Source organism: Thalassospira sp. MCCC 1A02898, from assembly GCF_001618185.1.
In the GTDB taxonomy this organism is placed as follows: domain Bacteria; phylum Pseudomonadota; class Alphaproteobacteria; order Rhodospirillales; family Thalassospiraceae; genus Thalassospira; species Thalassospira tepidiphila.
In genome coordinates this window covers 1-115343 of sequence record NZ_LPXK01000011.1, presented here as the reverse complement: position 1 = coordinate 115343, position 115343 = coordinate 1, and the positions used below count along the sequence as shown (strand labels likewise).

Genomic DNA, 115343 nt, shown 5'->3' with positions numbered 1-115343 from the left:
CGGCCAAACACGTCCGGGTACTGCACCACGACACATGCGGTCTGATCATCGATCAGATCGTTGAGTTCTTCGGCAGTTGCCTGATGTTCCGGATGCCCATCGCGCCCGGCGACTTCGGTGTCGCTATACTGGCAATAGGTTTCGGTCACTTCGCGGTAATGCGGATGCAAACCACCCGAAAGCACCGCCTTCTTGCGACGGGTCGCACGGCAGGCCATCAGAACCGCTTCGGCACAGGATGTCGCACCATCCCACATCGACGCGTTGGCAACATCCATCCCGGTGATCGAGGCAACCTGGGTCTGGAATTCAAACAGGTATTGCAGCGTGCCTTGCGCGATTTCCGGCTGATACGGGGTATAGGCGGTCAGGAATTCACCGCGCTGGATCACGTAATCAACCGTCGCCGGGACATGGTGGCGATAGGCACCCGCCCCCAGGAAACTGGGCACGCTTGATGCGCCCATATTCTTGGCGGCCAAGGCCATCATATCGCGTTCGACCTGCATTTCGCCAAGGTGGGATGGCAAATCAACAGGTGCATCAAGCAACGCGCCGTCGGGCACATCACAGTAAAGTTCGTCAACCGATGATGCCCCGATGGTATCAAGCATCGCAGCACGATCAGCGCGTGTCAGTGGGAGATAACGCATGTTTTAAAGGCCTTCGACGAAGTCTTTGTAGGCAGCTTCATCCATCAGCTCATCAAGCTGGGATTCATCGGTCAGTGTCATTCTAAAGAACCAGCCGTCTGATTCCGGGGCTTCATTGACCAGTGCAGGATTGTCATCGAGCTCTTCATTGACCTCGACAATTTCACCATCGAGCGGGGCGTAAACGTCGCTGGCGGCCTTGACCGATTCAACAACCGCCGCGTCACCATCCTTGGTCAGTTTCTTGCCAACTTCCGGCAGCTCGACATACACGATATCGCCCAGCGACTGCTGCGCGTAATCGGTAATGCCAACGGTTGCCACACCGTCTTCAAGCTCGATCCATTCATGTTCCTGCGAAAATTTCTTAGTCATTTTCCATTGTCCCTGTTGATCAATTCAGTGCCAATGCAGCGTAGCGCCGCTCTCTCTATGATAAATTCTGGTTCTTAGCCGCGGTAATAACGATGCGGCGCGAACGGAAGTTCGACCACCTCGGCCGGGCGCGCCTTGCCACGCACCATAAGATCGACCTTGGTACCCGGTTCGGCAAATTCAATCGCGACATACCCCATGGCAATCGGGCAATCGACGGTCGGGCCAAACCCGCCCGATGTAATCTCGCCGATGTCTTCGCCATCTGCGTTCAAAATCTGGGTGTGTTCGCGTGCAGGTGCCTTGCCTTCGGGCTTGATGCCGACACGTTTGCGATCCGCACCGTGTTCAAGCTGATCAAGGATCACATCCGCGCCCTTGAAACCACCCTCGGCCCGGCGACGTTTGTTGATGATCCAGTTCAGATCCCCTTCAACCGGGGTCGTGGTGGTATCAATGTCGTTACCATACAGGCAAAGGCCCGCTTCGAGGCGTAGTGAGTCACGTGCGCCAAGGCCGATCGCCTCGACCTCGTCCTCGGCCAGCAGCTTGCGTGCAAGCGCCTCGGCATCGGCGTTGGGCACAGAAATCTCAAAGCCGTCTTCGCCGGTGTAACCCGAACGGGTCACAAAGCACGGACTGCCAGCGATGTCGATTTCGGCAAAGCTCATGAATTTCAGATCGGCAACCGATGGTGCAAAGCGTGCCAGAACCTTGGCCGCATCCGGACCCTGAAGTGCCAGAAGCGCACGGTCATCGATTTCTTCAAGCGATACACCATCGCCAAGATTGGCGCGCATGTGAACGATATCATCGTCCTTGCAGGCCGCATTGATCACCAGAAACAGGCTGTCCCCCGCATTGGTAATCATCAGATCATCAAGGATCGTGCCGTCGTCCTGGGTAAATGCGGAATAGCGGGTGCGACCGTGTTTAAGGATGGCGATATCACCGGGCACAAGCTTTTCAAGCTCGGCCACGCGGTTCTCGCCGGTCAAACGCACCTGCCCCATGTGGGACACATCAAACAGGCCTGCCTTCGCACGGGTATGAAGATGTTCGCCCTTCACACCAAGCGGATATTGCACAGGCATGGCATAGCCAGCAAACGGCACCATTTTGGCACCGAGTTCCTCATGCAAATCATAAAGGGCAGTTTTTAGAAGTTCGGATTCTTGATCCGCCATCAGGTTCTCCAAGACAATCGTTGCGAAATATAGCCGACCAGTGGCCAACCACATTCCCCCTCTGTCTTTGGAGCCTGAAAGAATCACATCCGGGGTAGGAAGCCGGTCTGCTTACATCTTCGGCGAGGTGTTCCTGATCAAAAATTCAGGTCACCTGCTTTCCAGAGTCCCATCTCCACGCGGTCCTGTTGCCTGAGAGTTTCCGGGGTGGTTGCTCCTTCGGCGTCCGCCCATCCGATAAGGACTGCGGCCTCTCCCACGTGCATCATTTGGGTATGTTTCTGTTATACGGGTTTCCGCGCAAACCGACCAGCCCCTATTTTTCGGGCATGATCGGCCTGCCGCGTCTCAAACAAACAAACCCGAATAAAATCAATCGGTTCCGAACCGGCGATTATACTCAAGTTGGTCCGCACTCAGCTGGAAACCAAGATAGATTTCGTAATCCGGACCGGTCCAGACATCGTCCAGCGGCACCGACAGGGTGACCTGTTCGTCACGGATACGTGCCATGTTGAGATTGTCGGCAAACGCCATATTAACGTCAAACACCGACTTCTGAATGAAGGTGCCGTTCGGGTCACGCAGGGCGACGAAATATTTGAATTGAACGTTACGGTTTTGGGCTGCCGGTCCAAGCTCGGCGGTAATGATCGGGCTGATGATGACATCAAGTTCCTTGTCATCAAGGTCATAGCCGCAATCACCAAGGTATCCGGTAAATTCGGCTTCGACGATCACATCGGTCAGGTCGCGGCCAGCACCACTGAACTGAACAAGCTTTGCCGTATCCTTTGGCAGATAGGCCGCCGGACAAACCGGGACCGGCTGTTCTTCGAACGGGTTGCCACCGCCGCATGCGCTTAGCAATCCACCAAGCGAGACCATACCCAATGCATAAACGCGCCGAAGTCCGTTACCGATTGTCATCCAAGCCTCTATCAAACCAAATGTTTTCGGGCCGCATCGCGACGACCGGCCCGCGCGCAGTCTATTCTGTCGCGGATGTCGGCACAACCCGCTTGAACGGCCTTGGGCGGTGTAAAACGTCAAAAATTCGGCCAACCCGCACCGACCATTTACCCCAGAGTCATTGCACCGCATGATCAGGCAGGTTATGTAACGTGAATGTTTGAAAAATGCGTCGGCAACGCCCGCACGCAATTGGGAAAGCCGGACCTGTATCATGTCTGACAAAGCCAGCCTTCGGATCGTTCTTGCCAATCCGCGCGGTTTCTGCGCGGGGGTTGATCGCGCCATCGAGATCGTCGAAAAGGCGCTCGAAAAATATGGTGCACCGGTCTATGTCCGCCACGAAATCGTGCATAACAAATTCGTGGTCAATCGCCTGCGCGATATGGGTGCCGTTTTCGTTGACGAACTTGATGCCGTTCCCGATGGCGTGCCGGTGATCTTTTCGGCCCATGGTGTCCCGAAATCCGTGCCCGAGGCGGCCGAAACCCGCAAACTTGAATATCTTGATGCGACTTGCCCGCTGGTCTCCAAGGTCCATCGCGGGGCGGAACGCCATCACGCTGACGGCAAGCATATTCTTCTGATTGGTCATGCCGGTCATCCCGAAGTCATCGGCACGATGGGCCAGTTGCCACCCGGCAGCATGACCCTGGTCGAGACCGAAGAAGACGCCGAAACCATCGAAATCAGCGATCCGGAAAATCTGGCTTTCGTAACCCAGACGACCTTGTCACTTGATGACACTGCCAAGATCATTGAAATCCTGCAACGGCGTTTCCCGTCAATCGCGGTACCGAAAAAGGAAGACATCTGCTACGCCACGACCAACCGCCAGCATGCAGTCAAACTGATCGCGGAAAAGGCCGATGCAATTTTGGTCCTTGGCGCGCCAAACTCATCGAACTCCAACCGTCTGGTCGAAGTCGCCAAACGCGAAGGCTGCACACGGTCGGTTCTGGTCGAACGGGCAAAAGATATCGACTGGTCCAAGCTTGACGGTATTTCAAGCCTTGGCATCACTGCCGGTGCGTCGGCACCTGAAATCCTGGTCGAGGAAGTCATTGATGCCTGCCGGGAACGCTTTGACGTGACGGTCGAGACAATCACGCTGACCAACGAGAATGTCACCTTCAAACTGCCGCGTCAGCTTGCCAGCTAGGTCTGCGGACATGCTTATTTTCAGATCAGGACGACGATAGAACTCATGGCCGTCTATACCGACGTTTCAGACGAAGATATTTCCCGCTTTGTTGCCGAATACGATATCGGTGACGTGGTATCGTTCAAGGGGATCGCAGAAGGCGTCGAAAACACCAACTTCCTCCTTCAGACGACCAAGGCTCCGTATATCCTGACCCTGTATGAGAAGCGGGTAAATCCCGATGATCTACCCTTCTATCTTGGCCTGATGGATCACTTGTCGGCCAAGGGACTGAATTGCCCGACGCCGATCCACGGCAAGGACGGTGTTGCCTTGCGGCGCCTTTGTGGTCGCCCGGCCGCCATCACGTCCTTCCTGCAGGGCATGTCGCCCAGACGCATTCAACCCCATCACTGTGCCGGGGTTGGCGCCGCACTGGCCGAATTGCACTCAGCCGGTCAGGATTTCGAAATGCACCTGCCAAACGCGCTGAGCATCAAGGGATGGCGTTCGCTTTTTGACAGCTGCGCGGAACATGCCGACGATGTCGAACCCGGCCTTGGCAAGATGATTGGCGAAGAGCTCGCATTTCTAGAGGAAAACTGGCCGCACGCCCTGCCCAAAGGCGTCATTCACGCGGATCTGTTCCCCGATAACGTCTTCTTCTTTCCAAACAAGGAAGCCGTTTCCGGGCTGATTGACTTCTACTTCGCGTGTAATGATCTGTTTTGCTACGACGTTGCCATTTGCATGAATGCCTGGTGCTTTGAACCCGATAACAGCTTCAATGTGACCAAGGCCAAAAACCTTCTGTCGCATTACAGCAAGGTCCGTCCACTTTCGGACGTCGAAAAGGCCGCCCTGCCCATTCTGGCGCGCGGCGCAAGTCTTCGGTTCCTTCTGACACGGCTGTATGACTGGGTGAATACGCCCAAGGATGCACTTGTCACCCCGAAGAACCCGCGCGAATACATCAACAAATTGCGGTTCCACCAACGTGTGGAAAACGCAACAGCCTACGGCCTGGATTAGGCACAAAGGCGGGGAACACGACAATATGACTTCAAGTAACGGTGACGATAACCGCGTCGAGATTTACACAGACGGCGCGTGCAGCGGCAATCCCGGCCCCGGTGGCTGGGGCGCTATTTTGCGCTTCAAGGGTGTCGAAAAGGAAATGTCGGGCGGCGATCCGGAAACCACCAACAATCGTATGGAAATGATGGCCGCCATCAGCGCGCTGGAAGCCCTGAAACGTCCCTGTGTCATCGATATCTACACCGACAGCAGCTATGTCCGCGACGGCATTACCAAATGGATTTTCGGCTGGCAGAAACGTGGCTGGAAAACCGCCGATAAAAAGCCGGTCAAGAATGTGGAACTATGGCAACGTTTGCTGCAAGCCCTTGAACCACATAAGGTCGAGTGGCACTGGGTCAAGGGTCATGCCGGTCACCCGGAAAACGAAAGATGCGACGAATTGGCCCGACAAGCTGTGCCGCGATAACGAATTTTTCGCGGTTATCGGGAAAAATGCTTGAAGCTGAGGGACTTCGCTACAAGATAAATAGCTTTGCTGGCTTGTGTCAGATAATTGAATGTTTAACGAAATCAAACTTGCGTTTTCATCAAGTTGCGGTTTGACTTGAGACTAATTCAAGGGGGTGTTGGCACCCATACAAAGGTCGAGTACATTATATTCGACTAGCCTAAAGTGGGTGTCAGGGAGAGAACGCTTGTCACGCGGATCGTACGGGTTTTTACAACGAAAGTCCTTGAGCAGTCGGCTGCTGTTTATCGCATTGCCGCTTGTTTCGCTGTTCTCGCTCGCGCTTTTCATCGTCTTTGGCTATGTCAGCTACAAGGTGCTGCGCGACGACCTGAATGGCAAGGTCGAACAGACCGCCGACATTAACGCCCGCGTTCTGGCCACACCTTTCTGGTATCTCGACGTCGACAATATTGAATCTGCCCTCAACGCCATGGCGCGCGATCGCGACATCGTTGCCGTGCAGGCACTGGGTGCCGACGGCACCGAATTTGCCCATACCGGCGTTTCCCAATCCGAACTGACCGACACGCTTCGTCTTTCGCGCCGTGTCTATTTCGAACGCAACAACGTCCGCCATGACGTTGGCGAACTGGTCATCTACTTTACGGACGCACGCGTTCAGGATTTGCTCTTCCGCCGTATTGCGATCGACATGATCCTGTTCGGGCTTTTGATCTCGGTCGTGGCTGCAAGCCTTCTGATCGCCAACAAACGCTCGATCAAGGAACCGCTGAACCGACTGCTGCATTCCATCCGAATGACCAAGCACGGCCGACTGCGCCGTCCGGTGGAATGGAACAGCTCGGACGAACTCGGCCTTTTGATCCGCGAATATAATGAAATGGTCGCCCTTCAGGGTCAGGCGCAGGAAGAAGCGCAGCGCAAACAGGCCCTGCTGGAAGCAACCCTTCACAATATCGGTCAGGGCATCTGTCTGTTCGATCAGGACCTGAACCTGATGGTCTGGAACGAACGCTATATCGAGTTGCTTAACCTGCCGCGCGATCTGGTCAAGGAAGGCACCCCGCTTTCTGATATCCTTCGCTATAACGGCGAACGCGGCGAATATGGTGATGTCAGCATTCAGGCCCTGATTTCTGACCGTGTTGCGATTGCCCGTCGCCGTGAACCCTATCGCATGGAGCGTACCCGCCCGAATGGTCGTGTCATTCAGGTTGATCACAACCCGATGCCGGGCGGCGGTTACGTTGCGACCTACACCGATATTACCGAACGTAAACAGACCGAAGCCCGCATGCGTCACCTTGCGGTCCATGACGTTCTGACCAGCCTGCCGAACCGCACACTGTTCCTTGACCGTCTGCGTCAGGCGCTGCTATCGGCCCGTCGTTTCCAGCGCGGCGTGACGGTTCTGTTTGTCGACCTTGACCGGTTCAAGGACATCAACGACCACTTCGGCCACGATGTCGGCGATCTGATGATCCAGGAAATGGGTCAGCGTCTGTCGCGCATCATCCGGGATTCGGATACCGCAGCCCGCCTTGGTGGCGATGAATTCGCAATCATCCAGACCGATGTCCAGAACATCGAAGACACCATCGCCCTTGCCCAACGCATCATTGACGAGCTGTGCCAGCCGTTTGATTGCCGCGGCATCCGCCTGCATTCGACCGCCAGTGTCGGCATCACTCTATTCCCGGAAGACGGCGAAAACCCCGAACAGCTGGTCAAGAACGCCGATATGGCGATGTATGCCGCCAAGGCTGAAGGACGCAACAATTACCGCTTCTTCCTGCCGTCGATGCACGAACGGGTCAAGGAACGCAAAACCATCGAGGAAGATCTGCGCAACGCGCTTGAACACGATCAGCTCGAACTTTACTATCAGCCGAAAATCGATTGCCGCACCGAACGTGTCGTCGGCGCCGAGGCGCTTGTGCGCTGGCATCACCCGGAACGCGGCCTGATCCTGCCCGGCGAATTCATTTCCGTTGCCGAGGAATGCGGCCTGATCAACCGTCTGGGTGCATGGGTTCTTGAAAAGGCCTGCCGTCAGACACGCATCTGGCGCGACTCATCACTTTCCGATCTTCGGATTGCCGTCAACCTGTCCCCGGCACAGTTCCAGGATGCCGAACTGGTTGATAGTGTCACCAAGATCGTCAAGGAAACCGCCCTGCCGCATGGCACGCTGGAACTTGAAATCACCGAATCCATTCTGATGAACAACCCGGAAAAGGCGGTCTCCACGCTTAAGGAGCTCAAGGAACTTGGCGTTCTGATTGCGATTGATGATTTCGGCACCGGCTATTCGTCGCTGAACTATCTCAAACGGTTCCCGGTGACCTCAATCAAGATCGACCGTTCATTCGTGAACGACATTCATGTCGATGTCGATGACAAGGCCATCGTCGATGCGGTCATCGGCCTTGGTCACAGCCTCAATCTCGAAGTCGTTGCCGAGGGCGTGGAAGAAGTCGAACAGCTTGTCTATCTGCAGGAAAAGGGCTGCGACTTTATCCAGGGCTTCCTGTTCTCCAAACCATTGCCTGCCTCGACCTTCGAAAGCTGGGTCAACGAGCGACATGGCACCGAACAGGAAACTGTCTCAGCCAAGTCCTGATCCGGGCACATCCAAAAAGAACCGGTCGCACCCGTTGTTGGGTCCGACCGGTTTTTTTGTCAGATGGTCCTGCCCGCATGGACGTTAATAAAGCGCTGCATCCCCAAGTGCGTCACCGGCACCATTTGATGAAACGGCTGTTTTGTCAGATGACTTGCGATCCACAAGATCAACAATCTCGGAAATCACCTTGGCCAACTGGTAATCCTTGGGGGTATAGACCGCGGAAACGCCCATCTGGCGCAGCACCAGCATATCAGACTCCGGGATAATCCCGCCGACAACGACCGGGATATGACCAGCCCCTTGGGCACGCAGCCCGTTGACCACTTCACGCACCAGCGACACATGCGACCCGGACAGGATCGAAAGACCGATGACATGCGCGCCGTCTTCGATGGCATTACGCACCAGTTCCTCTGGCGTCCATCGAATGCCTTCATACAAAACCTCGATCCCGGCCTCGCCCGCCTTGACCGCAATCTGTTCGGCCCCGTTGGAATGACCATCCAGACCCGGTTTACCGACCAGCATCTTCATGCGTTCGCCAAGCTTGTCGGAAACCTCATCAACGCGTTTGCGCAAATCCTGAAGGTTTTCCGCATCCCCGGTCACAATCATCGATGTAATCCCGGTCGGGGCACGATATTCGCCAAACACGTCGCGCAGGGTTTCCGACCACTCGCCTGTGGTGACCCCGGCATGGGCACAGGCGATGGAGCTTTCCATGATGTTGCGGCCTTCACTGGCGGCTGACTTCAAGTCTGTCAGCGTGGCATCGACTTCGGCCTGATTGCGCTCGGACCGCCAGGCTTTAAGTTTTTCGATCTGGTCCTGTTCGGCCATGTCATCGACGGTCAGGATCGATTTCTCCCCCGATGTCAGCGGTGATGGTTCGGTTTCGGTAAAGGCATTCACCCCGATCACCTTGGTAAGGCCGCTTTCAATATCGGCCAGACGCAGCGCGTTGGACCGCACCAGTTCCTGTTTCATATAGCCGCGATCAACTGCGGCAATTGCCCCGCCCATCTCATCAATCTTTGCAAGCTCTGCCCGCGCACCTTCCTTAAGCGCGCCGACCTTGCGTTCAATCGCCGGGTTACCGTCAAACAGGTCTTCATACTCCAGAAGATCAGTTTCATAGGCCATGATCTGTTGCAGGCGCAGCGACCATTGCTGATCCCACGGGCGCGGAAGACCAAGCGCCTCGTTCCAGGCGGGCAGCTGCACGGCACGCGCCCGCGCATTCTTGGACAGAACCACCGCCAGCATCTCGATCAGAATACGATAGACGTTATTTTCCGGCTGCTGTTCGGTCAGGCCCAAAGAGTTGACCTGAACCCCATAGCGGAACCGGCGATATTTGGCGTCTTCGATGCCGTATCGGTCGCGGGTGATTTCATCCCAAAGTTCGCAGAATGCCCGCATCTTGCAGATTTCAGTAACAAAGCGAATCCCGGCATTCACAAAGAATGAAATGCGCCCGACCACCTTGGCAAAGTCTTCTTCGGGCACCTGACCCGAATCGCGCACCGCATCCAGAACGGCAATCGCGGTTGCCAGCGCATAGGCCAGCTCCTGCTCGGCTGTCGCCCCGGCTTCCTGCAAATGATAAGAGCACACATTCATCGGGTTCCATTTCGGAACCTCGCAATAGGTAAAGGCCGCGACATCTGTAATCAGCTTAAGGCTGGGTGCAGGCGGGAAGATATAGGTCCCGCGTGACAGATATTCCTTGATGATGTCGTTCTGGGTCGTGCCCTGCAGGCTGGCGCGCGCCGTGCCCTGCTTTTCGGCCACCGCAATATAAAGTGACAAAAGCCAGGCGGCTGGCGCGTTGATCGTCATTGATGTGTTCATCTGATCAAGCGGGATGCCGTCAAACAACGTCATCATGTCACCGAGATGCGCGACGGGGACGCCAACCTTGCCGACTTCGCCACGCGCCAGAACATGGTCAGAATCGTAACCGGTCTGGGTCGGCAGATCGAAGGCCACCGAAAGCCCGGTCTGCCCCTTTGCCAGGTTCTGACGATATAGCGCATTTGATGCCTGTGCAGAGCTATGCCCGGCATAGGTCCGGATCAGCCACGGGCGATCGCGTTCCGGCTTTGCTGCGTTGCGCTTGTTTTCCATCGACATCGCGACCTCTTGTATTTTTATTACTCAATGTCTTTACGATAATTACGCCTTAACGTTATTAAATTATCTACTAGACATCACTTGGGTAATTATATAACAATTTGTGCAACGCGATAAAAGCGAAAACAAATATCGCCCAGGTTATCCTTGCTGAAATTCCGCAGGAAACCGGGAGATGCCCGGGGAAAATAAAATAAATTCCGTGGCTTGGAGGATCCGTCGGCCGCAACGCAGCATTGGTAATTTAATTACCCTGCAAACCGGATCGACCCCGAACAAGGAGTGAAGGCCATGAATACGTCTGCTGAAGTGCTGCCTTTCCGTGGCGGTCAGGAAGAAAAAGATCTTTATGAAATTGGCGAAATCCCGCCATTGGGCCATGTGCCAAAGAATATGTATGCATGGGCGATTCGCGAAGAACGCCATGGCGAACCCGATACGGCCATGCAGTGCGAAGTTCTGCCGGTGACCCAACCCGACAGCCATGAAGTGCTTGTTCTCGTGATGGCGGCCGGGGTGAACTATAATGGTGTCTGGGCATCCCTTGGCAAACCGATCTCGGTCTTCAACGTCCATGATTGCCCGTTCCATATTGCCGGATCGGATGCATCGGGCATCGTCTGGGCGGTTGGATCGAAAGTCACCCGCTGGAAAGTCGGCGACGAAGTGGTCATTCACTGCAACCAGGATGACGGCGACGACGAAGAATGTAACGGCGGCGATCCGATGCTGTCCCCGACCCAGCGTATCTGGGGTTATGAAACACCGGACGGATCCTTCGCCCAGTTCACCTGTGTTCAGGCACAGCAATTGATGCCGCGCCCCAAACATCTGACCTGGGAAGAAAGTGCGTGCTACACGCTGACCCTTGCCACCGCCTATCGCATGCTGTTTGGCCATCGTCCGCACATCCTGCGTCCGGGGCACAATGTGCTGGTCTGGGGGGCATCGGGTGGTTTGGGCTCGATGGCGATCCAGCTGATTACAACGGCCGGGGCCAACGCAATTGGCGTCATTTCCGATGAGACAAAGCGTGACTTTGTTCTGGGACTGGGTGCCAAGGCCGTGATCAACCGCAAGGATTTCAATTGCTGGGGGCAGCTTCCCACCGTCAACGGCCCGGAATTTGGCGACTATATGAAAGAAGTCCGCAAATTCGGCAAGGCGATCTGGGACATCACCGGCAAGGGCAATGACGTCGACATCGTCTTTGAACATCCCGGCGAACAGACCTTCCCGGTATCGTGCAACGTTGTAAAACGCGGCGGCATGGTTGTGTTCTGTGCCGGCACCACCGGCTTTAACCTAACCTTTGATGCGCGCTTTGTCTGGATGCGCCAGAAACGTATTCAGGGCAGCCACTTCGCCAACCTGAAACAGGCGGCACAGGCCAACAAGCTCGTGATCGAACGCCGTCTGGATCCGAGCATGTCTGAAGTGTTCAGCTGGGAAGACATTCCGCGCGCTCACATGAAGATGATGCGCAACGAACACAAACCCGGCAACATGGCCGTTCTGGTGCAGGCAAAGCGCCCGGGCATGCGCACCCTTGAAGAAGCAGTCGAAGGCTAGTCCCACATTAATCTTCGACTGATAGCTGGCACCCCGCGCGCATTCTCGCCCGATCTGCGCATGGGGTGCCACCACCCTTGATGCTTTGATGCACTCATAACTGATCCGCGCAATCGCCCCACAGGATTGCACGACGAGGACCTGATCCGAGGACCCGAAGAATGACGAACAACGCCCTTTTGCCTGACCTCGAACGTTTGTGCGATGACGCCCTTGCAGCACTCAGCCCGGTTTATGACGCGGCCGAATATGCGCTGCGGACTGCTGTAACGGTCGATGGCCGGGTTAATGCCGATGCCTTTGATGACAACCAGTTTGCTGCACATGGCTTTGCCTGGTTCACCACCTATGTCACCGCCCTTGGCCAGATGAAGGCATGGGCAAATCGCCTTAAGGATCAGGGCAAGTTCGGCAATCTCGAACAACTGATCCTGCAATCGGCGTTTGGGGAATATCTCGCGCAGATTATCGGTGGCATTCCGATGTCACAGGGCGAGATCATCCGTCTTTCGACCCTTGGCGTTTCTGATGACCTGATTGCATCCCTTGCTGCCGACCCATCGGTCGCGACCCTTGCACGTGGTGGCAATTCCGATGCTGCGCGCCGGGCGATTGCCGCTGAAATCGAAGACAGCCTTGATACCGGTCGCTTTGGCGAAACCGGTCTTGAAGACGAAACCCTTGATATGGTGCGCGATCAATTCCGCCGCTTTGTTGAGGAAAAGGTGTCGCCGCATGCCCATGGCTGGCACGAACGTGACGAGCTGATCCCGATTGAAATCGTCAATGAAATGTCTGAACTCGGTGTGTTCGGCCTGACCATCCCCGAAGAATTCGGCGGCCTTGGCATGGGCAAAACCGCGATGTGCGTTGTCACCGAGGAACTGTCGCGTGGTTATATCGGTGTTGGGTCGCTTGGGACACGTTCCGAAATTGCCGCCGAACTGATCCGCCTTGGGGGGACAGACGCGCAAAAGGAACATTACCTGCCCAAACTGGCATCGGGTGAAATCCTGCCGACCGCCGTGTTTACCGAACCCAACAATGGATCGGATCTCGCCCACCTGCGCACGCGTGCGGTCAAGGATGGCGATACCTACAAGGTCACTGGCAACAAGACATGGATCACCCATGCCGCGCGGTCTGATCTGATGACCCTTCTGACCCGCACCAACCCCGACGAATCCGGTTATCGCGGCCTGTCGATGCTGTTGGCCGAAAAGCCACGCGGCACCGATGAAAACCCGTTCCCGGCCGATGGCATGTCAGGGGGCGAGATTGAGGTGCTTGGTTATCGCGGCATGAAGGAATACGAGCTTTCCTTTGACGGGTTCGAAGTCCCGACCGAGAACCTTTTGGGCGGCGAAGAAGGTCAGGGCTTCAAGCAGCTGATGGCGACCTTTGAGTCGGCCCGTATTCAGACCGCAGCCCGTGCTGTCGGCGTCGCCCAGAACGCGCTTGAGATCGGCATGCGCTATGCCAAGGATCGCATCCAGTTTTCCAAACCGCTTTACGCCTTCCCGCGCGTTTACGGCAAAGTCGCATGGATGGTGGTTGAAACCATGATCGCCCGCCAACTGACCTATTTCTCGGCCTTTGAAAAGGATCAGGATATCCGCTGCGATATCGAGGCCGGCATGGCCAAGCTTCTGGGCGCACGCGTCGCATGGTCGAATGCCGACAACGCCCTGCAGATTCACGGCGGCAACGGCTATGCGCTCGAATATCAGATCAGCCGTGTGCTGTGTGATGCGCGCATTCTGAACATTTTCGAAGGGGCTGCCGAAATTCAGGCACAGGTGGTCACGCGCGGCATTCTGACCCGGTGAATGACATAACATTCTGAAATACTGATAAAATTCTCATCTGAACCGTGGCCCCTGTGAACAACGAGGGCAAACTTGGCCCGCCAACACTGGCGGGCCTTTTTCCATATCAACCTAAAGTATGATATATTTTGGACTTACCAGTAGTGATACACTCCCCAAAAGCACACACAGACTACTAAAAGTCTGTGAAAAAATCGGGCCAAAAGGTCCGCCGGGAATAAGGGAGAGAATGGCAAATGAATCACAGCTCTGCAATGCCAGAAAGTACAATCTATGCGCGTATAAATGCCGCCACGGATTTGTTTGCGCAACATGGAGAACAGCTTGCAGAAAATCTGGTCACCGAACTGTTGGGGACCGGCCAAAGCAGTGCTGCGCCAAGTGATCCGCAACATCATGTTGCCGAACTGTCCCGTCGTTTTGCAACACTGATCAATGCAAACAGCTCTGATGCATTCAACCAATGCTTTAATCAGCACGTTCTGGCCAATGCGGTCATCGGACTGGCCCCCGATCGCATTGTACTGGCCTACCACAAGGTTTCGGCACTTTGCGCAACGCTTGCCGCGCGGTCCAAGGGCGGCACTGCCGCGGCGGATGCGGCGCGATGCCTGCTGATGGCGGATATGGGCAGCCTGATATCGGCGCGCCAGACCGTTTTGGCCAACCAGCGTTCCGCCTCTGAAATCCAGTCGATGTCGGAAATCATCGAACGCGAAACCGACAATATCATTTCCGAGGTCGGCTTCCAGGCCGGGCGCACCAATGACGTGGCGCAGGCCATGGAAAGTGATGCCAGCGAGCTTTCCCAACTGGTCGAACGCATCACTGCCACCACCGAAGTCGCCAGCAGCAATGTCGCAACCGTGGCATCCGCGACCGAGGAACTGCAGGCATCCAGCCACGAAATTGCCGAACGCATCCACAAAACCAATGACATTGCCAGTCAGGCCGTCACCCGCGCCCAGGAAACATCCACCACCATGGGCAGCCTGTCGGAAACCGCGACCGAAATCGGCAAGGTTGTTGATATCGTCAAACGCATTTCCGATCAGACCAAGATGCTGGCACTCAATGCCACGATCGAGGCCGCGCGCGCCGGCGACGCCGGCAAGGGTTTTGCCGTCGTCGCCAACGAGGTCAAGAACCTCGCGACCCAGACCGAAAAAGCCATCCTTGATATCAACGCCCAGATTACCGCCATTCAGGGCGCCACATCCGAGGCGGTTACCGCGATTGAGGGTATCGGTGGCGCGATTGACGAAGTCAGCCAGCTTTCAAGCGATATCTCGGCATCGGTCGAACAACAAACAGCGGCGATCGCCGAAATCTCGACAAGTGCGCAGGAAGTTTCCACCCACATGCAGGGCATTTCCGGCGACATCGAACTGGCCAGCCACAAATCGCACAATGCCAGCCAGACGGCGGAAAACCTTCGCATTCTCTCTTCGAATATCCGCAATGATATCAACGAGATGGAAACGCGCTTCCGCATGGTTCTGCGCAGTGCAGACAACACCAACCGGCGTCACGAAGAACGGGTTCCGATTGCGGTTGATATCAAGGTCGACTTTGGCAACGGTGATGTGCGCCAGGGTGTGACCGCGGACATGTCGCTTGCCGGCCTGCTTGCACGTATTGATGCCAGCGAAGATGACCGCAACAAAGCAATCACGATCACGATGACCGACGGCACCCGGCTTAAGGGGACGGTCAAAGCGTACTCGACACTCGGCACCCACATTCAGTTCACCGAAATCGACGACGAAGCAACCAAGGTCATTTTGGGACTGCTCAAGAAAACCCACGAACATGACGCCAAGATTGCCGATCTCGGCAAGCAATTGGCCGGCGAGTTGGGCAAGGTTCTTGAAGGCGGTTTGCGCAGTCACGAATTCACCCATGATGATCTGTTCAACACCCGCTACGAGCCGATTGACGGCACCGATCCCAAGCAGTTCATGACGCCGTATGTGCCCTTTACCGACCGCAACTTCACCCCGCTGCAAGAAGCCATTCTTGCAAAGGACGAACATATCGTCTTTGCCGCCGGGGTGGATACCAACGGCTATCTGCCGACCCACAACAAGGTCTACAGCCAACCGCAAAGACCGGGCGAACCCGCCTGGAATATGGGCAACTGCCGCAACCGGCGCATCTTTGATGACCGTGCTGGTCTTATGGCCGGGCGCAACACCAAGCCCCACCTGCTGCAGACCTATTTCCGTGACATGGGCAACACCGTCGTCTTCATGAAGGAATGCGACGTACCGATCATGGTCAATGGCGAACAGTGGGGCAACCTTCGAATCGGTTACAAATCCTAGGCATTGCCAAACCAATCAGGATAACGAGCAAACGAAAAGCGGGCGGTTCCATCACGGACCGCCCGCACTCTATTCAGCGCCAAACTCTGGTTTTCCTATCTGAAATCAAACAGCTCCTGATGGAAGGCATTGCGGGGCAATCCGGCTGCGACCAGATCGTTTTTGACATCTTCGCCAAATTGGCGCGGCCCACAGAACCAGACTTGGGCTTCTTGCCAATGGGCCACATCAGAACGGACTTTCTCGCCGGTCAGGAAACCGTCACGCGCATCGCGCCATTCGTGCAAGCGAACACCGGCACGCCCGGCCAGGTCGTTGATCCGCGCCATCAGTTCAGGATCGCAATGCGGGGCCACCTGATAAAAATCGATCTCAAGCTTTGCCGGATTGGCCACCAGATCCTCAAGCCAGGCAACAAACGGCGTCAGTCCAATACCCCCGGAAATCCAGATTTGATGGCGTTTTTCCCGATCCAGTACAAAGGTGCCATAAGGCCCCTCAAGCGCCACCCGGTCGCCCGGCTTCAATGTTTCGTAAAGCGTGCTGGTATAGTCGCCGAGTTTCTTGGCGATAATGGTCAGTCCCGGAACCCCGTCGCGCCAGGCAGATGCAATGGTAAACGGATGCGCTTCGTTGCTATTGCCAAACCGGACAAAGGCGAACTGCCCGGCAAGGTGGCCTTTCCACCCGCCATCCGATCTGATCGCGATCTGAAGCGATTTCATTTCCGGAAGATAATCAACCTCGATCACCTCGCCGGTGGATCGGCGCCCTGCCCCGATTTGGCCAAACAGAACAATGATGGATGACACCGTGCCCACCAGCAATATCGCCGCCAAAACATAGCCGACCGGTGTTGCCCAATTGGTGAAATCAAGCAAGACGATGCTGTGATAAACCAGCACAAGATAGATCACGGCCAGAACGGTATGCGTTTTGGCAAACCAGCGATACGGGATGCGTTTGATCAACGCGATCAGGATCAAGGCAACGGCAATATAGAACGCCCACTCCCCAATGGTTTCCGCCAGCCCGCGCTGCTCATTAAACAGCGATTGCGCCCAATGCAGGCCCGCCCCATCCGGCCCCCCCCGGCCTTGACCCACGCCGCCCCCGCTCCAGAAGGCCAAGCGCAACACCCCATTTCGGCGCCATCCGCCAGGCCCAGTGCAGGGTCGCTACGACAAGCACAGCAATGCCAAGCCACTTGTGCAGGCGATATGCCTTATCAAGCCCGCCCAACCGTCGCGTCAGCCACACAGGCCGAACAGATAACAACAAGATCAGGCTCATCATGCTAATCGCAAGGAAGCCCGAATACTGGACCATGAAATGGCGAAGGCTGATGAAACTGGATGCTGCAAAAAGATCGGGGTTTGAAACCAGCCAGATGCCGGTCATTACCAGAACAAAGCCAACAAAGACCTTTGAAATCGTTCTCATGACCGGCCTCCATCCCCTAATGAGCTATGCCGTGGGCGATTAAGCGCAAATATTTGCGCGCGCCCCGACATCAACCCATTAAGATTAGCAGACCGCACCGGCTGGTTCGTTGCGATTCGTCAGTTCAGCGAAATAGATCAGCTGTGCGATTGCAGGATCGCTTGGGCAATTTCGCGTTCGACATCTTCCGGATAGGGATAAAAGCCCGGCTTGAACGAGGTCGCCCCGCCCGATGCCAGCCAGTCGATCCCGCGGATCAGAATGGCCGAAAACGGATCAAACAGATCCTTGCCCGATCCCCCCATGCCGGGTGCAAGGTTAAGTAGGCTGCCCCGGTTAAGGAGATACACCTCACGGCTGTTATCGAGCTCGAACCGTTCGATATGGCGACGCATTTTCGTGCGCGTCTGGGTATCAAGCCATTTGACATCAATCTCGGTATTGGAATGCCCGACATTGACCAGGATCGCGCCGCGACGGCATTGCTTGATCTGCGCGGCACCCAGAATGCCCGAGAGGCCGGTGGCGGTCACAATGATCGCGTTTTCTTTCAGGCCATCTTCAAGGCTGACAACCCGGCAGCCATGATGCTGCGCCTCAAGGGCGCGAACCGGATCGCGTTCGGCGACCGACACCACCGCCCCCAGATTGCGCGCGCGTTCAGCCACGCCGCGCCCGACCGGGCCAAACCCGATCACAAGAACCGTGCGCCCATAAAGTGCAAGACCCGTGACATTCGAAAAGACCGGCCACATTTCCTGTGCCACATGGTGGCGGTTATGCAGACGGTCCTTGATCGCGATATCGTTCCAGTTAAACACCGGGAAGGAATAATCAAGCTTCTCAACCCGATGTACACCGGTTGTGGTCGCTTCAAGCGCGCCGTCGACCTTATGGCCCTTTTTGACAAACGCCTCAATCAGCTCCCCGCCCATATCGGCAATGATGTCTGCGGGCTCGGACGACAGGATATCGATGCTTTGGGCATATTCATCTGGCGTCATGCCGGAAAAGGCATGGACCTCCACCCCATTGGCGGCAAGGTAAGCGGCGGCCGCATCATCGGTGCTGTCAGGGTTACACGCGCCAACCTTGACCTTGGCACCGGCCTTCACAAACGGCAGCAATGTGGGAATGGTATCTTCAAGAACGTGCTGGAAACTGACGATGGTTTTGTCGCGCAGATCACGCTTGGCGACATAGTTTCCGTATTTCGCCGTCACCGGACAAATCACCTCGCGCCAGGCAAGGGTCTCGTCAGTGATCTGTTGGGCAAGGGCGGCGTCCTTGATGCGGCTGGTCATGAATTGGTCTCTTAACTTCGTGGGACAATAGATCATCCCCTAATTAAGGCCAGCCTGACCGGATGAAAAGCATTTGTCTCCATCCGGTCAAAATCAACGGCGATTAATCGCGGGCCGGGATGTTTAGTCCGCGCTGAACGGCCGGGCGATCAAGGCCACGTTCCAGCCACGCCGGAACGTTTTTGAACTCGTGATAATCAACAAGACTACCCGCGTCATAGAAACCGATCAGGTTGCGCACCCAGCCAAGCGACGCAATGTCGGCAATACTGTATTCATCGCCCATGATCCAGTCACGGCCATCAAGGCGGGTTTCAAGCACACCCAGCAGCCGCTTTGATTCCTTGCGATACCGATCCAGCGGTCGCTTGTCCTCGATCTCCTTGCCGGCAAATTTGTGGAAGAAGCCAAGCTGCCCAAACATCGGGCCAAGCCCGCCCATCTGGAAATACACCCACTGGATCGCCTCGATCCGTTTGGCCGGGTCGACAGGCAGCAACTTGCCGGTTTTTTCCGCCAGATACTGAATGATCGCACCCGATTCAAACAGACCAAGCGGTTTGCCATTTGGTCCATGCGGATCAATGATTGCCGGGATTTTGCCATTCGGGTTCAGCGACAGGAATTCCGGCGTCCAGGTTTCATCTTCGCCGATATTGATCAGATGCGGCTCATAGTCCAGACCGGTTTCTTCCAGCATGATCGAAACCTTCACCCCGTTGGGCGTCGGCAGGGAATAAAGCTGGATAACGTCCGGATTGGTCGCAGGCCAGCGTTTGGTAATCTCGAAGCTCGACAGATCAGCCATGATAAAGCCCTTTTGAAATCGTTATAGCGTTGACCATAACATTTAGATGATCCTTCGAAATGTGCCACCGGCAATCTGGCAACTTATTGTTTCCCGCACGTTATCTCTGCCAATGCGCGCGCCTGAAAAACAAAACCGGCCTGCGTGAAACAGACCGGTTTCGTCTTCTGCGACTGCTCGTACCAGGTGACTGCGAACCACCGATTGGCTTGATTTACCAGGCGCGGTATTTCAGGAATTTGCCATCAAGGGTAATGACAACGCGGTCGCCCTTCGGGTCTTCCTTGCGCTCGATATACATTTCGTAGTCGATCGCGCTCATGATGCCGTCGCCGAATTTCTCGTGGATGATTTCCTTGATGGTCTCGCCGTAAACACCAACGATTTCATAAAGGCGATAGATCGCAGGATCGGTCGGCACCGCCTGATCCCAGATTTTCATCGGGCATTCCTGCATGACAGCCGATGCTTCAGGCGGCAGGTCAAACAGGGCGACTAGCATGTCGGCTTTGTCCTTTGGCGCGGAATTCATGCCAAAACAGACCGAAGTCGTCCATACCGGCGACATGCCGATCTTGCTGGCAACTTCTTCCCAGCCAAGGCCTTTGGCCTTTTTGGCTTCGATGATCATTTCTTTGACATCTGCTTTTTTCACAGCTTTTCTCCTTCTAAGTAATCAGCGTGCAGGTGATTTATTCCACCGGGCTGGTGGCCGGTTTGCGGTTGTCTTTGGGGTCTGAAACCACCCCATGTGCGCCAAAGCGCACGATGGATGGCTCGCTTGGTGTGCCTTCCTCCTGCTTACCGGCAAGCGCCTTGGAGCGGGTGGCAAGGAATTCGACCAAGTGGTTTCGGATGTCGTAATAGTCGGAATGGTGAATGATGTTGGCCCGTTCGCGCGGGCGCGGGATATCGACCTGAACCGATTCTGCGACACGGGCATAGGGCCCGTTGGTCATCAGCAAAATGCGATCCGCCAACAGGATGGCTTCATCCACATCATGGGTGATCATAAAGACGGTCTGGTCCGACCCTGACCAGATGCGGATCAATTCATCCTGAATGCTGCCACGTGTCAGGGCATCAAGGGCCCCGAACGGCTCATCCAAAAGCAACAATTCCGGCTGGATCGCAAAGGCACGTGCGATCGACACACGCTGACGCATGCCGCCCGACAATTGCGATGGCTTGCGAAGCTCCGCCCCGCCAGCCAGCCCGACCATTTCCAGATACTTCATAGAATGGTCGTGAACCTGTTTCTTGCTCCAGGATTTATAGCGCGCCTGAACGGCAAAGGTGACGTTCTTAAGCGCGGACAACCATGGCAGCAGGGAATAGTTCTGAAACACGATCCCGCGATCAAGGCTGGGACCCGACACTTCCTTGCCATTCATGATGACCGCCCCTTCGGTCGGTTCATCAAGACCAGCCAGAATGTTCAGGATCGTCGATTTGCCACAGCCGGAATGGCCGATGATGCAAACAAACTCCCCCTTCTCAATCCCCAGATTGACGTTTTCAAACACCGTCAGGGCTTCACCGCCCTTGGGCGCCTGAAAACGTTTGGTCAGGTTCTGCAAACTCAGGAATGGTTTCGACATATCAGGTCTCCTTATTCCTGGTACTGCACAAGACGTGCGCAGTAGGCAAACGCGGTATCAAGCAACATGCCGACAACACCGATCATCAGGATCGAGAACACCACGCTGGTCAGATCAAGGTTGTTCCACTCGTTCCAGACGTAGTAGCCAATCCCGGTCCCACCCACGAGCATCTCGGCCGCCACAATCACAAGCCACGCAATGCCGATTGAAATCCGCATGCCGGTCAGGATGGTTGGGGCCGCAGCCGGAAGAATGACAATCCAGGCGGTTTTGAGCGGGCCCAGTTCATGGGTGCGCGCCACATTGACCCAGTCCTTGCGAACGCCCGCCACACCAAAGGCTGTGTTGATCAACATCGGCCAGATCGAACAGATAAAGATCACAAAGATCGCCGATGCCTGACTGTCCTGAATGACAAACAGCGCAAGTGGCATCCATGCCAGTGGGGAAATCGGGCGAAGGACCTGAATAAACGGATCAAGCGCCTTGTACATCAGGGGCGACATCCCGATCAGGAACCCGACCGGAATGGCAATTGCCGCCGCAAGGAAATAACCGCTCAACACGCGATAAAGCGAATAGCCGATCTGGATACCGATGCCCTTGTCGTTGGGACCGGCGTCATAGAACGGGTTGCTGAGCTCCTCCCATGCCTTGGCGATCACGTCCGAGGGGGGCGGCACAGCGGCCTTGGGCTCTGCACCGCCCATCAGAAGTTCATATTCCGTAAGTTCGCCAGCGAGTTGTTGTTTTGGGCTGGCGGCCTCCCAAAGACCAAGGAAGACCGCCAGAAGTACAAGTGACAACACCAACGCCCTGGCATTGAGCGATGCCAGCATATCAGCTTACCCCTTTGCCGATGGCAAAGCTGTTGACATAGGCTTCAGGCTGATCTGGATCGAACGTCTTGCCCATGATGGTATAGCTTTTGTAAGTCTCGGTCGGCGCTTCATAGCCAAGCTCTTTCATGATCTTGGCGCAATCGCTCGCGACATAGACTTCTTCGGCGATCTTCTTGTAATCGACATCGCCCTCGATATAGCCCCAGCGCTTCATCTGGGTCAGGATCCAGACACCCATCGAGTGCCATGGGAACGGATCGAAATCGATGCGATCCGGCACGTTTTTGACCTCGCCCAGACCATCGGCGTAACGGCCGGTCAGGACCTGCTCAATCACCGGAACCGGCTGGTTCAGATAGTTCGCCGGTGCGATGGCGGCCGAGATTTCCTTGCGGTTTTCCGCCTTGGCGGCGTACTGGGTCGCATCGACGATGGATTTCAAAAGCGCGCCATAGGTATTCGGCAGTTCTTCGGAAAACGCCTTGGAACATGCAAACGCACAGCACGGATGGCCTTCCCAGATATCCTTGGTCAGCGTGTGCAGGAAGCCGATCTTTTCCCAAACCGCGCGCTGGTTAAACGGATCGGGTGACAGATAACCATCAAGGTTACCGGCACGCAGGTTTGCAACCATCTCGGGCGGCGGAACGACACGGATCTGGATATCTTTATCCGGGTCCAGGCCATGCTCGGCGACGTAATAGCGCAGCAGGAAGTTGTGCATCGAATATTCGAACGGCACACCGAACTTGAAGCCCTTCCACTGCTTGGGATCACGTTTATCAAGGTGATCGTTATGCAGGACAATCGCCTGACCATTGATGTTTTCAACGGCCGGCATCAGGAATGGCGTTGCGGTTGACCCGGCCCCCATCGAAATCGCCAGCGGCATCGGGGTCAGCATGTGCGACGCGTCATATTCATTATTTAATGACTTGTCGCGGGCAACCGCCCAACCGGCTGTCTTGATGACATCAACATCAAGGCCGTATTTCTCATAAAAGCCCATCGGCTGGGCCATGATGATCGGCGTTGCGCAGGTGATCGGCACAAAGCCGATATTCAGTTTGGATTTTTCCGGCGTACCCAGATCATCAAGGATGGCGGCCTTGAGCTTGTCGATTGGCAGGACCGAGGCAAGGGCTGCCATCATGGTGCTGCCACCGACCATCTTGGCAAACGAACGACGCGAAATGTCGTTATGACCAAACACCGAACGCACAATTGCGCTGTCGATGGCACGATCAAGCATTTCTTCGCTGCTTTCCGGCGTTTTGGCGTCCATATCGCCCATATCACTATGGGCCGGCATGCTGGCCAAATCGTGTTTTACGCCATGGTCATGGTCTTTATGTGATGCATGTGTATGCCCATCTTTTGACGAACAGACATCACAGCCGCATGATTTGCTGTGACGCAGATCGGTATCGCCACTAAATGGATTGCCCAGACTTTTGACTGACATGTGATCACCCCCTGTGTTGTTACGCCGCCAGAAAGGCAGCACCAGATGTTCACAGTCCCTACAGCAACGGGCGTGCCATTTTGTGCGATGCGTCATTTTTCGTTGAAAACGCTGGACTCTTGCGCCTTTGAGTGAGACGCTAACCACATACGAAAAATCGTAATTCACGAAATGTCGTAGCAAATGTTACGATATTTCGTAGGAGTGTGTGATGAGGATCAGTGAAATCAATCCCCTACCGGTGATGATTGAAAACCTGCACTTGCAGGCATTGCTCGCCCACACCCATCCAACCTTGCTGATTCACCCCAAAACGGACCGGATTGTCTTTGCCAATCAGGCCGCTGCGAACTTGTTGGGGCGCAGCATTGAAGAGCTTCTGGTAACCTCGATGAGTGCGCTGCACAAAGGTCAGGTGCCCAGTCTGGTCGTGTTTAGCGAGGCGGCCTTTTATCACGGATTTGCCTGGACCCGCGGGCTCGACCTGACCCGTCCGGACGGCACGGAACTGAAACTTGAACACGAAGCGCGGCCGCTCATTCTGGACGGCGAAGACTATCTGACCGTGACGATTTCCGATCTCGATGCCCGCCATCGTCGCGATGTGGACTCGGAGGCCGATGATTACCTGCGCGAAGGCATCGCCGAATGGCGCCGTGCCGAACGGTTTTTCCGCGAGATCGAGCGTGAAAACCAGCTGATCCTGGGTGCCGCTGGCGAGGGCATTTACGGGGTTAACAGCGACGGCATCACGACATTCGTCAATCCGGCGGCCGAACGCATGTTGGGCTGGACAGCCGAGGAACTGGTCGGCCGCGAAATCCATTCGATCATTCACCATTCCCACGTCAATGGCGATCCTTACCACGCCGAACAATGCCCGATTTACAACGCCTTTCGCGAAGGCATTGTCAGGCGGGTTGATGACGAGGTCTTCTGGCGCAGCGACGGCAAACCGATCCGGGTGGAATATACCTCCACCCCGATCCGCGACCATGGGCTGGTGATCGGCGCGGTGATTGTTTTTCGTGACATCACCGAACGCAAAATTGCCGAGGAAAAGCTGCACGCCGCCCTTGCCGAAGTCGACCGGCTGCGTGAACGGCTGGAGCTTGAAAACGCCTATCTGCAGGAAGAAATCCTCTCAACCAACAACCATCACGAAATCATCGGCCAGTCCGACGCCATTCAGGGCGCACTCAAACAGATCGACCTGGTCGCCCCGACCGATGCCAACGTTCTGATCACCGGTGAATCCGGCACGGGCAAGGAACTGATTGCACGCGCCATTCATCAGGCGAGCGCGCGATCTGATCGCGTTCTGGTGCGTGTGAACTGTGCCGCAATCCCGCATGAACTGTTTGAAAGCGAGTTCTTCGGCCATGTCCGCGGCGCCTTTACCGGTGCTGTGCGTGATCGTGTCGGGCGGTTTGAACTGGCCGATGGTGGCACGCTGTTTTTGGATGAAGTCGGGGAAATCCCGCTGGAACTTCAGGGCAAGTTGCTGCGTGTTTTGCAGGATCAAAAATTCGAACGCATTGGCGAAGAACGCACGCGCGAAGTCAATGTCCGCCTGATTGCCGCCACCAACCGCGATCTTAAGGAAGAAGTCCGTCAGGGACGTTTCCGCGAAGACCTGTATTTCCGCCTCAACGTTTTCCCGATTGAATGCCGCCCCTTGCGCGAACGGCCCGACGATATTCCACCACTGGCATCACACTTCCTGCGCAATATCTGTCAGCGCCTGAATATCGCGCAGCCCACCCTGACCAAGGGCCAAGTCCGAACCCTGCAAAACTATGGCTGGCCAGGAAATGCGCGCGAACTGGAAAACGTCATCGAACGCGCCGCGATCCTCGCCCATGACGGCAAGCTGCATTTTGACCTGCCCGAACAGGGCGGGCGCGACAGCCGCAAATTAGCAGCCCCGGCGACAGAGCCTGACAGCAAACCGGAAAAAACCGTTCTAACCCGGGGTGAGCTGCGCCAGACCGAATATGACAACATCATCCACGCGCTGACCATGACCAAGGGCAAGGTGTTTGGGGAAAATGGTGCGGCCGCCCTTCTCGATATCAAACCAACCACGCTGGCCTCGCGTATCAAGAAATTCAAAATCGACCGTCGCAGCTTTGCGGCAAACGAAACCATCGACTAATTGCCAAAATTGCCATCGTCTGGTTGCCTGTTGCGTCCGTTTGGCGCAGCATGTCGCCGCCGGGCGCGGTATAAGTCAGCAGGCAGAAACAGGGAAGAAACAGGAATGGCTGGTTTTTTACAGATTGGTGTTTTGCTTGCGATGGCAGCAGTCGCCGGGGTCCTGATCATGGGCATCGTTTCGATGGCACGTGGCAAGGATGCGCGCAAACAAAACAAACTGATGCAAATGCGCGTCCTTTTGCAGGGCCTCGCCCTGTTGCTGCTTTTCATCCTGTCGCTGATGGCGGTCGGTTCCTAAGCCAGGCATACGCCTTGAACACACACACCAAGATTACGGACGGCAAATGGTTCAACTGACTCGTATCTATACAAAATCCGGTGACAAGGGCAAAACCGCCCTTGGCAATGGCACGCGCGTTGCCAAAAATGATGTGCGCGTAGAGGCCTATGGCACCGTTGATGAAACCAATGCCGTGATTGGTGTCGCCCGCCTGCACGCAGATGGCGACGTCGATGAGATGCTCGCCCGAATCCAGAATGATCTTTTCGATCTGGGTGCTGATCTGTGCACACCCGGCGATGGCAGCGACGATAACCCCGAACGGCCCGCCCTTCGCATTACCGCCAAGCAAACCGAACGGCTTGAGGCCGAGATTGATCAGATCAACGAAGCCCTTGATCCGCTAAAATCCTTTGTCCTGCCCGGTGGCAGTGCGCTTTCGGCACAGCTGCATGTCGCGCGCACCGTTTCGCGCCGGGCCGAACGGCTGATTGTCGAACTGGCCGGGATCGAGACGATCAATCCCGAGGCCGTGCGTTATATCAACCGGCTGTCAGACCACATGTTTGTTCTCGCCCGCCACGCCAATAATGGCGGCAAGGATGATGTTCTCTGGAAGCCCGGGCTAACCCGATAAACTGACGTGATAACAAGATTATCGGACAAAATCCTTGTTCCCTTGCGGTTTTTTGCCGTATCAAGACGGCGAAGGGCATCAAGATTTTCGTGAAGTAGTTGTCGTTAACGTCAACACCTTTACGTAAATTGACAACCTGCGTAGCACTACCTATTGTGCGTCGCGGGGAAAACATTACCATGCGGGCCAACGCAAACTGCCTTGGCAGGGAGCAAACCCGCAGTTTCGACAACAAAAACGAACAGGTCTGTCATGAAGGTTCTTGTCGCCGTTAAGCGCGTTGTGGATTACAACGTCAAGATCCGTGTCAAACAGGACCAGTCTGGCGTTGAGTTGAACAACGTTAAGATGTCCATGAACCCGTTTGACGAAATCGCCGTTGAAGAGGCCATCCGCCTCAAGGAAGCGGGCACCGCCACCGAAGTGGTTGCCGTGTCGCTCGGCGTTAAACAGTGCCAGGAAACCCTGCGCACGGCCCTCGCCATGGGTGCCGATCGCGGCATTCTGGTTGAAACCGAGGACGAACTCCAGCCGCTGGCTGTTGCAAAGCTTCTGAAAGAAGTCGTTGCCAAGGAAAGCCCGGATCTCGTGATCCTCGGCAAACAGGCAATTGACGATGATGCCAACCAGACCGGTCAGATGCTGGCCGCGCTGCTGGATTGGCCGCAGGGCACCTTCGCGTCCAAGGTTGTCGTTGCTGACGGCAAGCTTGATGTTACGCGTGAAATCGACGGTGGTCTTGAAACCATCAAGATTGATCTTCCGGCAATCGTTACCACCGACCTGCGCCTCAACGAGCCGCGTTATGCGTCGCTGCCGAACATCATGAAAGCCAAGAAGAAGCCGCTCGATACCCTGAGCCCGGCCGACCTTGGTGTTGATACCGCGCCGCGCCTGAAAACCCTGAAAGTTTCCGAACCGGAAGCACGTCAGGCAGGTGTCAAAGTTGCCGACGTCGCAGAGCTTGTCGACAAGCTCCGCAACGAAGCAAAAGTAATCTAAGCGGGGATCAATCAAATGAGCATTCTTGTTATTGCCGAACACGACAATACCGAACTGAAGGGTGGCACGCTTAACACCGTTGCTGCTGCTCAGAAAATCGGTGGCGACATCACTGTTCTCGTGGCTGGCGAAGGCTGCAAGGCCGTTGCCGAAGCCGCTGCCAAGGTCGAAGGTGTCTCCAAGGTTCTCCTCGCAGACAACGCAGCCTATGGCCATTTCCTTGCGGAAAACATGGCGGGTCTGGTTGGTGAACTTGCAGGCGATTACAGCCACATTCTCACCTCGGCTTCTTCGTCGGGCAAAAACTTCATGCCGCGCGTTGCTGCCAAAAAAGACGTCGCCCAGATTTCCGACATCACCGATGTTGTCGATGCCGATACCTTTGTCCGTCCGATCTATGCCGGTAACGCCATGGCAACCGTGCAGTCGACCGACAGCCTCAAACTGATCACTGTCCGTACCACCGGCTTTGATCCGGTCGCCGCCGAAGGCGGTTCTGCATCCATCGAAGACGTTGCTGTTGCATCTGATGCCGGCAAGTCGACCTTCGTTGGTCAGGAACTGACCGAGTCGGAACGTCCGGAACTCACCGCGGCAAGCATCGTCATCTCTGGCGGTCGCGGCATGGGTTCGGGTGAAAACTTCCACCTGATCGAACCGATTGCCGACAAACTCGGCGCGGCAATTGGTGCTTCTCGCGCTGCGGTTGATGCGGGCTATGCCCCCAACGACTGGCAGGTCGGCCAGACCGGCAAAGTTGTTGCACCGCAGCTATACATTGCTGTAGGCATTTCGGGTGCTATTCAGCACCTTGCCGGCATGAAGGACAGTAAGGTCATTGTCGCGATCAACAAGGACGAAGAAGCGCCGATCTTCTCGGTAGCGGATTACGGACTTGTCGGTGACCTGTTCGAGGCCCTTCCCGCTCTGGCGAGCGAACTCGACAAATAATCTGATCCCCTTTAGGGTCAAGGCAACGCATACTCTTGTTTTGACCCTTGGGGACGAGTGGGGAACAAATGGCTTCGTTGGAAGATATCAAAACCATTGGCGTAATCGGCGCCGGTCAGATGGGCAATGGTATTGCACATGTGATCGCACTGGCCGGTTACGACGTCCGAATTCTCGACATCTCGCAAGATGCCCTTGATAAGGCCATCGGCGTGATGGAAAAGAACATGGACCGTCAGGTCAAAAAAGAGATCATTACCGCAGCGCAAAAAGATGCGGCGCTGAAACTGATCTCAACCGGAACGGAATATACCTTCCTGTCGGGCTGTGACCTGGTCATCGAAGCGGCAACCGAGAACGAAGAGATCAAGAAACAGATCTTCAAGGCTCTATGCCCGGTGCTCGGCCCGGAAGCGATCATCGCGACCAACACCTCTTCGATTTCGGTCACCCGTCTGGCGTCCTATACCGACCGCCCGGCGAAGTTCATGGGCATGCACTTCATGAACCCGGTGCCGCTGATGAAACTGGTGGAACTGATCCGTGGTATTGCCACGGACGAAACAACCTATCGCACCATTCATGAACTGACCAAAAAGCTCGGCAAGGACACGGCAAGCGCCGAAGACTTCCCCGCCTTTATCGTCAACCGCATCCTGCTTCCGATGATCAACGAGGCGATCTACACCCTTTATGAAGGTGTGGGGAATGTCGAGTCCATCGATACCGCGATGCGTCTGGGTGCGAACCATCCGATGGGCCCGCTGCAGCTGGCAGACTTTATTGGTCTCGATACCTGCCTGTCGATCATGCATGTCCTGCATGATGGTCTGGCCGATACCAAGTATCGCCCGTGCCCGCTTCTGGTCAAATATGTCGAAGCCGGATGGCTTGGCCGCAAGGCTGGCCGTGGCTTCTATGACTATAGCGGCGACGAACCGACCCCGACCCGCTAAGCGGTTGCACGCCAGGACTGGCGTTACGACATCAAAGCCGCTGCCCCGCAGCGGCTTTTTTTGTTGCATTCCGTGCTTCAACCATCTGGAATGGTGATTACTCTAACCCGCACAATCATGATGTCGGGAAAAATCAAACGGTTCTGGAGGCCGTCCGAACATGTATCTCGGAATTGATGTCGGCACATCGGCAGTCAAGGCACTACTGATTGACGAAAACTCGGTCACCCTTGCCGAGGCTGATGTCCCTTTACGCGTGTCCAGCCCCAAACCGTTCTGGAGCGAACAAAACCCTACCGACTGGTGGGACGCAACCTTGCGCGCCATCGATGACTTGCACCGCCAAAACCCGTCGGCAATCGCCGCAACCCGCGCAATCGGCCTGTCGGGTCAGATGCATGGCGCAACATTGCTAGGCGCGGATGACAAGCCACTCCGCCCGGCGATCCTGTGGAATGATGGTCGCGCCACCCGCGAATGCGCCGAACTTGATGCCGCCCTGCCCGATCTGGGGCAGCGGGCCGGCGTTGCCACCATGTCGGGCATGACCGCACCCAAACTGATCTGGCTGCAAAAACACGAACCGGATGTTTTTGCCAAAATCAAAACCATCCTGCTGCCCAAGGATTACATCCGCTTTTGCCTCTCAGGCGACAAGGCAACCGAAATGTCGGATGCCGCTGGCACGCTTTGGCTTGATGAACAAAGCCGAAGCTGGAACCAAAGCGCGATCGAAGCCTGTGGTTTGACCCGCGATCAACTGCCGCATCTGGTCGAGGGATCGGACGTTACCGGTACGCTGCGCGCAACATTGGTCGACCGGTGGGGCATGCGGGACGACGTCATCATTGCCGGGGGTGGCGGTGATGCGGCGACCGGTGGCATCGGGGTCGGGGCGGTTTCCCATGGCGATGGCTTCATTTCGCTGGGCACCTCGTCACAGATCTTTGTCGCCTCGGACAAATACCGTCCCAAGCCCGAAGAACTGCTGCACAGCTTTGCCCATGCCATCCCGGACCACTGGTTCCAGATGGCGGTCCTGCTTAACGGGGCCAGTTGCCTGAAATGGGCGGCCGACCTTCTGGGCGAGGCCGACATTACCGCATTGCTCAACCGGGTCGAGGCACAACATAACGCCCCATCTGATATCCTGTTCCTGCCCTACCTTAACGGGGAACGCACCCCGCACAACAATCCGCATGCCCGTGGCGTGTTCTTTGGTCTGGGCAGCGATACCGACCGCGAAACCATGGTTCAGGCAGTGCTCGAAGGTGTCGGCTTTGCCCTCCGCGATGCAAAATCCCGCCTGCACAAGGCCGGAACCCAGTGCGACCTGCCCGGTGTGATCGGCGGCGGTGCTCGCAGTCGCTATTGGATCAAGATGATCGCCGACATCCTGGGCAAACCGCTTGCCCGCTATGAGGGCGCGACCAAGGGCCCGGCCTTTGGTGCCGCCCGTCTGGCCCGTCTGGCCCTGACAAACGAACCGGTTGCAGACGTTTGCGTCAAACCCGCAATCGAAGAAGTGATTGAACCTGATCTAACCCGCCATGAGGCCTACCAGCCGCGCTTTGCCAAATTCCAGCGCATTTACGCTGCCTTGTCAGACGAATTTACCCCTGACTGACCGTCTGACCGCCTGATCAGACAGACCGGCTGCAACGCGGATCCATAACATTTTGATGATCTCGATAGATTTTGGCGACATCGCCCTTTAAACCCCTGATCTGAGAACAACATTAACTTAGTGGAATTCATTTATAAACGCGGACGATTATGACGATTGCAGTTGTTGGAAGCTCGAACTTTGATTTTGCGGCCCGTGTGGCGAAGCTTCCTGTTCAGGGACAAACGGTTTCCTCCCGGGCTTACAAGACCGGACCGGGCGGCAAAGGATGCAATCAGGCACTTGCCGTCGCCAGACTTGGCGTTTCCCCTGTGTTCATCTCCAAACTTGGCGATGACATGTTGGGCAAACAACTGATCGAAACCCTTGCCACCGAGGGGTTGGACACCACCAACCTGATCGTCGCCGACGAAGCACAAACCGGCATCGCCCTGATCTCGATTGATGAGGCGGGTGAAAATATGATCACGGTCGTGGGCGGGGCCAACATGACCATGACCCGAAACGACCTTCATGAAAAACAGGAACTCCTGCGCAACTGCGACTATCTGCTGTTGCAGCTTGAATGTCCGGTGGTGGCCATTGACTGTGCGATCAAATACGCCCGCGAAGGCAATGCAAAGGTCATCCTTGACCCGGCTCCGGTCGCCGATCTGGTCGTCATGCGAGACCTGCTGGCCCTGACCCATATCGTCACGCCGAACCAAAGCGAATGCTTGGCCCTCACCGGTATTGACCCGGTGGATGAAGCCACTGCCCGTAGCGCCAGCGTCAAGCTGCATGACATGGGCCCGGAAACCGTCATCATCAAAATGGGCGGTGATGGTGCGTTCTATTCATCGGGCGGGCAAACCGGCATGGTTGCGGGCTTTGTGGTCAACACGGTTGATACGGTGGGCGCTGGCGATTGCTTCAATGCCGGGCTGGCTGTCGCCCTGCATGGTGGTCAGGCGCTCAAGGATGCCGTGCGCTTTGCCTGCGCAACCGGTGCGCTTTCCACCACCAACAATGGTGCAGCCGAGGCTGCACCACGCCTTGCTGATGTTCTGTCCCTGATCGAAGGCAACGTCTAAGACTGCTCACTTGCGCTCAGGACGTCTGATCAATCAACTGATCGAAATAGGTGATGACCTCTGGCGCATCCCAACGCGCAATGCCTTCAAGCTTGCCGCGCAAATCACCCTTGGCGTCATAGACAAAACTGGTCGGAAGGCCGCGTGCCCCCATCTGACGCGCAATCGCTCCACGCGGATCAAGAACGATATCAAGGTTCCCGATTCCATTGGTTTCAAAGAATTCGCGGACGGCATCCGCCCCACCGCGGTCCTGACTAAGCGCCAGAACCCGGAACGGCTTATCGGCCATTTCGACCGCCAACTGATCAAGTTCGGGCATTTCCTTGACGCATGGCACGCACCATGTCGCCCACAGATTGACCAGAACAACCTGTCCTTTCAGGCTGTTAAAGGCGACCTCGTTGCCATTTTCATCGACAAACGCCAGATCTTCGGGCAAAGAACCCCCTTCCGATGGCATAACCATCTTTGAAAGTTCTTGCGGGAATTGCGTATCAGCAAAGGCAGGGGTTGCATAAATGCCCGAGATGGCGACAATCACGCCAAGTTTTACGTAACGAAGCAATGCTTTCACAACACCCACCTTTCCAAGACTGCGGATCACGATGACCGATCAAAACGCCACTGACCAGAAAAACGCAAACTCCCTTTGGGGCGGCCGCTTCGAAGCAGGCCCGTCAGCCATCATGGAAGAAATCAACGCTTCCATCGGCTTTGACAAACGCCTCTACGCCCAGGACATTCAGGGCTCGAAGGCCCACTGCGCCATGCTGGTCAAGCAGAACATCATTCCTGCTGAAGATGGCGAAAAGATCACCAACGGTCTAGACCAGATTCTTCAAGAAATCGAGAGCGGCGAATTCAAATTCTCCGCCGCCCTTGAAGACATCCACATGAATGTCGAAAGCCGCCTGCGCGAATTGATCGGCCCGGCCGCTGGTCGCCTGCATACTGCGCGCTCGCGCAATGATCAGGTTGCGACCGACTTCAAACTCTGGGTCCGTGACGTTGCGCTTGGCGATCTTGAGGTCGGCCTCAAAGGCCTTCAGGAAGCCCTGATTGCACAGGCTGAAACCCACGCAGAAACCATCATGCCGGGCTTCACCCACCTTCAGGCCGCCCAGCCGGTCACCTTTGGTCACCATCTTCTGGCCTATGTCGAAATGTTTGGCCGTGATCGCGGGCGCGTTGCCGATTGCCGCACGCGCATTAATGAAAACCCGCTGGGCTCTGCGGCCTTGGCTGGCACACCATACCCGATTGATCGTCACATGACGGCAAGTGCGCTGGGCTTTGATCGCCCGACGGCGAACTCGCTCGATGCGGTATCGGATCGTGACTTTGCGCTTGAATACCTTAATGCTGCATCGATTGCCGCCATGCATCTGTCGCGCTTGGCCGAAGAAATGGTCATCTGGTGCTCGGCCCAGTTCCGCTTTATCGGCATGTCCGACAAATTCTCGACCGGCTCTTCGATCATGCCGCAAAAACGCAATCCGGATGCGGCCGAACTGATCCGCTCCAAGATCGGGCGTATTGTCGGCTGCTATAACGGCTTGATGCTGTCGATGAAGGGGCTGCCACTGGCCTATTCCAAGGACATGCAGGAAGACAAGGAACCGGTCTTCCAGGCCCATGACCATCTTGGTCTGTGTGTTGCCGCCATGACCGGCATGATCGCCGACATGAAGGTGTTTGCCGACAATATGCGTGCCGCTGCCGGTGCGGGTTACACCACCGCCACCGACCTTGCCGACTGGCTGGTTGCCGAACTTGGCATGCCGTTCCGTGATGCGCATCACGTGGTTGGCGCGACCGTGAAACTGGCCGAAACCAAGGGCTGCGATCTTGATCAGCTGTCGCTTGAAGACCTGCAAGGCATCGAACCCAAAATCACCAATGCGGTTTATAAGGTGCTGACAGTCGAGGCATCGGTTGCCGCCCGCCAAAGCTTTGGTGGCACCGCCCCGGTCCGTGTGAAGGAATCCGTTGCGGCGGCAAAGGAAAGGTTCCTCAAATGAACAACAACCTGTTGAAACGCGGCACCGTCATCACGCTGGCCGTCATGTTGGGGCTTTCAGTTGCGGCGTGTGGCAAAAAAGGCCCGCTCGAACCGCCGACCGACAAAGGTTACGAATATCCAAGGGATTACCCGGCCCAATGAACCATTTTGAATATATCAACGGCGAACTTTACGCCGAAGGCGTCTCGATCCGGGAAATGGCTGACAAGGTCGGAACCCCGTTCTTCTGCTATTCGACCGCGACCCTGGAACGCCATTACAAGGTCTATGCCGACGCATTTGACGGCCTTGATGCCACCGTGTGCTTTGCCGTTAAGGCAAACTCCAATCAGGCTGTCCTGAAAACACTCGCCAATCTTGGTGCGGGTGCGGACGTTGTTTCGGTTGGTGAAATGCGCCGTGCGCTTCGTGCGGGCATGCCCCCGGCAAAGATCATCTTTTCCGGTGTTGGCAAGGCCGATGCCGAAATGCGCGAAGCCCTGGACGCCGACATTGCCCAGATCAATGTCGAAAGCATCCCCGAACTGGTTGAGCTGAACCGTGTTGCCATCGACATGGGCAAAAAGGCGCGCATTGCGCTGCGCGTCAACCCGCATGTCGATGCCAAAACCCACGAAAAGATCGCCACCGGCAAGGCTGAAAACAAATTCGGCATCGACTGGACCCGCGCGATCGAGGTTTACCGCGAAGCCGCCGCCATGGATGGCATCGAGGTTACCGGGATTGCCATGCATATCGGCTCCCAGCTGACCGATCTGGCCCCCTTCCGCGAGGCGTTTACGCGTCTGGCCGGGCTGGTCGAACAGCTGCGATCTGAGGGCATCGATATCCGCAATCTCGATCTCGGTGGCGGGCTTGGCATTGCCTATCAGGGTGAAACACCGCCGCTTCCCGATGCCTATGGTCAGATGGTGCGCGAAACCGTCGGCCATCTTGGCTGCCACATCACGCTGGAACCGGGCCGTTTGATTGCCGGCAATGCCGGGATCATGGTGTCGCGCGTCATGTATATAAAAGACGGCGAAGCCAAACGCTTTGTCATTCTTGATGCCGCGATGAACGACCTGATCCGCCCGACACTGTATGGCGCCTATCACGAAATCATCCCGGTCGATGAACAGACTGACGGTGACAAGCAGGTCAAGGTTGATGTGGTCGGCCCGGTTTGCGAGACCGGTGACACCTTTGGCAAGGACCGCGACCTTCCCGATGACCTCAAGGCCGGTGACCTTGTCGCTGTCATGTCGGCGGGGGCCTATGGCGCGGTCATGTCATCAACCTACAACACCCGCGCGCTGACACCCGAAGTGCTGGTCAAGGGCAACAACTTTGCCATCGTCCGCCCGCGTCAGGAAATTGACGACCTGATCAACATGGATCAGGTACCCTCCTGGCTCAGCAACGGATAAGACCGGCATTCCGTTTCGGTTTTTAACGCTTTCGGGGCGGCTGGCCATTTGTCAGCCGCCCTTTTATTTTGCCCAATCCCGTCGAATTGCTTGACCCGCCCCGCCAAAAGACCAAGCTTTAAAGAAGCGGGTTGTGCCAGAATGCCGGATACAACGCGCAATATGTCGGCAAGCAGGGCTCAAAGGCATGTCCTTGATACCACCCTATCCCAAGATGGAACGCCATGTGCGCAAGACGCGCTTGGTGATGGTGTGGGAATCTGTCTGGCCCTGTCTGATCCCGGCCCTTTCGATCGGGCTCTTGGTCGTTGGTCTGACCCTGACCGGAACATTTGAACTTCTCCCCGCCACCGGGCACATCATGTTGCTGTCCGTCCTGTCGGTCGCGGTCATGGTTGCCGTGGTCGCGCCATGGCGCAATTTCAAAATGCCCACGCGCCGGGACGTCCTGCACCGGATCGAGGTGGACAACCATCTTGATAACAACCCGCTGCAAAGCCTTGAAGATCACGTCCCCGAAACCGACGACCCACTGACCAGCTACCTCTGGCAGCGTCAACTGGGCCTGCATGAAGCCGCACTGGCAAAGCTCCGGCTGTCGCGCCCCCTGCCCGCCATTACCCGCGTTGACCGTTTTGGCCTGACCGCCATTCCAGTATTGCTGGTGTTTGTCGGCCTGATGACCGGCCTTGACCATGCCAAGGAACGCTTTTCAAAGGCCTTCAGCCCGCTTCAGCGCCTTGGTGCCGCCGACTTCAGTGCGACCCTTTGGGTCACCCCACCGGCCTATACCGGGCAAATACCGCGCATCTTGCAGTTCAGTGCCCTGTCCGATACCGATGCCACAGGTGCCCGCCAATCCGAAAATGCAGGTAATACGGCATCAGATAAAAACAGTGACGTCATCCGTGTTCAGGTCCCGGCGGGATCGACCCTTGATGGCAGCATCACAAGCATCTGGGAACCGACCCTGACCACCCCGACCGGCGCGCAATCCTTTACCGAGGGGGCCGAGAATAGTTATGTGCTGTCGACCGCCATTGATCAGCCGGGCCAGTGGCGCATATCGGTCTGGGGAAATGATCGCCTGACCCTTGATATCGAATTGCTGGCCGATAATGTGCCAAGCCTGTCCTTCGTCAGCCCGCCAACCATCACCCGGCGCGATCATGTGCGCCTCGATTACGTCGCCAGCGATGATTATGGCCTCGCCAGTCTTGATCTGGTGATCACGCCTGCGGCCGAAGAAGGCACGATCAAGCAATATGGCCCGATTGATCAGGTGGTGATCGATCTCAAGGGCGACGCGGCTGGCGTTACAAGCAGCGCCGGTGCCATGCCGACCCGCATCGAAGGCCCGCGCTTTATTGATCTTGTAGCCCATCCCTGGGCGGGCTTGCCGGTCAATATCCAGATGGTATCAAACGATAATGCCGATCAGCGCGGCGAAAGCGATGTGCGTTCCCTGATGCTGCCCGAACGGGAATTCAGCCATCCGGTGGCGCAAAAGCTGATTGATATCCGGCGCGGTTTGCTGCGCTATCCGGACCGCGCACTTGAAATGCATCAGGCGCTGTTGCCGATCCTGTTCGCCCCGCAGGCCTTTAACGGCCATCTGGGCGTGTTCCTGACCCTTTCCGTGGCCGAAAGCAGGCTGGCGTCCAACCTGCAAAACCGCGCCACCCATCAGGATGTCGCAGGCCTTCTGTGGCATGTCGCTGAGGAAATCGAACGGGGTTCCTACGGCATTGCCGAACGCAACCTGATGGAGGCCGAGGACCGCCTGCTGGAGGCCCTTGCCAACCCCGATGTCACCGAAAGCGAAATTGCCCGCCTGATCGATGAATACCGTCAGGCGCTGAATGAATATCTTGCCGCCATGATGCGCGAAAGCCCGGAACAGGCAGAGGAAGAACTCCCGCCCGGCAGTGCAACACTTGAACAACAGGACCTGTCACGCATCATCGATCAGATCGATGCCCTGATGCGCGCAGGCGCGCGTGATCAGGCCCGCCAGTTGATCGATCGTCTGCGCGAACTGGTCGAAAACATGCAGGTCACCACCGGTCAGGGCGGCATGGATATTACATCGACGCTCCGCGAAATGCTGGACGGCATGCGCGATCTGTCGCGCCGTCAGCAGGACCTGATGAATGAAGGCGATAATGCCTCGACCCAGAACGGCAATGGTCCGCGTGCAAACCAGCAACAGGGTCTTGCCGACGATGCCGGTGAAATCCTCAACGATCCTGGTCTTGGCCAGTTTGGCGATGTCAGCGGCATGAATTCGGTGATTGATGCAATGCGCGGCGCGGCAGAGGCGCTTGGCAACAACCGGTCGCACGAGGCCCTGCAATATCAGCGACAGGCCATGGATGCCCTGCAACAGGGCATTGGCGAAATCAGCCGCGCGCTCGAAGGGCTGAGCCAGCTCGCCCCGATGCTCGAAGACCTCGAAGGATCCGGGCGCCGTGATCCGCTGGGCCGGCCGGTCGGTGGCGATGGCACCACCACCATCCCGGATGTGAACACTCTCGAACGGGCCTGGCGCATCTTGCAGGAACTCCGCCGCCGGTCCGGTGATCCCGAACGCCCGGAAATCGAACAGGAATATATCGACCGCTTGCTCAAACGGTTCTGATCAGGCCACTGAAACCCCCAAAACAAAAAAGGCAGCACGCGTTGTGCTGCCTTTCTCATAATCAGGATGTTTGCGCGAACCGCTTAGGGCTCGACCGCCTCGCGCGGGTCAAGGAAGGTGACCTGCAGGCGGGTTGCCGTCGGGTTCGGACGCCGGATCTTGGTTTCGACTTCCATGCTTTCGCCAACCGGCAACATCTGTTGCACCATCGGCATCTCCGCACCGGACTGAACCAGCGATTCATCATAAATCAGCGGCACCTTCTTGCGCTGTACCACACGATCAAGCGGATCAAGAAGCTCGATCAGAAGGTAAGGAAGCGCGCGCGGCTCTTCGCTGATATTGACGATCTCGGCGCGAACAACAAGAACGTCAACGCCGTCCTCTTCTTCGCGGGTCGGCGGCAATTCGCGGATATCAAGGCCTTCGCCGACATGCGGGACATCAAGCCCGACCATGTCATAGACCTTGGCAATCGGCGGCCACAGTTCGATGATCTGATCCTTGGCGAAATAGCCACCCGCACCAATCCCGCCCAACACCAGCAGGAAGATGATCCAGCCAACGATGCCCTTTTTCTTTTTGGGCTCCGGCTTTGGATTGTTGCGAATCAGCTGCTGGGGAATCGGGGGCGGATCGGGGATCTTGTCGGCTTCTTCAAAGCCCGGATCAACCGGCCCACCGCCCATCTGGTCTGCATTGAAATCAGCACCCAGCGACCCTTCCTCGTTAAACGGAGCCGGGATATCACTTTCGGGTGCTGGTGCCGGGGCTGGCTTCTTTGCGCCAGGCGGGTCCTGATGCCAGCTATTGCCGCAGCTTTTACAGCGCACGGTTCGGCCTTTCGGACCGATTGCTTCTGTTTTAACTGAGTATTTCTTTGAACACTCTGGGCAAGTAATGATCATTGCAAACCTGGCATATCGATGACGGCGGCATCAAACACGGGGGAAGGCGTGAAACTGTCTGCGACTGACGGTCCCCCTGTGCCGTCAGTGAAGCCTTACACTATATGTAAATAGCGGCGATTTAACAGACTGTTAAGCAGAGATAACAGAAGCTGCCCGGATTTGGGTATCAAACCTCTGGCTGATCGGGCTGTTAATGGTATCCAAAATAGACGACAAACCGTCCAAACCGGTTAATTCATTTTCGATATTGTCACGACAAGGCTACTTTCCAACCCTGTCGGATCATGACGAAAGCCGATATAAACACCGATGTATCAACCGTCATTCGCCCAGATGGAGCAAGAATTTTGACCGACGTTGTCAGTTTCAGGAATGTCGGAGTCCGGTATGAATCCGGGCCGGAAATCCTGCGCGACCTTAATTTTACGCTCGGTCGCGGCAGTTTTCATTTCCTGACCGGGGCATCGGGGGCGGGCAAGTCGACATTGATGCGACTTTTATTTTTGGCATTGCGCCAGACACGCGGCGAAATTTCGATTTTTGGGCGCGATAATATCCGCATCCCGCGCGAAGAACTGCCGGCGATTCGCCGCAAGATCGGCGTGGTGTTTCAGGATTTCCGGCTGATCAACCATCTGACGACCTTTGAAAACGTCGCCCTGCCGCTGCGTGTTGCCGGTGTCGAAGACCTGCAGATTCGCAAAAACGTCACCGAACTTCTCGAATGGGTCGGGCTTGGCGATCACATCAACGCAGTGCCATCGCGCCTGTCGGGTGGGCAGCAACAGCGCGTTGCCATCGCGCGCGCCGTCATTGGCCGCCCCGCCCTGCTTCTGGCCGATGAGCCGACCGGGAACGTCGATGACCGAATCGCCATGCGATTGCTCTATCTGTTTGAAGAGCTCAACAAACTCGGCACCACCGTTCTGATCGCAACCCACAACCGGCAACTTGTCCGGCGGTTTGGCCATACCCAATGGCTGCTTGAAGGTGGTACCTTGCACGACGTCACCAACAGCGGCTGAAACCCGACACACCAAGTCCAAGCTTCGTAAACACGGGATCAACAGGACCAACAAACGATCATGGCATTTCGCGCACCTCCATCGCACCTCCCTCTTGAAAGCGATTCGTCCTCGCGCTTTTTGCCGAGCATCGTCGCCCTGATGGTTGCGCTCCTGACCTTTTCCATCGTCGGGCTGGCGGCCCTGCATGACAGTGTCGGTCAATGGTCGGGCCAGATCGAAGGCAGCCTGTCGATCCAGGTCCCCCCGACCGAACTTGCCAACCGATCCCCCGCCGAACGTGAAGCCGCCCTGCAAGGCACGGTCGACAGCATCATCGAACAGGTTTCCACCCTGCCCGGTATCGCCCGGATCGAGGAACTCAGCCCCGATACCATGGCCGCCCTGCTCGAACCCTGGCTGGGCCCGGATGAGGTCATAAGTGAGCTTCCCATTCCGCGCATTATTGAAGTCACCCCCGAAACCGGGTTTAACTTTGATGCGCTCGAAAGCCGCCTTGGCGTCATCGCGCCCGAGGCCGTGCTTGATGATCATCGCATCTGGATCGAACGCATTGCCGATGTCGCCTTTTCAGTTGAACTGGCATTGGCGCTTTTGATTGTCGTGCTGTTTGGCGCGACCATGCTGTCGGTTGTGTTTGCCACCAGATCAGGCCTTTCGATCCATCATCGCATCATTGAATTGCTGCATCTGATTGGCGCACAGGATGGCTATATCGCCAGTCAGTTCGGCCGCCATAATCGACGCCTTGCCTTCTTTGGCGCACTGATCGGCCTTTTGATTGCGCTGCCGGTTTCGGCCCTGATCGGCTGGCTTGGATTGCGCGCTGGCTGGCCGGTACCGTCACTGGTTCTCAGCCCGACCTTTATTGGCCTGATCGTCGCCATTCCGTTTATTGTCGCATTGGTGGCGGGCATCACCGCCAACCGAACTGTGCTTCGTGTCCTACACCGGATGTTGTAACCCGCTCACGGTCTTCGTATAGTCGGTTGTTACCACTTCCCTTTTGGGATCATGGCCTTGGCCCTCTTTGTCCCCTTGAGGAGATCCGAATTCATGCCAGACCGCCGCTATTCAGGCACGCCTTCATGAACAAGCCCCCGCTGAGTGTGCAACATCGCCGCCGGTTCCGGCGGTTTCGTTTTTTGCTTTCCACACTGATTTTCTGCGCGCTGGTCTGGGCGGCGGGCTTCATCTGGTATGTCGATTACATCCCCAAGACGGTTGAAAACACGACCCAACGCACCGACGCCATTGTCGTTCTGACCGGCGGCAGCGAACGCCTGTCCGAAGGCCGCCGTCTTCTGGTGCGCGGCCTTGCCGACAAACTGTTCATATCGGGTGTCTATCGCGGGGTTGAAGTCGACGAACTTCTGTCGGTCGGCAAATCCGATCCGCGCCTGATTGCCTGTTGTGTTGTTCTGGGCCATGTCGCCGAAAACACGCGCGGCAATGCGATTGAAACCGCTGTCTGGATGTATGAGGAAGGTTTCAAAAGCCTGCGCATCGTGACCGCCAATTACCACATGCCCAGATCCCTTCTGGAATTCAAAAGCCTGATGCCCGATGTTGAAATCGTTGCACATCCGGTCTTTCCCGATAACGTCAAGGTCGACAATTGGTGGCGCTTCCCCGGCAGCAGCGCCCTGATCGCCAGTGAATACAACAAATACGTCTTCGCCAGCCTGCGCAACGCGCTGCTCAACTGGTTGCCAAACGGTGACCGCGCTGCACTGCGCAGCCCCGGTGGTCCTTTGAAGGATGAACCGGACCTTGATGACTATTCCGCCTCAAACGCGGCGCGCAAGGATGGCTGAACAATCGGCATTTTCTGATCGTCATATTGCTGTTACAAAACAGTGAATATTTAAGGTCAGGACCATGGCTGTAAGGAATTTGTCTGAATGATTACCCTGCGCGCGTTACTGTTTAACGTGTTGTTTTTCGGTGGAACGGCGCTTTTGTGCATTGTTCTGTTGCCGCTGATGCTGTTTGGGCGCAAGGCCAACCAGTTCGTCGGCCATGCCTGGTGTCGCCTCATTCAGTTCATGCTGCGCTACTCGGTGGGCATGCGCAAACGCTTCACCGGTCTGGAAAATCTGCCCGACGGTCCCTGCATCATTGTCGCCAAACACCAATCTGCTTGGGAAACCCTGACCTTCCACACAGTGGTTCCTGATCCGGCCTATATCCTGAAAAAGGAACTCACCCGCATTCCGCTCGTCGGGCAGTTCCTGATCCTCTCGGGCCAGATTGCCGTTGATCGGTCGGCGGGTAGTCAGGCCCTCAAAGATATGATCAAGGGTGCGTCCAAGGCGCTTGAGGAAAACCGCCAGGTGATCATTTTCCCCGAGGGCACGCGTACCCCGCCGGGCTCCAACCGTCCGTATCATCCGGGTATTTTTGCGCTGTATAAGGCCTTCCCCGACACCAAGGTTATTCCGGTCGCGCTTAATTCCGGCATGTTCTGGGGCCGCGACAGCTTTATGAAATATGGCGGTCGGGTCACCATGGAATTCCTGCCCGCCATGGAACCGGGCCTTGATCGCAAGACCTTCATGAAGGAAATCAAGCACCGCATCGATACCCGCACGCGCGAGCTTGAGACCGAAGCACAGGCCGAATTCCAGCTGCCGACGCTCACCACCGATGATATCGAAGCCAAGGTGGACGACACCGACAGCGTGGATCAAAAAAGCGCGTCATAACTCTGCCAAGTGCAGATATTAAACCAGCGGCCGACGTGCAATTCGCACCTCCGCCTTTTTCATGGTGGACTGCATTCCATTTCAAATCCGGCGCAACTTCAGCTACCAAGCATCATCAATTTCTGGATGCGTGCAGGCAGATATCGATAAAAGCGCGCAATGGTGCAGGGGCCGACCGGCTGGGATAATAAAGACGCGGACCCTCCATTTCCGGCCAACATTCAGGCAGGACAGGTACAAGGGTTCCAGCCGCGAAGTCTTCTTCCAGCCAGTTGCGGAAAGTATGGATGATCCCCACTCCCGCGTGGGCAAAACGAAGACCCGTATCAAGTGCAGCAACGCTTAGTACCAGAACATTGGATGGCTCCACCTGAACCGATCCTTGTGCGCTCATAATATCCCACGATAATAATGGGCCCCCATCAAGGCGATAGCGGATCGCATCATGATGTATCAAGTCTTCCGCTGTGTCAGGCATCCCGCGCGCTTCCAGATACGCCGGGGCCGCGGCCAACGCCATCTGTTGGCGACGCGGACCAATCGGAATAGAAATCATGTCCTGTTCCAGAACGCTGCCATAACGAATCCCGGCGTCACAGCCCTCCGCAACGATATCGACAAGATCGCTCTCCACGACGATTTCAACCTCTACGGCAGGATGGCGCACACGATATTCGGCAATCAGCGCAGGAAGAATGTCGCGCATGACCGCACCGGGTACGTTCAGCTTCAACCGTCCCTGAACCTGACCACCAAGGGCCTTCACCTCGTTACAGGCCGCATCCAGTCCCGAAAGCAATGGATCGACACGATCCACAAGCAGTTTGCCCGCATCGGTCAGATGCAGGCTGCGTGTCGTACGGCGCAAAACAGGAATGCCCAATTGCTCCTCAATCCGCGAGACCGTCGTACTGACATTCGAGGCGGCCATACCAAGCCGTCGGCCAGCAGCACGAAAGCCACCTTCGCGCACAACCGCAACCAGAACAGCAAGATCATCCGCAGAAACACCGTTCTTCATAGAGAACAACCTGTTCAGAATTTACCCACTTAATTCGATAATCCAGAACAATCATCCTGTCGATGACGAATACAATTAACGCCCGGTGGCGTGACAAGATGATTGGAGATCAAACAATGTTCATCGTAACAGGGGCCTCGGGGAAACTCGGCAGCCTTATCGTCGAAGCACTAAAGCGCCTCGTTCCAGCCCATCAAATCAGTTTGAGCGTGCGCAACCCCGAAAAGCTTCCTGAACGGCTAGCCGCGGGCGTTCGTGTCAGGCGGGGCGACTACAACGATACCGACAGTCTCCGCCATGCTTGGGCGGGGGCCAAACGACTATTGTTGGTGTCATCCAATGCCAGGGCAAGTGGCGACAATCCGCTCGATCAGCATGAAAAAGCAATTTCAGTGGCAAAGGAAATCGGCATCGAACGTGTGTTCTATACCAGTCAGGTATCAAGCAACCCACTCTCTCATTTCCCGCCGGGCCGTGATCACGCCGCGACTGAGGCGATGCTAGCGGACTCCGGCCTGGCATGGACTTCAATGCGCCACGGCTTTTACGCCGACAGTATTCTGAGCATGCATGAACATGGTTTTGCCACTGGCACGCTGACTGGCCCCGAGGATGGCAAGGTTGCCTGGGTAACCCACGAAGATCTGGCAGAGGCTGATGCACGGCTGCTAAGCGGGCATGAAACCATCGAAGGCATCACACCGCCCCTCACCGGAAATCACGCCCTTGACCTTGCAGATCTGGCACAGATGGCAAGCGCGGTCACAGGCAGAACCATCGAACGTCAGATTATCGGTGAAGATATGATGCTCGAAAGCCTGCACCGCGCAGGACTCTCAGGAAACGTGCTTGAAATCATTATCGGTTACTACCGTGCGGCCAAGGCTGGTGAATTCGAAACCGTCGACCCAACACTTAGTCGCATACTGGGGCGTGATCCGCGCCAGATACCCGATTTCCTTAGCGAGAAAATGCCGCGCACCTGATCCCACAAATGTTCGCATTCAGGTCGGCTTTGCCACCCGCCTTTTACGTGTCACAAGCCAGATACCCGACACGATCAAAACAATCCCCGCCAGATGATAAAGATGCAGCGCCTCACCCAGAAAGGCGATGGCAAGGCCGCTTGAACAGACCGGGATCAGATACATGAACACCCCCGCCTTGGCCGGGCCGACCAACGACACACCCCTGTTCCAGAACATGTATCCCAGAAACGCCGGGCCCGCCCCGATATAGAAAATCTTGAGCATATCGGGCCACACCGGATCAAGGCTGGTAAAGAACGGCTTTCCATCCACCACCAGCGCCCAGACATAAAGTGGGGTAAGGAAACACAGACCGATCAGGGCCGATACAAACACCAGGCTCAGCGGATGCACACCCTTGGGCGCGCGTTTCAAAAACATCGAATAGGCCGCCCAGACAATGGCCGACATCATCGCCAGCACATCGCCCAGAACGAAATCCATTCTGGCAAAGACCGACGGGTCGCCCTTGGCGATGATCGTCGCGGTTCCGGCCCCGGCCACCAGCACGCCCAGCCATTGACCAAGCCGCGGTTTGTCTGCCGTCAAAAGGGCTGCAAACAACAACACCCAGATCGGTGTCGTCGCGTTCAGAAGGCCGGTATTGACCGCCGTGGTGTTATAGGCCGCCAGATAAATCACCACCGAAAACAGGTACACACCGGTAAAGCCGATCAGGAACATCGACAATTTGTGGTCCGCCATGATTTTCAGGTCGCGACGCAGATACTTAAAGCAGAACGGCAACAGCAAACAGATCGCAACGATCCAGCGCCAGAATGAAAGTGCCTCGAACGGGACCGTTTCGTTGATGCCGCGCGCCACCACGTGGTTTGATCCCCACATCAACGAACAGGCCACCAACATCAAATAGGCCATCGTCAGTGGCGTCTGCGACCCGGTCTGGGTGGCAGAAACAGTCGTTCCGTTTGACTGGCTCATCAGATCCCCGCCCCCATATTGATCTCGCCATATTCGCGCCGCACCAGATCCATCAGATCGTGCAGGGGCGGATCAATGATGCCCATTTCATCAAGATGGCGCACCGTGTTTTCCAGATATTCAAGGTTCGGCCCGACATTGCCATGGGCCGCAACAATGATTTCAACCGCGATGCGGACCGGCAGGTTACCGGCATATTGTTCATGTGTCGGATCGGCGACATAGGTGTGCGCAATCACCGTGCGCCCGTCTGCAAGCTCAACCTCGACATCGGCGGGGATATAGGTGTTGGTCACAAGTTCGCGCTCATCAAGATAGGCCTTCACCTTTGACCAGTTTTCCTCAGCAATGAGAAACGCGTTGCCAACACATTCCCCGCCCTTGTTCAGGCCAAGAACCAGCCCCGGATTTTCCGGCGTGCCGCGATAATGATGGGAATAGATACAAAACGACCGGTGATAGCCGGGCAGCAACGCACGTGCGCACTCGACAAATTCAAAGCCCGGCCGCCACAACAGCGACCCGTATCCAAACACCCATTTTTCGCGCGCGTCGCTCACGCATTCCTCCGCTAACTAGCTTTCTGATCTCTTAGAATTACGCGAAACTAACGCTTCATGATCACCAATGCCACCCCAAGGGCGGCAATTGCAAACCCGGCGAAGCCAAGCACGCCAAGTTGCTCGTCAAACAGAAGCCACGCAAAGAACGCGGCTGTTGGCGGCACAAGGTAGAACATGCTGGCCACACGGGTGGCTTCGCCCTGCTTGATCAGAACCATCAACAGCATGATCGCCCCGATGGACAGAACCAGCACCAGCCACGCCATCGCCAGAATGAAGTCCATGCTCCATTCAACATGCAGCGGCTCCTTGAACAGCGCGACAACGCCGACAAACACACTGGCAGCAACATATTGAACGACTGTGCCGCTCATCAGTTCCATGCCGGTGCAAAAACGTTTCTGATAAAGGGTGCCCGCAGTCATGCCAAACAGCGCAAAAACCGCAAGTCCGATGCCAAACGGGGTAATGCCAACACCGTCGCCAATCTTGGGCAGCAAAACCAACGCAACCCCGATCAGGCCCAGGATCAAACCGCCCCATTGGCGCATCGAAACCCGTTCGCCCAAAATGGACCCAACGACAGATGCGGTCACAACCGGCTGCAAGCCAACGATCAATGCGGCAAGTCCGGCTGGCAACCCGGTATCAATCGCCCAGAACACCCCGCCCAGATACACCCCATGCACTAGCACCCCGGTGGTACCGATATGGGCCGCCTCACGCCAGGTTTTTGGCCATTTCGCCCCCATCAGGAAGATGACCGGGATCATCAGGATCAGGACGATGACAAATCGGACAAAAAGGAAAACAAACGGATCTGCGTATGGCAGGCCAAACTTGGCGCCCACAAAGCCCGTGCTCCACAGGAACACAAACACAAACGGCATGATCCGGGCGAACGCCGGATGATTGGTGGCAGACATTTCATTCCCCTAAGGTCGGTCCGTCACGCGTGGTGGGGCTGCTTGATGGACCGCACAGGATGACCGACAGAATGCCGGTCACTCCCAAATTACTCAGCAGGCTTTTTCTTGCTCTTTTCGTCGCTTTTGCGGTCTTCGCCTTCGGCCGAGAAATTGGCGAAATACTGACCGGCATCAACAATGCCACGGCGAATTTCACGGGTGCGCGAAAACAGCTCAAACAGCTTGTCGCCCTCGCCCCAGCGAATGGCGCGTTGCAAGGCCATCAGGTCTTCCTGAAAACGTCCCAGCACATCCAGAACGGCTTCGCGGTTGTTCAGGAACACATCCCGCCACATGGTCGGATCAGACGCAGCAATACGGGTAAAATCACGGAAACCGGTTGCGGAAAACTTGATCACTTCCTGACGCAGTGCGTCTTCAAGATCAGTTGCCGTTCCGACAATCGTGTAGGCAATCAGGTGCGGCAGATGCGATGTAATGCCAAGGATACGGTCATGATGATCGGCATCCATGCATTCAACATACATCCCGCAGGCTTCCCAAAGGGCTTTGACCTTGGCAATCGCAGCTTCGTTTTCGCCCGGGATCGGGGTCAGGATGCACCAGCGTTCCTCAAACAGTTCCGGAAAACCGGAATCCGGGCCGGAATGCTCCGTACCGGCCAACGGGTGACCGGGTACGAAATGCACACCTTCGTCCAGATGCGGGGCAATGTCGCGGATGACCGATTGTTTGACCGACCCGACGTCCGAAACAATCGCACCCTTTTTAAGCGCACCGGTCAATTGCGCCCCAATGGCTTCATTGGCACCGACCGGGGCACAGACCATGACCAGATCCGCATCACCAACCGCCTGCTTGATGTCGCAATAGGCCTCATCGGCAATGCCAAGTTCAAGCACCCGGTCACGGGTCGCTTCTGATCGGACCGCGCAAGTGATTTTGTTGGCAAGGCCGTCACGCTTGATGCGACGGGCCATGGACGAGCCGATCAGGCCCATACCGATAAAGGCGACAGTTTCAAACAGCGGCTGGGATGCAGTATTGGTCATTTTATGCGTTCACAAAGTCTTTGATGGTCTGCAGGCAGATTTCCATTTCTTCCTTCGTACCGATAGAAATACGAAGCATCTGCGGCAGGCCATAGGCACCGATTTTGCGCGGGATCACGCCACGGGCCATCATGAAATCATTGGCAGCATCGGCGTTCTTGCCTTCTTCTGCCGGGAATTCAACGAGAACGAAGTTGCCATAGCTCGGATGTGCCTTAAGGCCCGAAATCGCGTTCACCTCGTCGCGGAACCACGAAAGCGTCTCGGCATTGTGGCGCACGCATTCATTAACGAAGTCATCGTCATCAAGGGCGGCGGCACCAGCTTCCTGTGTCGGCAGCGGCACGTTGAACGGGTTGCGCAGGCGTTGCAGCACATCGGCAATCGCCGGCGGCGCATAGCACCAACCCAGACGGATGCCACCAAGACCATAGATTTTGGAAAATGTGCGGGTCATCACGGTGTTGTTGCCCGCTTTCACAAGTTCCTCACCGGCCGAATAATCTTCCTGACCGGTCATGAACTCGGCATAGGCCGCATCAACCACCAGAACAATGTCTTCGCGCAGACCATCGCGCAGGCGCTTCATTTCCGCATCCGAAATATAGGTGCCGGTCGGGTTGTTCGGGTTGGCAACAAACACGATCTTGGTTTTGTCCGTCACCGCCGCCAACAGCGCATCAACATCGGTCGTCATGTTGGTTTCAGGCGCGGTTACCGGCGTTGCACCAACGCCCATGGTCGCAATCGGATACATCAAAAAGCCGTGCTGCGAATACAGCACTTCATCACCCGGACCGGCATAGGCACGGATCAACAGGGTCAGAAGTTCATCAGAACCGTTACCGCAAATAAGCTGATCAAATTCCAGACCGTATTTTTCGGCCAGCTTGTGACGCAGAACGTCGCAACCGCCATCCGGATAACGATGCAAACGGGTTGCCGTGTTACGCAGGGCTTCCATGGCCTTGGGGCTCGGGCCAAGTGCGCCTTCGTTCGAAGACAATTTGATCACGCGCTGAGCACTGTCAGCACTGGATTTACCGCCTTTGTAAGGCGCGATATCAAGAATTCCGGGGCGTGGGGTGGGCGCAGACATCAGGTATATTCTCCCTGGGGAAATTGCAGCCAGTCGCGGCTGCCAAGCATGTTTAACTCAGTGCGTCTTCGGCAAGCGGCACGGCATAGGCACCCACCACCCGCAAACTTTCGGGGCGAAGGCCTTGCGCGTCCAGTGTGCTCTGAAACGCATTGGTGCGATTACAAAAGAATCCCGGCACATCAACAAGCACAAAACGTCGATCCGTCGCCTCATCGTCAGAAAAGCCAAGGATTACCGATCCGTCGATGCCATCCGCAATTTTTTTGCGCACGGTATCCATCGAAATCTCTTTTGACAGGCTGACCACAAACAGAGTCCGGTCATCACCGCTGTCTTCAAGTTCAATCGCTGCCAGAACGAAACCCTCGGTATCTTCGCCGCGTCCAACCGGGCGACCGCCAAAGGGCAGCTTTGACACCACACGTACCGGGCTTTGTTCGCTCAGATGGACCCACCATGGCTGGGCCTCGCCCAGTTGCGGTTTGGGAAACACACCAACTGCTGCCCGCCCGTCTTCAACGGCGTTGAACGCTTCGCGCGGGGTATCAAATTCAATGATTTCGTTAAGGCACCCGAAATTCAGGCGCGCCAGTTCCCAGCAATCCAGCCCGTCGGCATTGCGGCCAAGTGCCACCGTGTACGGCGCTTCAAGGCGTGTTCCGGCCGCGATCATTTCGCGCCAGATCTGGATCAGGGCGGTTTTGGGAAAGGCCCCTTCATGACGTTCGACAAGGGTGCGCATGATACGGGCTTCGCGGGCCGGGCGATAGGGCACCTTGACCTTGCCACCCGCCGCGATCATCCGGTCCTTGTAGGCCCCGACGGCCTGCACAACCTTTGTCCGGCGAATGATCAGCGACTGCAAAGCCTGATCGATCTCGTCGATCTCTCCGCGCAGCTCATTCAGGTCAAGATTTGCCAAATTTTTGTCGTCAGACGCCATAATCTACTCTTCTTTTGAACGGCGCACAGTATTAGGACAGGGCCGCAGAAATGCAAAGAAAAGATTGACTAACCCCGGCTCTGCTTCATAGCTAGGGTCAGGACTCATTAATTTCCGCAAAACCGACGATGAAAGCACGGCGCGTTGTCGGTTTGCCCACGGAAACAAAGAATAACCAAGGAAACCGCAATTCATGTCCACCGCGACCAACACGGAAAAGCGCCCCCCGCTTCCAGGCCACCACATGGTGCTTGGCGAAACGGAAAAGCTGCGCCTTGATAGCGGTGTGGAATTTGGTCCCTTCACCCTGGCCTATCAGACCTACGGCGAACTTAATGCCGACAAATCCAACGCGATTCTGGTTTGCCACGCCCTGACCGGGGATCAGTATGTTGCCGATGACGTCCATCCGATCACCGGCAAGGAAGGCTGGTGGTCTGAAATCGTCGGCCCCGGCAAGATCATTGATACCAACAAGTATTTCGTCATCTGCAGCAACGTGATCGGCGGCTGCCTTGGCAGTACCGGGCCCAAGGAAATCAATCCGGCAACCGGCAAGCCGTGGGGTCTTGATTTCCCGGTGATCACGATTGCCGACATGGTGCGTGCGCAAACCATGCTGATTGACGCGCTTGGCATCGACATGCTGTTTGCTGTCATTGGCGGTTCCATGGGCGGCATGCAGGTTCTTGAATGGTGCAAAAGCTATCCCGAACGGGTTTATGCCGCCGCCCCGATTGCGACCTCGTTCCGGCATTCGGCGCAAAACATCGCCTTCCACGAAGTCGGGCGTCAGGCCGTCATGGCCGACCCGGACTGGTGCGGGGGCAACTACCTGCTCGAAGGCAAGAAACCGTCGCGCGGATTGGCTGTCGCGCGTATGACTGCGCACATCACCTATCTGTCGCAACCGGCCCTTCATCGCAAATTCGGGCGCAAGCTGCAAAATCGTGGTGCCATCACCTATAGCTTCGATCAGGATTTCCAGGTCGAAAGTTACCTGCGCCATCAGGGCAAAAGCTTCGTCGATCGCTTTGACGCCAACAGTTATCTCTATATCACCCGCGCGATGGATTATTTCGATCTGTCGCTTGAATATGACGGACGGCTGGCCGAGGCCTTTCAGGGCTGCAAAACCCGGTTCTGCGTCATTTCGTTTTCCAGCGACTGGTGCTTTACCACCGCTGAAAGCCGGATTGTCGCCCATGCGCTGAATGCCGCATCGTGTAATGTCAGCTGTGTCGAGATCGAAAGCGACAAGGGCCATGATGCGTTCCTGCTTGATGAACCCGATTTCCACATGGTGCTGAGTGGCTTCATCGAAGGTGCCGCCGAAGGCCGGGGACTGAAATAATCATGAATGAGACTTTGAACCCAAACAGCGCAGCCAACGTGGCACATAGCGACCGCATCCGTGTCGACCTGCAACTGATTGCCGACATGATCGAACCGGGCACGCGCGTGCTTGATATCGGCTGTGGCGACGGCGAACTTCTGGGATACCTCACACGCACCAAAAAGGTTGATGGGCGGGGCCTTGAGCTGTCCAACGAAGGGGTTCGCAACTGTGTCGCGCAAGGTCTTCCGGTGATGCAGGGTGATGCGGATCGGGATCTGCGCGATTACCCGGACGGGGCGTTTGATTACGCCATACTCAGCCAGACATTGCAGGCAACCCAGCGCCCGAAAGAGGTGCTGTCGGAGTTGCTGCGCATTGGCACCAAGGCGATTGTGTCGTTTCCGAATTTCGGCCATTGGCGCGCACGGTTTGATTTGATGTTCCGGGGCCGGATGCCGCAGAACCCTAACCTTCCGATCATGTGGTACGAAACGCCAAACATCCATTTCTGCACGGTTCTGGACTTTGTTGCGCTGTGTAAGGCAATGGATTTGACGATTGAACGGTCGATGGTTCTCAATGAAGCGGGATCGAAGCTCAGCCTCGGCAGCCAGACCCGATTTTCCAACTTTTTGGGCAACCAGGCACTTTTCATGTTAAGCAAATAATCAGATCAATTATTCGTTTTCACTGAACAATCCCCCCTGCCCGATCACAAATTGATCGCGCCCCCGTCTGAAATCTGATGCCCGATCGGGCAACTTCATCAGACGGGGCCGATATGACCAATTCAATCCTCATACAATTTGTTCGCCGTACTTTTCTGATCGGTGCGATCACCCTGCTTGCGGCCTGTTCGCAGAAGGCCGAGACGCTGAAACTTTCGGTCACCCAGTTTGGCAGCGCGACCGAGCAGGCGTTTGATCACTATGACGCGGCCTATAGCACGCAATTTGCCCCATTCCCAAAATCCGACACGGCAAAGCGCACCGCGTTCGTCACCAACATCACCGATTTCACCGGCACGATCACACCGGCCAATATCGACACATTACTTGATCCCGATGCGGTAAAAATCGACCCAACGGTCGCGCGCCAGTGGCAGGATACGCTGAAGGGCCTTCGCAGCCAGTATCAGCAGTTTGTTGCGATTTTCGATAATATCGAAGCCGGATCGGCATTTGGTGCCTCGGCGGTCACTGAATCCGGGCCCATCTTGGAAAAACTGCGCGCGCAGCTTTCCACCATCAGCGATGAATTTGCACGCACCCCACCGCAATTCCTGACCCGGCGCAGCACCCTGATTGCCGAACTGAACCTGATCCGCAGCAAGGATCACAACAACCCCGAGGCCGAAAGCCTTCTGATCGAGGCCTGGTGGCAGCAATGGAACAGCCTGATCGCGGCTGAAAGCGCAATGCAGACCGATACCCTGCGCGCCTTTGTGACGGCCTCAGCCCTTGGCAACAGGTTGCAGGGACAGATCGATAACTATGCCAAGCTTGATGTCGGATCGCTGATTACCGCGGTCGAAGACGGCATCAAACTTTCGAGCCAGATCGGCAAGCTGAGCCCAGCGGAACTCGTAACGCAAGGCACCGGCCTGCTTGAAACCGCAACCAACTAGAAAAAAGGGAGATTTCACAATGAGCCAGACACTCGGTGCCCTGATTGCCGATGCACAGGAAGCCTATGCGACTGCGGCTGTGACCTATCAGGGGGCGACGATTGATCAGAAGGTCAAATCCAAACCGGCCCTTGATAAGGCCGCCAGCCAACTGGTCGCCCTTCAGGCCAAGCAGCTTGATGAAGCCAAGGAAGTCGATGCCGAGGACGAAGCGGCGATGAAGCAATTGCGCCAGCAGGTCAACAATGCGGCGACCTTGCAAACCGGGCTGATGACACTGGTTGCGGTGCTGACGAAATTTATCTAACGGGCCGCTGTCGGGCGGTTATTTCCAGCGGTCGGCATCGGCATCATCGGATGCCTTTGCCGTCACCCACTTGTCGCCACCGTCCGGGGTTTCTTCGCGTTTCCAGAACGGTGCGCGGGTTTTGAGGAAATCCATGATGAAGTCGCAGGCCTCAAACGCGGCACGGCGATGGGCGGAGAGTACAATCACCAGAACGATGCGTTCGCCGGGCAACATGCGGCCAAAGCGATGAATGATGCGAATATCGTCAAGCGGCCAGCGATTGGCGGCCTCGTCGGCGATCTTTTCCAGTTCGCGTTCGGTCATGCCGGGATAGTGATCAAGCGTCAGGGCCGAGACGTTTTCGCCGCCATGAATATCACGCACCAGCCCGACAAAACTGACCGCCGCCCCGATATCGGTGCGACCATCGGTCAGGGCCGCAAGTTCGGCGCCCGGGTCAAAATCATGTTGCTGAACAGAAACGCGTGACATGGTCGCCGTCCCGGTTTGCCGGATTACAAAAATTAATCGAGATGTTTCAGGCCGGTGCGCAGATAGATATAGCCGGTCTGCACCGTAACGATCCCGGCAATCCACAGCAGGATATCGCCAATCAGGATCGACGGAATCAGAACAGGCGAGGCATCGCCGACCAGAAGGAACCCGATGGCAAGAATCTGCGCCGTGGTTTTCCATTTGGCAAGGACCGTGACCGGCAAGGGCACTTTAATCTCGGCCAGATGTTCGCGCAGGCCCGACACCATGATTTCCCGGCACATGATGATCACGGCGGGCAATACCGCCAAACCAGAAATGCGTTCAAAGGCCACCATCATCATCAATGCGGCAGCCACCAGCAGCTTGTCGGCAATCGGATCGAGGAACCGACCAAGTGGGGATACCACATTCATCGAGCGCGCCAGATATCCATCAAAGAAATCGGTCACCCCGGCAAAGGCAAACAGCGCAAAGCCGATCCAGTTCCCGACAGGACCATTGATGTAAAACGACGCGATCAGCGCCGGGATTACGAAAATGCGCGACATGGTCAACAGATTGGGAATCTGGTTCTTCATAAACGGGGCCTGTTTGACGGATTTTACGGCAATAACATCAAGGCCCTGATGCGCAATCGCCCAAGGCCGCGCAATTATTAAAGACTTGAAGCACATACCACAAGGGCCGTGTTGATGACGGATTAGCGTCAGAACACGGCCCTTGCGATTTATCATCTCATCGCGTCTGCGCGATTACTCTGCCGCCGCCCCTGCCTCGGCCGGATGGGCGGACTTGCCGCGTCCGATGCTGAGCGCCTGATAGAGGATGATGGCAGCCAGGGTTGCGGTGCCGATCCCGCCCATGGCGAAACCACCGAAATTGACCGTGAAGTCGCCCGCGCCAAAGATCAGCGTGATGCCCACCGTAAACAGGTTGCGCGGATCAGAGAAATCAACGCGGTTATCGACCCACAAACGGATCATGGCAGCCGCAATCAGGCCAAAGACCGCAACACCAAGCCCGCCCAGAACCGGGCCCGGAATGGTGTGCAGCAACGCGCCAAATTTCGGCGAGAAACCCAGCAGAATGGCAATCACGGCGGCAATGACAAAGATCAGGGTCGAAAACACGCGGGTTACGGCCATAACACCCATATTTTCAACATAGGTTGTGACACCGGTACCGCCGCCCGATCCGGCCAGCATGGTTGCCAGACCATCGCCGACAAAACCACGGCCGATATAACGATCCATGTTCTGTTTGGTCATGCCGCCAATCGCCTTGATATGACCGAGGTTTTCGGCCACCAGAATGAAGGCCACCGGCGCGATCAGGAACATGGCCGAACTTTCAAAGCGCGGTGCGACAAAGGATGGCATGCCAAACCAGGCGGCCTGGGAAAGTTCGGTAAAATCAATCGCCGGCATCAGGCCAAAGCCATTACCCAAAACCAGCACCAGCACATAGCCCGCCAGGATCCCAACCAGAATGGATATCCGACGCAGCGCAATCGGCGCGTAAACCGAGACAAAGGCCACCGACAGCAGGGTCAGAAGGGCGACGAGCATATGCATGTTGTCACCCGTGATGCCATTGATCCCGACCGGGGCGAGGTTCAGGCCAATCGCCGCACCAACCGCCCCCGTCACCGCAGGCGGCATCAGTTTTTCGACCCAGCCGGTGCCGGTTGCCATGACGATCAAGCCGATCACGACATAAAGCGCACCAGCAGCAATGATCCCGCCAAGCGCCCCGCCGATATCCGGGTTTGGTCCCGATCCGGCATAACCGGTGGCGGCAATGACGACGGCAATAAAGGCAAAGGACGAGCCCAGATAACTGGGCACACGGCCCGCCGTGCAGATGAAGAAGATCAGGGTGCCGATCCCGGAAAACAGGATCGCCAGATTGGGGTCAAACCCCATCAGAAGCGGACCAAGGATGGTCGCCCCCGACATGGCAACAAGATGCTGCAAGCCCATCGGGAACATAGCACCCCAAGGCAGACGTTCATCAGGCATGACTGTGGAAGACCGGGTCACAGACCAGGAAGGAAAATATCGCATTTATGGCAAGCCGATTATTTATGGACGTTTCGCGCGAGAATGCCCCGCCGGGCGGCAGGGCGTACCGGGTATCGCGCCACGGGCAGCAAAAAGCAAGATGCCATCCGATGCTTTTTTAGTCGTTGCTGTGGAAATGGTCGTAAATCTTGCGCGCCAAGGCGGCACTGATGCCATCGACGGCCTCCAGATCGGATAGGCCAGCATCGGCCACCCCACGGGCGGAGCCGAAATGGTGGAGCAGTGCCTTTTTGCGCGCCCCGCCGACACCGGGGACTGAGTCGAGCACGCTTTTGCCCATCTGTTTGCCGCGTTTGGCGCGATGGGTGCCAATCGCCCAGCGGTGGGCTTCGTCGCGCAGGCGCTGGATGAAATAGAGCACCGGGTCCTTCATATCGAGACGCACCGGAGCCTTGCCGGGGATGTGCAGGACTTCCTTGCCGGCATTACGATCTACACCCTTGGCAACACCGACCAGCATGACGTCCTCAATCCCGAGGTCTTCGAGGACTTCACGTGCCACGCCAAGCTGACCCAGACCACCATCAATCAAACACAGGTCCGGCCACGTGCCGTTTTCGCGGTCCGGGTCTTCTTTTTGCGCCCGGGCAAAACGGCGGGTCAGGACTTCGCGCATCATGGCAAAGTCATCACCGGGCGCGATATCGCCCTTGATGTTGAATTTGCGATAGGCGTTTTTCATGAAGCCTTCGGGCCCGGCGACAATCATGCCGCCGACCATGTTGGTGCCCTGGGTGTGGGAGTTATCGTAAACCTCGATCCGTTCCGGGGTGCTTTCGAGATCAAGTTTGTCAGCAAGGTCTTCAAGCAATTTGCGCTGTGTCGCACTTTCGGCCAGACGACGGCCCAATGCGTCCTTGGCGTTGGTGAGCGCATGTTCGACCAGTTTGCGTTTGCCGCCGCGCTTGGGCACGAGCAATTCGATCTTGCGGTCGTTATTGATGCCAAGCGCGTTTTCGACCAGTTCCTGGCCTTCGATTTCGTGTGACAGGAAGATCTGTTTGGGGGCCGGTTTATCGGCATAGAACTGCCCGACAAAGGCCGAGAGGATTTCGGGGATTTCGGCCGATTGTTCATGGCGCGGGAAATAGGACCGGTTGCCATAGTTCGAGCCCGAGCGGAAGAAGAAGACCTGCACACAGCTTTGTCCGCCTTCCTGATGAAGGGCGATGACATCGGCCTCTTCGACGCCTTCGAGGTTGATGTCCTGATGGGATCGGATCTGGCTGAGCGCGCGGATGCGGTCGCGATACATCGCGGCCTGCTCAAACTCCATCTTTTCAGACGCATCCATCATGTCGGCTTCGAGCTGCTTGAGGATTTTCTGGCTGCGACCGGTTAGGAAGTCGCGGCAGATATCAACAAGCTCGTCATACTCCGGTTTGGAAATGCGATCGACACAGGGGGCGGCACAACGTTTGATTTGATAAAGCAAACACGGACGCGAGCGGTTGGAAAACACCCCATCGGTGCAGGAGCGCAGCAAGAAGGCGCGTTGCAGATGGTTGATGGTGTTATTGACCGCCCAGGCCGAGGCGAACGGGCCAAAGCAACTGCCATCCTTGGCGCGTGCACCGCGATGCTTGACGATGCGCGGATAGTCGTGATCCTCGGTGATCAGGATATAGGGGAAACTTTTGTCATCGCGCAGCAGGATGTTGTAGCGCGGTTTGAGCTTTTTGATCAGGTTGGATTCAAGAAGGAGCGCCTCGGCCTCGGTATGGGTGGTGATGATTTCCATCCGCACCGTCTGGGCCACCATGCGGGCAATGCGGATCGGCAATTGCATGATGCGGGTATAGGCGACCACGCGTTTCTTGAGGTTCTTGGCCTTGCCAACGTAAAGCACGCGTTCCTTGTCATCGATCATGCGATAGACACCCGCCGAACCCGGCATGGTTTTCAGCGCATTTTTGATCGCCTCCACCCCGCGAGCTGCCCCGCCGTCGATTTTATCACCATCAAGCGACAAACCGATTTCCCGTTTCGGGGCGTCATCCCCGGTCGGGTTTTCGGGGGAAACAGGTGGCTTCATCAAGGCACTCCGAGATCACACGAGGCTGCTGCTGGTCAGGCGAGCTGCAATCGACACTAAAATACATTCAAAGTTGTGACGGCCGTCACAGGCAAACGCGAATTGAAACATAGCTGAAAAGATTAACATCGCAACCGTGCCGAGGGGAATCGCCATGCCAAAAAAGATGTCCACCAAGACTGTGGATAACTATGTGGGTAATCGGGGGGTGACTTCCTGCACCCCTTGAGAGTCTTAACGTTCTATGAAGTGCACAATTATTAAGCAAAACAGTTAAGTTATTGATTTTAAACAATAAAAATACTGTCAACGTGAAATCATTCGGTAATAGAGTCGTAAAAAATGAATATTTTCCTTTGAATCATATTCGCCAGATGCTTGTGAATAAGCGCCATAGCGATTCGCGCCAGAGGAATCAAAGAGTCCCTTGGATTGGCCGTCTGGAAAAGTAAATTTTTTCGGGAAATCGCGTATCGATCAGCGCGCGATATTGTGGCGTTCGATTTCCACACCAACCGCAGCTGCATCTTCAAAAACGTCGAGCTTTTCAACCCTGACGATCACCTTGCGGACGCGCGGATCGGCAAGACACATGTCGGCGAGTTTTTCCCCAAGGGTTTCCACAAGGTTGGTGTGACCATCCTGGCAGATGCGGCGCGTGCCGACGACCAGATCCTCGTAGCTCAGCACGGTGGTGATATCATCATTCTGGACACCGTCGCCTTCGAGTACGGCAAGGTCGAGATTGATGCGCACGCGTTGCGGGGCTTCTTTTTCGTGTTCGTAAACACCGATGGAGGTGTGAATGATCATGTCACGCACGAAGACACGGCGCAGGTTGCCTGCACGATCTGCATGGGGCACATCGGCAAATGGCAATGTCGTAATTTTGGCATCCTGTTTAAGGCCTGCGGTCATATTCCGGTCTTCCTTGTGCTGCTTTCCTGTGCAGTTTGATCAACAGAACCACACATGTCCGGCCCGATGTCTGGCAGCGATTTAACGATTACTGCCGGGCATCATTCGTTGGGCGCATCTTCTTCGCCACTGGGCGCCCAATCGAGGTGCTGCCCGCCGTCAAGCGCTAACATTTGCCCGGTGATGGCCGGCGCGGCAAGGAAAAATCGAACCGCGTCGCAAATCTCTTGCGGGTTTGTCCCTATTTTCAGGGGTGTTTTTTCGCACTGCGCGTCGAAATCTTCCTGTGTTTGTCGGCTACTAGGCAGTGCCGGCCCCGGCCCGATGGCATTGACGCGAATTTTTGGTGCAAGGGCCAATGCCAGCGTCTGGGTCAGGGTCCAAAGCCCGGCTTTGGACAGGGTATAGGTCATGAAATGCGGGGTCAGGTTCCAGACACGCTGGTCAATCAGGTTGAGGATCATGCCCTGACAGTTATCTGGCAGGTACTTTGCAAATTGCTGCGAGAGGATAAACGGCGCGCGCAAATTGGTTTCCATATGCAGATCCCAGCTTTCGCGGGTTGCGGTTTGCACATCATCAAATTCAAAGGTCGAGGCGTTATTGATCAGAACCCCGATCGGGCCAAGTTGCCTGGTCGCATCGGCAACCAATTGATGGGTTGCATCCTCGTTGGTCAGATCGGCCGAGACGACGCAGGCCTTTTGGCCAAGGTCGCGCACCTCGTTGGCGACAGCTTCGGCGTCTTGTTTCGAGCTGTTGCAATGAAGGGCGATATCATAGCCGTTGCGCGCCAGATCCAGGGTCAATGCACGACCGATGCGTTTTGCCGCACCGGTGATCAGAACGGATTTCGGGAATTGACCTGTCATTGTTGCCTCGATCCTTCGCAAAGTGTGCGGACCGTCATGAGACAGACGGCCCGCGAACTGATTGAACTGACTATGCTACGACAAGTTGGAAGACATAGACCAGATAGGCAATCACGAATGCAACGCCGGTGATGCGCGAAATCTTGCGCATGGCATAGGCAACACCGAGCAAGCCCACGGTTACCGCCAGCATGATCCAGATATCGGAATTCATAATCTGCTCGGGCACCGGGATCGGTGCGATCAGCGAAACGCCACCAATGATCACAAGCAGGTTCAAAAGGTTCGAGCCAAACACATTGCCCAGTGCCACATCGGAATGCCCGCGGAAGGCGGCAACCACCGATGCGGCGAGTTCCGGAAGCGACGTGCCAAAGGCAACAAGGGTCAGGCCAATCACGGCTTCGGATACGCCAAACTGACGGGCGACCGAAACCCCGCCTTCAACCAGCCATTCGGCGCCAAACATCAGCGCCACAATCCCGATGACGGTGGCGATGATCGGCCTGGTCCAGCCTTTGGGCTTTTCGCCGACTTCGTCGACTTCTTCTTCGTGCAGGTGGCTGGCTTCGCTTGGCGAATTTTTGTCGTGCTGATAGGTGAAGTACCAGATGGCCGCCAACACACAAAGCATCACCGCCCCGGCCCAGCGTTCGATCACGCCAAACATGCAAAAGGCAATAAACAGGACCGTGCCCAGCAACATGGTGCCGCCATCACGCACCACGGTGACCCGCGAGGCCGCCACGGGTTTGAGCAAGGCAACGGCACCCAAAATAAGCAGGATATTGGCAATGTTGGAGCCAACAACGTTGCCCATGGCGATGTCGGCCGTGCCCTTCAGCGATGCATTGAGCGAGACGACAAATTCCGGTGCCGACGTCCCGGCGGCGACAATCGTCAGACCGACGATCACCTTGGAAACGCCCAGCAAAAGTGCAAGACCAACCGCCCCCCTTACGATGAATTCACCACCTGCTGTCAGCAATACAAGGCCCGCGATGATCTGAAGATAGGGGATAAGCTGTTCCAAAATATCTGCTCGTTTCAAAAGCGATTAAACCGGCCCGTTGTCGGGCCCGCGGAAGATGGCATTTGGCAGCGCGAATGGCAAGTCATCAGGCGGTGACAATCCACACAGCACTTTATAGTGCGATTGGGCGGTGAATTTCGCCAATGCCGCAAATTTACCCACGACTGGCAGGGTTATTTTCGTTATCGTTGTAATCTCGTTATTTTCAGGCATTTAGGTCCTGATACCCTTTGATTATTTGACCGCCTTCCGGAACGAATTTCGCCATGCATCACAGCGTCCTGTTTGAGCTGTTTCTTATTCTGACTGCCGCGATCATTGCGGTGCCGATTGCGCACAAGCTGCGTGCGAATTCGATCATCGGCTTTCTGATTGGCGGGTTCTTTATCGGGCCATTCGGCTTTGGCCTGATTTCCGAACGCGAAGACATTTCCACGGTTGCCGAACTGGGCGTGGTTTTCCTGCTGTTCATGATCGGGCTGGAGCTTTCGCGTGATCGTTTGCGCGTCATTGGCGGGCGGTTTGCCGGTCTGGGCGTTTTGCAAATTCTGGTATCGATGGCAGCCCTTCTGGGGCTTCTGGTTGTCATGGAATTCCCGCTGCCGACGGCTTTGGTGATTGCAGGGGCGCTTGCGCTTTCATCGACTGCGATCATCCTCAAACAGCTTTCCGATGACAAGCAGCTCAATACCCGGTTTGGCCGTGCGGCCCTTGCCATTTTGTTATTGCAGGACGTGGCGGTTGGTCCGTTCCTGATCATGGTGCAGGCAGCAGGTGATGCTGGCACGGAAACCAGCCCGTGGATGAGCATCCTGCTTGGTTTCGGGTCGGTTGCGTTGTTGTTACTCGTCGGGCGGTATGTGTTGCCGCGCCTGTTTCGCTATATCGCGTCGCTTAAGAACCCGGAACTGTTTGCCATCGGCACGCTGTTTGTTGTGCTGGCCGCCAGCACCTTGACCGAGGTTTCCGGGCTTTCGATGGCGCTGGGCGCGTTTATCGCCGGGGTGATGCTGGCCGAAACCGAGTTCCGCCATCAGATCGAAGCCGACATTTCGCCGTTCCGCGGCGTGTTCCTGTCGCTGTTCTTTATGTCGGTGGGCATGTCGGTTGATGCCGACGTTGTTTATAACGAATTTGGCACCATTCTGATGTGGCTGGTGCTGTTGCTGGTGATCAAGACGGCGGTTTTGTTCGTTCTGGCGCGTGCGATCCGGTTTGAAACCGGCCTTGCCATACGGGTGGCGATGAGTTTGGCCGCCGGCGGCGAATTTGCCTTTGTGATGTTTGCCCTGGCCGCGCAAAATGGCGCGGTGCCGCTTGAAATGGCCGCCATGCTGATCCCGGTGGTGGCGATTTCGATGGCGCTGACCCCGACCCTGATCAGCCTGGGTCACAAGATCGAGGAAAAGCTTCATCCCAAGGAAGAAGACCAGCTTGGCAAGATTGCAGAGGAGTCCGAGGGCATTCACCAGCATGTTCTGGTGATCGGAAGCGGCCGCGTTGGCCGGGTTCTGGCCCGGTTGCTCAAGACGCGCAACATTCCGTTCATTGTGCTGGATAGTGACGCACAGCAGGTTTCGCGCGGTCGGGCAGAAGGCCTTCCGGTTTACTTTGCCGACGGGTCCAGACCGGAAACTTTCCGGGCCGCACACACCGATGAGGCAAAAATTGCGGTTGTTGCCATGGGGAACCCGCATGCGACCGAGAAGACGGTCGCCCTTTTGCGCCAGCATTACCCGCATCTGAAGATCTTTGCCCGCGCGCAAGACATCACCCATATCGGGCCGCTGTCGCGCCACGGGGCGGATGCGGCCATCCCGGAGGTTCTGGAAACCGGGTTGCGGTTATCTGATCACGTTTTGGCGGCGTGCGACGTGCCGCAGGAAGATATTGATGCCGAAATCGCCAAATTCCGCCGTGCGGACATGCTTTTGATGAACGAACTGGCGCCGCGCCCGCAGCGCAAGCCGTCAGGGTCGGAGAGTTCGGACAAACCGGCGAAAGAAAAATCGTAAAGCCGTTACGCGGTGAAAACAAAAACCCCCGCGGCAAATCGCTGCGGGGGTTTTTTAATCGGATCAGGCTCTAAACCGGCTTAGGCAGCGGTTTCAGAGTCCAGCGCGTAGCCCGCGGCACGGACGGTGCGGATGATATCGCGCGTCCCCTTGACGTCATTGAGCGCCTTGCGCAGGCGACGGATATGAACGTCAACTGTCCGGGTTTCGACATAGATGTTCGGGCCCCAAACCGCGTTAAGCAGCTGTTCGCGCGAGAAAACCCGCCCCGGATGTTCGAGGAAATAGCGCAGCAGACGGAACTCGGTCGGGCCAAGATGGATCGATTTTCCATTGCGGCTGACCCGGTGGGCGGCGAGATCCATTTCGATGTCGGAATAGATCAACTGCCCTTGTGGTTGCGCCGGACCGGACCGGCGCAAAAGTGCGCGGATACGGGCCAGAAGCTCGCCAATGGCAAACGGCTTGGTGACATAGTCATCAGCCCCGGTATCAAGACCGCGGATCCGGTCGCCCTCTTCGCCGCGCGCAGTCACCATGATCACCGGCAAATCGCGGCTTTCAGGCTTGCGGCGGATCTGACGGCAGACCTCGATCCCCGACATCACCGGCAGCATCCAGTCGAGCAAAACCAGATCGACATGGGTTTCAGCCAGAATTTTCAACGCTTCGTCACCGTCACCGGCTTCGACAACCTGCATCCCCTCGCGTTCGAGGTTGTAGCGCAACATGGTTACGATTGCTGCCTCGTCCTCGACGATAAGAACCGTTGGGTCCATCTTCCTATGCTCCCGTGTCAGTCATTCGGTTCGACAACAGCGAAGTTCGCTGCGTCGTTTTTTGGCCGGTCAATCCCCGGCAGGTCTTCGCCCTTGATCCGGTAATAGATCGTTTCGGCGATATTGGTTGCGTGATCACCGATACGTTCGATGTTCTTGGCAATGAACAACAGATGGGTCGATGCGGTAATGTTGCGCGGATCTTCCATCATGTAGGTCAGCAATTCGCGGAACAGCGAATTGTACATATCGTCGACTTCCTGATCGCGTTCCCAGACCCGATGGGCCTTTTCGGCGTCGCTTTCGATATAGGCATCCAGGACATCCTTGATGATTTCCTGGGCCAGCTTGGCCATGTTCGGGATCGCCTGAACCGGGCGGATCGGCGGGATCTGGTTCAGCACCTGCGCGCGTTTGGCGATGTTTTTGGCAAGATCACCAATGCGTTCAAGATCGTTTGATAGCTTAAGGGCCGTCACCACCTGACGCAGGTCATCTGCCATCGGCTGACGCAGGGCCAGAAGACGGACGGCAAAGTCCTGGACTTCCTGTTCGAGCACGTCAATGCGCTGATCGGACAGGATGACTTTCTCGGCCAGTTCGGAATCGCGTTTGACGATGGATCTGATCGAGGAAATAAGCTGGCTTTCGGCAAGCCCGCCCATTTGCGAAATGATGTTGTTCAGACGGGTCAGTTCCTCGTCGAACGAACTTACGATATGGGTATGTTCATCAGCCATTTATGCGTACTCCTGGCGTCGCTTAACCGAAGCGGCCGGTAATGTAACCCTTGGTGCGTTCGTCCTTCGGGTTGGTAAAGATCTGATCGGTTTCACCGACTTCAACCAGCTTTCCAAGGTGGAAGAACGCGGTGCGCTGCGACACACGGGCGGCCTGCTGCATGGAGTGGGTCACGATCACGATCGTGTAGTTCGAACGCAACTCGTCTATCAGTTCCTCGACCTTGGCGGTCGCAATCGGATCAAGGGCCGAGCACGGCTCATCCATCAGGATGACTTCCGGGCTGACGGCAACCGCGCGTGCAATGCAAAGGCGCTGCTGCTGACCACCGGAAAGACCGGTTGCCGGCGATTGCAGACGATCTTTGACTTCTTTCAGAAGACCGGCACGTTCGAGCGAGGTCATGACGATTTCATCAAGTTCATCGCGCGAATTGACCAGACCATGAATACGCGGGCCATAGGCCACGTTGTCATAGATGGTTTTCGGGAACGGGTTCGGTTTCTGGAACACCATGCCGATGCGCGCGCGCAGCTGAACCACGTCGATCCGCTTGTCATAGATGTCGCGACCATCCAGGGTAACGTCACCTTTGATCGTCACACCGTCAATGGTGTCATTCATCCGGTTCAGGCAGCGCAGGAAGGTGGATTTACCACAGCCCGACGGGCCAATCAGTGCGGTTACCTGCTGTTCGGGGATATCAAGGTTGACCTCATAGAGGGCCTGATTGTCGCTATAGAAAAGATCGAGCTTGCGCGCGGTCATTTTCGGTTTTTCGACCGACGGCTCCGCCGTCATTGCGCTCTGGGATACAGCAGCCATTTTACCACTTCCGTTCAAATTTTTTGCGCAGATACACAGCCAGTCCATTCATCAGGACAAGGAAGGCCAGCAACACCATAATCGCTGCCGAGGTTTTCTCGACAAAGGCACGTTCCGGGCTGTCTGCCCACAGATAGATCTGGACCGGCAGAACCGTTGCCGGGTCAAGAGCCCCGCCCGGGATATCAACAATAAAGGCAACCATCCCGATCATCAGAAGCGGTGCAGTTTCACCAAGCGCCTGTGCCATACCAATGATCGTGCCGGTCAGAATGCCCGGCATGGCAAGCGGCAAGACATGGTGGGTGACGGTCTGAACCGGGGATGCACCAAGGCCAAGGGCGGCCTGACGGATCGATGGCGGCACCGCCTTGATCGCCGCACGCGATGCGATGATGATCGTCGGCAAAGTCATCAGCGCCAGCGTCAAACCACCGACAACCGGGGCCGAGCGCGGCAAGTGCATGACATTGAGATAGACCTCAAGCCCCAGCAGACCAAACACGATGGACGGGACTGCGGCCAGGTTGTTGATGTTGACTTCAACAATCTGGGTGAAGCGGTTTTTCGGGGCGAATTCTTCGAGATAGATCGCCGCCAGAACACCAATCGGGAAGGACAATGCCAAAGTCACAAGCAGGGTATAGAACGAGCCAACAGCCGCGCCCCAGATACCGGCAAGTTCCGGTTCGCGGGAATCGCCACTGGTAAAGAAGCGGGTGTGGAACTGTTTTTCCACCGCACCGTCAGCAACCAGTTCGTTATACCAAGCAACTTCCTTGTCATTGAGGCGACGGTCGCCTTCATCAACGGTGGGATCGATATAGCCCTTGTTGAGCATGTCGAAATCATCACCGGAAATCAGCCAGATGGTGCGCGTTTGGCCAATCAGGCTCGGATTTTCGAGAACCCGTTCGCGCAGATCATAAGATGCGCCGCCTGAAACGATGCCATAGAGATCACGTTTGTCACTGCGCGAGGTCACATCCGGGAACCGATCACGCAGCGCCTGTTTGATCAGACCATCAAAGTTCGCGCGCCCGATCACGTCGGGATCGCCGGTCCGTTCCGGATCGATCACAGCCGGATCAAAGGTCACTTCGAGCTGGACATAGGTCTGGTAAAAGGCGCTGTAGCCTTTAGAGCCGATCGAGAGTGCCAGCGTGCAAAGCGCCAGCAGCGCCAAACAGATCGCAACCAGACCATAGCTTTTAAAGCGGCGTTCGGCCGCGTAACGTTTCTTGATGTTACGGGTGATTTTCGGACTATCCCAGTCAACCGGCTTGCGCAGATTGTCAGAGATCACTTTGGCCGCAGCTCTGTCTTCCATAAGAGATGCCATATCAGTCATATTTCTCGCGATACTTCTGAACAACCTTAAGGGCAAATACGTTCAGCCCCAAGGTGACAAGGAAAAGAACCAGCCCCAACGCGAAGGCCGAGAGGGTTTTTGCACTGTCGAACTCCTGGTCGCCGACCAGAAGCGTCACGATCTGCACGGTAACAGTCGTCACCGCCTGAAGCGGGTTCACCGTCATGTTCGCGGCAAGACCAGCGGCCATCACAACAATCATGGTTTCACCAATCGCCCGCGAAATGGCCAACAGAACCGCCCCGACAATACCGGGCAAGGCGGCCGGGAAAATCACCTGCCGGATGGTTTCCGATTTGGTCGCCCCCAATGCATAGGACCCGTCACGCAGCGCTTTCGGCACCTGCGACATCACGTCATCAGACAGCGAGGACACAAACGGAATGATCATGATGCCCATGACAAGACCGGCGGCCAGCGCACTTTCCGAACTGACATCGAGGCCGAGGATCGCGCCATTGTCGCGCAAGAACGGTGCCACGGTGAGCGCGGCAAAGAAGCCATAGACAACCGTTGGCACGCCCGCCAGAATTTCAAGTGCGGGTTTGGCAACAGCGCGAAATTTAGGCGCGGCATATTCGCCCATATAGATGGCCGAAAACAGGCCGACCGGCACCGCGACACACATGGCAATCAGCGTAATCAGCAAGGTACCGACAAACAGCGGAATCATGCCAAACGCCCCCTCGGACGCCACCTGATCGGCACGGATCGCGGTTTGCGGGCTCCATTCCAGACCAAACAGGAAGTCGAGCGGGTTGATCTTGCTAAAGAAATGCAGGGTTTCGAACATCAGTGAAAACACGATGCCGACCGTTGAAAGGATCGCAATCGCCGAACAGACAATCATGATCGCGCGCGAGATGCGTTCAACATTGTTGCGCGCGCGCATATCCGCTTCAATCCGTCGATAGGACAGGACAAGACCGGCAAGCGCAACCGACAGCATGACAACCACCAGCGCCGCATTGGCGATGGTTTGCAAATTGGCAAGTCTGCGCCCGGCATCAACAATTTCCGGCGACACGGTGAGATGTTCACCACCACCGGCGGCGATCTGGGAAATGCTGTTGAGCGCCAGCGACAGACGACCGGAGTCACCAATTACTTCCTGCGGCAGGTCCGACACGATCAGGGCTTCAATCACCGAGCCCTGGAACATGTACCAGATCAGAAGCAGCGCCAGCGCGGGAAGCCCGCACCATGCTGCTGTGTAGGCCCCGTAGTGAACCGGCAAGGAATGAAGATTGCTGTGCCGGCCACCCGAGAGGGCAACAGCCCGCTGGCGTCCGAAATAAAAGGACAGCGCGCAAAGTGCGGCAACCGCGAGCAACAGGAAAGACAGGGACATTATTTGAGATCCGTTCGCCAGATGAGCCTGCAAAGATCAGTTCGTGAGGCCAATAGGACAGAAACAATAAACAAATCAAGCAATGATATAAAGAAACCGGTGGCAGAAAAGGCTGCCACCGGTTGAAAGATCGCGTTACATGCTCAGCGGCGAAAGGTTCATCGCAGCGTTACGAACAGCTTCACGCTCAGCGGCATCCATCGGGATCAGGCCACGGTCAGCAAGGTAACCTTCTTCACCCCAAGCTTTGTCAGCGGTGAATTCAGCAAGATATTCCTTGATGCCCGGAATGGTGCCAACGTGCGCGTTCTTCACGTAGAAGAAGAGCGAACGGGAAACCGGATAGTCACCAGCAGAGATTGCTTCGAAGGTCGGAGCAACGCCACCGATCAGCGAGCCCTGGAGCTTGTCGCCGTTCTGGTCAAGGAAGGAGAAGCCGAAGATGCCAAGTGCATCATGGTTGGCTTCGAGTTTCTGAACGATCAGGTTGTCGTTCTCGCCAGCTTCGACATAGGCACCGTCTTCACGAACGCCAGCGCAGACAGCTTTGTGCTGGTCTTTGTTGGTGTCTTTAAGAGCGGCGATTGCCGGGAACTCATCGCAAGCTTCTTCGAGTACCAGCTCGGTGAAGGCATCACGGGTACCGGAGGTCGGCGGCGGGCCGAGAACTTCGATTTTAACGTCCGGAAGGCTCGGATCGATTTCAGCCCAGGTGCTGTACGGGTTGTCGATCAGCGACTGGCCGTCTTTGGACGGAACGGTTTTTGCCAGAGCAAGGAAGATCTGCTCTTTGGTCAGGTCGAGCTGCGGCGCAGCGTTGGAGTTCGACAGAACGATACCGTCGTAACCAACTTTAACTTCGGTAACTTCCGAAATACCGTTCTTCGCGCAAGTTTCAACTTCGGACTTCTTGATGCGACGCGAAGCGTTGGTGATGTCCGGATGCTGTTCGCCAACACCGGCGCAGAACAGCTTCAGACCACCGCCAGAACCGGTAGATTCGATAACCGGCGTTTTGAAGGAGGTGGTTTTACCGAATTCTTCTGCAACTGCGGTTGCGAACGGGAAGACGGTGGACGAACCAACGATACGAATCTGGTCGCGTGCTTCGGCAGCGCCAGCAAAGGCAACGCTCATAAGCGCCGCAACAGCAAGAGTCTTCTTCATCATAAATTCCCCAATGGTAGTTCCACTTCGGAACGGTGCAACGATCTGCGAGGCGGACTCTACCGCTGGGTGCTTACGGTATTGTGTCGCTTTTGTTAACGTTATGTGACAACGTATCAGAGCAGTAAAAACAGCCACTTATTGCCAACAAAATCAACGAGTTAGTATTTCGCGACAACCATCCGAAAACGGTGGTTTTTCACTTCAACATGGCAAAATCGCGATTGTTTGCGAAAGGCTGTAACAAAAACTGTCACATTTCGCCCAAAGGTGGCCTTGGGTGTCGGGGAATGGTGTGAATTGACGATAATTGCCAGCTAACCCTTTACATGACCCCGTTTCCAAGCAACTCTTGTGCGTAGGGACCAAAAAATGCCGCGCACAAATGTGCGCAGCCATAACAGGAGCACTTGATGAGCACCGCTGCACTCGACGAAATTCAGGAACTGATTCAGAAGCTGTCTGGCGAACTTGGAGATATGTCAGAGGCTGCGTCGCGCCATATTGATGATCTGCATGTTGCGGTCAATAACGTCGCATCGCACGTTCTGGCGATCGAGGCAGTTCTGTCACTGGTGGCCCAGAAGGTCGAGGTAGACGAGGCCGAAGCAATCAAGTGGATTCGTGACAAGACAGCGGCCTATGCCGAAGACAGCAGCGAAAGCTCTGCCGCAGAAGGCATTACAAAAAGCCTGCTTGGCAAGGAAGAGTAAGGCGCCCAGTCGCACGGACTTACGAAATCAAAAGGACGGCAGAAGTTATTCCCTGCCGTCCTTTTTGTTTTCTGATGCGGGTTTGAGAAAACCTAGCCTGCCAGTTCGGTCGGCTTTACCCGGTCGCGCAGTTTTTCCGGCACCGGGCCGCCAGCGGCCCAATCAAGGAGCTGCACCGTGTGCAGAACTTTAAGATCGTCGGTTTCGATCTGGACCATGCAGCCGATATTCCCCGTTGCCACCAGATCGGGCTGGGTTGCACGGATATTGCCGCGTTTGCGTTCCTGAAGCTGACCGGCGATTTCGGGCTGCAACAGGTTATAGACCCCGGCAGAACCACAGCACAGATGGCCTTCGGCGATTTCAGCCACTTCATACCCGGCCTGTTTGAGAAGATCACGGGGTGGTCGGGTGATTTTTTGGCCGTGCTGCATCGAGCAGGCTGAATGATAGGCAACACGGGGATTCCCGTGATTGGCCCCGGCAAACACCGCGGCATCGATGTCAAGGCCAGCCAGATACTCGGTAATGTCCTTGGCAAGGGCCGAGACCGTGGCCGCCTTATCGGCATAGGCCGGATCATGGCGCAGCATATGGCCGTAATCCTTGATCGTGGTGCCACAGCCCGATGCGGTGATGACGATGGCATCAAGGCCTTCGCCCGCGGCCTCGGCCGTCCAGGCATCAATGTTGGCCTTGGCCTGCGCGTGGGATTGTTCTTCCTTGCCCATGTGATGGACAAGCGATCCGCAACAGCCAGCACCCTTGGCAACGACCACCTCAATCCCGAGACGGGTGAGTAGACGAACCGTCGATTCGTTGATTTCGGTTTCAAGCACCTGCTGGGCGCAGCCGATCAGGATGGCAACCCGGCCTTTGCGTTCGCCAACTGCCGGGATCACTTGGGGTTTATCAACCCAGCTTGGCGGATGCATGGGACGTGCGCCCATCTTGACCATGCCCTTGAGCCGACCGGGCATCAGGCGCGCAAAGGGGGCGGCGAATTTCGCCCCGATCAATGACAGCCGGAACAGGGTCGGATTGGGCACAACAATCGACAGCAACTTGCGCAGCAACCGATCGCCCAGCGGGCGTTCATAGTTTTGTTCGATATGGGCGCGCGCATTGTCGATCAGGTGCATGTAATCAACACCAGAAGGACATGTGGTTGTACAAGAGAGACATGACAGGCAACGATCAAGGTGTTTGACCACCTTTTCGGTTGCCGGTTTGTCATTTTCCAGCATGTCCTTGATCAGATAAATGCGGCCACGCGGGCTGTCGAGTTCATCGCCAAGGGTGACGAATGTCGGACAGGTCGCGGTACAGAAACCGCAATGCACGCATTTGCGCAGGATCTGTTCGCTTTCGGCAATCGCCGGATTTTCAAGTTGGGCAGCGGTGAAGTTGGTTTGCATTACGCGCCCTCCCCGTTTTGTGACACTGGCGCAATCCGCCCCGGATTGAGAATCCCCTTGGGATCGAGGTTTTCCTTGATCCGGGCATTGATCCGGGCAAGTGCCGGGTCTTCGGCGTGGAAGACCCGGGTGGCTTGACGGATTTCATCGGATGCGCGCACCAGATTGGCCTGCCCGCCGACATTGGCGACGATATCGCGGATCGTGCCCGCCATTGCATCAGGCGTACCCGCCGCGTCAGACGCGGCAATCTGCAACCAGATCAGGCCACCGGCCCAATCCATCATCGCCCGACCACCGGTTTTTTCGATCAGTTGGGCGCAGATATCACCCCCGCTTGCCGGGGGTACTGATACCCGCCACAAAACGCTGCCGGTGTTTTCCGATGCCACGAACGGCGCGATATTGGCGACGACCTTCCAAATGCTGTGGCTGTGACTTTCGGGGACTTCGTGGCATTCGCCAAAACCGGCAAGCGCCCGGCACAGGGCATCGGCCCGCCATGCCACAGACGGCTTGGGACCTTCGATCCGCAGGGCGACAAGGCCACTGCCATATTCACCGGCCAGTGGCACATCAAGGTGCGGCGCGTCTTCGGGGGCGATCCAGGCGGCGGCGGAGACTTCGTTTTCACTGCCCATGGCAATGGTCATCGCCTTGCCCGCCGCACGCGGGTCACTGCAAGCGACAATCACGGTGGCGGATGTCTCGTCATTTGGCATGACCTTAAGCGTTACGGTATGCATCACGCCCAGCGTGCCAAAGGAGCCCGCCATCAATTTTGACAGATCAAAGCCGGTGACGTTTTTCATCACGCGGCCACCGGATTTAAAATCCTCTGCCCGGCCAGAGACGGCTTCGAAGCCCAGAAGGTGATCACGTGCGGCCCCGACCTTGATCCGGCGCGGTCCGGCAAGGTTACAGGCCACCAGCCCGCCGATGGTTCCGGCATCCGGACCACTTGATCCATCCAGAAGGGCCGGGAAGTTTCCGGGCTCAAAATGGAATTGCTGATTTTTCTCGGCCAGTGCCGCCTTGATGTCGGCAAGCGGCGTTCCGGCACGCGCAGAGATCACCAGTTCTTCGGGCTGATAAAACAAGATCCCCGACAGTTTGGAGCAATCCAGCACTGCGTTGGTTCGAACAGAATGGCCAAAGGCGCGCTTGCTGCCCGATCCGATGATTTCAAGCGGGGTTTCTGATCCAAGCGCCCAACCAACCGCATCGCGCAGCTGGTCTGGCGTGGTGGGGGAAAGTACGTCCACCATAACTCTCTCTTTTCCTCTCCTGAGCCGGGCCAATCGGATTTGCGGGAGCCGATTGGCCGGCCTTTGTTTTATCGTGTTTGTTGTTTCGTTTGAGCGCGCCTTAGGGGCAGGACCCTAGAAGCGCGGGATATCCGGGAACTTGTCGGCCACCGCCTTGGCGTGCAGGGTTTTGAGCTCCCCACAGCCATGCAAGGTCGGGAATACCTTGCCGGGGTTGAGCAACTGGTCCTCGTCAAAGGCCATCTTGATGCGTTCCTGATGCTTCATGTCATCGATTGAGAACATCTCGCCCATCAGGTCGCGCTTTTCGACACCGATGCCGTGTTCACCCGACAGCACCCCACCGACCGCGACACACAGTCTAAGGATGTCAGCGCCGAATGCCTCGGCCTTTTCAAGGTCGCCCGCCTTATTGGCATCAAACATGATCAGTGGATGCAAGTTGCCATCGCCAGCATGGAAGACGTTGGCAACGCCCAGCCCGTGCTTTTTCGACAGGTCCTGCATGCCGGTCAGCACCTCGGACAGGCGACCGCGCGGGATGGTGCCATCCATGCACATATAATCAGGTGAAATGCGGCCAATCGCCGGGAAGGCGTTTTTGCGGCCCGACCAGAACAGCAGGCGTTCTTCCTCGTTCTCGGAAATGCGGGAATAGACCGCCCCGCAATCCTTGGCGATTTTGCCGACCCGGTCGATCAGGTAATCGACTTCGACCTGCGGGCCATCAAGTTCGACGAGAAGAAGCGCTTCGACATCAAGTGGATAACCCGCCTGAACGAATTCCTCGGTCGCCTTGATCGCCGGGGCATCCATCATTTCAAGGCCGCCCGGAATGATCCCGGCGGCAATGATGGCGGCGACACAATTGCCGCCTTCTTCGGATGAATTAAAGCCCAGCAATAGCGCACGGGCGGTTTCGGGTTTGCGCAGAATACGCACCGTCACCTCGGTCACGATGCCAAGCAACCCTTCGGACCCGGTGATGATGCCAAGCAAATCATAGCCCGCCTGATCAAGGCCCTTGCCACCGATGCGCAGGATTTCGCCTTCGATGGTGACCATTTCAACCCCCAACACATTGTTGGTGGTAAGGCCATATTTCAGGCAATGCACCCCGCCGGAATTTTCGGCGATGTTGCCGCCAATCGAACAGGCAATCTGGCTGGACGGATCGGGGGCGTAATAGAACCCTTTATGTTCGACTGCGCGCGTGATGCCAAGGTTGGTGACACCGGGCTGCACGACGGCGGCCCGGTTGTCCCAGTCAATCTCAAGCACGCGATTGAATTTCATCATACTAATGGTGATCGCATCGGCCATCGGAAGTGCGCCACCGGACAAACCGGTACCGGCACCGCGCGGAACGACACGGATTTTATTGGTATGACAATATTTCAGGATGGCTGCGACCTGGGCGGTATTTTCCGGCAGGACCACGATCATCGGCAATTGCCGATAGGCCATCAACCCATCGCATTCATAGGGCCTGAGCTGATCATCATCGACAATAACCCCGCCCGGTGACGGGATGATATCGCGCATGGCGGCGATAATGTCCTTGCGACGTGCAAGTGTGTGTTGATCAGGCTCAGGCATCCTAAGCATCGGTGGGTTACTCCGTTAATTCGACCAGCAGGTCCTTGGCTTCGACCTGTGTCCCGGCCGGGGCGTGGATTTTGGCCACGGTTCCATCCTTTTCGGCGTGAACCGCGGTTTCCATTTTCATGGCTTCGAGCGAGCACATCACATCACCCGACTTGATCTTCTGGCCTTCGGACACGTGGACTTCGACCACCAGACCCGGCATCGGGGCTGCGACATGCAGCTTGTTGCCATCTTCGGCCTTTGGTTTTGTCTTGCCCGTGCCCGCCAGTGTCTTGTCGGCGACCTTGACGGTGCGGGGCTGACCGTTCAGTTCAAAGAACACGGTGCGGTTGCCCTCCTCGTCACCGGCTTCGGACGTGGTCAGATAGCGAATGACAAGGGTTTTGCCCTTTTCAAGATCGACCGAAATTTCATCGTTCTGGTTCATCCCGTAGAAGAAGACCGGGGTTGGCAGAACCGAAACATCGGCGTTGTGGCTGCGGTGTTCGGCGTAATCAAGGAACACCTTGGGATACATCACATAAGATGCAACCTCTGCGTCGGTGATATTGCTGCGATGGGTTTTCTTTTCGATTTCCTTGCGGGTCGCTTCGAAATCAATCGGCGGCAATGATTTACCCGGACGATCCGTTAGGGCCTCGGCCCCCTTAAGCACCTTGCGCTGAAGGGCGGGCGGGAAGCCACCGACCGGCTGACCGATTTCACCGCGGAAGAAGGAAATGACGCTGTCGGGGAAGGTAATGTCCTTTTTAGGATCAAGAACGTCTTCCTCAGACAAACCGGATGTCACCATCATCAAAGCCATATCGCCGACAACCTTGGAGCTTGGCGTTACCTTGACGACATCGCCAAACATCTTGTTGACCGCGGCATAGGCCTTGGAAACTTCGGGCCAGCGATCCTCGATCCCGAGTGCACGGGCCTGCTGGCGCAGGTTGGTGTACTGGCCACCCGGCATTTCGTGGACATAGACGTCCGAGGTGCCGCTTCTGATATCGCTTTCGAAACCGGCGTAATAGCGACGGATCTGTTCCCAATAGGTCGAGATTTCCTTAAGCGCCTCGGTCTTGAGGCCCGGATCACGCGGCTGACCGATATAGTTGTTGGCGATTGAGCCCAGGTTGGGCTGGGACGTCAGGCCCGACATCGAATCCATCGCTGCATCGACCGCATCCACCCCGGCATCAATCGCGGCAATCACGGTTGCAGCCGAGATGCCGCTGGTGTCGTGGGTATGGAAGTGGATCGGGATATTGACGGTGTCTTTCAACGCTGTGATCAGCTCGGTCGCAGCGGCCGGACGCAGGACACCTGCCATATCCTTGAGACCGAGAATATGGGCACCGGCAGTTTCCAGTTCGCGGGCCATATTCACATAGTAATCAAGGTTATATTTCGGGCGGTCCTTGTCATAGATATCGCCGGTGTAACAGATGGTCGCTTCGCAGAGCTTGTCGGTTTTAAGCACCGATTCCATCGCGACCTTCATGTTTTCAACCCAGTTGAGGCTGTCAAACACGCGGAAGACATCCATGCCGTGTTCGGCCGCCTGCTTGACGAAGTAATCGACCGCATTATCGGGATAGTTGGTATAGCCAACCGCGTTCGACGCCCGCAGCAACATCTGGGTCAGGATATTGGGCACGCGTTCGCGCAGCTTGACCAGACGATCCCACGGGTCTTCTTTCAGGAAGCGCATGGCAACATCAAACGTCGCCCCGCCCCAGCATTCGATTGAAAACAGTTCCGGCAGGCCATGCGCGTAATAGGGCGCAATTTCGAGCATGTCATAGGTGCGCATGCGGGTGGCCAGAAGCGACTGATGGGCATCACGCATGGTGGTGTCGGTCATCAGGACGCGTTCCTGATCCTTCATCCAGCGCGAGAAACCTTCCGGCCCCAACTGATCAAGCTTTTGCTTGGTCCCCGGGCGGATTTCGCCAAGATCGATTGATTTCGGCATCACCGGATCATGCAGATTGGTCGGCACCACGCGGCCTTCGACTTCGGGGTTGCCATTGACCGCAACCTCGCCGATGAAGCGCAGCAGGCGGGTGGCACGGTCGCGCCGGCGCACGAACTTGAACAGGTCGGGCGTTTCATCAATGAAACGGGTGGTGTATTCACCGGCGCGGAATTTCGGGTGATTGATCAGGTTTTCAAGGAAGGCCAGGTTGGTGGCAACACCGCGAATACGGAATTCGCGCAAGGCGCGGTCCATGCGGTCCACCGCTTCGCGCGGGGTGCTGCCCCATGCGGTGACCTTTTCAAGCATGCTGTCATAGAACGGTGTGATAACCGCCCCGGAATAGGCCGTGCCGCCATCCAGACGAATGCCAAAGCCGTTGGCCCCACGATACACCTTGATGATCCCGTAATCGGGGACAAAGTTGTTTTCCGGGTTTTCGGTGGTGATGCGGCACTGAAGCGCGTGATCGCGCAGCTTGATCTTGTCCTGCCAGGGGATGCCGGTCTCGGACGGGAAACCGATGCGCCCACCCTGGGCGATCAGGATCTGTGCCTTGACCAGATCAAAGCCGGTCACGCATTCGGTGACGGTGTGTTCGACCTGAATGCGCGGGTTGACCTCGATGAAGTAGAATTTGGATGTATCGACATCCATGAGGAACTCGACCGTGCCGGCATTGACGTAATTGGCGGCCTTGCCAAGGCGGATCGCCGCGTCACAAATCTCGGCACGCTGATCATCATCAAGATAGGGTGCAGGTGCGCGCTCGACCACCTTTTGGTTGCGGCGCTGAACCGAACAATCACGTTCATAAAGATGCACAAGGGTGCCGTGATTATCGCCAAGCAGCTGGACCTCGACATGGCGCGCACGGCGGATCAGTTTTTCAAAGTAAACCTCGCCATTGCCAAAGGCGGCCTCGGCTTCGCGCCGTGCTGCCAGCACCTGACCCGACAAATCCTTGCCATTTTCGATGACCCGCATGCCACGGCCACCGCCGCCCCAGCTGGCTTTGAGCATCAGCGGATAGCCGATTTTCTCGGCGATGCGGGTGACTTCCGCCATGTCTTCGGGAAGCGCGCTTGAGGCGGGCATAACCGGCACACCGGCACTTTCGGCCAGATTACGCGCAGAAACCTTGTTGCCAAGGGTGCGCATGACTTCTGAATCCGGGCCGATGAACTGAATGCCGGCCTCGGCACAGGCATCGGCGAATTCGGGATTTTCCGACAGGAAGCCATAACCGGGATGGATCGCATCGACATCGGCATCACGTGCCACACGCAGGATGTCTTCGATATCAAGATAGGCGCGAATGGGCTTGTTGCCCTTCCCCACCGTGTAGCTTTCATCCGCCTTGAAACGGTGAAGGGCGAAGCGGTCCTCGTCAGAGAAGATCGCAACTGTGCGAATGCCAAGTTCGTTGGCGGCTCGCAGAACACGAATCGCAATCTCGCCACGGTTGGCGACCAGAAGTTTACGGATACGCTTTGGTGCTGAACGCGTCATGGACACCGGGCTCCTACCACAATTTCCTGGCAGGAACGTGCCTGTGCGCGCCTGCCAAAACCAAGTGAAACGCCACGATATGGTCCCGGAATGCGTTGCGGTGCGGGATGCCTGCAACGCCATATCCATTGTGGCGATACGGGATGCCAGCACGCTGAGATCTTGTGCAATGCATCCAGAGCTTTTGGCGCCCGGTGGGCAGGCGACGGTTCTGGTATATGCGCATTGCCCTCTCCCTGTCAAAGCATGATCTCGTAAATTGGTATTACCAATTATTGGAAATCCCGACCAGTTTCTTTTCACCATGCGGAACAGCTCAGCCTGGCTTTCTCAATCAGGGCGATGGGAAAACCGCGATCTTTCAGCGACTTTTGGCGCGGATATGCTATTGTCCGCGATCAGAAAAACGGAAATTCCCGAAACGGTTACGCCCATGCCGAAGCTCAATCTTCGACTAAAGTTTTTGCTGCTCTCGATCCTGCCGCTGGTTCTGGCGGCGTCTGCGATCTCCTGGCTGGTGTTTGCCCAGGCCGAACGCCTTGCCGAGGCCGAGATCAGAACCTTTGAACGCAACATCCTTCAGGCCAGAAAGGACGAGCTGAAAAGCTATCTTGAACTGGCGATGAAATCGATCGACCACATCTATTCGGTGGCAAGCCCGCTGGATGCGGTGTCAAAAGAACGCGTCAAGGCCATCATCGAAGATCTGTCTTATGGCGAGGATGGATACTTCTTTATCTATGACCGCGATGGCACCGCCCTTGTCGATCCGCCGCAACCCTGGCGCCTTGGTCGGACCTATTGGAACCTGCGCGATATCAATGGCAACACAGTCATTCAGGGCCTGATTTTCAATGCGGAAAAGGGTGGCGATTTCATGCGCCACGTCTGGGAAAAGCCATCGACCGGGGAGCCGACCGAAAAGATCACCTATTCCCTGATGCTGGATAAATGGGACTGGATGATCGGTACGGGCATTTATATCGACGATATCGCTGAACAGGTCACCGAGATCGAGGCCGAGGTTTCCACCCATATCCGCGAAACCACGATGTCGATCATCGGGGTGACGATCCTTGCGGTGTTGCTGGTGGGCATATCGGGAACGGTTGTCACATTGTCCGAACGCAAACTTGCCGACTCAAAGCTTAAGGAACTGACACATAGGGTGGTTGATGTGCAGGAACAGGAACGCCTGCGCGTGTCGCGCGAACTGCATGACGGGATCAGTCAGATACTGGTTTCGGTCAAATATGCGGTTGAAACCGCGATTGCGCGCATCACCCAGAAACGCGACAACGCAATCGAACCCATGGAAAAGGCGGCCAATCGATTGCAGGACGCCATCCATGAAGTGCGGCGGATTTCGCGCGATTTGCGCCCGGCCGTGCTTGATGACCTTGGCCTGAAACCGGCCATCGAAAGCATGTGTGCCGAACTTCAGGACCGATCCGGTATCCTGATTGAGGTGAAATGCGACAATGTCGACGGGCAGCTTGATATCGACAAGAAGACAACGCTTTATCGCGTTTTGCAGGAGACGCTGACTAATATCGAACGCCATGCCGATGCGACGGTGGTGAAAATTTCGATCAAACGCGAAGGCAACAGCATCATCATGCGCATTGCCGATAACGGGGTCGGGTTTGAAACCAACCGCTATATCCGCAACCGCGATCCGCGGGCGGGCATTGGTTTGCGCAACATGCGCGAACGCATGGAATTCCATGGCGGCGGGCTTTCGGTGCGCTCCGAACCGGACGACGGGACAAAAATCACTGCATTTATTCCCGCCAACAGCCAGAATGCCCTACCCCATGACGCTATCAGCGGTTAATCTGATGACGCACAACCCGACAGTCACGCGACAGGAACTCGTTTGATCCATGACCAATGCCACCATTGCCAACGAAGTTTATTCCACCCATCGGCCATTGCGGATTTTGCTTTGCGACGATCACGCACTTGTCATGGATGGCATCCGATCGCGACTGGAATGCTTTGAACATATCAATATCGTTGGCGAGGCCGGCAACGGGGCCGAGGCATTGACCATGGCCGGTGACCTGCATCCTGATATCGTCCTGATGGACATTTCGATGCCGGTGATGAACGGGTTGGAAGCAGCCGAGAAATTCCGTGAAACCCTGCCCGATACCAAGGTTGTCATCCTGTCGATGCATGAAAACCCGGAATATCTGCGCACCGCCCAGCAGGCGGGTGCAAAGGGCTTTATCCTGAAAGATGTGTCATCCAATGACATGGTGCGTGCGATTGAAACCATTGCCAATGGCGGTGAGGCGTATAGTTCCACATTCGATCGCATCAGTGATGGCGAAGATAACAACAGCGATGGCGTGCCGCTGACATCGCGTGAACGCACGGTCTTGCGCCTGTTGGCCAAGGGGGCGAGCAACAAGCATGTTGCCCGTGAACTGGATATCAGTGTCCGCACCGTTGAAACCCACCGCCGCAACATCAAGCGCAAACTTGGTATCGACAGTTCGGCCGGTCTGGTGCGCTATGCCATTGAAAAGGGTCTGGTCACCCTTGATTCCAATAGCTGAAATCACGATCTGGATCACAGTTGTGCGCCGACCAGCATGACTTTGCTTTGATTTCACATTCTGGTACGGTACATTAGGTTCAGGATTGGATTGATTAAACTTTTCAATTCCGGCCGTATCCGGGTTTGATCGACCACCCTGATCAGCCCGACGTCATGGGTAGAGAGCGTGAACCATACAGCAAGCTACACATTCCGACCCGAACTTGCGCGGTGCCGCGAATGCGGTGTGCGGAAATTTGCCCTGTTCAACAACCTGACGGACGAGGATTTCAAACTTGTCCATATGCCGGTTGAAGACATCACCCTGCCCAAACGCAATACGCTTTATAATGCCGGTGATCAGGCGCAATCGATCTATACCCTCCGCTCTGGCCTGATCAAACTTGTCCATTACCTGCCAGATGGCAATCAGCGGGTGGTGCGCCTTGTCAAACCCGGCGGCACCATCGGGCTTGAGTCGCTGGTCAGCGAGTGTTTCACCCATCATGCCGAGGCCCTTCAGGACAGCAAGCTGTGCCGCATTCCGATTGCGGTGATTGAAAGGCTTGATAATGAAAGCCCGCGCTTGCACAAGCAGGTGCTTAATCGCTGGCATCAGGCGGTGATGGAATCCGATAACTGGCTGACCCAGATGTCGACCGGTACGGCGCGCGAACGGGTTGCCCGGCTTTGCCTGTTTTTACATGATGACGTGACCGAGACCTGCACCGTTCCGGGCCGCGAAGATATTGGCGCGATGCTTGGCATTACCACCGAAACGGCCAGCCGGATCATCGCCGATTTCAGACGTCACGACCTGCTGGAATTCAAATCACGCAATGTCTTCAAACTTGATCTTGTGGGACTGCGCGACGTTGCGGGAATGGACGCCGCGGATGACGGCAATTACGCCGACTGATCCCCGATAACCCTATCTGGCGGCATCCTGCAAGACAGTCTGAAAGGCCGAGTTTGGCCCACAGGCCAGTGACAGCTTTTCATATTCCTGCGGCGTATCGATCCGTTTGTGTTTTTCCGCACTCCGCCTGCGAATATCGTTCAGCCGTCTTTTGAAATCCCGGCCATATTCCGAAATCAGCCGCCGCATGGCGCGTTGTGCATTGTCCGCTGGCATCGGAAACATGGCACCAACCTGTCTGACCACATCATTGACCAGATCATCGAGGGCGGCACGAATGTCGGCCTCCATGCCCTGATTGATCTTCACATGTTCGCCTTCGTGGGCATAAACCACATCATATTCGCAAGTGCCGCGTTCAAGCTCGGACGCGATATAGACCAAGTGTTTGACGACATCGACCTTGGGATTGACCCGCACCGGATCAAGGCAATAACGGCCAAAGCCGACTTGGCGCGGTTCAAAACGCATATCGAACGATGCCTGAACTTCATATTCAGTCAATCCGGTTACCAGAAAACGCGGACTGCCGCCGGCACGGCTGTTAAGCCAGCGCACCGAGCGGTGCCGATCAAGCATCGGGTCCATGTGATTAAATTCAAGGAAGGCTTCGGGCGCGCTGATTGGCGCGCAGGTGCCTTGGGCACGGGCCAAATTGGGAAGAAACACCAGCGCAGCCAGAACGATCAAAAGCGCGCACAAGATGCGGCCTTTTCCGATCTGATCATTGCGTTGCCCGAAAGCTGGCAAACCGTTTCTCCTGAATTTAAAGAAAACGCTGCGCACAGAAACACCCGCACGCAGCGTTTGCGATATTCCCTTTACGCGCAACGATCAGACATGGCTCACATGATCAGCGCAATCGACGCAAAGCGGTGTGGTCGGATCGAATTCGAGGCGCTTGGCGGCAATCGGTTCACCGCAATTGTGGCAGTGACCGTATTGGTCGTCATCCATGCGCTTGAGGGTTTTTTCGATCTGCTCCAGCTCGACCACGCGGCGGCGTTCCTGTTCAAGATGCATTTCCTGATTTTGCAGGGCATCCATCCGCGACAGACGACCGACCGCCTGCTGATCCAGTTCGACCGGCTTGCGGTAGTCTTCCGAGTGGGTTGAATGTGCCAGAATCTCGGCGCGTCTTTCCTCCAGCCGGGAGCGCAATTTCGCAAGATCAATGTCTGTTCGATCCGTCATCCGAAACCTCATTATACGTTGTTGTTCTTAGCTATTAATATGGGTGCAGTGATCCCTCTTTCGCCAATGCATAGATCAAATTATTCAAAGATTTTGCCGATCACGTGCAATTGCCGCAGGCATCGACGAGTTTTTCAAGCGCTGCCTTGGCTTCATCATCATCGAGGCCTTCGGATTTGATCTTTTTCTGGATTTTGCAGCAAAGGGCGGGCCCATTTGCGAACGGCTTGTCGGTCCAGAAGGGCGCGGTTGTGCCGAAATATCCCGCCTGATCCAGGAACGAGACGCCGTAATAATAGGCGGCCCCGACCGAGTTATAGAAGGTCGGGTCATCGATAAAACCACCATCGGGCGTCATGGATTTGGTCAGGCACCAATCAAGCACCAAGGCGATGTCTTTGGATGCCGCATCTTGTGTCGCACCATCAACCTTTGACCAGCCAAGATCGAAAATCTTGGTGACGTCATAATTGTTGTGATTGTTGAAATCACCATTGTGCTTCCAGCCGAACGGATAGGCATCATCGCGGATCGCAAGGGTGGTGTTGAAAATCTGCGTCCACAAATCGACCTTGCCATGCTGGTAGGAGATATTATGGAACGTCAGGCTGAGATCGCAGCTTTTAAGAACGCCCTGATCGGTGGTGTCAAACCAACCGCCCCAATAGCCACTTTCACCATCCTGCCAGTCATCAAGCCATGATTTGTAGGCCGTGATGTAATCATCGGTCAGATCAAAGCCCTTTACGTTGGTTTTGAAATAATCGCGGATTTCGCTTTTAAAGCACATCTGTGAAAGTGCCGCCGTTACGGCCCCAAGGGCATCACGGCGGTCAAGACCATCGGCAAAAATCCGCGATGTCTTTTGATCATCAAGCCAGGCCGTCATCTTGTCTGGTGTTGAAATCGGTTCCAGAAAACTGAGCGGGTATTCCGGCGCCTTGCCTTCATCGGCCAGCGTATTGACCGCATCAATCATCGCATCGACTTTGAGGAACCATTGATCGTAACACGGCCCCCAGGAACCGTCGCTTGCGACCTGCTTTTCGGCCCAGGCCTGATCGGGATTGTTCAGCGAACTGGCAAAGCCAGCCAGCTTTTGATCAAGCGTTTTCCAGTCGGCGGTGTATTGCAGCAGCCATTTGCATTCGATCATCTGCTGATCGGAGGCCGCCATGCTGTTGCCGGTTTTCTGGGCGGCGATCAGTTTATCCTGAAGCGGGGCCAGCTTTGCGGCATATGTTTTTTGCTGCGCGACATAGTCGGGATCAAAAACGCAGAACTGCGCCGTGATCAGTTTACTAAAATCCGTCAAACCCCTGCCCCCGATGTTTCAAAAGATATCTATCATGTAAAACCATGACAAATACCCTTGCAGATCCAAAGCATTATCGACAAACGGCGTCAAACAGCCGAAGGGATGGCACGGGATGTTGTGGTGGAAACTAGTTGCCCAGCAGCCAGTTGCGGATCACGCGCAATGCCTGTTCGGGGTCGGTATCGACGATCCTGGCGGCCACATTGGCCTTTTTGCGATCAATCATGCCGTCAATGCCGGCCAGATTGAACCGGTCCTGATCGTCGGATCCGGAAACATGCGATACGCCCGCCGTTGTTGCACGCAATCTTTCACGCAACCGCGAATCCGAACCCGATTCGTAACGGGGGATCGGTGCCGCAGGCTTTGGACCGGGTAAAAATGACGGTCCATCCCCTGTTTTATCGCTGTTATCTGATTGCGTCATTGGCACAACTTTCGGTTCGCATTGTGACACAGTCATCATATTGGGCTGCCCCGACAGAGTGCAAATCCAATCGCAGCTTGCAAGGCGGTCTCAGCCACTTCAGATCGTTATATTAGTTTAAAAGAAACTTTGATTTCCGGGCGTTTCGGATGCTAGGGTCGAATTAAAATAAGAAGAAAAAAGATGGGTGCGACGCTGAATTTTTCCCAATCGAGCGGACGGTTTGATCATTTGATCACCGATGAAAATGCGTTTGAAAACCGAAACGCATTTCACATATAGCAATTTCGCCGCGCAATGAATCGATACAAAAAAACGCGCGATTGCAAATTTTGTACTTCCACAACTCGATCACTCTATCTAGTTTGGGAGGATCAACATACCACCACTTTAGGGTAGTTGTCGCAATACTTTAGACCAGAGCACACAAATCCAAAAGGGGGGCCAGGTTTTTGTGAGGCACCATACTCTTATCCTGATTGTTGCACTGACCACAATGCTGACTGGCGTTGCCAAAACGCATGCCGTTGAATTTGGTGAAGCGCCCGAACTTGCCAAACTGGTTGAGGACGGAAATCTGCCGCCGATCAAGGATCGCCTGCCGACCGCACCGATGATCGTCACCCCCAATGAACGGGTCGGAACCTATGGCGGCACCTGGAAAATGGCGCAGCGTAACAGCCGCGACCATGCCCTGCTGATCAGGACGATTGGATATGAGCCCCTTCTGCGCTGGACCCCGCAATGGTCTTCGACCATCCCCAATGTCGCGTTGTCATTCCAGCCCAGCAGCGATGCAACCGAGTTCTTTTTCCGTCTGCGACAAGGCATGCGTTGGTCGGATGGCGCCCCGTTTACCGCCGATGACATCGTTTTCTGGTACGAGGATATCCTGAACAATCCGGCCTTTGCCGATGCTGTGCCGGAATGGCTGACATCAGGTGGCAATACCGTGCAAGTCGACGAGATCGATCCCTATACCGTCGCGTTTCGTTTCAGCAAGCCATACGGACTTTTCCCGACCGCGCTTGCCCGCCCCGAAGGCGTTGAACCGGTAAGCTATCCGGCGCATTTTCTGAAGCCGCTTTTGCCGAAATATAATGCCAATGCCGATGCCGACGCCCAGAAGATGGGTTATGCTGGCTGGAAAGAGCGTTTTATCGACGTATTTGGGCAGCCCGGTACGATTGATGACCCGACGCGCTGGAACAATCCCGACGTGCCGACCCTGAATGCCTGGGTGCTTACCGGGGTATATGGCAAGGACGATCCACTGATCGCCAAGCGCAATCCCTATTACTGGAAAATTGATCCGACCGGCCGTCAACTTCCCTATATCGACACGGTTTCCATGACACTGGTGCCGTCAAAAAGTGCGGCTGGGGATGCGGCAATTGCCGGCAAGGTCAATATGCAGGAACGCCATATCGGCACGCGCGCCAACGAAGTTCTGGCCCAAAACAAGGATCTTCAGGCCTTCACGCTGATTGAGAGCGATATGAATATCATGACCTTGTCGCTTAATCTCAATGACAAGGACCCGGTGCTGCGCGACATTTTCCAGAACAAGGATTTTCGCGTCGCACTGTCATATGCGATTGATCGTGAGACCATCATTGATCGCTTTGTCCCCGGCGCCTTGCCCCATCAGGCGGCACCAAGACCGGAAAGCCCGCAATATCACACGGTGCTGGCGCGACAGTTCATGGCATACAATGTCGAACTGGCGCGGAGCTATATTGCGAAAGCGGGACTGACCACCATCAATGATGACGGCATCCTGTTGCGTCCGGATGGCAAGCCGCTTTCATTCACGATTGATACCGAGGGTGCGGAACGCTTTCAGATGCTCGATGCAGTCATGGGGTATTGGCGCGAACTTGGCATTGATGTCAGAGCCCGGAACCTTGCGCGCGACGAATTTGTCGCTTTGCGCGAACGCAATGAACACAATGCCAGTGCGTGGGGCGGCGATGGCGGCCTTGATGCAATGCTTATCCCGATCAATTACCTGCCGATGTCTTCTGAATCGTCATGGTTTGCAACCGGATGGGCCAACTGGTACCTGAACCCGGAAAGCCCCGATGCCATTACCCCGCCCCAGGATGTTCAGGATCAGCTTGCGCTTTATGACCAGCTGAAAGCGACAGCAAATGCGGAAAAACAAAATCAACTGATGCGCGATATTCTCGACATCAGTGCAAATCAGTTTTACCTTATGGGAATTGCATTACCGCCAAACAGAAAAGGCGTGGTGGCACGGGACTTCCACAACGTTCCCAAGGTCATGCCTGCCGCCTGGAGTTATGCGACACCTGCGCCGACCAATCCAAGTCAGTATTTTATTCAGCCCGAGTAAAATCCACGACAAACACGCATCATTCTGAATGGGGGCAGAATTAACTTGAGGACGCTGTTTGACCGACTGATCGGCAGTCTGGTTTTCAAGATCGCATTTGCGATCATTGTCGTGGAAACCATCCTTTTTGGTCTGTTTGGCGGTTATTATGTGAACTATTTCGGGGCCGAGATTGACCGCAGGATTGCGGAACAGATCAGCACACCCGGACGGCTTATTCAGCAGGAACAACTCAAGGTCTCTATTCTGAGCGATGCCGAGCAGATGGAACTTCTGCTTGGACGGCATTTGCAGCAAGCGCTGGCTGTCGGTTTTGACGGCACCATTTATCATTCCACCGACCCGCTGATGATCGGTGCATCGATCAGCTCGTTACCGGATTTCCCGACCGAACAGCTTCGCGCCGACATGAGAGAGCAGACCCTGTTCACGGTTGATGACGATGCAGGGTCAAGCATGGTCAGCATCACGCCGATCTTTGCGCTGAATGCCAATCAGCCCTTCATGTATGTTTATCTCAAGGTGTCGACCAAGGGCCTTGAAGAAAGCCAACGCCAGATGCAGTCGGTGCTTGTGATCGGCTCCATCCTTTGTGTGTTGCTGACCTCCGCACTGATTTTCCTGTTTACCCAGCACACGGTGCTTAAGCGCCTGATCACGGCGGCACAGTTTGTTAACAAGATCCAGGTCGGCAAGCTGAGTTCACGGCTGACACCGATGGGACGTGACGAAATCGGCATTCTGGAGCGCGGCCTGAACGCCATGGCCGAAAGTCTGGAACGCCGCACGCAGCAACATCAGGCTGCCCAGAACGCCTTGCGCGACAGCGAGGAGCGTTTCCGCGACTTTACCCTGTCTTCCGCCGACTGGTATTGGGAGATGGGCAGCGATTTCAAAATCGCCTTTGCGTCGTACAAGTTTTATCAGCTGATCGAGGAAATCAATGGCTCCCCGCAGGGGCAGTCGTTTGACAAACTTGGGCTTCATCCGGAACACCCGGAGGGGTGGCAATATCTGCAACGCCATCTTGATGAACATACCGCGTTCTATAATGTCGAATTTTCCTGGACATCGCGGGATGGTGAAAAGCAGTTCGGGCGGATCAACGGCGTGCCGGTCTTTGCGCTGGATGGCAGTTTCAACGGCTATCGCGGGACGGGCAGCAACATTACCGAACAGCATCGCGCCGCCGAGGAACAACAAGCCTTGCAGCGCCAGCTTGCCACATCGCAAAAGCTTGAGGCGGTTGGCCAGATGGCCGGTGGTGTTGCCCATGAATTCAACAATTGCCTTGCCGGTATCCTGAGTTTCGCCGAAGTGGCACGTGCCAAGATTGATGATCCCGAACGGGTCAAGGAATATATCGATCACGTCATCTCGCTTGGCGAGCGGGCGACCGGTGTTGCCGATCAGCTTTTGATGTTCTCGCGCCGCAGGATCGATCAGCCGAAGAATGTCCGGGTAGAAAGCATCTTTGCGGAGATGGAAAAACTGCTGGTGACCTTGCTTGAGCACCGGATTGATTTGCAAATCTGGGCCGACGAGGCCGACCTTCATACAAGGGTTGACCCGACGCAATTGTCGGCCTGTATCCTTAACCTTGCGATCAATGCGCGCGATGCGATGCCCGATGGCGGCACGCTTCAGATTTCATGCAGCAGTGCCGATATTCCGCCACTGGCACAGCGCGACGCCGATGAAGACGAGGATATCTATCCGCCAGAGGTCGAAGGACAGTTTGTTGTCATCACCGTGCAGGATACCGGCACCGGAATTCCTGAAGATGTGATCGATCATATTTTCGAGCCCTTCTTTTCGACCAAGGAGCCGGGCAAGGGTACCGGTCTTGGGCTTTCGATTGTTCATAGCTGGGTCGAAGAGGCCCACGGCTTTATCAATCTTGAAAGTGTCGAGGGCGAAGGCACGACGTTCTCGATCTATCTGCCGCGTTCGGAACCCGGCGCAGAGCCCGAGGACGAAGTTGACGAAATCGGCGTGTTCCCCGGCAATGGCGAGCGTGTTCTGATTGTTGATGACGAACAGGCCCTGCGCACCACCGCCCAGATCATCCTGGAAGATGCCGGTTATCGCACCGAGATCGCGAAAAGCACCGAAGAAGCGTTGGTGATCCTGCAAACCAGCACCGGTGATGCGGCATTTGATGTGATCGTGACCGACGTCGTGTTGCCCGGTCGCAGTGGCCCGCAACTGATCATCGAAGCATTGCGCCAAAACCCGCGCTATGGCGTGGTGTTCATGTCCGGTTACCCGGCGCGATCGCGCAAGGAACTGGATAATCTTTTGGGCAATTACGTGTTTGTCAAAAAGCCGTTCCGCCCCGGCAAGTTGCAAAAAGCGGTGCATGATGCGCTCAAACTCGCATCCGAACGGGCGCAGTCGAGCTGACATCGCTGCTCAACGGGTCGAGTCCCCAACCCTGACCATTTCGAAATCGCGGAATTTTCGCCGAATGGTTAAAAAAATCTTACCCGCCTATATTAGTTAAAATGCTTGCAAACCAAGCAATTGGCGGAGTTTGGATTGCGACAGCACTGGATAGTGTGACAACCATCACTTATATCAACCTAACAAGCCCATACCGTGAACTTCAGACAGATTTGAAGAACCCGGTAAAGAGTGATGGGCATCGCCCACCCGGACAGATAAAGAGGTCAGGATGATCGGCTCAGTTCAAGGTTCAGGACTTGGTTCAGCGGCACAGGCCGTGAATGATGCAATTACGCCCAAAGGTGGTGCAGACCCGTCTTTGCCTTTCGCAGCCGCAGAAGGCGCGATCAATAAGGCAACCGGTCTTGCCAAGGTGATCGGCTCGATCGTCACCGAACACCAGCCGCTTGAAACCAGCGGCAATCGTGGCACCAAGGTTAATATCCTAACGTGATTTTTCCCTCTCGTTAGCTTCCTCCGGGGTGGTCTTGTATGGCCACCCTTCTTTCTGTCTGGACCACGGATTGCGCTTTGACACGGCCCGTCACGCGATCATGACAAACGTCTGACCACGTGCTAGGGTAATTCCAACATCAATCGTGGACGATCAGATGACCACCAACAGAATTGGCACAGGCTCCTCCCAGACAGGCCTTCAGGATGCGCGCGCGCGTCCGCAAGGTGGTATGGTTTCGCGGGGTCGCGTTGGCGCCAATTCCGATCAGCCGTCCTCGGACAGTTTCATCGCATCCCAGCTTGCCCGCCTTCGCAACCTGATCGCAACCGATCAGATTGACCATAATGCGCGGCGCGGGACTTACCTGAACATCGTGCTTTAACCAGCAATATCGCAGATCGTTGCGTCGTGACGTTCCCAGCGGGAGCGCAGGTGTTGGCGTGACTTTGCGTCTCCCAGCAAGCTAGCCCACAAAGAAAAAAGCCCCGTACCGAAGTACGGGGCGAGTTCGTTTGTCCAGGTGTGTTGGACAAGGGAGCTTGCGCAAAAGCGTGAGGGATCACGCAGTTGCCTGGTTTTCGCTCTCGGAGCGAATGGGGTGTTCCAGCTTGTCGACGATTTCCTTTGGCACGATCTGCCAGAAGTTGCCGCGTTCACGGTCCCAGTTATCGAGGATGGTGCGCGCGAAACCACTTTCGGTTTCGGCCACATGCTCTTCGATCAGAGAACGGCAATGTTCGTCCCAATGCTGGGTTTCAATGCGCTGATACAGGATGGAGCCATCATTAACGACATCGGCAAAGGTATTGTCGCGGTCATAGATGAACGCCATGCCACCGGTCATGCCAGCACCGAAGTTTTCACCAACGGAGCCAAGGATGACAGCCGTGCCGCCGGTCATATATTCACAACCGTTCGAGCCACAGCCTTCGACCACAACGGTCGCACCGGAGTTACGCACACAGAAACGTTCACCGGCCTGACCGGCGGCAAACAGCTTGCCTGCGGTCGCACCATACAAAATGGTGTTGCCGATGATGGTGTTTTCGTTGGTCTTAAGCGAGCTGCTTGGGCGCGGACGCAGAACAATCGTTCCGCCCGAAAGGCCCTTGCCGACATAGTCGTTGGCATCGCCCTGAACTTCGATCTTGAGCCCCTGCACGGCAAAGGCACCAAGCGACTGACCAGCCGAGCCACGCAGACGGACATGGAGGTGGCCCGGTTTCAGGCCGGTCATGCCGTATTTCTGCGTGATCAGTGACGACATCCGCGTACCAATCGCACGCTGGGTGTTCTGGATGTTGTACTGAAGCTGCATCTTTTCACCGTCTTCCAGAAGCGGACGGGCATCCTTGATCATCTGGGCATCAAGGGTGTCAGGCACTTCGTTACGGCCTTCGATGGTGCAGAAGCGGGCATGATCGCCAGCATCTGCCTGTGCCAGAAGCGGGTTAAGGTCAAGGTCAACAAGGTCCTTGGCACCACGGTGCACCTGCTGAAGCAGGTCTGATCGACCAATAACTTCTTCGAGGCGGGTGTAGCCAAGTTCAGCCAGAACGTCTTTGACTTCCTCGGCCATGAAGGTGAACAGGTTGACCAGCTTGTCTGCTGTACCGACGAACTTGGCACGCAGTGCCGGATCCTGGGTACAGACACCCACCGGACAGGTGTTCGAATGGCACTGACGGACCATGATGCAACCAAGTGCGATCAGCGAAGCCGTGCCGATACCGAATTCCTCGGCACCGAGCATGGCACCGATCACCACGTCACGGCCGGTTTTGAAACCACCGTCAACGCGCAGCTTGACCTTGTCACGCAGGTTGTTGAGCGTGAGCACCTGGTTGACTTCCGACAGACCCATTTCCCACGGAACGCCGGCATATTTGATCGAGGTCTGCGGGCTTGCACCCGTACCACCGTCATAACCGGAAATCAGGATCACGTCGGCTTTTGCCTTGGCAACGCCAGCAGCAATCGTCCCGACACCCGAACGCGACACCAGCTTGACGCAGACGCGGCAGCGCGGGTTGATCTGTTTGAGGTCATAGATCAGCTGTGCCAGATCTTCGATCGAGTAGATGTCATGGTGCGGCGGCGGTGAAATCAGGGTCACACCCGGCGTTGCATGACGCAGCTGGGCGATTTCCACCGTGACCTTGAAGCCCGGCAGCTGACCACCTTCGCCCGGTTTTGCACCCTGGGCGACCTTGATCTGGATTTCTTCGCAGTTGTTGAGGTATTCAGCCGTGACGCCGAAACGACCCGATGCGACCTGCTTGATCGAGGAACGCGCATTGTCACCGTTCGCACGCGGACGGAAACGTTCACGCGCTTCACCACCTTCACCGGAGTTCGATTTCGCACCGATGCGGTTCATGGCAATCGCCAGGGCCTCGTGCGCCTCGGTCGAGAGTGCGCCATGGGACATGCCCGGGGTAACGAAACGCTTGCGGATTTCGGTGATGCTTTCGACCTTATCCTGATGAACCGGGCTATGGTCACTGCGGAAATCAAGAAGATCGCGCAGATGAAGCGGTTCACGCGAACGCAGACCTTCGGAGAACTTGCGGAAGGTGTTGTAGCTGCCAGACGTCACAGCAGACTGCAACGTATGGATCAGCGGACCGGTCCAGACGTGACGTTCGCCACTGCGGCGGTATTTATAAAGCCCCCCCACCGGAAGCGTCACGACATTGCCGTTAAAGGCTTCTTTGTGCTGGGCGATGGTACGGCGCTGAATCCCCTGAAGGCCGATCCCCGAAATGCGCGACGGCATGCCCGGGAAGAATTCAGCCACCAGTGAACGCGAGAGACCAATGCTTTCGAAGTTGTAGCCACCGCGATAGGAGCTGATGATCGAGATGCCCATTTTCGACATGATCTTGAGCAGACCGGCATCAATTGCGGCCTTGAAGCGCTGCATGACTTCGGCGGTGCTGTTCACATTCGGGAACAGGCCGCGCGCATAACGATCCAGCAGACCTTCCTGTGCGAGATAGGCGTTGACCGTCGTCGCACCGACACCGATCAGAACGGCGAAGTAATGCACATCCATGCATTCGGCCGAGCGTACGTTAAGCGAGATATAGGTGCGCAGCGACGTCTTGACGAGGTAGCTGTGTACGCCACCGGTCGCAAGGATCATCGGGATCGCGGCACGGGTTTCGGAAATGCCTTCGTCGGTCAGGATGATGTGCAGGGCGCCGCCGCGCACAGCTTCCTCGGCTTCGCGCTGAATGCGGGTGATCGCATCACGCAGGGCCGTTTGCCCACCACTGATGTCAAAGGTGGTGTCGATTTCAACAGCACTTTCGCCCATATAGCCGCGCATGGCGTCATATTCGGCGTTGGTCAGAACCGGGCTTTCGAGCTGCAACAAGTCACACTGGCTTTCATCCTCATCGAGGATGTTGCCAAGGTTGCCCAGACGGGTTTTCAGGCTCATGACGCGCGCTTCACGAAGACTGTCGATCGGCGGGTTGGTGACCTGCGAGAAGTTCTGACGGAAGAAGTGATGCAAGCCGCGATAACGGTCCGACAGGATCGCAAGCGGGGTGTCATCACCCATCGAGCCGATGGCTTCCTTGCCGTCCTCACCCATCGGGTGGAGGATCAGTTCAAGGTCTTCGTGGGAAAGTCCCATCGCCTTTTGCATACGCAGCAGGCGTTCCTTTTCGAAATGTGCCGGTTCGGCATGTTCCGGTGAAATCAGATCATCAAGCACCTTGGTGCGGCCAACCCATTTCGACCAGTCGCGACGTGCGGCCAGCTGATCTTTAAGCTCGGCATCGTGCAGCAGTTTGCCTTCTGCGAGGTTAACCGCAATCATCTGGCCCGGGCCGAGGCGGCCTTTTTCAACGCAGGCTTCCTCATCGATATGAACCATACCGGCCTCGGAACCAGCGATCAGAAGACCGTTGCCCGTTACTGCATAACGCAGCGGACGCAGACCGTTACGGTCAGTACCACCCATCAGCCATTTGCCGCCATAGGCCGCAAGGGCGGCCGGGCCGTCCCACGGTTCCATCACAGCGTTGCAATAGGCATAGAGGTTTTTATAGCTGTCTGGCGTGGAGGCCTTTTTCGACCAGGCTTCGGGCACCATCATGGTTTTAACCATCGGCAGATCACGACCCGAACGCACCATCAATTCGAACACGGCATCAAGGGCGGCCGAGTCAGACGAGCCCGGCTGGATCACCGGTTTGAGGTCATCGATGCTGTCGGCATAGGCATCATGTGCCATGCGTGCTTCGTGGCTTTTCATCCAGTTGACGTTACCGCGCAGCGTGTTGATTTCGCCGTTATGGGCGAGAACACGGAACGGCTGCGCCAACGGCCAGCTCGGGAAGGTGTTGGTCGAGTAGCGCTGATGATAGACGCAGAAGTTCGAGATAAAGCGGTCATCGCGCAGATCGGGATAGAAGGTATCGACGTCTTCGGCCAGGAACATGCCCTTGTAGATCACCGAACGGCACGACATCGAGCAGATATAGAAATCCTTGATCGCCTCGGAAAGCACTGCCTTCTCGATGCGGCGACGGATGGCATAAAGGTCGATCTCGAACTTTTCTTCGTCGACGTCATCACGGACACCGATCAGAACCTGTTCGATTTCCGGGCGGGTCTGGTTGGCTTTTTCGCCGATGACCGAGACATCAACCGGGACCTGACGCCAGCCAAGAATGCCGTAACCCTGTTTGAGGATTTCGGTTTCAACAATCGCACGGCAACGTTCCTGTGCGGCCATGTCGATACGCGGCAGGAAAACCTGACCGACAGCGATCAGGCTGTCCGGGGCTTCCTGGTTGATGACCTTAAGATATGCCTTGAAGAAATCCTGCGGGATCTGAAGGTGGATACCTGCGCCATCACCGGTCTTGCCGTCGGCATCAACAGCACCACGGTGCCAGATGGCTTTCAGCGCCTCGATACCGGCTTCGACAACTTCGCGACGCGGTTTGCCGTCAATCGCACCGACCAGACCCACACCACAGTTGGCGTGTTCTTCGGCCGGGTCATACATGCCACTGGCTTCAAGATGTGCTGCGTTCTTTTCAAAACGGGCAATGTCAGCAGCGCCACGGTTCTGATCCATTTTATCCTGAACGATCTTGTTCATATCGTCTCTCTCCTAATGCGGCAGCGGGCTTAAGCAGCAGCTTCTTTGCGCGCCAGCAAATACTCATCAATCCGGTCAGCCGCATCACGGCCATCGCGAATTGCCCAGACCACAAGCGAGGCACCACGGGCAATATCACCCGCAGCAAACACGCCATCGAGATTGGTCATCATGGTGCGGAAGTCGATCTTGACCGTGCCCCAGCGCGACACACCCAGTTCCGGTGCATCAAACAGGGTCGGCAGGTCTTCGGGTTCGAAACCAAGCGCCAGGATGACCATGTCGGCATCCATCGTGTAGCTTGAACCTTCGATGATTTCCGGGCTCTGACGGCCACCGGCATCCGGGGCACCAAGGCGCATCTTGACCGCACGCACACCGTTTACCTTGTCATCGCCGACAAAGGCTTCGGGGTTGGTCAGCCAGACAAACTCGACACCTTCTTCCTCGGCATTGGCAACTTCACGCTGCGAGCCCGGCATGTTTGCACGGTCACGGCGATAGAGACACTTAACCGATTTGGCACCCTGACGGATCGCGGTACGGACACAGTCCATGGCGGTATCACCACCACCGATCACGACAACATTCTTGTCCTTGGCATTCAGCGTTCCGTCTTCGTAAGCCGGAACCGTGTCACCCAGGCCATGGCGGTTGGATGTGGTCAGGTATTCAAGTGCCGGATAGACGTTACCAAGACCGGCACCGGGCAGTTTCAGTTCGCGGGCCTTGTAAACGCCGGTCGCGATCAGAACGCTGTCATGTTTCTTGCGCAGGTCATCAAGGGTCGCATCACGGCCAACCTCGAATTCGGTGTGCATGACAACACCACCTTCTTCGAGAAGCTTCACACGACGTTCGACGACATCCTTTTCAAGCTTGAAGCCCGGAATACCATAAACCAGCAGCCCGCCCATGCGGTCATAACGGTCATAGATATGGACTTCATATCCTTTGAGGCGCAGCTGTTCGGCCGCGGCCATACCACCCGGACCACCGCCGATGATGCCAACCGACATGCCATTTTCCTTGGCCGGTTTCGGCGGCTTCACCCAGCCATTCGCAAAGGCGGTGTCGGTGATGTATTTTTCAACAGAACCGATGGTAACAGCACCGTGGGTCGACTGTTCGATCACACAATTGCCTTCACACAGGCGATCCTGCGGGCAGATGCGACCGGTGACTTCCGGCATGTTGTTGGTTGCAGCCGAGATGGCATAAGCCTCTTCAAGGCGACCTTCGGTGGTCAGGCGCAGCCAATCGGGGATGTTATTATAAAGCGGGCAATGCGCCTGGCAGAACGGCACACCACACTGCGAGCAGCGCGACGACTGATCGGCAGCACTATTGTCATCAAACGGTGCATAAATTTCGTTGAAATCCGTGCGGCGCTCGGACGCTTCTCTTTTGTGCGGATATTTTTGTTCAAGATGAACAAATGTCAGCATCTTTTCTGTCATGACGGCCCTCTGGAAGGGTTTTATGTTGCGGGTTTTGCTCTGTATACGTGTCGAACAGGCAAGAATCCAGCACAAAATATCATTTAGGTCAATATTACTGACTTAAATATCCGGACAAATTTTCCGGTTTTTCAAAGAGAGCCTCGGAAAATGACCGCAACATTGTTTCAATAGTACCATAATGGTACTATTTATGCGTTTCGCCAAAATGGGCTAAACTGCTATAAGCGATCAGTTTTTGCAGCGAACAGCCACAGAGGCGGGCGTGACCCTACAGCACATTATTCTTCTGGCGATCGTTCAAGGGATCACCGAATTTCTCCCGATCAGTTCATCTGGCCACCTTGTCCTGGCCCCTGCCCTCACCGGCAGCGCGGATCAGGGTTTGTTGGTAGATGTTGCGGTGCATGTCGGTACTTTGGCTGCTGTTTTGATCTATTTCTGGCGTGATGTGTTTGCCATGCTTGGCGGATTCGTCCGGCTGTTTACCGGGCGAATCAACCCCGGTGCCCGCCTTGCCCTTCATATCGTGCTTGCCACCATCCCGGTGATTGCCGTCGGATTCTATTTCAAGGTTTCCGGGATCGAGGAACAGCTGCGCTCAGTTGAAATCATTGCCTGGACCACCTTGGGCTTTGGCATTTTGCTTTGGCTTGCCGACAAGGTCGGCATGACGATCAACCGTCTTGAACATATGCGCTGGGGCGGTGCCCTGTTTATCGGGCTTGCACAGGTTCTGGCGCTTGTTCCGGGCACCAGCCGGTCGGGCATTACCATGACGGCCGCGCGCTTCATGGGCTATGAACGATCTGACGCGGCGCAGTTTTCGATGCTGATGTCGATCCCGGTCATTCTTGGTGCCGGGTTGCTGGCAGGGATCGATTTGCATCAGACGGGTGACATCAACCTGACCGAAGACGTTCTGCTTGCAGCGGGTCTGTCATTTATTACCGCCCTGATCGCCATCGCCCTTCTGATGAGCTGGCTGAAACGATCCAGCTTCACGCCCTTTGCGATCTATCGCATTTTGCTGGGTGGCGGACTTCTGGTTTGGATTTATGTCTATGGCGGTGCGCCCCTTCCGTTCTTGAGCTGATCAACCACCACCGTCCAACGCCTACCAAAGAGCCCCACATGCTTTTACGTCCCCTTGACCCGGCGGCAGATGGCGCCGCATTGCACCGCATTTTTGGTGATCCGGATTGCTGCCTGTGGCTCCCAGAACCAGCTACCCCGGACATTGAAACCACCATCGCCAAGCTTAAGGAATGGTACGCCGGGTTTGCAGATACTTCATGGGTCGTTTGCGAAACGCCCGATGGACCGGCCCTTGGCGTTATTGCCTTTTATAACACCGGGCGGGATGCGAATATCTGGGAAGCGGCCTGCATGGTGACCCCGGCCGCGCGCGGTCAGAATTACGCCGCACGTGGTCTTTATGCCGCGATCCGGGATCTGTTTGAAAATACCACCGCGCGCCGGGTCTTTGCCGATATCGACCCGGACAATCATGCGTCGATCAGAACATTTGAAAAGCTGGGCTTCACCCGCGAGGGCGTTCTGCGCGGCGAGTGGCAAACCCATATCGGCATTCGTGATTCTGTGATTTTCGGGCTGCTGCGCACCGACAGCCTGACCGATATTGCCAACCCGCCTGAATTAATCACCGCCTAGGCTGGTGTTTTGCCGGGCCGGGGTCAGTCCTGCCAGATCGGGCCGCCGGACAGGACGATCTGGGCGCGCGCCGGATCTTCGGGGGCACAATCCGATTCCTCGACAAAGCGCATCAGAAACGGTTCGTGTGACAGCAGGAATTCAAGCGCACCACACTGCACCTCGTTTGAGGCGATCCCGGCTTTGAGATCATCAAGCCCCATGCCGGTTTGCGCGATCAACCCCTGAAGCAATTCGTCGTCGCCGGCGATATGAGCGATGGCGCGAATGGCGAGAGTTTCGGCTGCTTCCTTGTTCATATGTGCGAATGCCTGCGTGATAGAACTGTTATTTGAACCATTTTGCCTTGGACAAGGCGCGCCAGACGACAAGACCGGCAATCACAATGACGCCAGCGGCAATTGCGCCCAAGCCATTGCCCGCCACCAGCACCAGCCCCCAGAAGCCGACCGTGCCAAAGCCAATTGCCAGACTGAGGAAGGCGGACTTGGTCAGGGTGTCCTGATTTTTCTGGGCCATTTCGGCGCGCTTGATTTCATCGACGATCTCATACCAGGCCAGTTGCTGCCAACGGGAATATTTCAGCCCCTTGCTTGGCCCCTTGCGGAGGAATTCATCAAGCTGTTTGACGATATTGGCTGCGCGCTCTTCGGGGGCAACATATTTGCCAATCCGTTCCTTCTTGCGCGGGCCTTCGTCTTCTTGGTCTGGTAACGGCATAGGGCAGCCTGACACGTGATTACGGCGATGCGTTATGGATAGGCGGCATCTGCTTTACATCCGGTAAACATTACCCTGTCTTGCGTTTCTGCCAGTGTCGCAGGAAAGCCTTTTCAATTTCGACCAGCACAAAGACGCTGAACCCGACCCCGACGGCCATCGCCCAGCCAAGCGGCGGGATGGCGACACTTTCAAACAGATACTGCATCGGCGGGGCATAGGTGTAGATCAGTTGGAAAAGCACGACCAGTGCGACCGCGATCAACACCGCCCGACTGCCCAAAAGCCCTTGTCTGGTGAATGCCGATGCGGTCAGGAAACGCGCGTTGAACAGATAGAACAGTTCAAACATCACAAGCGTGTTGACCGCGACCGTGCGCGATACTTCAAGGTCCGCCCCACGGTTCTGGAACCAGACAAACACGCCGTACACACCGGCCACGAGAATGAGCGAGACAAAAATCGTCCGCCAGATCAGAAAGCCCGATAGCAACGGCGCATCGCGTCGGCGCGGTTGACGTTTCATGACGTTGTGCTCAGAAGGTTCAAACGCCAGCGCGAGGGCGAGCGTCACCGCGGTGATCATATTGACCCACAGGATTTGTGGCGCGGTGATCGGTAGCAATTGGCCCAAGGCCAGCGCCATGACAATGGTCAGGGCCTCCCCGCCGCTGCTGGGCAGGATGAACAGGATCGATTTGACCAGATTGTCATAGACCGTTCGGCCTTCTTCGACCGCGGCGGCGATCGAGGCAAAATTGTCATCGACCAGCACCATTTCGGCCGCTTCCTTGGCGGCCTCATTGCCCTTTTGGCCCATGGCAACACCAACATCGGCGCGCTTAAGCGCCGGGGCGTCATTAACGCCATCGCCGGTCATGGCAACGACATGGCCCTCTGCCTGAAGGGCCTTGACCAGACGCAGTTTATGTTCGGGACTGGTGCGGGCAAATACGTGGGATTTGCTGGCGACGTCACGCAAGGCACCATCATCAAGGCCGTCAAGCTCGTGGCCGCTGACCACAGGTTCGCCATCGCCAAGGCCGAGTTGACGGGCAATGGCACCGGCTGTCACCGCATGGTCGCCCGTGATCATTTTAACTGCAATCCCGGCAGCACGGCATTTGGCAACGGCGGCGATGGCTTCTTCGCGCGGCGGATCGACAAGGCCATAAAGGCCGATCAACACCAGATCCTGTTTGACGTCATCAAAGACCAGCTGGTGATGGCCGTTATGGGTCGGGCGGAAGGCAAGTGCCAGAACCCGCTGGCCATTTTCGGCCATTTCCTGCATGCGGGCTTCCCAATAGGGGCGATCCAGGACTTCCTGATAATCCGGTCCGCCCTGAGAGTTGCACATGGCAAGGATACGTTCGGGCGCGCCTTTGACATAGATGAAGCCATGGCCTTCGGCATGGTGATGCAGGGTCGCCATGAAACGATGTTCGGATTCAAACGGGATGACGTCATGGCGCGGCAATTGACGGTTTTCGGTGCCGGGTTCCAGTTCCGCCTTCATGGCAAGGGCCACCAGCGCGCCTTCGGTCGGATCGCCATCGACCGACCATTGACCATCACTTTCATGCAGACCGGCATCGCTGCACAAAAGTGCCCCGCGTGCCATTTCGGTCAGGCCGGGATGGTCATCCGGTTTGACCGGTTTGCCATCCAGCTCAAAGCCGCCTTCGGGGCGGTATCCGGTGCCGGTGACGGCATAAAGATGCTTGCCGGTGGCGAGCGACTGCACCGTCATTTCGTTGCGCGTCAGCGTACCGGTCTTGTCCGAGCAGATGACGCTGACCGATCCCAATGCCTCCACCACCGGCAGGCGGCGAATGATCGCACGCCGTGCGGCCATGCGTTGCACGCCGGTGGCAAGGGCGATGGTCATGATTGCCGGAAGACCTTCGGGGATGGCGGCGACGGCGAGCGCGACCGCACCGACAAACATCTCAGCCGCCCCGCGCCCATGCACCCAGACACCAATGGCAAAGGTAACAAAGGCGACCGCCATGATGGCGGCACTGAGCTTCCGCCCGAAGGTCGACATTTGCCGCAGAAGCGGCGTGGTAAGGGTGGTGACTTCGGACAGAAGCGCACTGATGCGACCGATTTCGGTTTTGGCACCGGTGGCAACGACCACGCCGCAGCCCTGCCCGTGGGTAACCATGGTGCCGGAATAGGCCATGGAAAAACGATCACCAAGCGCCGCGTCCGCGGCCACCGGGGAAACAGCCTTATCGACGGGAACAGATTCGCCCGTCAGGATGGCTTCCTGAATTTGCAGACCCTTGACCCGGATCAGACGCAAATCAGCGGGCACCTTGTCACCCGATTGCAAATGGATGATATCGCCCGGCACGACGTCTTCGGCGGGGATTTCGATTTTACGCCCGCCGCGTTCGACGATGGCGGCGAGTGACAGCATATTGCGGATTGCTTCAAGCGCGCTTTCGGCCCGGCCTTCCTGCACGAAACCGATGATGGCATTAATCACGACCACCGCCAGAATGACCGACGTGTCGACCCAATGCGCCAGTGCCGCCGTAACAAGGGCTGCCAGCAGCAGGACATAAATCAGCACATTATTGAATTGGGCCAGAAACCGGATCAGCGGCCCACGCCGACGCGGCGGATCAAGCCGGTTGGGACCATATTGCGCCAGACGTTCGGATGCTTGGTCTGCTTCAAGGCCTTGCGGGCCTGTTTGGAAATCTTCAAGGGCCTGATCGGCGGGTAGTGCGTGCCATGCGCCGTCCTGCTGGATCGGAACACCCGAAAGTTCTGTGGATTTGGCAGCGACTTTGTTCATGGCAATGCTGGCCTGTTGATGGCGTGAATACGCGCACCAAGGATCCTATCGCACTGCAGCATCTCATACAAGAAGTCACCGATTGATCATCACGTTACGACCAGTGCGGCTGCGGCAATGACACCAATGGCAATCAAGTGAACCATCTTCATTCTCCTGCATTGGGGATGAAACAACATCCACAGCAAACCTGTGCCGGGATGTTCGCAGGATGAAATACAAAGCAGAGGATTTGATGACAGGAATTCGGCAATTTGATGCCGGGACCGTAAACAGGGTCCGGTTGCCGATGCGCTGGTGCGGGCGGCCGGACTTGAACCGGCAAAGCCTTAGGGCTGACGGATTTTAAGTCCGCTGCGTTTACCAATTTCGCCACGCCCGCGACGCGCGTTGGGACCGGCCAAAGCCGGTGCAAAGCGTTCTAGCGCGGCTTGGTTTTTGACGCAACATTCTATTAGCCATGATCGGCACCTTTACGCGGTTAAACAGCAATGGGGCAGAACTGCCCGTGTTTCTCCATATTCCGTGCATTTTCGTCTGTCATGCTGGACCACTGACCCAAACAGTCACGTTCAAAGTCAGATGCACAGGCGTTTTCAAGCTGCCGTGATTGCCACGGTCTGTCTGGCGGCCGTTACCTATATCCTTCGACGGGAGATAAGCCAGCCGCCCATAATACCGCAGGCCTTTGCCCGCGATGATGCCGCACGGCCTGATGCACCGGTATTGCGCAACAAGACCACCACCCGGACCGCAAATCAGCAACGCCATATGAACCGCCTGTATGACAAGATGGACGAAGATCTTTATGACAGCCGGGTGGCACCCTTGCTGTTTGATGGCTTCCTTTCTCCGCCGCAACAGGCCACCGAACATCTGCAATTTGGCATGGGCACCCCAACACCCAGCGAGATTCTGGCCGGGCGCAATGCGCTTTCATCGCTTGCGCGCAAGCTTGACCTTGATAGTGCGGCGGGGACGTTCCCGACCCAATCGCGCAGCGTGCATGCGCCGATCAGTATCTGGCTTGCGGGCAACCATTCAGAACTTGAAAACCGTATCACCGGGTCGGGCTACGATCCGGGCCTCAGTGGCGACACCATCTCGATTGATAGCGGTGTGGATTATCTGATTGATGACGGGCTTGTGCTTGGCATCGGGGTTGGCTGGGGCAGCACGGTTGGCGAATCCGGCACCCGGCAATTGGGCTATCGCGAAAACAATCTTGCCCTGTCGCCCTATTTCGTCTCGCGGGTGACAGACTGGTTTAACCTGCGCGGCAGCATCAGCCTTGGTCAAAGCACCATCCGCCAATCCCCGATTGGCCCGGTGCCAGATAACCTGCGCTATGCCGAACGGCTTGATAGTACCAGCATTTCAAACAGCATCGGTTTTGGCACCGACTATGAATTCGGGGCGGTGCCGCTGCGCATCCAGCTTGATGGCGATATCACCACCGCGCGCGAATATGTTGATGCGGCGCGCGCCACCAGTGGTGGACTTGTGCCCGGAAGCATCGCGACCACGCAGCTTTTTGATGCTTCGGTCGAGGCGCGCTATCGCCTTGGCTTTGGCAATCATGAAATCATTCCGTTTGCCGGGCAGGACGAGACCATATCGCTTCTGAACCAGAATTACGGGCGCAGCGGATCGACGCGCTATTATGCCGGGGCCGATTATGCCTATGATCCGCTGAGTTTTGATCTCAGCATTCAGGGGTTTCGCGACATCGCCACCGGGTCTGAGGACATTACCGGCATTCGATCGGAGTTTTCCCTGATCCATGATGTGGCACAGTCATCGATGACGCTTGAGCCGTTTGTCAGCATTGAAAGCACCAATCTTTATCTTGATACCGGGGGTGGCATTACCCAGCAATGGGGCAGTTTCCCCGCCAGCGTCAGTTTCGAGTTGCGGCGAAAACTGAGCTATGAAGTGTCGCACGGCAACTATACCGGTTTTCTGACCATAGATGTGCCGTTCTAGGCTTTTGTCAGCGCATGGTGCGCAAAAATCGGCTGTGAAGGATCGATGAGATCATCTTGCTATTGGCGACAGCGGCGCTGACAGGTAGGGTGCAAAACAATTGAAATTTACCTCGCATTTCATCAGGCCCGCGCCATGACCAAACCAGATCAGATTGCCACAAACAGCGCCCCGGAAACGGACCTGACGCCGCCGGTTTTTGACCAGACGTTTCAAAAGCAGTTCATCAATCTTTTGCTGTGGCGGCGTGATGTCCGGCGTTTTCGCACCGACCCGATCCCTAAGGGCGATATCGACGATCTGATCAAGGAAGCCTGCCTGGCGCCCTCAGTCGGCAATTGCCAGCCATGGCGCTTTGTGAAGGTCAATGACCCGAAACGCCGCAAATCAATTCGCGACAGTTTCGAGCGCGCCAACAATGAAGCACTTAATGACTATCACGGCGAACGCGCCAAGCTTTATGCGTCGCTGAAGCTTCAGGGCATGGATCAGGCCCCGGTACAGTTGGCCGTGTTTGCCGATGAAGAAACCGAAGCCGGCATGGGCCTTGGCCGCAAGACGATGCCCGAGATGCTTGATTATTCTGCGGTCGCCGCCGTGCAGTTGCTGTGGCTGGCGGCACGTGTGAAGGGCATCGGGGTTGGCTGGGTTTCAATCCTTGAGCCGGATGTGGTCGGCAAGACGCTTGATGTGCCAGACCATTGGCGGCTGATTGCCTATCTGTGTATCGGATATCCGGAAGAAGATCACGTCGTGCCCGAACTGGTGCGCGAAGGCTGGCAGGATCGCATTGATCCCGACGCGCTGACACTTGAACGCTGATTGCCAAAACATATTTCAGAACGCAAGGAATACCGAATGTCTGGCGAACCAAGCCAACCGAACAATCCCGAACAGCCGCCGCAAAAAAAGGGGCTGTCAAACGGGGTCTATTTCAAGATCATGGGCTATCTTCTGACCGCGGGTTGGGTCGGGATCATTTTGGCGGCGTCGGGCGGGGATTCGAGCCACCCGTTGTTTGATTACATTTTCATCGTGCCGTTGACGGGCTGGATCATCGGCATGCTGATTGCGCGCGTGATCGCCAAGAAATCCGGTGCGGACCGGCCATAAGGCAGGTGTTCAACTTTCCAGAAAGGCGCCACCAAATGGCGCCTTTTTTATTTTCTGTCATCTGAATTGCGATTGCGCGTCCGTTCATCGCGATAGCGGTCATCATCGGAAAAGCCGCCAAGCGTCATGATCCCGATGCCCAGACTGATGCTGCCAAAGGTCACAAACAGGCCGAAAAACAGCAAGAAGATAAAGATCGGCGCATCGCGCGATGACGTCGCAAGACTGTAAATCCCGCCAATATCGAAATACAGAACCAACGCCCCGAACACCAGCGCGCCAAACCCGCCGTAAGCTGTGTGTTCGATCATGAATTTCACAATCGACCGGGCTTCGCGGGCGGCCTGACTGTTGCGCGCGTCATTGTGCGGATCATGGTTCTGATCGGTCATATTGTCTTCCCGTAAAAGGTCAGAACAATTCTAGACACAGCCCCGAAGACATTACCTTGATCAAACGCAATTCAAGGCCACTGGCCAAGGCAATCAGACAGCACCGGTATCCTCGATCACATCCTTGCCGCCTTCGATGATGGCAAGGCGAATGCGATCAGATGCCTGATTGACGTCATCTGGATCCTCACCACGCACTACCAATGTAGTGCCAAGCTTGCCTTCGCGCAGGAACGGATAAGACCCGATATCGGTTTCGGGGAAATCAGCCTGAATTTCGCCAAGCACCTTGGCGATCGTGCCTTCGGGGATATAGCCGCCAACGGAACGCGATACCATCGGCTTGCCGCCAATCAACTGATGTTTGATGCCCTGGAACATGGCCTGCATGATCATCGGCACACCGGCCATGACATAGACATTTTCCATGCGGAAACCCGGTGCCTTGGAAATCGGATTCTGGATCAGCTCCGCCCCGACCGGAATACGTGCCATACGCAGGCGCGCTTCATTGAGGTCTTCGGGGTTTTCATAATGGCTTTTAAGCAAGTCGTGGGCGTCTGCATTGAGTTCAATCGCTACCCCGAATGCCTTGGCGACACATTCCGATGTGATGTCATCATGGGTCGGGCCGATGCCGCCGGTGGTGAAGACATAATCAAATTTTGCCCGACATTCATTGACGGTTTCGATGATGGTGGCTTCGATATCGGGAATGACGCGGGTTTCGGCCAGGCGGACACCAAGCGCATTCAGTTCCTCTGCCAGATAAGGCAGGTTCTTGTCATGGGTGCGGCCAGACAGGATTTCATTGCCGATAATAATCAGACAGGCACGGACCGGATCAGACATCATATCCCCACAACATCATTCAAACTTCAATGCGCGATCTCATACGCCACAAACGGGCAGATGGCTCACAGAAAATCGCGCAGCATCGCCACAAGCGGCACATCAGCCGGCGGCATCGGATAGTCGCCCAGACGGACCGGACGCACCCATTTCACCTGCTGACCTTCCATCGGGGTGATTTCACCCTTCCAGACGCGGCACAGATAAAGCGGCATCATCAGATGGAAATCATCATAGGTGAAAGATGCAAAGGTAAAGGGTGCCAGACAGCTTTCGGTAATATCAATACCAAGCTCTTCCTTGAGCTCGCGCACCAGCGCCATTTCGGGGGTTTCACCCGCCTCGACCTTGCCGCCCGGGAACTCCCACAGGCCCGCCATGGATTTGCCTTCCGGGCGCTGGGCGATCAGCACACGGTGATCGATATCGACCAGCGCGACCGCACTGACGAACACGGTTTTTTCCGGGATTTTGCCCTGGCGCAGGTCAACCGACATGCAGCCTTTATCTGGTTGTTGTATTGTCATGGCACTGTTTTATCGCGCCATCAAACCTTCGCCAAGTGCAGAAAGCATCAAACTGCTTTACTCAAATTGCCGTATTGAGATTACGTCGTTTTTCCAATCAACCTAAGGCAGCTTGAAGCCTCCGGAAACAGCATAACAAACAATGTACAAACCGAACCGCACAAGGCTTTTTGGCCTAGCTGCCAACTCCGTTGTCGCAATGGTGCTTCTGGCCGGATGTGACAAGCTTGGTGCTTACAATCATTGGCAGGCTGGCGATTTAGAACCTGATATCGCGGCACTTTCCTATGGCCCGGAGGAGCGGCAGGTTGTGGATCTTTATCTGCCCGATCCCTCCCTGCAGCCCGCCCCACTTGTGATCTGGTTTTATGGCGGGTCCTGGGATTCTGGTGATCGCGGCAAGTACGCCTTTATCGCCAAACGTTTTGCCGAGTTTGGCTATGCCGTTGCCATTCATGATTACCGATTGGTGCCCGATGTTCGTTTTCCGGACTTTATCGCGGACGGCGCGTCTGCGATCGCCTTTATGAAAAACTACGCGGCACAAAATCCGGGTCAGATCAAAGATGTCCCGATTATGTTGGCCGGTCATTCCGCCGGGGCTTATAACGCCGTTCAACTGGTTGCGGACCAACAATATCTGCAAGCTGTCGGGCTTGATGCCGATGACATTGCCGGCATCATCGGGCTTTCCGGCCCGTATGATTTTTACCCCTATGATGTTGCAGCCACCAAAAATGCATTTGGCGAGACACCGGCCAATCAGAGCCAGCCGGTCGCGATGGATCTTACACATATGCCGCCGCTTTTGTTGATTACAGGCACCCGTGATCACACGGTTTTACCGCGCAACTCGCGCAAACTCGCCGAACTGGCCCCGAATGCAGAACTTGTCGAAGTCCCCGAAACGGGTCATGCAGGAACCCTGATTGCTCTTGGGTTCTATTTGACAACCGATGATGCGGTGTTGGACCCGGTCAAACAGTTCCTGCAAAACCATCTGCCAACCAAGGCCCTGACAGCAAGCAACTGACAAAGAAAAAGCGCGCATCCCGAAGGAGCGCGCTTTTTGTTTCAATTCATGGCCAATACGATCAGTTCAGCTGACCGTGGCAATGCTTGTATTTCTTGCCAGATCCGCATGGGCAGGCCTGGTTACGCGCCACGCGACCCCAGGTCGACGGATCATTGGGATCGAAATTGCCCGGCTGACGCGACTGAACGGTTGCGGTATCGACACCCTGCTCGGTTGCTTCGAGTTCGTCGCGGTTTTCGCGCATTTCCTGTTGCGGACGGCGGGGTGCTTCGAGGTCTTCGGGGCGCGGGGTCGATTGCAGTTCGACATGCGACAGCATCTGGGTCACGCGTTCGCGCAAGGAAACCAACATGGCTTCAAACATGTTGAAGGCTTCACGCTTGAACTCATTGAGCGGGTCGCGCTGACCATAGGCGCGAAGGCCAATGCCCTGACGCAGGTGATCAAGGGCAAGAAGGTGCTCTTTCCACGACTGATCAAGGAGTTGCAGCACGAGGCTTTTTTCGACCTGGCGCATGATGTCAGCACCATAGTTGGCAACCTTGGCCGCCATTTTCGCATCCGCTGCCTTTTCAATGCGTTCGCGCATGACTTCCTGATCGATGCCTTCTTCCTTGACCCAATCAGAAATCGGCAGATCAAGACCCAGAAGACGGGTAACTTCTTCGTGCAGGCTGGCGGCTTCCCATTGCTCCGGATAGACCTTGGCCGGGCAGTATTTGTCGACCATGTCTTCGATGACTTCGGCGCGCATGTCAGCAACGTCTTCGGCGACATTTTTTGCCTGCATCAGATCGCGGCGTTGTTCATAGACGACCTTACGCTGGTCGTTCATGACATCGTCAAATTTCAGAACGTTCTTACGAATGTCGAAGTTGCGTGCCTCGACCTTCTGCTGGGCTTTCTCAAGCGCCTTGTTGATCCACGGATGGTATATTGCTTCGCCTTCCTGCAGACCAAGTTTCTGCAGCATGCCGTCCATGCGCTCGGACCCGAAAATACGCATCAGGTCATCTTCAAGCGACAGATAGAATTTCGATCCACCCGGGTCACCCTGACGACCGGAACGACCACGCAGCTGGTTATCCACACGACGTGATTCATGGCGTTCGGTCCCGATCACAAACAGACCACCGGCGGCGAGAACCTTCTCCTGGTCGGCTTTGACTTCTGCCTTGATCTTTTCAATCGCGGCCGCACGTTTGGCCTCGTCAGTGACGTTGGCCAGTTCGTGCTCAACGCGCATTTCAACGTTGCCACCAAGTTTGATGTCGGTACCACGACCGGCCATGTTGGTGGCAATCGTGATCGCACCCGGCGCACCGGCCTGTGCCACGATCAAGGCTTCGCGTTCATGCTGCTTGGCGTTGAGAACTTCGTGCGGGATCTTTTTCTTTTTCAGAAGATCGGACAGAATTTCCGATTTCTCGATCGAGACCGTCCCGACAAGAGCCGGCTGGCCACGTTTGTGGCAGTCTTCAAGCTGTTCGGAGATCGCAATCCACTTTTCATTGGCAGTGCGATAGATCTCGTCATCGGCATCTTTACGGGCAATCGGGCGATGGGTCGGGATTTCGACAACCTGAAGGTTGTAGATTTCCTCGAATTCTTCGGCCTCGGTCATTGCCGTACCGGTCATCCCGGCAAGGGTCGGATAGAGGCGGAAATAGTTCTGGAAGGTGATCGATGCCAGGGTCTGGTTTTCGTTCTGGATCTTGACCTTTTCCTTGGCTTCGAGCGCCTGATGCAGGCCATCGGAATAACGGCGGCCTTCCATCATACGACCGGTAAATTCATCAATGATGACGACCTTGTCGTCCTTGACGATATAGTCGGTATCTTTCTGGAACAGCTTGTGGGCACGCAGTGCCTGATTGACGTGATGGACCAGATGAACGTTGGCAACGTCATAAAGCGTGCCTTCGGTCAGAATGCCCATTTCCATCAGAAGCTGTTCGGCGTGCTCGGTGCCTTCTTCGGTCAGGGTAACCGCACGCGCCTTTTCGTCCTTTTCGAAGTCTTCTTCGATCAGTTTCGGGATCAGCGCATCAATCGAGCGGTAAAGTTCGGAGCTGTCTTCGGCAGGGCCTGAAATGATCAGCGGGGTACGGGCTTCGTCAATCAGGATCGAGTCGACTTCATCGACGATCGCAAAGTTGAACGGGCGCTGCACCATGTCTTCGAGACGGAACTTCATGTTATCGCGCAGATAATCAAAGCCGAGCTCGTTATTGGTCGCATAGGTGATGTCACAAGCATAAGCCGCACGGCGCTGATCATCGGTCATGCCATGCATGATCACGCCCACAGTCAGACCAAGGAAGCCATAGACCTCGCCCATCCATTCGGCGTCGCGACTTGCCAGATAATCGTTGACCGTCACCACATGAACGCCCTTGCCTTCAAGCGCATTCAGATAAACCGGAAGGGTCGAAACCAAGGTTTTACCTTCACCGGTTTTCATCTCGGCGATTTTGCCAGATGTCAGAACCATGCCGCCCAGAAGCTGCACATCATAATGACGTTCACCACGGACACGTTTGGACGCCTCGCGGATGGTGGCGAAGGTATCAGGAAGGATATCTGTCAGAGTCTCGCCATTCTTGAGACGTTCGCGCAGCCAATCTGTCCGGGCGCGCAGTTCGTCATCAGTAAGCTTTTCGACTTCGGGTTCCAGGGCATTGATTTGCTCGACCGTGGCCCGCAGGGCTTTGACTTCACGATCGTTAGCTGAACCGAAAATTTTCCGGGCAATAGCGCCGAGCATTAATACGTTCCTGAACAAATAAATTAAGACACAATGAGGCCCGACAGAAAGCGGAGCCCGATCACAGATAGAACCCTGCCTGCCATCTGTCAACGGAACGAGCCAATATCGCTAATGTTGGGCTGAAAATTACCGGTTTTCGCCGCCGTCCCCGGACACATCCGGACGGTTTCACGTTTCCGTTTTTGGTTATTGATCCCTTCTTGCTTGAGAAATGCGAGAAATCGGCGTACCATTCGCCTAATAGTTTTAAACCCTAACAGAGCATGTAGCTCGTTTTGGCACGCAGGGTTGCCCCGAAAGCGCTGCCAAATCACATCCTCAGGAGGAGGATTATGGTCGATTTCTCAGCGCTTAATCCATTTCGTCAGGGTCAATCCGCCCTTCAGGATGCGCGTCAGCCGCTTGCCAAAACCAATCCCGATGCCGGTAACAGTGCTGCACAGGCGCGAACTGATGCACGCAATCAGGTTGATCCGGTTGCGTTGTCAGACGATGCGCTTGCCGCACATAATGACAGCCAGAAGCTTGCCCCTGCGGCAGGCAAGTCGCTGTCGAACAAGTCCCTGACAACCGAAGAACTGTTTGAACGCGCACTTGATGCGTCGCTTGAGATGATTCGCGGCAGTGTCGAGGAAATGTTCGCGCTTTCGGGCATGTCCGAACAAGAAGCGATTGTCGCGACCGAGGCCATGTTCACTGGCATTCGCGATGCTGCCAGCGGGCAAGACCAGTTTGAATTTTCCTTTGATCAGGCGATCGCCAGCCACAGCAAGACCGCCATTTCATATGCCGGGGCCAATGGTGCTGCGGTTGGCGTATCGGAATCAGCCATGATGGCGGTCCAGTCGCTGGATATCAGCATCAACAACGAAACCGGTGAGTTCTCGTTTAATTACGAGGCTGCCAAGATCGAAGTTGTCCGCACCGAAGCCATCGCAATTGGCAACAGTGCCGGTGCAGCCCTTGGCGCACTTGGCGCGGTTATGGATGGACTGGGTGGCGGGTCGCTTGTGGATATGCTGGGCAACCCGGCCAGTGCCGAGAATGGCGGACTTCTGTTTGATATCAACGATAACGGAGTCGCTGAATTCATTCGTGAACTGATGAATGCGACAGTCGGTTCTGATGACGCGTCCGAAGAAGGTGACTCAGCCGGTGCTGCGCAGACCAATGGTCAGGCGCTTGCGGCCGAACGGATGGCGGCCCTCAATGCCCAGATCACCGAACAGTTCATGGAACAGGCAACCCTGATCGTACGCAGCATCAATCAGCCGGTTGACGATACTGGCGAGGGTGCAGGTCCGCTTCAGCTGACCGTTGATATGATGATGCCGATGGGCCTCTTTGGTCAGGATGATGGCAAGGCCACCTTCACGTTCCCTGATGGTGAAACTGTGCCCGTCATTGACCCGACACAGGAACAGGATGTTCTGATTTAACTGCGACGGGATGTCGTGACCGGCATCCCGCAGCCCTTCAGGAAGGAGGTGCTGTATGTTTGATTCCTCAACACTATCCAATCCGACCGCCACCCAGAATGCAGCGGCGCTTGCCGCTTCACGTGCCGCGGCAAATGGTGCCGTCAGTTCGGATACCGATGGAAATCAAGATGGCGAACTGTCCCAGCAACGCGCCATCATTGACCAGATTGATCTCAGTATCGAAGCCAACCAACGCATCGAACAAGCAATGGGGTCTTTTCAGCACCCAATTCTGGAATTCGAGACCGATGTGCTTGAAATCTATAAGGGGCTGAAACCCGCATTAGATGATGCCCAGACGCGCCTGAACCGCGAGGCTTTCATTGTTCTTGCCATGATGGGCATTCCGCCAGCCAAGGCCCGCGCGATGGCCAACGCCATGACGGGTGGTGATCCGGGTGACCTGAAGCTTGCCAATACCGGTGGCACCGGCGGCGCTGACTCCGTTCAAGATCTGGCGGTCAGCATGTCGCACGGCAAGGCCAAGGTTAACCTTGGGCAGGTGTCTGTTAGTTCCCGACAGGTACAGATCGATTTCTCATCGATTGAAACCCGGTTTGCCAAGACCGCCGGGAAAATCGACATTTCCGTCTCCGAGTTCAAGGCCCATATCGAAATGATCCGGGTTGAAATCGCGCAAGCGTTTCAGAAGGATCCGTTGATCCTTGATCTGGATGGCAATGGCATCGACATCACAAGTCTTGAAGACGGTGCAAAGTTTGACATTGATGGTGATGGATCGCTTGATCAAACCGCCTGGGTCAGCGGCGGGGATGCGCTGTTAGCACTTGATCGCAATGATGATGGTGAAATCAACGACGGTACCGAACTGTTTGGTGACCAGAACGGTGCCAAAGACGGTTTTGCCGAACTGGCCAAGTATGATGACAACCAGGATGGCGTGATTGACGAAAGTGATGCTGTGTTCAGCTCGCTCGTTTTGCTGCGCGCAAATGGAAGCCAGAGCAGCTTGGCAAGCGAAGGCATCAAATCGATCTCGCTGACCCTGATCACGCCGTTGAACGAACGGCTGATCGGCGGGGATCTGGTGGCCAAATCGGGTTTCACCCGCACAGATGGGTCACAAGGGACGGTCGGTGAAGTGCTGTTTGACGTTCGGGCCTGAACAGTCCCAACCATGTCAAAATTTCACATAACGGTCGTCCAAGCATTGCCCGCCTTGCAGGTGATGCGCGCGTGAACGCAAAGATACACATCACAACATGCTGACACGCAAATTTAGCTTCTTCACATTTTAGACAGAAAGCTTTGCCAAAAGGTGCGACATCCACGGCGAAGCCTTGTGCAGGCACAACTTATGTGTTTTACCCGTGGGCAGAGGCATTGGGCATAAGCCCATCTGAAATCAAAGTCTGGAGAAACTATGCTGCGCAAATCCCTTCTTGCTGCGTCCCTGGCAACCGTCATTTTCGCATCCCCTGCCATGGCACAGGACGCTGCACCGGCAGAAGACCCGGTGCTGGCGACGGTCAATGGTGAGGACATTCTTGAATCAGAAGTCCGCGCAACCCAGCAGGGCCTGCCGCAACAGTATCGCCAGCTTCCGTTTGACATGCTTAAGGCAGATCTTTTGACCCGTGAAATCAATCAGCGCCTGCTGATGGATGCCGGCAGCGAAGCTGGTCTTGCTGACGACGAGGAAGTCAAAGCACAGATCGCAGCGCTTGAGCGCCGCCTGATCGCGGAAACCTATCTGGATCGTGCGCTCAGTGACGCGATCACCGATGATGCGATCGAAGCAAAATACGAAGAATTCATCAAAACCAACGAGCCGGAGCCGCAGGTTCACGCCCGCCATATCCTGCTTGAAAGCGAAGAAGACGCAAAAGCCATCATCGCAGAACTTGACGATGGTGCCGACTTCGTCGAACTCGCCAAAGAAAAATCGACCGGCCCGTCCGGCCCGAACGGTGGTGATCTTGGCTTCTTTAACCGTGCCGACATGGTTGCACCGTTTGCCGAGGCAGCCTTTGCCATGGAACCGGGCACCTATTCGAGCGAGCCGGTTCAGACCCAGTTCGGCTGGCACGTGATCAAGGTTGAAGAGAAAAAAGAAGGCACCCAGCCGTCACTTGACGAAGTCCGTCAGCAGCTGGTGGCCGAAATCAGCCGCGATGCGTTTAACGCACTTGTCGAAGACCTGCGTTCTGATGCCGAAATCGTCAACTATGTCGAAATCGAAGCCGCGAAGGCAGCAGAAGAAGCCGCCAAGGAAAAGCCGGCGGAATAATCCCGCAGACTTCGCGGTCAGTATCAATTGATCGCGACTGGCTTTAGAGAATTCGAAAACGGGGTGCAGCCTTTGGCTTCGCCCCGTTTTTTACACATCACTTGATCGCGTAAATTCATTCTGCCGCTTGCTTTTCGTCGCCATTGCGGCAGGATGGACCGACTTATCCAATAAAGGAAACTGCACTGATGGTTGCGACTGCCATTTCACCGCTTGCCCCTGCGGCATTCCCAGACCTTCCGGCGATTGCTGGCGTTAAACTGCATACCGCAACCCTTGGCATTCGCTACAAGGGGCGCCCGGATGTGCTGTTGGCCGAACTTGAGCCTGGCACGCAGGTTGCCGGTGTCTTCACCACATCCACCACCGCATCGGCGGCGGTCCGCTGGGGACGTGAGGCGCTTAAGGGGGGTACGGCACGTGCCTTTTTTGTCAATGCAGGTAACTCCGTCGCATTCACCGGCAAGGCTGGCGAAAAGTTCGTTGCTGACAAGGTCGAAGCCGCGTCCAAGGCACTTGGCTGTGCAAAAACCGAAATCTTTACCGCATCGACCGGCGTGATTGGTGAGCCGACGACAGCCAACCGCATCACCGATGCACTGGGCGATCTTCTGGCCAATGAGGCCGGCTGGCTTGATGCCGCCAAGGCCATCATGACAACCGATACCTTCCCCAAGGGCGCGTCAGCCACCGCGACCATCAATGGCAAGACCGTGACGATTGCCGGTATCGCCAAGGGATCGGGCATGATCGAGCCGAACATGGCAACCATGTTAAGCTTTGTGTTTACCGATGCCGCCCTACCGCACAGCGTTTTGCAGGCCATTCTGGCCGATTGCAACAACCGCAGCTTCAACGCGATCACGGTTGATAGCGATACGTCGACCTCGGACACGCTTCTGGTGGCTGCCACCGGCAAGGCGGGCAATAACGCGATCAGTGACGTCAACGATCCAGAACTTGCCGCGTTCAAGGCGGCATTTGAAGACGTGCTGCGTGATCTTGCCCATCAGATCGTCCGCGATGGCGAAGGTGCTTCGAAATTCATCACCGTCAAGGTCACCGGTGCCGTGAACGAGAAAGAAGCCAAAACTGCCGCCAAGGCCATTGCCAACTCCCCGCTTGTCAAAACCGCGATTGCCGGTGAAGACGCCAACTGGGGTCGTATCGTCATGGCGGTTGGTAAATGCGGTGTAACCGCCGATCCCAACAAGCTGAGCGTTGCAATTGGTGGCATTACGTTGGCCAAGAACGG

At 56.0% G+C, this 115343-nt stretch carries 100 protein-coding genes, 1 tRNA gene and 1 riboswitch (1 of these 102 running past the window's edge); of the genes, 47 read left to right on the top strand and 54 right to left on the bottom strand.

What is annotated here, in order from left to right:
• From gcvPA to AUQ41_RS11515, 4 genes are all read right to left on the bottom strand, one after another.
• Positions 1-653, bottom strand: the 5' end (the start) of a protein-coding gene (gcvPA, locus tag AUQ41_RS11530; protein WP_063088557.1) for an aminomethyl-transferring glycine dehydrogenase subunit GcvPA. 703 nt of this gene lie to the left of the window's left edge; only the first 653 of its 1356 coding nucleotides appear in the window; it begins with the start codon at positions 651-653; its stop codon lies beyond the left edge, outside the window.
• A gap of 3 nt (positions 654-656) precedes the next feature.
• Positions 657-1028 (bottom strand): glycine cleavage system protein GcvH, encoded by a 372-nt coding sequence (gene gcvH, locus AUQ41_RS11525; RefSeq protein WP_008889187.1) that lies wholly within the window; start codon positions 1026-1028, stop codon positions 657-659.
• Between the two features lie 74 nt (positions 1029-1102).
• Complete coding sequence (gene gcvT / locus AUQ41_RS11520) at positions 1103-2215, bottom strand: glycine cleavage system aminomethyltransferase GcvT (RefSeq protein ID WP_063088996.1); 1113 nt, start codon at positions 2213-2215, stop codon at positions 1103-1105.
• A gap of 170 nt (positions 2216-2385) precedes the next feature.
• Positions 2386-2484: riboswitch (glycine riboswitch) on the bottom strand.
• A gap of 103 nt (positions 2485-2587) precedes the next feature.
• Entirely contained in the window at positions 2588-3145 is a 558-nt protein-coding gene (locus AUQ41_RS11515; protein WP_063088556.1) for a hypothetical protein, read from the bottom strand.
• A gap of 256 nt (positions 3146-3401) precedes the next feature.
• On the opposite strand from AUQ41_RS11515, the gene ispH reads away from it, so the two are divergent.
• From ispH to AUQ41_RS11495, 4 genes are all read left to right on the top strand, one after another.
• Complete coding sequence (gene ispH, locus AUQ41_RS11510; RefSeq protein WP_008889184.1) at positions 3402-4349, top strand: 4-hydroxy-3-methylbut-2-enyl diphosphate reductase; 948 nt, start codon at positions 3402-3404, stop codon at positions 4347-4349.
• 45 nt (positions 4350-4394) lie between these two features.
• Positions 4395-5363 (top strand): homoserine kinase, encoded by a 969-nt coding sequence (locus tag AUQ41_RS11505; protein ID WP_008889183.1) that lies wholly within the window; start codon positions 4395-4397, stop codon positions 5361-5363.
• Between the two features lie 25 nt (positions 5364-5388).
• Positions 5389-5838: a ribonuclease HI gene (rnhA, locus tag AUQ41_RS11500; protein ID WP_008889182.1), complete on the top strand. Its 450-nt coding sequence runs from the start codon at positions 5389-5391 to the stop codon at positions 5836-5838.
• A gap of 268 nt (positions 5839-6106) precedes the next feature.
• A complete protein-coding gene (locus tag AUQ41_RS11495) occupies positions 6107-8467 on the top strand; it encodes a bifunctional diguanylate cyclase/phosphodiesterase (protein WP_008889181.1) in 2361 nt (786 codons plus the stop codon).
• A gap of 84 nt (positions 8468-8551) precedes the next feature.
• Here AUQ41_RS11495 and AUQ41_RS11490 read toward each other — a convergent pair whose 3' ends face one another.
• Positions 8552-10609 (bottom strand): protein meaA, encoded by a 2058-nt coding sequence (locus AUQ41_RS11490; RefSeq protein WP_063088555.1) that lies wholly within the window; start codon positions 10607-10609, stop codon positions 8552-8554.
• A gap of 291 nt (positions 10610-10900) precedes the next feature.
• Between AUQ41_RS11490 and ccrA the strand changes: the two genes are divergently transcribed.
• The 3 genes from ccrA (at position 10901) to AUQ41_RS11475 (ending at position 16337) form a co-directional block, all read left to right on the top strand.
• The gene (gene ccrA, locus AUQ41_RS11485; protein ID WP_063088554.1) at positions 10901-12181 is read left to right on the top strand and encodes a crotonyl-CoA carboxylase/reductase; all 1281 of its coding nucleotides are present in this window, start codon (positions 10901-10903) and stop codon (positions 12179-12181) included.
• Positions 12182-12342: 161 nt separating this feature from the next.
• Positions 12343-14010 carry an acyl-CoA dehydrogenase family protein gene (locus AUQ41_RS11480; RefSeq protein WP_063088553.1) on the top strand — a complete coding sequence of 556 codons (1668 nt, stop codon included), beginning with the start codon at positions 12343-12345 and terminating at the stop codon, positions 14008-14010.
• A gap of 236 nt (positions 14011-14246) precedes the next feature.
• Positions 14247-16337, top strand: a complete 2091-nt coding sequence (locus AUQ41_RS11475; RefSeq protein WP_063088552.1) for a methyl-accepting chemotaxis protein — start codon at positions 14247-14249, stop codon at positions 16335-16337.
• Positions 16338-16432: 95 nt separating this feature from the next.
• Here AUQ41_RS11475 and AUQ41_RS11470 read toward each other — a convergent pair whose 3' ends face one another.
• From AUQ41_RS11470 to AUQ41_RS11435, 8 genes are all read right to left on the bottom strand, one after another.
• The gene (locus tag AUQ41_RS11470; protein ID WP_063088551.1) at positions 16433-17443 is read right to left on the bottom strand and encodes a ferredoxin reductase family protein; all 1011 of its coding nucleotides are present in this window, start codon (positions 17441-17443) and stop codon (positions 16433-16435) included.
• On the bottom strand, positions 17382-17780 hold the full coding sequence (locus AUQ41_RS21200; protein WP_063088550.1) for a ferric reductase-like transmembrane domain-containing protein: 399 nt from the start codon (positions 17778-17780) through the stop codon (positions 17382-17384). Before AUQ41_RS21200 ends, AUQ41_RS11470 begins: the two co-directional genes overlap by 62 nt.
• Before the next feature lie 137 nt (positions 17781-17917).
• Positions 17918-19084, bottom strand: coding sequence for an adenosylhomocysteinase (locus AUQ41_RS11460; RefSeq protein WP_063088549.1), 1167 nt, complete (start codon positions 19082-19084; stop codon positions 17918-17920).
• A gap of 103 nt (positions 19085-19187) precedes the next feature.
• Complete coding sequence (locus tag AUQ41_RS11455; RefSeq protein WP_063088548.1) at positions 19188-19892, bottom strand: glutathione S-transferase N-terminal domain-containing protein; 705 nt, start codon at positions 19890-19892, stop codon at positions 19188-19190.
• Between the two features lie 214 nt (positions 19893-20106).
• Positions 20107-20547 (bottom strand): cyanase, encoded by a 441-nt coding sequence (gene cynS / locus AUQ41_RS11450; protein ID WP_008889173.1) that lies wholly within the window; start codon positions 20545-20547, stop codon positions 20107-20109.
• A gap of 37 nt (positions 20548-20584) precedes the next feature.
• Positions 20585-21493 (bottom strand): ABC transporter ATP-binding protein, encoded by a 909-nt coding sequence (locus tag AUQ41_RS11445; protein ID WP_063088547.1) that lies wholly within the window; start codon positions 21491-21493, stop codon positions 20585-20587.
• Positions 21494-21504: 11 nt separating this feature from the next.
• On the bottom strand, positions 21505-22335 hold the full coding sequence (ntrB, locus tag AUQ41_RS11440; protein ID WP_008889171.1) for a nitrate ABC transporter permease: 831 nt from the start codon (positions 22333-22335) through the stop codon (positions 21505-21507).
• A 1-nt stretch (position 22336) separates the two neighbouring features.
• Positions 22337-23803 carry a CmpA/NrtA family ABC transporter substrate-binding protein gene (locus AUQ41_RS11435; protein ID WP_063088546.1) on the bottom strand — a complete coding sequence of 489 codons (1467 nt, stop codon included), beginning with the start codon at positions 23801-23803 and terminating at the stop codon, positions 22337-22339.
• A gap of 211 nt (positions 23804-24014) precedes the next feature.
• On the opposite strand from AUQ41_RS11435, the gene AUQ41_RS11430 reads away from it, so the two are divergent.
• The 8 genes from AUQ41_RS11430 to rbsK all read left to right on the top strand — a co-directional run bounded on the left by AUQ41_RS11430 (position 24015) and on the right by rbsK (position 32489).
• Positions 24015-25961: a sigma 54-interacting transcriptional regulator gene (locus tag AUQ41_RS11430; protein ID WP_063088545.1), complete on the top strand. Its 1947-nt coding sequence runs from the start codon at positions 24015-24017 to the stop codon at positions 25959-25961.
• Between the two features lie 105 nt (positions 25962-26066).
• Positions 26067-26261, top strand: a complete 195-nt coding sequence (locus AUQ41_RS11425; protein ID WP_008889168.1) for a twin transmembrane helix small protein — start codon at positions 26067-26069, stop codon at positions 26259-26261.
• A gap of 46 nt (positions 26262-26307) precedes the next feature.
• On the top strand, positions 26308-26880 hold the full coding sequence (locus AUQ41_RS11420) for a cob(I)yrinic acid a,c-diamide adenosyltransferase (protein WP_063088544.1): 573 nt from the start codon (positions 26308-26310) through the stop codon (positions 26878-26880).
• Positions 26881-27132: 252 nt separating this feature from the next.
• Positions 27133-27882 (top strand): electron transfer flavoprotein subunit beta/FixA family protein, encoded by a 750-nt coding sequence (locus AUQ41_RS11415; protein WP_008889166.1) that lies wholly within the window; start codon positions 27133-27135, stop codon positions 27880-27882.
• Positions 27883-27897: 15 nt separating this feature from the next.
• Positions 27898-28833 (top strand): electron transfer flavoprotein subunit alpha/FixB family protein, encoded by a 936-nt coding sequence (locus AUQ41_RS11410; protein WP_008889165.1) that lies wholly within the window; start codon positions 27898-27900, stop codon positions 28831-28833.
• A gap of 68 nt (positions 28834-28901) precedes the next feature.
• A complete protein-coding gene (locus AUQ41_RS11405) occupies positions 28902-29789 on the top strand; it encodes a 3-hydroxybutyryl-CoA dehydrogenase (protein WP_063088543.1) in 888 nt (295 codons plus the stop codon).
• Between the two features lie 160 nt (positions 29790-29949).
• A complete protein-coding gene (xylB, locus tag AUQ41_RS11400; RefSeq protein ID WP_063088542.1) occupies positions 29950-31416 on the top strand; it encodes a xylulokinase in 1467 nt (488 codons plus the stop codon).
• A gap of 149 nt (positions 31417-31565) precedes the next feature.
• Positions 31566-32489, top strand: a complete 924-nt coding sequence (gene rbsK / locus AUQ41_RS11395; protein WP_063088541.1) for a ribokinase — start codon at positions 31566-31568, stop codon at positions 32487-32489.
• Positions 32490-32505: 16 nt separating this feature from the next.
• Here the strand turns inward: rbsK and AUQ41_RS11390 are convergent, their stop codons facing one another.
• Positions 32506-33066 carry a TlpA disulfide reductase family protein gene (locus AUQ41_RS11390; protein ID WP_063088995.1) on the bottom strand — a complete coding sequence of 187 codons (561 nt, stop codon included), beginning with the start codon at positions 33064-33066 and terminating at the stop codon, positions 32506-32508.
• A gap of 31 nt (positions 33067-33097) precedes the next feature.
• Between AUQ41_RS11390 and argH the strand changes: the two genes are divergently transcribed.
• The 4 genes from argH to AUQ41_RS11375 all read left to right on the top strand — a co-directional run bounded on the left by argH (position 33098) and on the right by AUQ41_RS11375 (position 38565).
• Entirely contained in the window at positions 33098-34513 is a 1416-nt protein-coding gene (gene argH / locus AUQ41_RS11385; RefSeq protein ID WP_063088540.1) for an argininosuccinate lyase, read from the top strand.
• Entirely contained in the window at positions 34510-34656 is a 147-nt protein-coding gene (locus AUQ41_RS21055) for a lipoprotein (RefSeq protein ID WP_168173385.1), read from the top strand. Before argH ends, AUQ41_RS21055 begins: the two co-directional genes overlap by 4 nt.
• Positions 34653-35924 (top strand): diaminopimelate decarboxylase, encoded by a 1272-nt coding sequence (gene lysA / locus AUQ41_RS11380; RefSeq protein WP_063088539.1) that lies wholly within the window; start codon positions 34653-34655, stop codon positions 35922-35924. The genes AUQ41_RS21055 and lysA overlap by 4 nt, the downstream gene beginning before the upstream one ends.
• 187 nt (positions 35925-36111) lie before the next feature.
• Positions 36112-38565, top strand: a complete 2454-nt coding sequence (locus AUQ41_RS11375) for a DUF4175 domain-containing protein (protein WP_063088538.1) — start codon at positions 36112-36114, stop codon at positions 38563-38565.
• An 83-nt stretch (positions 38566-38648) separates the two neighbouring features.
• Here AUQ41_RS11375 and AUQ41_RS11370 read toward each other — a convergent pair whose 3' ends face one another.
• Positions 38649-39473, bottom strand: coding sequence for a DUF3426 domain-containing protein (locus AUQ41_RS11370; RefSeq protein ID WP_083952689.1), 825 nt, complete (start codon positions 39471-39473; stop codon positions 38649-38651).
• Between the two features lie 350 nt (positions 39474-39823).
• On the opposite strand from AUQ41_RS11370, the gene ftsE reads away from it, so the two are divergent.
• From ftsE to AUQ41_RS11350, 4 genes are all read left to right on the top strand, one after another.
• Positions 39824-40501 (top strand): cell division ATP-binding protein FtsE, encoded by a 678-nt coding sequence (gene ftsE / locus AUQ41_RS11365; protein ID WP_008889155.1) that lies wholly within the window; start codon positions 39824-39826, stop codon positions 40499-40501.
• Positions 40502-40561: 60 nt separating this feature from the next.
• Positions 40562-41464, top strand: coding sequence for an ABC transporter permease (locus tag AUQ41_RS11360; protein ID WP_008889154.1), 903 nt, complete (start codon positions 40562-40564; stop codon positions 41462-41464).
• 182 nt (positions 41465-41646) lie between these two features.
• Positions 41647-42318, top strand: a complete 672-nt coding sequence (locus tag AUQ41_RS11355) for a YdcF family protein (RefSeq protein ID WP_232308374.1) — start codon at positions 41647-41649, stop codon at positions 42316-42318.
• Between the two features lie 87 nt (positions 42319-42405).
• Complete coding sequence (locus AUQ41_RS11350) at positions 42406-43209, top strand: 1-acyl-sn-glycerol-3-phosphate acyltransferase (RefSeq protein WP_063088535.1); 804 nt, start codon at positions 42406-42408, stop codon at positions 43207-43209.
• 115 nt (positions 43210-43324) lie between these two features.
• On the opposite strand, the gene AUQ41_RS11345 is transcribed toward AUQ41_RS11350, so the two are convergent.
• The gene (locus AUQ41_RS11345; RefSeq protein WP_063088534.1) at positions 43325-44230 is read right to left on the bottom strand and encodes a LysR family transcriptional regulator; all 906 of its coding nucleotides are present in this window, start codon (positions 44228-44230) and stop codon (positions 43325-43327) included.
• A 116-nt stretch (positions 44231-44346) separates the two neighbouring features.
• Between AUQ41_RS11345 and AUQ41_RS11340 the strand changes: the two genes are divergently transcribed.
• Positions 44347-45216, top strand: a complete 870-nt coding sequence (locus tag AUQ41_RS11340) for an NAD(P)H-binding protein (RefSeq protein WP_008889150.1) — start codon at positions 44347-44349, stop codon at positions 45214-45216.
• Between the two features lie 18 nt (positions 45217-45234).
• Here AUQ41_RS11340 and AUQ41_RS11335 read toward each other — a convergent pair whose 3' ends face one another.
• The 6 genes from AUQ41_RS11335 to AUQ41_RS11310 all read right to left on the bottom strand — a co-directional run bounded on the left by AUQ41_RS11335 (position 45235) and on the right by AUQ41_RS11310 (position 50789).
• On the bottom strand, positions 45235-46200 hold the full coding sequence (locus AUQ41_RS11335) for a DMT family transporter (protein ID WP_063088533.1): 966 nt from the start codon (positions 46198-46200) through the stop codon (positions 45235-45237).
• A complete protein-coding gene (locus AUQ41_RS11330) occupies positions 46200-46760 on the bottom strand; it encodes a gamma-glutamylcyclotransferase (RefSeq protein ID WP_063088532.1) in 561 nt (186 codons plus the stop codon). The genes AUQ41_RS11335 and AUQ41_RS11330 overlap by 1 nt, the downstream gene beginning before the upstream one ends.
• Before the next feature lie 47 nt (positions 46761-46807).
• Positions 46808-47689, bottom strand: a complete 882-nt coding sequence (locus tag AUQ41_RS11325) for a DMT family transporter (RefSeq protein WP_008889147.1) — start codon at positions 47687-47689, stop codon at positions 46808-46810.
• Between the two features lie 89 nt (positions 47690-47778).
• The gene (locus AUQ41_RS11320) at positions 47779-48744 is read right to left on the bottom strand and encodes a prephenate/arogenate dehydrogenase family protein (RefSeq protein ID WP_008889146.1); all 966 of its coding nucleotides are present in this window, start codon (positions 48742-48744) and stop codon (positions 47779-47781) included.
• Position 48745: 1 nt separating this feature from the next.
• Complete coding sequence (gene hisC / locus AUQ41_RS11315; RefSeq protein ID WP_008889145.1) at positions 48746-49843, bottom strand: histidinol-phosphate transaminase; 1098 nt, start codon at positions 49841-49843, stop codon at positions 48746-48748.
• Between the two features lie 52 nt (positions 49844-49895).
• Positions 49896-50789: a chorismate mutase gene (locus tag AUQ41_RS11310; protein WP_008889144.1), complete on the bottom strand. Its 894-nt coding sequence runs from the start codon at positions 50787-50789 to the stop codon at positions 49896-49898.
• Positions 50790-50982: 193 nt separating this feature from the next.
• On the opposite strand from AUQ41_RS11310, the gene AUQ41_RS11305 reads away from it, so the two are divergent.
• The 4 genes from AUQ41_RS11305 (at position 50983) to AUQ41_RS11290 (ending at position 54062) form a co-directional block, all read left to right on the top strand.
• Positions 50983-52143 carry a homoserine O-acetyltransferase gene (locus AUQ41_RS11305; RefSeq protein ID WP_040822680.1) on the top strand — a complete coding sequence of 387 codons (1161 nt, stop codon included), beginning with the start codon at positions 50983-50985 and terminating at the stop codon, positions 52141-52143.
• A 2-nt stretch (positions 52144-52145) separates the two neighbouring features.
• Positions 52146-52796, top strand: coding sequence for a methionine biosynthesis protein MetW (gene metW / locus AUQ41_RS11300; RefSeq protein ID WP_063088531.1), 651 nt, complete (start codon positions 52146-52148; stop codon positions 52794-52796).
• Between the two features lie 113 nt (positions 52797-52909).
• Entirely contained in the window at positions 52910-53755 is an 846-nt protein-coding gene (locus tag AUQ41_RS11295; protein WP_232308373.1) for a hypothetical protein, read from the top strand.
• A gap of 19 nt (positions 53756-53774) precedes the next feature.
• Entirely contained in the window at positions 53775-54062 is a 288-nt protein-coding gene (locus AUQ41_RS11290) for a hypothetical protein (RefSeq protein WP_063088529.1), read from the top strand.
• 18 nt (positions 54063-54080) lie between these two features.
• Here AUQ41_RS11290 and moaE read toward each other — a convergent pair whose 3' ends face one another.
• The 8 genes from moaE to AUQ41_RS11250 all read right to left on the bottom strand — a co-directional run bounded on the left by moaE (position 54081) and on the right by AUQ41_RS11250 (position 61697).
• Entirely contained in the window at positions 54081-54536 is a 456-nt protein-coding gene (gene moaE, locus AUQ41_RS11285) for a molybdopterin synthase catalytic subunit MoaE (protein ID WP_063088528.1), read from the bottom strand.
• Between the two features lie 32 nt (positions 54537-54568).
• A complete protein-coding gene (pgsA, locus tag AUQ41_RS11280) occupies positions 54569-55120 on the bottom strand; it encodes a CDP-diacylglycerol--glycerol-3-phosphate 3-phosphatidyltransferase (protein WP_063088994.1) in 552 nt (183 codons plus the stop codon).
• Positions 55121-55294: 174 nt separating this feature from the next.
• A complete protein-coding gene (locus tag AUQ41_RS11275) occupies positions 55295-56563 on the bottom strand; it encodes a uracil-xanthine permease family protein (RefSeq protein WP_232308372.1) in 1269 nt (422 codons plus the stop codon).
• 160 nt (positions 56564-56723) lie between these two features.
• Positions 56724-58661 carry an excinuclease ABC subunit UvrC gene (gene uvrC / locus AUQ41_RS11270; protein ID WP_143588672.1) on the bottom strand — a complete coding sequence of 646 codons (1938 nt, stop codon included), beginning with the start codon at positions 58659-58661 and terminating at the stop codon, positions 56724-56726.
• Between the two features lie 477 nt (positions 58662-59138).
• Positions 59139-59579, bottom strand: a complete 441-nt coding sequence (gene folB / locus AUQ41_RS11265) for a dihydroneopterin aldolase (protein ID WP_008888328.1) — start codon at positions 59577-59579, stop codon at positions 59139-59141.
• A gap of 101 nt (positions 59580-59680) precedes the next feature.
• Positions 59681-60451: an SDR family oxidoreductase gene (locus AUQ41_RS11260; RefSeq protein ID WP_063088526.1), complete on the bottom strand. Its 771-nt coding sequence runs from the start codon at positions 60449-60451 to the stop codon at positions 59681-59683.
• Positions 60452-60521: 70 nt separating this feature from the next.
• Positions 60522-61484, bottom strand: coding sequence for a calcium/sodium antiporter (locus tag AUQ41_RS11255; RefSeq protein ID WP_063088525.1), 963 nt, complete (start codon positions 61482-61484; stop codon positions 60522-60524).
• Between the two features lie 24 nt (positions 61485-61508).
• Positions 61509-61697, bottom strand: a complete 189-nt coding sequence (locus AUQ41_RS11250; RefSeq protein ID WP_063088524.1) for a hypothetical protein — start codon at positions 61695-61697, stop codon at positions 61509-61511.
• Between the two features lie 53 nt (positions 61698-61750).
• Between AUQ41_RS11250 and AUQ41_RS11245 the strand changes: the two genes are divergently transcribed.
• A complete protein-coding gene (locus AUQ41_RS11245) occupies positions 61751-63499 on the top strand; it encodes a cation:proton antiporter (RefSeq protein WP_063088523.1) in 1749 nt (582 codons plus the stop codon).
• Positions 63500-63579: 80 nt separating this feature from the next.
• On the opposite strand, the gene phoB is transcribed toward AUQ41_RS11245, so the two are convergent.
• From phoB to AUQ41_RS11215, 6 genes are all read right to left on the bottom strand, one after another.
• A complete protein-coding gene (gene phoB, locus AUQ41_RS11240; RefSeq protein ID WP_008888332.1) occupies positions 63580-64278 on the bottom strand; it encodes a phosphate regulon transcriptional regulator PhoB in 699 nt (232 codons plus the stop codon).
• Between the two features lie 17 nt (positions 64279-64295).
• On the bottom strand, positions 64296-65018 hold the full coding sequence (gene phoU / locus AUQ41_RS11235) for a phosphate signaling complex protein PhoU (RefSeq protein ID WP_008888333.1): 723 nt from the start codon (positions 65016-65018) through the stop codon (positions 64296-64298).
• Positions 65019-65040: 22 nt separating this feature from the next.
• Positions 65041-65844, bottom strand: a complete 804-nt coding sequence (pstB, locus tag AUQ41_RS11230; RefSeq protein WP_063088522.1) for a phosphate ABC transporter ATP-binding protein PstB — start codon at positions 65842-65844, stop codon at positions 65041-65043.
• Position 65845: 1 nt separating this feature from the next.
• Positions 65846-67195 carry a phosphate ABC transporter permease PstA gene (gene pstA / locus AUQ41_RS11225; RefSeq protein WP_063088521.1) on the bottom strand — a complete coding sequence of 450 codons (1350 nt, stop codon included), beginning with the start codon at positions 67193-67195 and terminating at the stop codon, positions 65846-65848.
• Positions 67188-68567 (bottom strand): phosphate ABC transporter permease subunit PstC, encoded by a 1380-nt coding sequence (gene pstC / locus AUQ41_RS11220; protein WP_063088520.1) that lies wholly within the window; start codon positions 68565-68567, stop codon positions 67188-67190. The genes pstA and pstC overlap by 8 nt, the downstream gene beginning before the upstream one ends.
• Before the next feature lie 135 nt (positions 68568-68702).
• Positions 68703-69737, bottom strand: a complete 1035-nt coding sequence (locus tag AUQ41_RS11215; RefSeq protein ID WP_063088519.1) for a PstS family phosphate ABC transporter substrate-binding protein — start codon at positions 69735-69737, stop codon at positions 68703-68705.
• Positions 69738-70147: 410 nt separating this feature from the next.
• Here AUQ41_RS11215 and AUQ41_RS11210 point away from each other — a divergent pair, with 410 nt between their 5' ends.
• The gene (locus tag AUQ41_RS11210; protein WP_063088518.1) at positions 70148-70447 is read left to right on the top strand and encodes a hypothetical protein; all 300 of its coding nucleotides are present in this window, start codon (positions 70148-70150) and stop codon (positions 70445-70447) included.
• A 92-nt stretch (positions 70448-70539) separates the two neighbouring features.
• Here AUQ41_RS11210 and glcF read toward each other — a convergent pair whose 3' ends face one another.
• From glcF to AUQ41_RS11190, 4 genes are all read right to left on the bottom strand, one after another.
• Positions 70540-71865: a glycolate oxidase subunit GlcF gene (gene glcF, locus AUQ41_RS11205; protein WP_063088517.1), complete on the bottom strand. Its 1326-nt coding sequence runs from the start codon at positions 71863-71865 to the stop codon at positions 70540-70542.
• On the bottom strand, positions 71865-73133 hold the full coding sequence (glcE, locus tag AUQ41_RS11200; RefSeq protein ID WP_063088516.1) for a glycolate oxidase subunit GlcE: 1269 nt from the start codon (positions 73131-73133) through the stop codon (positions 71865-71867). The genes glcF and glcE overlap by 1 nt, the downstream gene beginning before the upstream one ends.
• A 114-nt stretch (positions 73134-73247) precedes the next feature.
• The gene (locus tag AUQ41_RS11195) at positions 73248-74732 is read right to left on the bottom strand and encodes an FAD-linked oxidase C-terminal domain-containing protein (RefSeq protein ID WP_063088515.1); all 1485 of its coding nucleotides are present in this window, start codon (positions 74730-74732) and stop codon (positions 73248-73250) included.
• A 16-nt stretch (positions 74733-74748) separates the two neighbouring features.
• Positions 74749-78219, bottom strand: coding sequence for a pyruvate carboxylase (locus tag AUQ41_RS11190; protein WP_063088514.1), 3471 nt, complete (start codon positions 78217-78219; stop codon positions 74749-74751).
• A 433-nt stretch (positions 78220-78652) separates the two neighbouring features.
• Between AUQ41_RS11190 and AUQ41_RS11185 the strand changes: the two genes are divergently transcribed.
• The 3 genes from AUQ41_RS11185 to AUQ41_RS11175 all read left to right on the top strand — a co-directional run bounded on the left by AUQ41_RS11185 (position 78653) and on the right by AUQ41_RS11175 (position 81686).
• Positions 78653-80056, top strand: a complete 1404-nt coding sequence (locus tag AUQ41_RS11185; RefSeq protein ID WP_063088513.1) for a cache domain-containing protein — start codon at positions 78653-78655, stop codon at positions 80054-80056.
• A 49-nt stretch (positions 80057-80105) separates the two neighbouring features.
• Positions 80106-80786, top strand: coding sequence for a response regulator transcription factor (locus tag AUQ41_RS11180; RefSeq protein ID WP_008888344.1), 681 nt, complete (start codon positions 80106-80108; stop codon positions 80784-80786).
• A gap of 168 nt (positions 80787-80954) precedes the next feature.
• Entirely contained in the window at positions 80955-81686 is a 732-nt protein-coding gene (locus tag AUQ41_RS11175) for a Crp/Fnr family transcriptional regulator (protein WP_063088512.1), read from the top strand.
• Positions 81687-81698: 12 nt separating this feature from the next.
• Here the strand turns inward: AUQ41_RS11175 and AUQ41_RS11170 are convergent, their stop codons facing one another.
• The 4 genes from AUQ41_RS11170 to AUQ41_RS21195 all read right to left on the bottom strand — a co-directional run bounded on the left by AUQ41_RS11170 (position 81699) and on the right by AUQ41_RS21195 (position 84517).
• Entirely contained in the window at positions 81699-82436 is a 738-nt protein-coding gene (locus AUQ41_RS11170; RefSeq protein ID WP_063088511.1) for a hypothetical protein, read from the bottom strand.
• Positions 82437-82520: 84 nt separating this feature from the next.
• Positions 82521-82880 carry a TraR/DksA family transcriptional regulator gene (locus tag AUQ41_RS11165; RefSeq protein ID WP_063088510.1) on the bottom strand — a complete coding sequence of 120 codons (360 nt, stop codon included), beginning with the start codon at positions 82878-82880 and terminating at the stop codon, positions 82521-82523.
• 100 nt (positions 82881-82980) lie between these two features.
• Complete coding sequence (locus AUQ41_RS11160; protein WP_063088509.1) at positions 82981-84195, bottom strand: hypothetical protein; 1215 nt, start codon at positions 84193-84195, stop codon at positions 82981-82983.
• 130 nt (positions 84196-84325) lie between these two features.
• Positions 84326-84517 carry a hypothetical protein gene (locus AUQ41_RS21195; protein ID WP_231959624.1) on the bottom strand — a complete coding sequence of 64 codons (192 nt, stop codon included), beginning with the start codon at positions 84515-84517 and terminating at the stop codon, positions 84326-84328.
• Between the two features lie 562 nt (positions 84518-85079).
• Here AUQ41_RS21195 and AUQ41_RS11150 point away from each other — a divergent pair.
• From AUQ41_RS11150 to AUQ41_RS11135, 4 genes are all read left to right on the top strand, one after another.
• Positions 85080-86984, top strand: a complete 1905-nt coding sequence (locus AUQ41_RS11150; RefSeq protein WP_063088507.1) for an ABC transporter substrate-binding protein — start codon at positions 85080-85082, stop codon at positions 86982-86984.
• 45 nt (positions 86985-87029) lie between these two features.
• Positions 87030-89390 carry an ATP-binding protein gene (locus tag AUQ41_RS11145; protein ID WP_063088506.1) on the top strand — a complete coding sequence of 787 codons (2361 nt, stop codon included), beginning with the start codon at positions 87030-87032 and terminating at the stop codon, positions 89388-89390.
• Positions 89391-89661: 271 nt separating this feature from the next.
• On the top strand, positions 89662-89886 hold the full coding sequence (locus AUQ41_RS11140; protein WP_062956730.1) for a hypothetical protein: 225 nt from the start codon (positions 89662-89664) through the stop codon (positions 89884-89886).
• Positions 89887-90043: 157 nt separating this feature from the next.
• Positions 90044-90271 carry a hypothetical protein gene (locus tag AUQ41_RS11135; RefSeq protein WP_008888353.1) on the top strand — a complete coding sequence of 76 codons (228 nt, stop codon included), beginning with the start codon at positions 90044-90046 and terminating at the stop codon, positions 90269-90271.
• Positions 90272-90448: 177 nt separating this feature from the next.
• Here the strand turns inward: AUQ41_RS11135 and gltB are convergent, their stop codons facing one another.
• Together gltB and AUQ41_RS11125 are read right to left on the bottom strand one after the other, a co-directional pair.
• Complete coding sequence (gene gltB, locus AUQ41_RS11130; protein WP_063088505.1) at positions 90449-95014, bottom strand: glutamate synthase large subunit; 4566 nt, start codon at positions 95012-95014, stop codon at positions 90449-90451.
• A gap of 29 nt (positions 95015-95043) precedes the next feature.
• Complete coding sequence (locus tag AUQ41_RS11125; RefSeq protein ID WP_063088504.1) at positions 95044-96474, bottom strand: NAD(P)-dependent oxidoreductase; 1431 nt, start codon at positions 96472-96474, stop codon at positions 95044-95046.
• Positions 96475-96739: 265 nt separating this feature from the next.
• Here AUQ41_RS11125 and AUQ41_RS11120 point away from each other — a divergent pair, with 265 nt between their 5' ends.
• Together AUQ41_RS11120 and AUQ41_RS11115 are read left to right on the top strand one after the other, a co-directional pair.
• Entirely contained in the window at positions 96740-97570 is an 831-nt protein-coding gene (locus tag AUQ41_RS11120; protein WP_008888356.1) for an undecaprenyl-diphosphate phosphatase, read from the top strand.
• Positions 97571-97608: 38 nt separating this feature from the next.
• A complete protein-coding gene (locus tag AUQ41_RS11115) occupies positions 97609-98148 on the top strand; it encodes a GNAT family N-acetyltransferase (protein WP_063088503.1) in 540 nt (179 codons plus the stop codon).
• A gap of 23 nt (positions 98149-98171) precedes the next feature.
• Here AUQ41_RS11115 and AUQ41_RS11110 read toward each other — a convergent pair whose 3' ends face one another.
• The 4 genes from AUQ41_RS11110 to AUQ41_RS11095 all read right to left on the bottom strand — a co-directional run bounded on the left by AUQ41_RS11110 (position 98172) and on the right by AUQ41_RS11095 (position 102062).
• On the bottom strand, positions 98172-98447 hold the full coding sequence (locus AUQ41_RS11110; RefSeq protein ID WP_063088502.1) for a DUF3572 domain-containing protein: 276 nt from the start codon (positions 98445-98447) through the stop codon (positions 98172-98174).
• Positions 98448-98475: 28 nt separating this feature from the next.
• The gene (locus AUQ41_RS11105; protein ID WP_008888359.1) at positions 98476-98868 is read right to left on the bottom strand and encodes a hypothetical protein; all 393 of its coding nucleotides are present in this window, start codon (positions 98866-98868) and stop codon (positions 98476-98478) included.
• Between the two features lie 70 nt (positions 98869-98938).
• A complete protein-coding gene (locus AUQ41_RS11100; RefSeq protein WP_063088501.1) occupies positions 98939-101680 on the bottom strand; it encodes a cation-transporting P-type ATPase in 2742 nt (913 codons plus the stop codon).
• Positions 101681-101975: 295 nt separating this feature from the next.
• Positions 101976-102062 (bottom strand) — tRNA-Leu (locus AUQ41_RS11095).
• Positions 102063-102262: 200 nt separating this feature from the next.
• Here AUQ41_RS11095 and AUQ41_RS11090 point away from each other — a divergent pair.
• The 3 genes from AUQ41_RS11090 to AUQ41_RS11080 all read left to right on the top strand — a co-directional run bounded on the left by AUQ41_RS11090 (position 102263) and on the right by AUQ41_RS11080 (position 104779).
• Entirely contained in the window at positions 102263-103666 is a 1404-nt protein-coding gene (locus AUQ41_RS11090) for an autotransporter domain-containing protein (protein ID WP_143588674.1), read from the top strand.
• Positions 103667-103801: 135 nt separating this feature from the next.
• Positions 103802-104488 carry a 5,6-dimethylbenzimidazole synthase gene (gene bluB, locus AUQ41_RS11085; RefSeq protein ID WP_083952690.1) on the top strand — a complete coding sequence of 229 codons (687 nt, stop codon included), beginning with the start codon at positions 103802-103804 and terminating at the stop codon, positions 104486-104488.
• 36 nt (positions 104489-104524) lie between these two features.
• Positions 104525-104779, top strand: a complete 255-nt coding sequence (locus AUQ41_RS11080; protein WP_063088500.1) for a hypothetical protein — start codon at positions 104525-104527, stop codon at positions 104777-104779.
• A 47-nt stretch (positions 104780-104826) separates the two neighbouring features.
• Here the strand turns inward: AUQ41_RS11080 and AUQ41_RS11075 are convergent, their stop codons facing one another.
• From AUQ41_RS11075 to mutT, 3 genes are all read right to left on the bottom strand, one after another.
• The gene (locus tag AUQ41_RS11075) at positions 104827-105171 is read right to left on the bottom strand and encodes a hypothetical protein (protein ID WP_063088499.1); all 345 of its coding nucleotides are present in this window, start codon (positions 105169-105171) and stop codon (positions 104827-104829) included.
• A 93-nt stretch (positions 105172-105264) separates the two neighbouring features.
• On the bottom strand, positions 105265-106026 hold the full coding sequence (locus tag AUQ41_RS11070) for a molybdopterin-binding protein (protein WP_083952691.1): 762 nt from the start codon (positions 106024-106026) through the stop codon (positions 105265-105267).
• A 62-nt stretch (positions 106027-106088) separates the two neighbouring features.
• The gene (mutT, locus tag AUQ41_RS11065) at positions 106089-106520 is read right to left on the bottom strand and encodes an 8-oxo-dGTP diphosphatase MutT (protein WP_063088498.1); all 432 of its coding nucleotides are present in this window, start codon (positions 106518-106520) and stop codon (positions 106089-106091) included.
• Between the two features lie 172 nt (positions 106521-106692).
• Here mutT and AUQ41_RS11060 point away from each other — a divergent pair, with 172 nt between their 5' ends.
• The gene (locus AUQ41_RS11060) at positions 106693-107583 is read left to right on the top strand and encodes an alpha/beta hydrolase (RefSeq protein WP_063088497.1); all 891 of its coding nucleotides are present in this window, start codon (positions 106693-106695) and stop codon (positions 107581-107583) included.
• A gap of 61 nt (positions 107584-107644) precedes the next feature.
• Here the strand turns inward: AUQ41_RS11060 and secA are convergent, their stop codons facing one another.
• Positions 107645-110353, bottom strand: a complete 2709-nt coding sequence (secA, locus tag AUQ41_RS11055) for a preprotein translocase subunit SecA (RefSeq protein ID WP_008888371.1) — start codon at positions 110351-110353, stop codon at positions 107645-107647.
• Between the two features lie 335 nt (positions 110354-110688).
• Between secA and AUQ41_RS11050 the strand changes: the two genes are divergently transcribed.
• The 4 genes from AUQ41_RS11050 to argJ all read left to right on the top strand — a co-directional run.
• Positions 110689-111795: a hypothetical protein gene (locus AUQ41_RS11050; RefSeq protein ID WP_063088496.1), complete on the top strand. Its 1107-nt coding sequence runs from the start codon at positions 110689-110691 to the stop codon at positions 111793-111795.
• Between the two features lie 55 nt (positions 111796-111850).
• Complete coding sequence (locus AUQ41_RS11045) at positions 111851-112963, top strand: hypothetical protein (RefSeq protein WP_063088495.1); 1113 nt, start codon at positions 111851-111853, stop codon at positions 112961-112963.
• A gap of 258 nt (positions 112964-113221) precedes the next feature.
• Complete coding sequence (locus AUQ41_RS11040) at positions 113222-114088, top strand: peptidylprolyl isomerase (RefSeq protein WP_008888374.1); 867 nt, start codon at positions 113222-113224, stop codon at positions 114086-114088.
• 188 nt (positions 114089-114276) lie between these two features.
• Positions 114277-115343 (top strand): bifunctional glutamate N-acetyltransferase/amino-acid acetyltransferase ArgJ (gene argJ / locus AUQ41_RS11035; RefSeq protein WP_063088494.1); only part of this gene is annotated, 1067 nt, incomplete at its 3' end.

Excerpts from the sequence above, each read along its gene's own strand:
- gcvH (WP_008889187.1), bottom strand. The coding sequence starts at position 1,028 with ATGACTAAGAAATTTTCGCAGGAACATGAATGGATCGAGCTTGAAGAC.
- gcvT (WP_063088996.1), bottom strand. The coding sequence starts at position 2,215 with ATGGCGGATCAAGAATCCGAACTTCTAAAAACTGCCCTTTATGATTTG.
- AUQ41_RS11515 (WP_063088556.1), bottom strand. The coding sequence starts at position 3,145 with ATGACAATCGGTAACGGACTTCGGCGCGTTTATGCATTGGGTATGGTC.
- ispH (WP_008889184.1), top strand. The coding sequence starts at position 3,402 with ATGTCTGACAAAGCCAGCCTTCGGATCGTTCTTGCCAATCCGCGCGGT.
- AUQ41_RS11505 (WP_008889183.1), top strand. The coding sequence starts at position 4,395 with ATGGCCGTCTATACCGACGTTTCAGACGAAGATATTTCCCGCTTTGTT.
- rnhA (WP_008889182.1), top strand. The coding sequence starts at position 5,389 with ATGACTTCAAGTAACGGTGACGATAACCGCGTCGAGATTTACACAGAC.
- AUQ41_RS11490 (WP_063088555.1), bottom strand. The coding sequence starts at position 10,609 with ATGTCGATGGAAAACAAGCGCAACGCAGCAAAGCCGGAACGCGATCGC.
- ccrA (WP_063088554.1), top strand. The coding sequence starts at position 10,901 with ATGAATACGTCTGCTGAAGTGCTGCCTTTCCGTGGCGGTCAGGAAGAA.
- AUQ41_RS11480 (WP_063088553.1), top strand. The coding sequence starts at position 12,343 with ATGACGAACAACGCCCTTTTGCCTGACCTCGAACGTTTGTGCGATGAC.
- AUQ41_RS11475 (WP_063088552.1), top strand. The coding sequence starts at position 14,247 with ATGAATCACAGCTCTGCAATGCCAGAAAGTACAATCTATGCGCGTATA.
- AUQ41_RS21200 (WP_063088550.1), bottom strand. The coding sequence starts at position 17,780 with ATGAGAACGATTTCAAAGGTCTTTGTTGGCTTTGTTCTGGTAATGACC.
- AUQ41_RS11460 (WP_063088549.1), bottom strand. The coding sequence starts at position 19,084 with ATGACCAGCCGCATCAAGGACGCCGCCCTTGCCCAACAGATCACTGAC.
- AUQ41_RS11455 (WP_063088548.1), bottom strand. The coding sequence starts at position 19,892 with ATGGCTGATCTGTCGAGCTTCGAGATTACCAAACGCTGGCCTGCGACC.
- AUQ41_RS11445 (WP_063088547.1), bottom strand. The coding sequence starts at position 21,493 with ATGTCGAAACCATTCCTGAGTTTGCAGAACCTGACCAAACGTTTTCAG.
- ntrB (WP_008889171.1), bottom strand. The coding sequence starts at position 22,335 with ATGCTGGCATCGCTCAATGCCAGGGCGTTGGTGTTGTCACTTGTACTT.
- AUQ41_RS11435 (WP_063088546.1), bottom strand. The coding sequence starts at position 23,803 with ATGTCAGTCAAAAGTCTGGGCAATCCATTTAGTGGCGATACCGATCTG.
- AUQ41_RS11430 (WP_063088545.1), top strand. The coding sequence starts at position 24,015 with ATGAGGATCAGTGAAATCAATCCCCTACCGGTGATGATTGAAAACCTG.
- AUQ41_RS11425 (WP_008889168.1), top strand. The coding sequence starts at position 26,067 with ATGGCTGGTTTTTTACAGATTGGTGTTTTGCTTGCGATGGCAGCAGTC.
- AUQ41_RS11420 (WP_063088544.1), top strand. The coding sequence starts at position 26,308 with ATGGTTCAACTGACTCGTATCTATACAAAATCCGGTGACAAGGGCAAA.
- AUQ41_RS11415 (WP_008889166.1), top strand. The coding sequence starts at position 27,133 with ATGAAGGTTCTTGTCGCCGTTAAGCGCGTTGTGGATTACAACGTCAAG.
- AUQ41_RS11410 (WP_008889165.1), top strand. The coding sequence starts at position 27,898 with ATGAGCATTCTTGTTATTGCCGAACACGACAATACCGAACTGAAGGGT.
- AUQ41_RS11405 (WP_063088543.1), top strand. The coding sequence starts at position 28,902 with ATGGCTTCGTTGGAAGATATCAAAACCATTGGCGTAATCGGCGCCGGT.
- xylB (WP_063088542.1), top strand. The coding sequence starts at position 29,950 with ATGTATCTCGGAATTGATGTCGGCACATCGGCAGTCAAGGCACTACTG.
- rbsK (WP_063088541.1), top strand. The coding sequence starts at position 31,566 with ATGACGATTGCAGTTGTTGGAAGCTCGAACTTTGATTTTGCGGCCCGT.
- argH (WP_063088540.1), top strand. The coding sequence starts at position 33,098 with ATGACCGATCAAAACGCCACTGACCAGAAAAACGCAAACTCCCTTTGG.
- AUQ41_RS21055 (WP_168173385.1), top strand. The coding sequence starts at position 34,510 with ATGAACAACAACCTGTTGAAACGCGGCACCGTCATCACGCTGGCCGTC.
- lysA (WP_063088539.1), top strand. The coding sequence starts at position 34,653 with ATGAACCATTTTGAATATATCAACGGCGAACTTTACGCCGAAGGCGTC.
- AUQ41_RS11375 (WP_063088538.1), top strand. The coding sequence starts at position 36,112 with ATGTCCTTGATACCACCCTATCCCAAGATGGAACGCCATGTGCGCAAG.
- AUQ41_RS11370 (WP_083952689.1), bottom strand. The coding sequence starts at position 39,473 with ATGATCATTACTTGCCCAGAGTGTTCAAAGAAATACTCAGTTAAAACA.
- AUQ41_RS11360 (WP_008889154.1), top strand. The coding sequence starts at position 40,562 with ATGGCATTTCGCGCACCTCCATCGCACCTCCCTCTTGAAAGCGATTCG.
- AUQ41_RS11350 (WP_063088535.1), top strand. The coding sequence starts at position 42,406 with ATGATTACCCTGCGCGCGTTACTGTTTAACGTGTTGTTTTTCGGTGGA.
- AUQ41_RS11345 (WP_063088534.1), bottom strand. The coding sequence starts at position 44,230 with ATGAAGAACGGTGTTTCTGCGGATGATCTTGCTGTTCTGGTTGCGGTT.
- AUQ41_RS11340 (WP_008889150.1), top strand. The coding sequence starts at position 44,347 with ATGTTCATCGTAACAGGGGCCTCGGGGAAACTCGGCAGCCTTATCGTC.
- AUQ41_RS11335 (WP_063088533.1), bottom strand. The coding sequence starts at position 46,200 with ATGAGCCAGTCAAACGGAACGACTGTTTCTGCCACCCAGACCGGGTCG.
- AUQ41_RS11325 (WP_008889147.1), bottom strand. The coding sequence starts at position 47,689 with ATGTCTGCCACCAATCATCCGGCGTTCGCCCGGATCATGCCGTTTGTG.
- AUQ41_RS11320 (WP_008889146.1), bottom strand. The coding sequence starts at position 48,744 with ATGACCAATACTGCATCCCAGCCGCTGTTTGAAACTGTCGCCTTTATC.
- hisC (WP_008889145.1), bottom strand. The coding sequence starts at position 49,843 with ATGTCTGCGCCCACCCCACGCCCCGGAATTCTTGATATCGCGCCTTAC.
- AUQ41_RS11310 (WP_008889144.1), bottom strand. The coding sequence starts at position 50,789 with ATGGCGTCTGACGACAAAAATTTGGCAAATCTTGACCTGAATGAGCTG.
- AUQ41_RS11305 (WP_040822680.1), top strand. The coding sequence starts at position 50,983 with ATGTCCACCGCGACCAACACGGAAAAGCGCCCCCCGCTTCCAGGCCAC.
- metW (WP_063088531.1), top strand. The coding sequence starts at position 52,146 with ATGAATGAGACTTTGAACCCAAACAGCGCAGCCAACGTGGCACATAGC.
- AUQ41_RS11295 (WP_232308373.1), top strand. The coding sequence starts at position 52,910 with ATGACCAATTCAATCCTCATACAATTTGTTCGCCGTACTTTTCTGATC.
- AUQ41_RS11290 (WP_063088529.1), top strand. The coding sequence starts at position 53,775 with ATGAGCCAGACACTCGGTGCCCTGATTGCCGATGCACAGGAAGCCTAT.
- moaE (WP_063088528.1), bottom strand. The coding sequence starts at position 54,536 with ATGTCACGCGTTTCTGTTCAGCAACATGATTTTGACCCGGGCGCCGAA.
- pgsA (WP_063088994.1), bottom strand. The coding sequence starts at position 55,120 with ATGAAGAACCAGATTCCCAATCTGTTGACCATGTCGCGCATTTTCGTA.
- AUQ41_RS11275 (WP_232308372.1), bottom strand. The coding sequence starts at position 56,563 with ATGCCTGATGAACGTCTGCCTTGGGGTGCTATGTTCCCGATGGGCTTG.
- uvrC (WP_143588672.1), bottom strand. The coding sequence starts at position 58,661 with ATGAAGCCACCTGTTTCCCCCGAAAACCCGACCGGGGATGACGCCCCG.
- folB (WP_008888328.1), bottom strand. The coding sequence starts at position 59,579 with ATGACCGCAGGCCTTAAACAGGATGCCAAAATTACGACATTGCCATTT.
- AUQ41_RS11260 (WP_063088526.1), bottom strand. The coding sequence starts at position 60,451 with ATGACAGGTCAATTCCCGAAATCCGTTCTGATCACCGGTGCGGCAAAA.
- AUQ41_RS11250 (WP_063088524.1), bottom strand. The coding sequence starts at position 61,697 with ATGCCTGAAAATAACGAGATTACAACGATAACGAAAATAACCCTGCCA.
- AUQ41_RS11245 (WP_063088523.1), top strand. The coding sequence starts at position 61,751 with ATGCATCACAGCGTCCTGTTTGAGCTGTTTCTTATTCTGACTGCCGCG.
- phoB (WP_008888332.1), bottom strand. The coding sequence starts at position 64,278 with ATGGACCCAACGGTTCTTATCGTCGAGGACGAGGCAGCAATCGTAACC.
- phoU (WP_008888333.1), bottom strand. The coding sequence starts at position 65,018 with ATGGCTGATGAACATACCCATATCGTAAGTTCGTTCGACGAGGAACTG.
- pstB (WP_063088522.1), bottom strand. The coding sequence starts at position 65,844 with ATGGCTGCTGTATCCCAGAGCGCAATGACGGCGGAGCCGTCGGTCGAA.
- pstA (WP_063088521.1), bottom strand. The coding sequence starts at position 67,195 with ATGACTGATATGGCATCTCTTATGGAAGACAGAGCTGCGGCCAAAGTG.
- pstC (WP_063088520.1), bottom strand. The coding sequence starts at position 68,567 with ATGTCCCTGTCTTTCCTGTTGCTCGCGGTTGCCGCACTTTGCGCGCTG.
- AUQ41_RS11215 (WP_063088519.1), bottom strand. The coding sequence starts at position 69,737 with ATGATGAAGAAGACTCTTGCTGTTGCGGCGCTTATGAGCGTTGCCTTT.
- AUQ41_RS11210 (WP_063088518.1), top strand. The coding sequence starts at position 70,148 with ATGAGCACCGCTGCACTCGACGAAATTCAGGAACTGATTCAGAAGCTG.
- glcF (WP_063088517.1), bottom strand. The coding sequence starts at position 71,865 with ATGCAAACCAACTTCACCGCTGCCCAACTTGAAAATCCGGCGATTGCC.
- glcE (WP_063088516.1), bottom strand. The coding sequence starts at position 73,133 with ATGGTGGACGTACTTTCCCCCACCACGCCAGACCAGCTGCGCGATGCG.
- AUQ41_RS11195 (WP_063088515.1), bottom strand. The coding sequence starts at position 74,732 with ATGCCTGAGCCTGATCAACACACACTTGCACGTCGCAAGGACATTATC.
- AUQ41_RS11190 (WP_063088514.1), bottom strand. The coding sequence starts at position 78,219 with ATGACGCGTTCAGCACCAAAGCGTATCCGTAAACTTCTGGTCGCCAAC.
- AUQ41_RS11185 (WP_063088513.1), top strand. The coding sequence starts at position 78,653 with ATGCCGAAGCTCAATCTTCGACTAAAGTTTTTGCTGCTCTCGATCCTG.
- AUQ41_RS11180 (WP_008888344.1), top strand. The coding sequence starts at position 80,106 with ATGACCAATGCCACCATTGCCAACGAAGTTTATTCCACCCATCGGCCA.
- AUQ41_RS11165 (WP_063088510.1), bottom strand. The coding sequence starts at position 82,880 with ATGACGGATCGAACAGACATTGATCTTGCGAAATTGCGCTCCCGGCTG.
- AUQ41_RS11140 (WP_062956730.1), top strand. The coding sequence starts at position 89,662 with ATGATCGGCTCAGTTCAAGGTTCAGGACTTGGTTCAGCGGCACAGGCC.
- AUQ41_RS11135 (WP_008888353.1), top strand. The coding sequence starts at position 90,044 with ATGACCACCAACAGAATTGGCACAGGCTCCTCCCAGACAGGCCTTCAG.
- gltB (WP_063088505.1), bottom strand. The coding sequence starts at position 95,014 with ATGAACAAGATCGTTCAGGATAAAATGGATCAGAACCGTGGCGCTGCT.
- AUQ41_RS11125 (WP_063088504.1), bottom strand. The coding sequence starts at position 96,474 with ATGACAGAAAAGATGCTGACATTTGTTCATCTTGAACAAAAATATCCG.
- AUQ41_RS11115 (WP_063088503.1), top strand. The coding sequence starts at position 97,609 with ATGCTTTTACGTCCCCTTGACCCGGCGGCAGATGGCGCCGCATTGCAC.
- AUQ41_RS11110 (WP_063088502.1), bottom strand. The coding sequence starts at position 98,447 with ATGAACAAGGAAGCAGCCGAAACTCTCGCCATTCGCGCCATCGCTCAT.
- AUQ41_RS11105 (WP_008888359.1), bottom strand. The coding sequence starts at position 98,868 with ATGCCGTTACCAGACCAAGAAGACGAAGGCCCGCGCAAGAAGGAACGG.
- AUQ41_RS11100 (WP_063088501.1), bottom strand. The coding sequence starts at position 101,680 with ATGAACAAAGTCGCTGCCAAATCCACAGAACTTTCGGGTGTTCCGATC.
- AUQ41_RS11090 (WP_143588674.1), top strand. The coding sequence starts at position 102,263 with ATGCACAGGCGTTTTCAAGCTGCCGTGATTGCCACGGTCTGTCTGGCG.
- bluB (WP_083952690.1), top strand. The coding sequence starts at position 103,802 with ATGACCAAACCAGATCAGATTGCCACAAACAGCGCCCCGGAAACGGAC.
- AUQ41_RS11080 (WP_063088500.1), top strand. The coding sequence starts at position 104,525 with ATGTCTGGCGAACCAAGCCAACCGAACAATCCCGAACAGCCGCCGCAA.
- AUQ41_RS11075 (WP_063088499.1), bottom strand. The coding sequence starts at position 105,171 with ATGACCGATCAGAACCATGATCCGCACAATGACGCGCGCAACAGTCAG.
- AUQ41_RS11070 (WP_083952691.1), bottom strand. The coding sequence starts at position 106,026 with ATGATGTCTGATCCGGTCCGTGCCTGTCTGATTATTATCGGCAATGAA.
- mutT (WP_063088498.1), bottom strand. The coding sequence starts at position 106,520 with ATGTCGGTTGACCTGCGCCAGGGCAAAATCCCGGAAAAAACCGTGTTC.
- AUQ41_RS11060 (WP_063088497.1), top strand. The coding sequence starts at position 106,693 with ATGTACAAACCGAACCGCACAAGGCTTTTTGGCCTAGCTGCCAACTCC.
- secA (WP_008888371.1), bottom strand. The coding sequence starts at position 110,353 with ATGCTCGGCGCTATTGCCCGGAAAATTTTCGGTTCAGCTAACGATCGT.
- AUQ41_RS11050 (WP_063088496.1), top strand. The coding sequence starts at position 110,689 with ATGGTCGATTTCTCAGCGCTTAATCCATTTCGTCAGGGTCAATCCGCC.
- AUQ41_RS11045 (WP_063088495.1), top strand. The coding sequence starts at position 111,851 with ATGTTTGATTCCTCAACACTATCCAATCCGACCGCCACCCAGAATGCA.
- AUQ41_RS11040 (WP_008888374.1), top strand. The coding sequence starts at position 113,222 with ATGCTGCGCAAATCCCTTCTTGCTGCGTCCCTGGCAACCGTCATTTTC.